We start from the raw sequence: 112,445 nt of genomic DNA, 5'->3' as shown, positions 1-112,445 counted from the left end.
CCGTGTAGATGGCTGCTGCGTTCCACAGCTCACCGAGGACCTCTTCCGAAGGGCGCCGCTCACCGAGACCGCAGGCCGCGCCGAAGACGCGCCGGAGCAGGGTCCGGAGTCCCGCCGCGATGTCCGGCGCTGCCGCCGGGTGCTCCTCCCCTGGCTGGCCGCCGCCCAGCAGCGCCTCGATGCGCCGGAGCGCGGCCTCCGCCTCCCCGAATATCTCCGCCGCTCGTCGTCCCGAGCCGGGAAGCTCCCGTTCGAGCGCTCCCGGCCCGGCGAGGTCCAGCATGTGGAGCGCCACCGCCTGCTCGTACATCAGGCGGTCCRGGGCTGCCCGGATGGCGACGTCCATGTCAGTGCCGGCCGCGGCGGCGATCGCTCCGCGGGCGCGGGCGGGGCTGGGGAGGCTGCTCGCGCGCCGGGGCCGGCCCGAGCTGGCGAATCGCGTTCCACCCGGCGTACTCCGCCCGCCGCCCGAGCTCCGCCTCGATTTCGAGCAGGCGGTTGTACTTCGCCGTCCGTTCGCTCCGCGCGGGTGCGCCGGTCTTGATCTGCCCGGACCCGGTCGCCACCGCCAGGTCAGCGATGAACGGGTCCTCGGTCTCGCCGGAGCGGTGGCTGATCACCGTCGTCCAGCCGGCGCGGTGCGCGGCCTCGACAGCTTCCAGGGTCTCCGTGAGCGTGCCGATCTGGTTCAGCTTGATGAGGACGCTGTTCGCAGACTTCTCGGCGATGCCGCGGCGAATCCGCGCGGGGTTCGTGACGAAAAGGTCGTCGCCGACCAGCTGGCAGCGCTCGCCAAGCCGGGCGTTCAGCAGCTTCCAGCCCTCCCAGTCGTCCTCCGCCAGCCCATCTTCGAGCGAGCGAATCGGGTACTTGTCGACCCAGGCCGCCCAGTGCGCCACCATCTCTTCCGAGGTCAGCGTCCGCCCCTCCTTCGCGAGCGTGTACGCGCCGTTCCCGAAGAGCTCGGTCGTTGCCGGGTCGAGCGCGAGCACGACGTCCTCGCCGGGCCGGTAGCCGGCGCGCTCGATGGCCTGCATCACGACCTCGACAGCGGCTTCATTGCCCCCGAGCGACGGCGCAAACCCGCCCTCATCGCCCACGGAAACGATATGGCCGGCATCGTGCAGCACGGCCTTGAGCGCGTGGTACACCTCGACACCCATCCGCAGGCCTTCCGCGAACGTTGGGGCGCCGACGGGCATCACCATGAACTCCTGGAAGTCGGTGCTGTCGGGGGCGTGCTTGCCGCCGTTCAGGATGTTGAACATCGGGACCGGCAGCACGCGCGCCGTCGGCCCGCCGAGGTAGCGGTAGAGCGGCACGCCCCACGATTCTGCGGCCGCCCGGGCCACCGCCAGCGACACGCCGAGGATGGCATTCGCCCCGAGCCGCGACTTGTTGGGTGTGCCGTCCAGCTCACACAGGACGCGGTCGATGAGCAGCTGGTCGCTGGCATCAGCGTCTGCCAGCGCATCGGCGATCGTCTCGTTCACGTTCCGCACGGCCTTGAGGACGCCCTTGCCGCCGTAGCGCGTCCCGCCGTCGCGCAGTTCCACCGCTTCGTAGGCCCCGGTCGATGCCCCGGAGGGAACCATCGCCGTGCCGACCGCGCCGTCATCCAGCGCGACGACGACCCTGACGGTCGGGTTGCCTCGCGAATCGAGGACTTCTGAGGCTTCGATGTGCTCGATCAGCATGTGTGCACTCCTCAGCCGCGCACTTCCGGCGCGTCGCTCAGCGGGATGAGCGCGTCGGGGCTCGGCAGGTAGTCGATGTAGAGGATGCCGTTGATGTGGTCGATTTCGTGCTCCAGCGCCTCGGTCATCAGGTCGTTCTCGGCTTTGATGCGCACGACCTTCCCGGTGTACGGGTCCGTCCCCTGCGCCACGACACGCACGGAGCGCGGGATCTGGCCGCGAAACCMYGGGACCGAGAGGCAGCCTTCGTCGCAGGTGCGCTGGCCGGACCGCTTCACGATTTCAGGATTGACCAGCGCGATCGGCTGGTACTTCTCGTCGTGCACATCGATGACGATGACCCGGAGCRGGACGCCGATCTGCGGCGCCGCCAGCCCGACGCCGGGGGCGTCGTACATCGTCTCCCACATGTCTTCGATGAGCTTGTGGATCGAGCGGTCGATCGTGCGAACGCGCCGCGCAGGTTCCCGGAGGACCGGGTCACCCGCGCGCCGGATGGGGATGATGGCCACCTGGACAGGCTCCGCGATGTGGTCGGCTGGCGCCGGCCGCCAGTGTACCGCGGCCTGCGGCTACGGGCGCATGCAGCCGGCCCTCTGGTAGACTGGCGCTGCCCGGCCCTCCGGCCGGGCATTCGTGCGTGAAGAACCGCCACTGGAGAAGCGACGTGTCCGATGCCCCTGCCCTCGACTTCATCTTTCACCCGCGCTCCATCGCCATCGCCGGTGTCTCGGCGAAGGAAGGCGCCGGGTTCGGCGGCGGCGGGTTCGTCGCCTCGCTGCAGGAGATCGGCTTCCGCGGTCCCATCTACCTCATCCACCCGACGGCGCCGGCCATCCGCGGGCTGAAGTGCTACCCCTCCCTGCGGGAGATCCCGGATGACGTCGATTATGTCATTTCGTCCGTGCCGGCCCGGCTCGTGCCGCAGCTGCTCGAAGACTGCATCGCGAAAAACGTCCGTGTCCTGCACCTGTTCACGGCCGGCTTCACCGAAACCGGCGACGCCGAGCGCGCGAAGATGGAGCAGGCGATCGTCGCCCGCGCGCGCGAAGCCGGCATCCGCATCATCGGCCCCAACTGCATGGGCCTCTACGTGCCGGCCTCCCGCCTCGCGATGATGCCGGGCCAGCCGCCCGAGCCCGGCCCGGTCGGCATGGTCTCGCAGTCCGGGATGAACGCCGGCGAGTTCGTTCGCTATGCCACGCCGCGCGGTGTTCGCTGCTCGAAGGTCATCAGCTTCGGCAACGGCGCCGACCTCAAGGCTGCCGACTTCCTCGAGTACCTGAAGGACGACCCGGAGACGGGCATCATCGTCGCCTACCTCGAGGGCATCCAGGATGGCCCCCGCCTCGCCCGCGTCATCCGCGAGACCGCGGCGCGGAAACCGCTCGTCATCCTCAAGAGCGGCCGCACCGAGGCTGGCTCCCGCGCCGCGAACTCGCACACGGCATCGCTCGCCGGCTCGCTGCAGGTCTTCGATGCCCTCTGCCGGCAGGCCGGCGCCATCCGCGTCGAATCGCTCGAAGAACTGACCGACATGGCGGTCACGTTCCAGTTCGTCAAGCGCCTCGCCGGGCCGAACATCGTCGTCGTGGGCGGCGGCGGCGGGGCGAGCGTCCTCGCTGCCGACGACCTCGCCGCCGCGGGCCTCGCGCTCCCGCCGCTCCTGCCGGAAACGCAGGAGGCGCTCGCGAAGGTCACGCACGAGGCCGGCACCAGCATCCGGAACCCCATCGACACCACCTCGATGTGGGAAGACGAGGGCTTCGAGGCCACGCTCAGGCCCGTCGCAGCGGCGCCGAACGTCGACGTCATCCTTTACCACACCAGCTTCGGGTCCGGTCCGATGGCGCGCGTCGGCGACGCCCGGAACCGCATGGTCCGGCAGGCCGAGACGCTCGGCCGCATCCAGGAGACCTCCGGCAAGCCGATCGTCGTGGCCATCCGCCCGGCCACCAATGTCGAAGGATTCCAGCAATCGCTGGATTTCCRGGAGCTTTGCTGGCGCGCCGGCATCGCGACGTATCCGTCGATCGCCCGCGCGGGCGTTGCGCTCGGCCACCTCCTCCGCTGGCAGCGGATGCGCGGCGACCTTCCCTCATCTCACTAAAGTCGATACACTTCATCGACAATATGCCTGAGCCGTCGTGGCTGCGGGACTTCCGGGCCTGTGCCTGGCGCACCGTCTCACTCGATGCGATCTCGATGGCTGCACTTGCCGCTGAGGTGGAGTCCGGCCATCCGAGCGATGCCATCGTGCGCAGCTGTCAGCGCCTCGAAGCGTACGGGTTCGGCCCGTGCAGCTGCGGCGCGCCGCTCCGGCTGGCCGGGCGCGAAGCGCTCGGACGGCTCGCTGCAGTCGCAGCCGGGCTGGAATCGGTCGTGCTCGGCGAAGCACAGATTGCCGGCCAGGTGCGCGCCGCGTTCACGGGTGCGCGGGGGCCGCTCCGGGCAGCCGCCGACCTCGCCCTCGCTGCCGCGCGCGATGGGCGCAAGTCGCTCCCGGCGCAGAGCCATGCCGGGCACCTCCTGGACCGCGCACTCTCGCTTGCGGGCGCCGCGAGGCGCGGCCGACTCCTGGTGCTCGGGACCGGCGCGCTCGGGCGGCTCATCGCCCGCCGCGCCGCCGAACTGGGCTTCGAGGTCACCCTCAGCGGCCGGCGGGACCCCGGAGAGGGCCTGCCGTTCGTCCCGCTCGCCGAAGCGCCCGGGGTCCGCGCCGACATCGTCGCAGGCTGTCTCGGCTCCGGCGCGGGGGCAATCGACGTCCGCGCGTTCGCCGCAGCTCGCCTGTTCATCGACCTCGGCACGCCGCGGAACTTCACGAGCGCGCCGGGAGCGGCCATCGTGACGCTCGCGGACATGCTGGACGACGAAGCCCGCCGTCCTCATGCGATGGCGCTCCGTGCCCGCCTGCGGGAGACCGTCGAAACCGCCCTGGAGCGGAGGCTGGCCTCCGCGACCGAAGACGCGAGCCATCCCATCGGCCGTTTCCGCCTGGCCGCGGAACACGCCCGGCAGCAGGCGCTGGCCCGGGCGCTCGCCCGGCACCCGGGCGCCGATGCCGCAGCGGTCGACCGCGCGCTCCGCTCGGCGGCGAACCGCCTGCTCCACCCGCTGACCGCCGGGCTGCGCCGGACCGGGAACCTCAGCCTTGCGGAGCGCCTGGCGGATGGTTTCGAGCGCCTTGCTGCGGAGGAGCCGGACCACCCGCAGCCGGCGCCGGCTGGCACCGCGGGCACCACGCCGTGAACCGGATGTCGATCCCCTGCCGCGCGCTCCGGAGCACCGTGCCGCAGCGCCGGCACGGCTGTCCCCCTCGCATGTAGGCGTACGTCGACGGGCGCCGCCCGAGGCCCCATTTGTTGGACTTCCCCGCGCTCGCCCGGAGCAGGTGCTGCGCCGTTTCGATGACCTCGAGCAAGGTCGAGTCGTCGAGGTCGCGCACGCGTGCCCAGGGGTACACGCCGCAGCGGAAGAGCGTCTCGTGCTTCCAGATGTTGCCGACACCCGCCATCACCCGCTGGTCCATGATGGCGTCGCCGATGGTCATCTCCGCACGCAGCGGGTCGCGCAGGCGCCGGAGCGCTTCGCCCGGGTCGAAATCGTCGGCGAGCAGGTCGGGCCCGAGTTCCGCGACCGGCGCATGGTGGGCCAGCGCCCGTGCTTCGAGGAGTTCGATAACCGGCGCGCTGAAATTGACCACGACGGCATCCGCCGTCTCGAGGACGAGCCGGGCTTCGGCCGCGGGGCGGGCCCACCGCTGCCCCGGCCGGTACACGTGCCACGTCCCGTACATCCGGAGGTGGCCGCGCAGGGCCAGCCCGTTGTCGAACGTGATGAGCAGGTTCTTCCCGCGCGACTCGACCCGTTCGCAGACCGTCCCGACGACACGCTCGACCTTCGGGACGGGACCCGGCCCGTGCGCGCGGGCCGCGAGGATGACCTTCCCCTGCAGGGCATCGCCGACCCGGCGGGCGAACCGGTAGAGCGCATCGCCCTCAGGCATCGCGGCGCGCCCCCGGGCGGTACACGAGGCCGCGGTAGCCCGCGGCGAAGCCCCGCGCCGTCAGCCGCGCGGCCAGCGGCGATGCGGAGGCCGGCCCCCCGTCGATGCGCTCGATGGTGAGCCCCCGGGGCGCGAGGGCGGGCGCCGCGGCCGCCAGCGCATCGAGGGCTGCTTCCATCGCACCGTCAGCATCGTCGGACGCCGCCACGAGGACGGCGAGCGATTTGCCCCAGCGCTCGAGGAACAGCACCGGGACCCCCTCGACGAGGATGACGAAACTGCCGGCCGCGCGCGCCGGTGCGCGCCGGGCCGCGCCTTCGCCGGTGCCCGGCCACGGCAGCACCTCGCCGTACGGCTGCGCAGGGTCGACGGCTGCGAGGAGAACACCGCGGGGGCGTTCGGCCGGGGAGCGCTCGGCGCGGAGCCGTTCGACAGCGCCGGCGAGCGCGAACTGGGCGCCGCCGAGCCCTTCGACGAAGTAGCCGCGCCGCGCCCGGCCCCGCTCCTCCATCTCGCCGAAGACCGGGTAGAGGGCCGAGAAGCCGCCGCGCAGCGCCTCCGCGTTCGCCGCCTCGCGCGTGACGACGCCCCGCCGTTCGAGCAGCGCCCCGGCCCACGCGTGCAGCGACCGCGTTCGTTCGGCGGCCGGCGGGAGGAGCGCCCAGCGCCCGCCCGACTCCGGCGGAAGGCGGTGCAGCCGTCCCCCCGGTGCCGGCCGGCGGTCTCCGCCGCGCCCGAGCCAGGCGCGGACCGGCGCGTAGGTGTCGTTCGTGACGAGGCCCGCCCAGGCGAGCTCCCACAGGGCATCGAGCACCTCCCGGACGGGCGAGCCGACCGCCGAGGCGATGTCCGCGAAGAACTGGGCGCCGCGCGCCTGCAGGAGGTCGAAGATGGCCCGCGCGGTGCCGTCGCCGGGCGGCGGTCCACCCGCCACGAATGCCTCCAGCCGCTCCCGCGCGGCGAGCACGATGCGCCCGTCGTCGTCCCGGATGCGCCCGGCTCCGAACCACGCGACCTCGCCGGCCGCGCACAGGGCATCCAGCATCGCGGGCGTGTACCCCTCGACCCGGGCAGGCAGGATGGCGCGCTCCAGCATCGAGGCGGGGAGCGGGTAGCCCTCCAGCCGGGCGATAGCGTCGCGGAGGCCGTCCAGCCCGACGTGCTTGCCCGGGATGCCGTGCCAGGCCGGGAGGAAGCGGGCGAACGCCGCCCCATCGACCGGCTCGACCTCGCGGCGGTGCCGCGCAATCGAGCGCCGCTTGACCAGGCGGAGCACCTCCGGGTGGCACCACTCTTCGCCGCTCCCGCCGGGGCGAAACTCGCCCCGGACCATCCGGCCCTCGGCTTCCAGCGCGGCGAGCGCGTCGGCCACGATGGCCGGCGGCAGCCGCCACCGCCCGGCGGGCTCGACCGTCGCGAACGGCGCGCGCGTGCGCGCATACCGAAGGAGCAGCGAGGCCAGCGCACCCGGCGCGGCCGGGGCGAACGCGCCGGGGACGCCCTGCGGAATAACCGCACCGACGGCATCGCGGTAGCGCACGGCATCCTCCGCAGGGATCCAGCGCTCTTCGCCGCCGATGCGGACGGGGCAGGCGCGGCCGCTCGCCGCCAGCTGCCGGAGCAGCGCGCTTGCCCGCCCCGGGTCGGCGATGCGGGCCGCAACCTCATCGACCGTGAGGTCGCCGAGCCGCCGGAGCAGGTCGTGCAGGCCGTCGGCATCGGCCGGCTTTCGGACCCCCGTGAGCCCTTGAAGCTCCAGTTCGACGGCCTCGACCGCCGCGGGGTCGAGCAGCTCCCGCAAGTCCGCTTCGCCCAGCAGATCGCGCAGGAGCGCCCGGTCGAGCGAAAGCGCCTGTGCCTTCCGCTCGGCGAGCGGGAGGTCGCCCTCGTACATGAAGGCGGCCACGTACTCGAGCGCGAGCGAGCGGGCGAACGGCGACGCATCGCGAACGGCCGCCTCGCGGACCTCCACGTCCCCGGTTTCGACCGCCCGCAGGAGCCGCCCGAGCGCCGGCAGGTCGAACACGTCCTGCAGGCACTCACGGTAGGTCTCGAGGACGATCGGAAAGGAACCGTACTTGCTCGCCACGGCCAGCAGGTCCGCGGCCCGCTGCCGCTGGAGCCAGAGCGGCGCCCGCGCGCCGGGACGCCGCCGGGGCAGCAGGAGGGCCCGGCCAGCGTTCTCGCGGAACCGGCCGGCGAACAGCGCCGTGCCGCCGAGCCGCTCGATGACGAGGTCTTCGACCTCGTCCGCGGGCGGGAAGAGAAGGTCCGACGGGGGCGGCTCCTCTGCCCCGCCAGCGCGGATGGCGATGCCGTCGTCACCCCAGATGACCTGCGCTTCCCCGAACCCGGCCGCCGCCAGGCGGGCCTCGATCGCCATCGCCCACGGGGCGTGGACGCGGCCGCCGTACGGCGAGAGGAGCACGATGCGCCAGTCGCCCAGTTCGTCGAGATACCGCTCCACCACGATCCGCCGGTCGGTGGGGAGCCAGCCCGTGGCCTCCCGCTCTTCCGCGAGGTAGGCAGCGAGGTTCCGCGCGGCCCGGCGGTCGAGGTCGGTCTCACGCTCCAGCCACGCCGCGGCCTCGTCCTCGCGGCGGCGCTCGAGGCCGCGCACCAGCGCGCCGACCGCCTCCCCGAGTTCCGCCGACCGGCCGACGCCGTCGCCCCGCCAGAACGGCATCTTCCCCGGCTGGCCCGGCGCCGGCGAGACGATGACGCGGTCGCGGGTGATGCGTTCGATGCGCCAGGTCGTCGCGCCGAGCAGGAAGGTCTCACCCGGCCGGCTTTCGTACACCATCTCCTCGTCCAGCTCGCCGACCCGCGGCCCGTCCTCGCCGAGGTACACGCCGTACAGGCCCCGGTCCGGGATCGTGCCCGCATTGATGATCGCGAGCGTCTTCGCGTCGCGGCGGGTGCTCACGGCACCCGTCTCCGGGTCCCAGGTCACCCGCGGCCGAAGCTCCGCAAACTCGTCCGAGGGGTAGCGGCCGGCGAGCATGCCCAGCACGCCCTCGAGCTGTTCGCGGCTCAAAGTCGCGAAGGGGTAGCTCCTCCGGGCCATCGACAGGAGCTCGTCGGCGGTCATCTCCTCGACCGCACAGGCTGCGACGATCTGCTGGGCGAGCACGTCGAGCGGGTTCCGCGGAACGCGCGTCGCCTCGATCGCGCCCTCGCGCATCCGGCGCGCCACGACCGCGCACTCGAGCAAGTCGGCGCGGTGCTTCGGCAGCAGCCGGCCCCGGCTCACGCCGTCGACCTGGTGGCCGGCCCGGCCGACCCGCTGGAGACCGCTCGCAACGCTCTTCGGCGACTCGACCTGCACCACGAGGTCGACCGCGCCCATATCGATGCCGAGCTCCATCGAGCTCGTGCAGACGATCCCCGGGAGCTGGCCAGCCTTCAGCTGCTCCTCGATGGCGAACCGCTGCTCCCGCGAGACCGAGCCGTGGTGGGCCCTGAGCAGCGTTTCGCCTGCGAGTTCGTTCACCCGCGCTGCGATGCGCTCGGCGAGCCGCCGGTTGTTCACGAACACCAGCGTCGACCGGTGCGCGCGGACCAGCTGGAGAATCTCCTGGTAGAAGGCGGGCCAAACGGAACTGCGCTGCTCGGGGCTGAGCTCACGCTCCGGGACCGGGCCCGCGTAGTCGGCTGGCCGGGTCATGTCCTCCAGCGGAACGATGACCTCGAGGTCGAGCGGGCGTTGCGAACCGGCATCGACCACCCGCACCGGCCGGTCGCCGCCGAGATAGCGCGCCACTTCATCCAGCGGCCGCTGGGTGGCCGAGAGGCCGATGCGCTGGAATTCCCGGCCGGTCAGCCGCTCCAGCCGCTCGAGCGAGAGCGCGAGATGCGCCCCGCGCTTGGTCGATGCCATCGTGTGGATTTCGTCGACGATGACGGTCTCCACCGTCGCGAGGGCCTCCCGGGCCTTCGACGTCAGCAGCAGGTAGAGCGACTCCGGCGTCGTGATGAGGATGTCGGGCGGGTTGCGCCGGAAATCTTCGCGGTCGCGCGCTGGGGTGTCCCCCGTCCGGACGCCGACCGTGATGTCAGGCTCGGGCAGCCCTTCGCGCAGCGCCGCAATCCGGAGCCCGGCGAGCGGCGCGCGCAGGTTGCGCTCGATGTCGTACGAGAGCGCCTTCAGCGGCGAAATATAGACCACGGCGACGCCCGGCCGCCGCGCCTTGCCGTTCCTGTCGTTCGGGAGCGGCGGCCGCTGGACCAGCCGGTCGAGGCACCAGAGGAAGGCTGCGAGCGTTTTCCCGGACCCCGTCGGAGCGAGCAGCAGCGTGTGCTGACCGGAGGCGATCGCCTCCCACCCCAGCGCCTGCGCCGGCGTCGGCGCGGGAAAGGCGCCGGTGAACCACGACCGAACCGGCGCGCTGAACGGTGCGAGCGGGTCTGCGGCCGGGGATGGCGCAGTCATCGCCGTCCATTGTGCCAGAGCGCCAGGGCTGCGAACAGATGTTCGTCAGTCGGACTTCTCCGCAGCGGTCCGCGCCCGGCCGCGCTGGCCGGCCTGCCGCCGCGCCGGGGGCGCCGCGTCGGTCAGGAACCCCAGCCGGTGCCGCCGCGCATCGTGCTCAGGATGGATTTCTACCCGGAAGATGGTCTGATAGGGAATGAACACCTGCGTCGGGTGCTCGTGGTCGGGGCTCGACGTCTGGAGCGCGACCCACTGGTCCGAGACGCCGCTGATGCCGTTCACGTAGTGGCGCACGCCATCGATCGTCGTCAGTTCGACGACCGGGACCTCGCAGTTCACCTGCGAGCAAAACGCGGCGATGGCCGGCGGCAGGACGTTTTCGAAGAAATTGCGGTCGAACGGCGCGCCGTTGTTCGTGACCGGCGCGGCCGGCACCGCGGCGACCCCGGGCGGCAGGTAGATGAGGCGGGAGGGCTGCGTCATCCCGGCAGCGTAGCCCCGGCCCCACCGGAGGGCAACGGGTGCTCTCCCCGGCCTGCGAACCGCACCCGCCGCCGCGGCGCCTGCCGTTCGCACGTGGGGCAGAGGTAGACGACGCTCAGGCCATGGCCGCATTCCCGGTCGACGAGCGCGAGGTCCGCCTCGGCGTACCGCTGACCCCAGTCCGCGAGCGCCCCGACGACCACCCCGAGGGCGTGGCCCTTCGGCGTCAGCCGGTATTCGTACCGTGCGGGCCGGTCCTGGTAGGCGCGCCGCTCGATGACGCCCGCGCCCTCCAGGGTCCGGAGCCGGGCGGAAAGCACCGCCGGGGGGATGCCCTCGACAGACTCGCGGAGTTCGTTGAAGCGCCGCCGGCCGCGCAGCAGGTCGCGCACGATGAGCAGCGTCCAGCGGTCGCCGACGAGTTCGAGCGTGGCGGCGACGGGACAGCGCACCTGCTGGGACACGGCTGGCCTCCGGGTATCGGTTGCGTTATGCTACGCGCGCGCAGGGGTAAGTTCAAGAACTGAAGTTACTCCGAAACCCCGCGCCGGGGCGACCTATGCTCACCACCACCCGCGCCACCCTCGACCGCGCCCTCGCCGGCTTCCTGCCCACCGACGAAGAGGCGCTCGCCCTCGCCGACGAAACCGACCTCGAACCGCTTCTCGCCGCCGCGTCGGAACTCCGCGACCGCGGCCACCGCAACGTCATCTCGTACTCCCGCAAGGTCTTCATCCCGCTCACCCAGCTCTGCCGCGACGTCTGCCACTACTGCACCTTTGCGAAACCGCCGAGACCCGGCCAGCGCGCCTACATGACGCCGGACGAGGTGCTCGAGATCGCCCGCGCCGGCGCGGCGGCAGGCTGCCGCGAAGCCCTCTTCACGCTCGGCGACAAGCCGGAGCTGCGCTACCGCACGGCCCGCCGCGAGCTGGACGAGATGGGCTACCCGACGACCATCGCCTACCTCGCCGCTATGGCCGAGCTGGTCTACCGCGAGACAGGCCTCTTCCCGCACGCCAACCCGGGCGTCATGACCGCAGAGGAAATCGCGCTGCTCCGGCGCGTCTCGGTGTCGCAGGGCATCATGCTCGAGAGCGCCGCCGAGCGGCTCTTCACCGAAAAAGGCGCTGTCCACTACGGCTCGCCCGACAAACGGCCGGCGGTCCGCCTGGCCACCATCGCCGAGGCCGGCCGCCAGCATGTGCCGTTCACATCCGGCATCCTCATCGGCATCGGCGAGACCCGCCGCGAACGGGTCGAATCGCTCCTCGCTCTCCGCCGGCTGCACGCCGAGTACGGCCACATCCAGGAGATCATCGTCCAGAATTTCCGCGCCAAGCCCGGCACGAAGATGGCCAACGCGCCCGAGCCGGACCTCGACGACCTTCTCTGGTCACTCGCCGTGGCCCGGGTCATCTTCGGGCCGGAGATGAACATCCAGGCGCCGCCGAACCTCAGCTACGATGAGTACCCGCGGCTCATCGCCGCGGGCCTCAACGACTGGGGCGGCGTTTCACCGGTCACGCCCGACCACGTCAACCCAGAGGCGCCGTGGCCGCACCTCGAACAGCTCCGCCAGCGCACCGCCGAATGCGGCAAGGTGCTCATCGAACGGCTCCCGGTCTACCCGGCGTATGCGGTCGACTCCGAGCGCTGGCAGGACCCGGCGCTGCGCACCGCCGTCATCCGCGCCATCGACGCCGAAGGCTTCGCCCGGATGGACGACTGGTCACCCGGCGACGCTGCCGCCGCGCCGCCCGCGGCCGACATCCCCCGGAAACTCGACCCGGCCCGCCGGGCCGATACCTCGACTGCCGAGGTCCGCGCCATCCTGGCCGCCCGTGAGGCCGGAGAGGACCTGACTGAAGCGCAAATCGAGCGCCTCTTCCAGGCGCGCGGGGACGATTACCACCTCGTTTGCGAAGCAGCCGACCGGCTGCGCGAAGCTGTCAACGGCGAGGTCGTCAGTTACGTCGTCAACCGGAACATCAACTACACGAACATCTGCTACTTCCGCTGCCAGTTCTGCGCCTTCGCCAAGGGCAAGCTGAGCGAAAGCCTCCGCGGCACCCCGTACGACCTCGACACCGGCGAAATCGTCCGCCGCGCCCGCGAAGCGTGGGAGCGCGGGGCGACCGAAGTCTGTATGCAGGGCGGCATCCACCCCGAGTACACGGGCGAGACCTACCTCCGCATCCTCCGGGCCGTGAAGCAGGCCGTGCCGGGCCTCCACATCCACGCCTTCTCGCCGCTCGAGGTGGCGCAGGGCGCCGAGACGCTCGGCATCACGGTCCGCGAATTCCTGCTCCGCCTGCGCGAAGCGGGCCTCGGTACGCTCCCGGGCACCGCCGCCGAGGTCCTCGACGACGACATCCGCGTCATCCTCTGCCCGGACAAGCTCTCCACCGACCAGTGGCTCCGGGTGGTCGAAGAAGCGCACCGGGTCGGCTTCCGGACGACCTCGACCATCATGTACGGGCACATCGACCGGCCGCGGAACTGGGCGCGCCACCTGGTGGCCCTGCGCGACCTCCAGAAGCGGACGGGCGGCATTACGGAGTTCGTCCCGCTCCCGTTCGTCCACATGGAGGCGCCCATCTATTTGAAGGGCCGCGCCCGGCGCGGGCCGACGTTCCGCGAGGCGGTGCTGATGCACGCCGTGGCGCGCCTCGCCCTCCACCCGTACGTCACGAACATCCAGGTTTCGTGGGTGAAGATGGGCCCCGAAGGCGTGCGGGCCTGCCTCGATGCGGGCGTCAACGACATGGGCGGCACGCTGATGAACGAGAGCATCTCGCGCGCCGCCGGCGCCGGCTTCGGCCAGGAACTCCCGCCGGAGGAGATGGAGCGGCTGATCCGTTCGATGGGCCGCACGCCCCGGCAGCGCACCACCACCTACGGCCCGGCGCCCGAAGAACGCGTCATCGCCTCGTTCGGGGCGCCGCCGCTCGCGCCCATCGTGCTCACGCCGGTTCGGAAGTACGAGCGGGCGCCGGAGCGGGCCGCCGCCGCGCCCTAATCCCGGGCCGCCGCCCCGCGATCGGCGCCGGTCAGCTCCGCCATCAGGCGGAGCGCCTCGGGCTGCCGCGACTGCACCAGGAGGGTCGTGACGCCGGCGTCCTCCCAATCGCGGAAGCGTTCGCGGATGCGCGCGACCGGCCCGACGAGCGACATCTCATCGGCCAGCTCATCCGGCACCGCCTCCTCGGCCTCGCGCTTCCGCCCGGCGAGGTACAGCTCCTGGATGCGCTTGGCCGCGTCGCCGTAGCCGTACTTGACGGCCATCTCGTTATGGAAATTCTTCTCGCGGGCGCCCATTCCGCCGATGTAGAGCGCGAGGAACGGTTTCTGCGCGGCGAGCAGCGCGCCCACGTCATCGCCGATCGCGACGGTGCAGCCGGCCGCGATGTCGAAATCTTTCCAGCTCTTCCCGTTGCCGGCGCGGCGGAAGCCCTCTTCGAGGTGCGGCCGGAACAGCGGCATGCGCTTCGGCGAGAACCAGATGGGCAGCCACCCGTCGGCGAGCTCGGCCGTCGTGCGGATGTTGACCGGCCCCATCGTCGCGAGGTACACGGGCAGCTGGCGACCGTGCAGGATGCTCTTCAGCGGCTTCCCGAGGCCCGTGGCGCCGGGCCCTCGGTACGGCAGCTGGTACTCCTCCCCATCGAAGACGACCGGCTCGTCCCGCGCCCAGATTTTCCGCAGGATTTGGACATATTCCCGCATCCGGACCGCCGGCCGCCCGTGCGGGACCCCGTGCCAGCCTTCGACTACCTGCGGGCCGCTCAGGCCGAGCCCGACCATCACCCGGCCGCCCGAGAGCTGGTCGAGGGTGGACATCGTCATCGCGGTCATCGCCGGCGTCCGGGCCGGGATTTGCATCACGGCGGTGCCGAGCCGGATGCGGCTCGTCAGCGCAGCCAGGTAGGCGAGCGGCGTCACCGCGTCCGACCCGTAGGCCTCAGCGGTCCAGACCGAGTCGTACCCCAGCGATTCGGCGTAGCGAATCAGGTCCAGCGGCAGCTCGATGCGCGCGCCGGAATAGCCGATGTTGAGACCGAGCTTCATGCGCGTATCACCTCTGAGCGTCAGGCGATGAACCGGTAGCCCTTGCCCCGGATCGTCTGGATGGCGTCGCCCGTCCCGAGCACCTCGCGCAGCTTCCGCCGGAGGTTGCTCACGTGGGCCCGCACGAGGGTGCTGGCGCCGGCGGCATCGTGGTACTGCCACACGTCGACGAGCAGCTCGCGCGGGTGGAGCGTTTCGCCCTCGTGCTCCATCAAGTATGCGAGGAGCGTCGCCTCGATGTTGGTAAGGTGCACCTGCCGTTCGCCGCACCGCAGCGTGTTCGACGCCAGGTCGAGGTCGAGACCGCGCTCCCGGTGGTCTCGGCCCGGGAGCCCGACACATTCGCGCAACGCCTCTCCAAGCGCCTCGAGCGGGAACGGCTTCTTGATGACCGCGCCTTCGATGCGGAAGTGCGGACGGCGCGCGCCCTTGTGGAGCAGGTAGATCATCGAGGGCGGCTGACGGTGCAGGGCAAGCGCCAGCCACTGGTTGAACTGGGCGAACGTGGCGCCGGACTCGCCGCGCGGCAATCCCTGCACGTCGACCACCAGCGCATCGAACCAGCGCTCGCCCAAAACTTCCATCGCCTGGTCGTAGCTCCCCGCGGTCGCCGCATCATAGCCGCGCTCGCGGAGGTATTCGGCGACCGCGGCGCGCATGCGAGGTTCCCGGCTGATGACGTAAACGGATGGCATACGGGCTATTCGATTGACTGGCCGACTGGCTGGTAAAGGCGTTGCTGCATCTTCGTGACCGGCCCAGCCGGTGTCAAGCAAAGCAAACCCCCGAAAAGGTCCACCGTTCAGCCTCCGTGGTCCCATCGCGCAGCGGGATTCTCGGCGCCCGGCGAGGGGGCGGCACCGGCGCCGGACGGCAGCATACCCCGGCCCTGCTGGCCCCGTCCTGCTTGCTTTCGTTAGGGTTGCCCGCTGCCCGTCAGCACGTAGTCCACATCCTGCAGCCCGTGGACGCGCGCCTTTATCACCCGGTGGGGGGCTTCGACCTCCACCCACGCGAACTGGGTAATCGTCGATGTGCTGATGCGAATCTTCCAGGTGCGGAACGTCCCCGCCGGCACGGTCACCTCTTCCTCCCCCTCCACCCGGAGCTTCACATCGAACACCGCACCCGTCGCCGCAGAGACGTTCCGGTAGGTGCCCTGGTAGCCGGTGCGCAGTTCGATGCCGCGAACCAGCCAGAGCATCGTTTCGTCGTCGTAGTAGGCGGGGTCCGGGTTCGACGCCGTCGGCTGCGGCAGGTCGCGCTCCGTCTGCCGGAGCTTGCCGTTCTCATCCGCCTGGAACTTTACGATGGGGTACTCGTAGGTCGAGGTGAAGGAGATGCGGCGGTTCTTCTCCGCGTCCGTCTGGACCCGGTTGGAGCGCAGCGGCTCGAGCGTTTGGCCGTCGACCTCCGCGGTCCCGTCGTCGCGGTGCGGGCCCGGCTCGTCGCTGCAGAGGCGGCTCAGCTTCGTGACGCCGGGCGCGAATTCGACGTCGGTTTCGAGGACACAGGTGCCGTACGGCTCCCGCCCGCTCGCGAGAAGGTCGTACGTGTAGCGCTCGTCGCCCGTCCACGGCGGGCCGAGGAAGACCCGCTCGGCCGGGGGCTCCTCCGACGAGCCGCAGGCGGCGGTCAGCAGCGCGGCGGCGGCAACCGCCGGCACGAGAAGACGAATCGGGATGTTCAACGGTGCGCGGCTCCAACGATGCGTGAGATTCGGGTGAGCGCCTCGTCGACGTCGGCTCGGCTGACGTCGAGGTGCGTCACCATCCGGAAGCGGCCCGGCCCGAAGGCGACCGCGAGAACGCCCTCGGCAGCGAAGGCCGCGATCCAGTCGTCGACCCGGCCTTCGAGCGCCTCGACGACCACGATGTTCGTCTGCGGCGGCAGGGGCCGGAACGGACCGAGGGTCGCGAGCCCCTCCGCGAGGCGGCGGGCGTGCTTGTGGTCTTCGGGCAGGCGTTCGATGTGATGTTCCAGCGCGTAGAGTGCGGCCGCTGCAAGCACGCCCGCTTGCCGCATCCCGCCGCCCAGCAGCTTCCTGAACCGGCGCGCGCGGGCGACGAACTCGCGCGAGCCGCAGAGCACGGACCCAACGGGTGCGCCGAGACCCTTCGAAAAGCAGAACGAGACCGAATCGCACGGCGCGGCGAGCTCGGCGGCCGTTACCCCGAGCGCCGCCGCGGCGTTGAAAATCCGCGCGCCGTCGAGGTGGACCGCGAGGCCCCGGCGGCGGGCAATCTCCGCCAGCTCCCCGACGGCCGCAGGCGGCAGCGCCGCGCCGGCGCACCGGTTGTGCGTGTTCTCGAGGCAGAGGAGGCGGCTCCCCGGCGAATGGATCGTTTCCGGCCGAATGGCGGCCCGCAGCTCAGCCGGGTCGATGGTCCCGTCCGGCAAATTCGCGAGCGTCCGGGTCACGAGGCCGGCCACGCGGGCGACTCCGCCGACTTCGTACTGGAAGATGTGCGACTGGTCCCCGAGGATCACCTCGTCGCCCGGGTTGGTATGGGTCAGCAGCGCGACGAGGTTCGCCATCGTTCCTGAGGGGACGAAGACGGCGGCCTCCTTGCCGACAGCCTCGGCCGCGCGCGCCTCGAGCAGGTTGACCGTCGGGTCGTCGCCGAAGACGTCATCGCCGACCTCGGCGGCGGCCATCGCGGCGCGCATCCCGGGGGTCGGCTTGGTGACCGTGTCGCTGCGGAGGTCGATGACGGCCGTCACCGGGCCCGCCGCTCCCAGAGCGTCTGGTAATGCGAGGCCCCCGTGATAGCGCCGATGACTTCCTTCCGCTCGAGCGACATCAATTCTTCGAGCGCCCTGGCGCAGGCGTCGGTGGTTTCATCGGAGCCGAGCGCGGAGGCCCGGTCGACGAGCCGCTGCCAGGCCCCGCTGGCGAGCAGGACAGGAACCGAACGCGGCCAGTGGAAGGTGAGGACGCGCTCCGGCAGGGGGAACTCAGGCCGGAGCCGCTTGATGGAGCGAAACCGCTCCTCGACCGATTCCGCGCGCGGCACGACCCGGACGAGAGGCTCGATGCCGGGCCGGGTGCGGAAATCGACGAGCAGGCGCCGGTCGATGAAGTGGAACCGCACGACGAGCACCTCGGCGGTATCGATGACCCGGAAAACCTCGTCGAGGTCGACGCCGTACTCGTCACTCATCTCGCTGCCCCGTACTGCGGCCCCGGCTGCCGGCGGCCCGGGGAACGGGACGCCCCGCCGGCTGATTGGTCGGGGTGCCGCGATTCGAACGCGGGACCTCCTGGCCCCAAACCAGGCGCTCTGCCAGGCTGAGCTACACCCCGCTGCGGAACAGGGTACGCCCGCAGGGGGTTCTGCGCGAAAGCCGGGAGACCGGTTGGCGGAGAGGGTGGGATTCGAACCCACGGTGGGTTGCCCCACGACCGTTTTCAAGACGGTTCCCTTCAACCACTCGGGCACCTCTCCGACGCCATTCTACCTTCCGCCCGCGCCTCGGTCGCTTTAGCACTCTTGACATGGGAGTGCTAATCGCCGAATCATGGAATCGAGCCGATCCCATCTCCGAGGTGCACCGTTGCCGACCTACGAGTACCACTGCCCGGCCTGCGACGCGAGGTACGAACTCCGCCAGGGCTTCGATGCGCCGACGACCCACACCTGCGAAGAATGCGGCAAAGGCACCGCCAAGCGCGTGCTCCACGCTCCGCCCATCGTCTTCAAAGGCAGCGGCTGGTACATCACCGACAGCCGCAACAAGCAGTCCGCCCTGAGCGATTCCGCCGGGTCGGCGTCTGAGTCCGAGTCGGCCTCCACCAGCGCGTCCGCCGGCGAATCGACCGGCGAAGCCGCCGCCGCTTCCTGACCCTATTCAACGATTTACTCATCTTCGCCGTCACCCGTCGCAGGGCTATACTTCGCCCATGGCGAACCAGCTGCCCCAGGCGCGCGAACCGCGAACCCCGGAGGCTGTCGCCACCCGCAACCGCATCCTCCAGGCGGCCCGCGAACTCTTCGCCGAGCGCGGCTTCGACGGCACCTCCATCAGGATGGTGGCCAGCCGGGCGGGCGTGAGCGACCCCGCCGTCCATTACTACTTCCCCGGGAAGTACGACCTCTTTCGCGCCCTCATGGTGCAGCCCGAGTACCGGGTGCCCCCTGTCGCTCGGACGCTCGACGAGGCGGTCGACGTCCTCGAAGCGATGTTCGACTGGTGGGCGGAGAACGCCGCGCTCGTCCGCGCTATGCTTCAGCAGCAGCTGCGCGGCGAACCGGCAGCCGTCTCCTACCTCCGCGACGGGGAAGCGCGCTACCGCGGCGAAGTGGAGCACATCCTTCGCACGGCCTCCTACGGCGGCGACATCCCCGCCGCCGCCGACCGTCTCTTCCACACGCTCAGCGGCATGATCTGGGATGCCGTGATGACCTACGGCAACACCGCCGGCGACGTCCTTCGCCAGCCGGTCTTCCGCGAGCGCGTCCGCTTCTTCATCCGCTGCGCCCTCGGGATGGAGGCAGCCTGTGGCACGTGACCCGGGCGGCCCGGCCGGCGAGCCCACGCGGGGCGACGACACCCGCGCCCGCATCCTCGCGGTCGCGATGGAAGCCTTCGCGCGYGACGGCTTCGATGGCACGTCGGTGCGCTCCATCGCCAGCCGCTGCGGCCTCTCCGATGCCGCCGTTTTCTACTACTTCCCAACCAAGCGGCATCTCCTCGAGGCGCTCTGGAACGAGGCGCCGTCCGGCGAATTTCCCCGGGCCGAGCCGGGCGCGCCCCTGACGCGGGAGCGTATCGCCGACCTGGTCATCGCGACTATGCGCCTGTCAGCCCGGAATTTCTCGTACCTCCGCCTCGTCGCCCGCGAGGTGCTCCGCTCAGACGCGACCGCCACGGCGCTGCGCAACGCTTCCCGCGCGAGGTGGCGCCAGGCGCTCCATGAACATTTCGCTGCCGCCGGGCCGCGCGCCGCCGCCCTCGTCGACCTCTTCATGGCCGCCGTCACCGGCTACCTCCTCCGGCTCGAAATCGAAACCGGGGACGACTACCCGCAGGCGATGCTCGACCCCGCTGTTCAGGCGCGGGTGGCGCGCGCCGTGCAGGACCTGATCCCGCTCCCGGCAGCAGCCTCCGCCCCATGAGGGCGGTCGTGCAGCGCGTGAGCCGCGCGGAGGTCCGGGCCGGCGGCGAAACCGTCGCCTCCATCGGCCGCGGCCTCCTGGTCCTGCTCGGCATCACCCACGGCGATACGGCCGAGACGGCCCGCGCGTTCGCGCAGCGCATCGCAGGCCTCCGGGTCTTCGACGACGCAGACGGCCGCATGAACCTCGACCTCGCCGCGGTCGGCGGGGCTATCCTCTGCGTGAGCCAGTTCACCCTGTACGGCGACGTGCGGCGCGGCCGGCGGCCGTCATTCGAAGCTGCCGCGCCCGGCCGCGCCGCCCAGCCGGTCTACCGGGCGTTCATCGAGGCGGTGCGGGGCCTCGGCATCCCGTGCGGGGAGGGCGTCTTCGGCGCCGAAATGGCGGTCGAGCTGGTGAACGACGGGCCGGTGACGCTGGTGCTCGACACCGATGAGCTCGCCCGTCCGCGCCGCGCTTGACCGARAGGCCGGGCGGCGCCCAACGTTGAGCCTCGACCTTCCCGGGAGGACGCCCATGCGCATGCGCCAGCTGCTCGTGAAGACGCTCCGCGAGGCCCCGGCCGAGGCGGAGCTGACGAGCCACCGGCTCCTGCTCCGCGCCGGCCTCGTCGTGCCGCTCGCCGCCGGCCTCTACTGCTTCACACCCCTCGGCTGGCGCGTGGTCCGCAACATCGAGCGCATCATCCGCGAGGAGATGAACGCCTCCGGGGCGCTCGAGGTCCACCTCCCCGCCCTCCACCCCATCGAGCTCTGGGAGCAGAGCGGCCGCGCCGCGCTCATGGGCCAGACTCTCTTCCGCCTTACCGACCGGAAAGAGCGGGAGTTCGCGCTCGGGCCGACCCACGAAGAGGTCATCTCCTACCTCGCATCCCGCACCATCCAAAGCTACCGCGACCTCCCGGTCACGCTCTACCAGATTCAGACGAAATTTCGCGACGAGCCGAGGCCGCGCGGCGGCCTCATCCGCCTGCGCGAATTCACGATGAAGGACGCCTACAGCTTCGATACCGGCTGGGACACGCTGGACGCCTCCTACGACGCGGCCTTCGCGGCCTACCAGCGCATCTTCCGCCGGGCCGGCGTGCCGGTCGTGCCCGTCGCCGCCGACTCCGGCGCCATCGGCGGGAAGGACAGCCAGGAGTTCGTGTTCCTCACCGATGCCGGTGAAGACACCATCCTGCTCTGCCCCGGCTGCGGCTACGCCGCGAACGCCGAGAAGGCGGAGTTCGTCCCGCCGCCGCCCCTGCCGGGGGAACAGGCCCCCGCCGAGCGGGTGCACACCCCGGGCAAGCGCACCATCGCCGAGGTGGCCGCGTTCCTCGGCGTCGAACCGCGGCAAACGCTCAAGGCTGTCTTCTACCGCGCCGACAGCAAGCCCGTCTTCGTCGCCATCCGTGGCGACCTCGAAGTCAACGAGGTGAAGCTGAAGAACGCGCTCGGCGCCCGGGAGGTCGAGCCGATGGACGACGCGACCGTGCGGGATCTGGGGCTCGTGGCCGGGAGCGCCTCCCCGGTGGGCATCAGCGGCATGCCGATCGTCGCCGACACCAGCGCCGTCGAGGCCGTCAACCTCGTCGGCGGCGCCAACGAGCCCGACTACCACCTGCGGAACCTGAACCACGGCCGCGACTGGCAGGCGACCCTCGTCGCCGAGATCGCCCTCGCGCGCGCCGGGGATGCCTGCCGCACCTGCGGGTCTCCGCTCGAAACCCGGCGCGGCATCGAGATGGGGCACGTCTTCAAGCTGGGCACGCTCTACGCCGAGAAGATGGGCGTCTACTACCTCGACGAGTCCGGCGAGCGCCGCCCCTGCGTGATGGGATGCTACGGCATCGGCGTCGAGCGGATGCTCGCCGCGATCATCGAAGCCAACCATGACGCCGACGGCATCGCCTGGCCGTGGGAGGTGGCCCCGTTCGATGCGCACGTCGTCGCCATCGGCGCCGGCGAGCCCGCCGTCGCGGAGGCGCTTCGACAGGTCGAATCAGCCCTCGCCGCGCACGGTCTCGAAGCGCTGGTCGACGACCGGGACGATTCGCCGGGCATCAAATTCAAGGACGCCGACCTCATCGGGATGCCGGCGCGGCTCACCGTGAGCCCGCGGTCGCTCGAGCGCGGCGGCGTCGAGCTCCGGTTCCGCCGGGGCAGCGAATCCGCAGTCCTTCCCGCGGCCGACGCCGCCGCCGCGGTCGCAAAGGCCCGCGCCGAGGCGCTCGGCGCGGGCCCTGCCTGACGCTCTCGAGCGGACGGGTCAGTCGCCGCCGGCGAGCGCCCGTTCGCGGATGAACTCGTAGTCGGCCGGGTTCGGCTCCCGGGTCTGCTGCCAGTACTCGATGAGGTTAAACGGCCAGTTCTGCGCTGAGCGGCCCTTCTCGTTCCGATACCAGCTGTTCACGGTCGCCACGCCCCAGACGCGCTCGAGGTTGCCGCGGTCGATCTTCTCGTTGTACGCGTCGTGGACGTCCTTGCGGACGTCGAGGGCCCGCTCGCCGCGGTCGAAGAGCATCTTCAGGCAGCCCAGGACGTACTGCACCTCGCACTCCGAGAAGTAGATGATGCTGCCGTTCACCACGATGTTCGTGTTCGGGCCGTAGAGCATGAAGAAGTTCGGGAAGCCGGGCACCGTGATGCCCATGTACGCGCGGGCGTCGCCGTCCCATTCGCGGTGGAGGTCCTTCCCGCCCCGGCCAAGCACCCGCATCGGCGTCAGGAACTTCGAGGCCTGGAACCCGGTGCCGTAGATGAGCACGTCAGCCTGGTATTCGGTGCCGTCGTCCGTCACGACGCCCGTCTCGGTGACTTCGCGGATCTTCTCGGTGACGAGCTTCACGTTCGGGCGCTTGAGGGTCTGCGCCCAGATGCCGTTGTCGAGGATGAGCCGCTTGGCCGCCGGGGGATAATCCGGCAGCACCTTCGGCAGGAGGTCCGGCCGGTCGGCGAACTGCATCTGCAGGTAGGCGGTCAGGAGAAGCCGGAGGTTTTCGTTCTCCGGGCCGACCGAGCGGCTCTTGTCCGGCCAGTTGGGGTCCACCTTGGCCGCGGCGAGCAGGCCGTCGGTCGTGTTCCAGAAGAGCCAGAACCGATACCAGTGCGCGTAGTGGGGCACGTGCGCGAACAGCCACTGCAGGCCGGCCGGCACCTCATCGTGGTAGTGCGGCACCGGCACGTACCAGTTCGGCGTCCGCTGGAAAATCACGACCTCGCCCGCGACCTTGGCCACCTCCGGGATGAACTGGGCCGCGCTCGCGCCGGTGCCGATGACGGCGACCCGCTTGCCCGCGAGGTCCACCGAATGGTCCCAGCGCGCAGAGTGGAACTGCGGACCGCGGAACCGCTCGAGCCCGCGGATATCGGGGATCTTCGGCCGGTTCAGCTGGCCGACCGCGCTGATGACGGCGTTTGCCCGCAGCGCCTCTTCGGTGCCGTCGGCCCGCCGCACGTGCACGCTCCACTCAGCCCGGTCGTCGTCCCATTCCAGCAGCGTGACTTCGGTGTTGAATTCGACGTGGTCGCGCACCCCGAACTCCCGCGCGCACTCGCGGAAATACTCGAGCAGGACGGGCTGTGTCGAGTAATGCGTCGGCCAGTCGATCTTCTGCGCGAAGGAGTAGCTGTAGAACGCGTTCGAAACGTCGACGCGCGCGCCCGGGTAGGTGTTCTCGAGCCAGGTGCCGCCGACGTCGTGGTTCTTCTCGAGGATGGTGAACGGGATGCCGGCCTGCTTCAGCCGGATGCCCGCGAGGATGCCGGACATCCCCGCGCCGATGATGATGACCTTGAACGGCACCGACGGGTCCTTCTGCCACGCCGGTGCGCGCGGGTCCTGCCCTTCCGGGGCCAGCTCTTCGAGCAGCAGCGGGATGTAGTCCTCGGATGCCGGCGAGCCCGTCATCCAGGCCGTGATGCGCAGCAGCGCCTCCTCGATTGGGACCGAGTTCGGCGCGACCTGGCCGTCCCGCAGCTTCTTCAGCGCCTCGAAGGCCACTTCGCGCGCCTCCGCCTGCTGCGCCGGCGTCATGCCGCCCTGCTGCACACCCGGCGCGACCCCGGGCGGCCGGAGCGACTCCCGCAGAATCGAAAAATCGCCGGTGGCCTGGGCGAGGGCCGGCAGGAGTGCCGGCAGGAACGCGTCCTCGAGCGCCTTGCGGAGCTCCTCGTCGGTCGCGACGAGCGGTTCGATGGGGCGGCTGATCGGCATCGGTGCTGTCTCCTCCTCACGGCCGGGTCGGCCGCAGTGCTTCCGGACAAAGGTTAGCGTGTTCCGAAGCATCGCGCGCGCATCACGGCCGAACGGCCGCCGCCGCAGGAGCCGAGCGGACGTTTCGCAGCCTCGCCGCCGCGACGCGCTGGTGGGCCCGCCAGGATTCGAACCCGGGACCGATCGGTTATGAGCCGACTGCTCTCACCGCTGAGCTACGGGCCCCCGGCCGCATCATACCAGCGGGGAGCCAGGACTCGCGCCGAAGCGGGATTACCAGCGGCGTCCTTTGCCGCCGCCCTTGCGGTCGTTCCAGCCGCGGCCGCCGCGGCCGCCTCCCCGCTCCATCGGTTCGAAATCGCCCCAGCTGCTGAAGCCGCCGCCGAAACCGCCGCCGCGCGGCTCCCGGCCCGCCGGCCGCCCGGCCGTGTGGCTCAGGCCGCGGGGCTGCGGCTGGAAGCAGTCGCTGCAATAGACGGGCCGGCCGCTCCGCGGCTCGAACGGCACCTTAGCCGGCTTGCCACACGAGGCGCAGACCGCATCGTAGAGCTGCCGCGGCGGCCGCGAATCGGCGCCGGGTGCGCCGCCGCCCTGCACGCCCTTCCGGGCCCGGCGGCAGGACGGGCAGCGCCGCGGCTCCTGCGTGAACCCTTTCGAAGCGTGGAACTCCTGCTCGCCTGCGGTGAACGTGAAGGACTCGCTGCAATCGACACAGACGAGCGTTTTATCCGCGAAGGACACTCGATGACCCTCCAAGAATTCGTGGAACCTGCGGTCATCGAGCGTTTCCGGGACTGGCGAAATGACCTCTCCGTGAGGCCGATGGAACCYGGTTACCAATCCGAGAGTAACAGGTTCGCCGGCGCCCTGTCATTAACCGCCCGCGATGATTGCCGTGCCCCATGCGCACCGGACCGCCGGCGGGCGCGGAACTGCGGCCCGGGGGTATACTTGCCATCGGCCATCTCGTTCAGCGCCGATCCGGGCCCAACGGTCTCCTCATCCCGGGGAGAAGTCGCGGAACTCGGCCGGATGGTTCCCCGGCTCACGTCCGGGAAAGGGCCCAAGTACCGCCACATCTGTGGAAGGAGGCTTGGGACATGGGCACCGGTCCGCCGTTTTCCTCCAGGTAGCCGCGCGCCGCATCGCCGGCCGCGCCAACTGTCGGATTCCGTCACCCGCCCTGGAGGTTTCGATGGCTCACCCCAATTCCTTCGGCGCACGGCGCGTCCTCTCCGCCGGGGGCGCCACCTACACGTACTTCGCGCTCGATGCGCTTCGCGAGCGCGGTTTTGCCGGCGTCGACCGGCTCCCGTTCTCCCTCAAGATCCTGCTCGAAAACCTGCTCCGCCTCGAAGACGGCCGCGCGGTGACGGCGGACGACATCGCCGCCCTCGCGGGCTGGGTGCCGAATTCCGGCAATGACCGCGAGATCGCCTTCACCCCCGCCCGCGTGCTCCTGCAGGACTTCACCGGCGTCCCCGTCGTCGTCGACCTGGCTTCGATGCGCGACGCCATCGTGGCGCTGGGCGGCGACCCGGCGCGGATCAACCCGCTCCAGCGAGTCGACCTCGTCATCGACCATTCGGTGCAGGTCGACCGCTACGCGACCCCGGACGCCTTCGAAAAGAACGTCGAAATCGAGTTCGAGCGGAACCGCGAACGCTACCAGTTCCTCCGCTGGGGCCAGCAGGCCTTCCGGAACTTCCGCGTGGTGCCGCCCGGCACCGGCATCGTCCACCAGGTCAACCTCGAGTACCTGGCCTCCGTCGTCTTCACGAACGACGTCGACGGCGAGCTGCAGGCCTACCCGGACACGCTCGTCGGCACCGATTCGCACACCACGATGGTGAACGGGCTCGGCGTCCTCGGCTGGGGCGTCGGCGGCATCGAGGCCGAGGCTGCGATGCTCGGCCAGCCCGTCGCGATGCTCATCCCCGAAGTCGTCGGCTTCCGCCTGACCGGCAAGCTCCGGGAAGGCGCGACCGGCACGGACCTCGTGCTGCGCGTCACCCAGATGCTCCGCGAGCGCGGCGTCGTCGGGAAGTTCGTCGAGTTCTACGGTACCGGCCTCACCGGGCTCCCCCTCGCAGCCCGCGCGACCATCGCGAACATGGCGCCCGAGTACGGCGCGACCATGGGCTTCTTCCCCGTCGACGAGGAAACGCTCGCCTACCTCCGCTTCACCGGCCGCGATGAGCACCTCGTCCAGCTCGTCGAAGCGTACTGCAAGGCGCAGGGCCTCTTCCGCACCGACGACACGCCCGACCCGGTCTTCTCCGACACCCTCGAGCTGGACCTCGGCGACGTCGAACCCTCTATCGCCGGCCCCCGCCGGCCGCAGGACCGCGTGCCGCTGCGCGAGGCGAAGGCCGACTGGGAGCGGAACCTCGCCGCGATGGTGCCGCCCGAGAAGCTCACCGCGACGGCGGCGGTGCACGACGGCTCGACCTTCGAACTCCGCCACGGCTCCGTCGTCATCGCCGCGATCACCAGCTGCACCAACACCTCCAACCCGGAGGTGATGCTCGGCGCCGGGCTCCTCGCGAAGAAGGCGGTCGAGCGCGGCCTCTCGACGCCCCCGTGGGTCAAGACGAGCCTCGCGCCCGGCTCGCAGGTCGTCACCGAATACCTCGCCGAGGCGGGCCTGACGCCCTTCCTCGACCGGCTCGGCTTCAACCTCGTGGGCTACGGCTGCACGACCTGCATCGGGAACTCCGGTCCCCTCGACCCCCACATCAGCGACGCCATCCGGCAGAACGACCTCGTCGCCGTTGCGGTCCTCTCCGGCAACCGGAACTTCGAAGGCCGGGTCAACCCCGACACGCGCGCAAACTACCTTGCCTCGCCGCCGCTCGTCGTCGCCTACGCCCTCGCAGGCCGGATGGACATCGATTTCGCCACCGAGCCCATCGCCGTGGGCAGCGACGGGAAGCCCGTCTACCTCGCCGACATCTGGCCATCGCAGGTCGAGGTCGAAGCGGCCATCCGCACGTCAGTCCGCTCCGAGATGTTCCGCCGAAAGTACGCCGACGTCTTCAAAGGCGACGAGCGCTGGCGGAACCTGCCGACGCCCTCGGGCGACCTGTTCGCATGGGACCCGCGCTCGACGTACATCAAGAAGGCGCCCTACTTCGACAACCTTTCGATGGCGCCGCCCCCACTCACCGATATCGACGGCGCGCGGGTGCTCGTCATGGTCGGCGATTCCGTGACCACCGACCATATCTCGCCCGCCGGCAACATCAGCCCCAACAGCCCGGCCGGCGCGTGGCTCCGCGAAATGGGCGTCGCCCGGGAGGACTTCAACCAGTACGGCGCCCGCCGCGGACATGACGAGGTGATGGTGCGCGGGACGTTCGCCAACATCCGTCTCCGGAACCTGCTCGCCCCCGGCACCGAAGGCGGCGTGACCCGCCACCTGCCCGACGGCGAGGAGATGACCATCTTCGACGCCTCGGTGAAATACCGGCAGGAGGGCGTGCCCCTGCTCGTCATCGCCGGGAAGGAGTACGGCACCGGCTCTTCGCGCGACTGGGCGGCGAAGGGCGTGAAGCTCCTCGGCGTCCGCGCTGTCATCGCCGAATCGTACGAGCGCATCCACCGCAGCAACCTCGTGGGCATGGGCGTCCTGCCGCTCCAGTTCCTCCCCGGGGAAAACCGCGAATCGCTCGGGCTGACCGGCACGGAGGTCTTCACCATCCGCGGCATCGCGGACGGGCTCGCGCCCCGCGCCATCCTCGAAGTGACCGCACGGCGCGACGACGGTTCGACGGTGACGTTCAAGACGCTCTGCCGGATCGATACGCCGGTCGAACTCGATTACTACCGGCACGACGGCATCCTGCCCTACGTCCTTCGCCAGATCGCAGCCAACCCGGGCGCCTGAACAACGGAGAGGTACCGCACGATGGACAAGATCAAGGTCAAAAACCCGGTCGTCGAGCTCGACGGCGACGAGATGACGCGCATCATCTGGCGCTACATCAAGGAGAAGCTCATCCTCCCGTACCTCGACATCCAGCTCGAGTACTACGACCTGGGCATCGAGCACCGCGACGCGACGAACGACCAGGTGACCATCGACGCCGCCTACGCCATCAAGAAGCACGGCGTCGGCGTGAAGTGCGCCACCATCACCCCCGATGAGGCGCGCGTCAAGGAGTTCAACCTCAAACAGATGTGGAAGTCGCCGAACGGCACCATCCGGAACATCCTCGGCGGCGTCGTCTTCCGCGAGCCCATCATCTGCCGCAACATCCCGCGTCTCGTCTCGGGCTGGACGAAGCCTATCGTCATCGGCCGCCACGCCCACGGCGACCAGTACCGCGCCACGGACTTTCGCGTCCCCGGCCCCGGCAAGGTCACCATCAGCTGGGTTCCCGAGGGCGGCGGCGAGCCGATCGAACTCGAGGTCGCAAAGTTCGATGGCCCCGGTATCGCGATGGGGATGTACAACTTCGACGATTCGATCCGGGACTTCGCCCGCGCCTCGTTCCGCTACGGCCTCGAGCGGAACTACCCGGTCTACCTCTCGACGAAGAACACGATCCTGAAGGCCTACGACGGCCGCTTCAAGGACATCTTCCAGGAAGTCTTCGACGCTGAGTTCGCCGACGAGTTCCGCGCCCGCGGCCTCACCTACGAGCACCGGCTCATTGACGACATGGTCGCCTCGTCGCTCAAGTGGGAAGGCGGCTACGTCTGGGCCTGCAAGAACTACGACGGCGACGTCCAGTCCGACGCCGTGGCGCAGGGGTTCGGCTCGCTCGGCCTCATGACTTCCGTCCTGCTGACGCCGGACGGCAAGACCTGCGAGGCGGAAGCCGCGCACGGGACCGTCACCCGGCACTACCGGGCGCACCAGCGGGGAGAGAAGACGTCCACGAACCCGATCGCGTCCATCTTCGCCTGGACCCGCGGCCTGGCATTCCGCGCCAAACTCGACGGCACGCCGGAAGTCGCCCGCTTCGCCGAGACGCTCGAACAGGTCTGCGTCGAAACGGTCGAGAGCGGGAAGATGACGAAGGACCTCGCCATCCTGGTCTCGGCCGACACGCCCTGGCTGACCACCGAGGAGTTCCTGGACGAGCTCGACCGGAACCTCCGGGCGAAGATGGCGGCCTGGGCAAACGCCTAGCGGGCCAGGTCCCGCACGAACCAGATGCCGCCTTCCGGCCCCTCCCCATGGAGGGGCCGGAAGCCCATCCGAATCCAGAAATACACCGAGAGCCCGTACTCCGGGTGGGCGCGCGCCCGCAGGCTCGCCCACCCGGCCGATTTTGCCGTCCCCGCCAGCAGGCGCGCGGCCTCGGAACCGGCGCCATAGCCGCGGTGCTCCGGTTCGATGCACAGCTCCCAGATGAGGAGCTCCTCGTGGGCCAGCCCCCCGCGCACCTCGACCCGCCCGAGGGTCTCCCCGCTCGAAGCGCGCACGACCGTCAGCCGGTCGGCGCCGTCGGGAACGAGCTCCACCCGCTCGCCGCGGGACGCCAGCGGCCCGGCGAGGTCACTCACCGGTCCAGCCATTCTTCGATCGCTGCCGCCACCTCGCGCGTCGAGCCTTTGAAGCGCGTGCACGGGGGAAGCGAATCGATGAACTGGCGCCCGTACCGCTTCTCCCACAGCCGGCGGTCGAACACGGCGACGACACCCCGGTCCCGCCGGTCGCGGATGAGCCGGCCGAAGCCCTGCCGGAAGCGGAGGATCGCCGCCGGCACCTGGTACTGGTTGAACGGGTCGTCATACTGCTCGGCGCGCGCCCGGGCCACCGGGTCGGTCGGCACGTCGAACGGCAGCCGCGTGATCATCACGAGCGAGAGCGCCTCGCCCCGGATGTCCACTCCCTCCCAGAAGCTCGCGCTGCCGAGCACGAGGGTCTCGTGATTCTCCCGGAGCTGCTCCGTAATCCAGCGCGGTGTGCCGTCGATGCCCTGCGCCAGCACCACGATGCCGGCCGGCTCCACCAGCGGCCGGACCAGGTCAGAGACCTGCCGCAGGAGCGCGTTGGAGGTGAAGAGCGCCATCGCGCGGCCCCGGGATGCCAGCGCCAGCTGTCCGATGGCTGCCGCCAGCCGGGTCGGGAAGTCCGGGTGGTTCGGCTCCGGGAGGTCATCGACCGCCGCCAGCAGCGCCGCCCGTTCGTAGTCGAACGGCGATCCGAGTTCGAGCGTTTCGGGGTCCCGCAGGCCCAGCCGCTGGGCTGCGAACGACATGTCGTGGTTCGCGCTGAGCGTCGCGCTGGTCGCGACCACCGCCCGGCGCGGCTCGAACACCTGCTCCCAGAGGATCGGCCCCACGTCGATGGGCGCCATGTGGAGCGAGCCGAGCCCGTCGCGGGTGCGCTCCGCCCAGGTGATCATCTCGGCGCCCGAGGGGTTGACGATCTGCTCGCCCAGCCGGCGCAGGTCGGCCAGCCGCCGGAACGGCGCAAGGAACTCGCCCGCCAGCTCCGAGGCGGCTTCCACCGGCGCGTTTCCGAGCAGGCGCCCGGCTTCTTCCCCGGCGCGCTCCACCCGGTCGAGCTGCGCAGCCAGCGCCTCCCAGAGCGCTTCGACCCGCTCCCATGCCGGCTCCCGCCGGGCGATGGAACTGAGCAGCATGCGCTCGCCCTCGCCATCCCGGCCGGGCAGCGACCCGACCGCCTCGAAGAACGGCCGCGCCGCCTCGCGCGCGGCGCCGGCAAGCCCCAGCAGGGCGCGCGCCGCGCCGGCGTACGGCTCTCCCTCGAACGAGCGCAGGAGCAGCACCGCGCCGCCCTCCCGGTGCTCGCGCGTCCCCGGCCGGTGGATGCCGTCGAGCGCTTCGCCGAGCGCCCGCGCCGTGAGCGCCCCGCCGAACTGCTGCGTCGCGACGTCCTCCAGGTTGTGCGCCTCGTCGACGATGAGGTGGTCGAACGATGGGATGGCGCTGCCGCCCGAGGCGATATCGGCCAGCAGGAGGGCGTGGTTCACGATCAGCAGGTGCGCAGATTCGGCCGTCTTCCGGGCCCGCCAGAGGAAGCAGTTGCCTTCGCGGACGTGGCGGTGCTGGCGCGACAGGCAATCCGCATCGGCCGCCGAGAGGCGCGCCCAGGTCGTCCAGTCCTCCGGCCCCAGCCGGAGTTCAGCCCGGTCGCCGGTCCGGGTCTGCTCGATCCAGAGCAGGATGTTCGCGCTCAGCCGCGCCACATCCGGGTCGCGGGCGCCGGAGACGTAGCTCGCCAGCCACCGCGCATAACACAGGTAGTTGCCGCGACCCTTCAACAGCGAGACCCGGAAGTCTTCCTCCCGCCGGATGACCCCGGCCCGGACGAGCGCCTCCCGGAGCACCGGGATGTCTTTCTGGAGCAGCTGCTCCTGCAGCGCGATGGTGTTCGTGCTGACCACCGCCCGCCGCCCGTTGCGCACCGCATCGAGCGCGGCAGGCACCAGGTAGGCGAGCGACTTGCCGACGCCGGTGCCGGCCTCGACCATCAGGTGGCCGCCGTGGTCGAAAGCCCGGCGCACGGCCTCGGCCATCGCCATCTGCTCCTCGCGCTGCTCGAAGCCCGGCAGCCCACCCGCGAGCGCGCGGAACACGGCTTCGACGTCGCCTCGCCCGATGCGCACCGGGGGATTCCGCGGCGCCAGCGGCGGCGGAGCATGGAACGGCGGCGGCACCGGGAGGATGGACGGTTTCGGCGGCACCGGCTCCGCGTCCGCCGAGAGCACCCGCGCCAGCGATGGCGAGTCCTCCGCGACCAGGCCCGCCAGCACGGCTCTCCTCGACGGTTCGACGGCGCGCGCCAGGCGGAGCAGCCCGGTGAACACCCGCGCAGCCAGCCGCGCATCCGAAAGCGCACGGTGGCGGCCGTCCAGCTCCAGGCCCAGCGCCTCCGCGACATCGGCGAGGCCGTGATTCTTCAGCTCAGGCAGCAGCAGGCGGGCAAGCGTAGCGGTATCGATCGCGTCGGCGATGCTGTCCACCCCGGCGGCGCGCAGGAATTCGAGGTCGAATTCGATGTTGTGCCCGACGATGGTGTGCCCCGCGACGAACCGCCGCAGCTCCTCGGCGATGCGCTCGAGCGGCGGCGCCCCCGCGACATCCTGGCTGGTGATCCCGGTGAGCCGCTCGATGAACGGCGACAGCCGCCGGCCCGGGTTCACGAGGCTCGAGAACTCCGCCTCCTCGCCGGCCTCCGTGAAGCGGATGGCGCCAACCTCGATGATCCGGTCGCGTGCCGGGTCCAGGCCGGTCGTTTCGAGGTCGAGCGCAATGTAGGCGGTCATGGTTCGAACATCCGTACGGGACGCGACTCCGAGTCTATCCGGGGCGCGTCACTCTGGCGACCCGTGAGCATCGTGCATCGCCGAAGCGACAGGTGAAGACGCCTGCCCGCCGATTGAGACGCAGATCGCGCCTGCGTAGACTACGGGCCACTTCGCAGGTCGAAGGAGGTCGATGTCGATGAAGGTGTATCCCACCGAAGCCATCCGTAATGTGGTCCTGGTGGGCCACGGCAGCGTCGGGAAGACCAGCCTCGCCGAGGCGGCCCTGTACGAGAGCGGCGCCATCACGCGCCTGGGCTCCATCCAGGACCAGAACACCGTCACCGACTACGACGAAGATGAGCATCGCCGCAAGTTCAGCCTGAACCTCGCCCTCGCCCCCGTCGAATGGGAGGACCGGAAGATCAACCTCATCGATACGCCGGGCTACGCCGACTTCGTCTCCGAAGTCATTTGCGGCGCCCACGCCGCCGACATGGCCGTCGTCGTCGTCGATGCCGTCTCCGGTCCCGAAGTCGGGACCGACCGGGCGTGGCAGATCGCGGAGCGGCTGGGCCTGCCGCGGATGATCGTCGTCAACCGGATGGACCGCGAGAACGCGAACTTCGCCGCGGTCCTCGCCGCCCTCCAGGAGCGGTGGGGCCACCGGGTGATGCCCCTCCAGCTCCCCATCGGCGCGCACGAATCCTTCAGCGGCGTCGTCGACCTGCTCCACATGAAGGCCTACATGGGCGAGCAGGCGGACGAAGTCGACATCCCGGCCGACCTGCGCGAGGAGGCGGAGCGGCTCCGCGCCCAGCTCATCGAAGGCATCGTCGAAACCGACGAGGAGCTGATGAACAAGTACTTCGCCGATGAGGAGCTGAGCGAAGACGAGCTGCGCCGCGTCCTCCACGGGGGTCTCGACCACAACCTCATCTTCCCCGTCGTGTGCGCCTCGGCGACGAAGCTCATCGGCGTCCGGCAGCTGCTCCACAACATCGCCTTCAGCGGTCCTTCGCCCGCCGACCGCGACCCGTTCCGCGCCGGCGACGTCGAACTGACCGCTGACCCGGCTGCGCCGCCTGCCGCCCTCGTCTTCAAGACGGCCGCCGACCCCTTCGTCGGCCGGCTCAGCTATTTGCGCGTCATCTCCGGCAAGATCACCTCGGATTCGCACCTCTGGAACGCGAACCGGCAGGCCGACGAGCGGCTCGGCACGCTGTACGTCCAGCGCGGCAAGGAGCAGTTCGCCGTCCCCGAGCTCGCCGCGGGCGACATCGGCGTCGTCGCCAAGCTCGCCCACACCGCGACGGGCGACACCCTCGGGAGCCGCGAGCGCCCGGTAACGCTCCCGCCGATGGAGTTCCCCTCTCCGGTTTTCAGCATGGCCGTCCGACCGATGGGCAAAGGTGCGGTCGACAAACTCGGTCCGAGCCTCCAGCGGCTCGTCGAAGAAGACCCGGGGCTCCGCCTCGACCGCGACCCGGGCACCGGCGAGATCATCCTCTCCGGCCTCGGCGACGCTCACCTCGAGGTCACCGTCGAGCGCCTCAAGCGGAAGTTCAACGTCGAAGTCGAACTCGCGCTGCCGCGGGTGCCCTACCGGGAGACCATCACGAAGAAGGCCTCGGCCGAGTACACCCACAAGAAGCAGACAGGCGGTCACGGCCAGTACGGCCGCGTCGTGCTCGAGATCGAACCGCTGCCGCGCGGCTCCGGCGTCCAGTTCGCCGAGCGGGTCGTCGGCGGCGCGGTCCCCAAGGAGTTCATCCCGGCGGTCGAAAAGGGCGTGATGGAGACGGCGGCTGGCGGCATCATCGCCGGCTACGAACTGACCGACTGCCAGGTCACGCTCGTCGACGGCAAGCACCACCCGGTCGATTCGAACGAAATGTCGTTCAAGCTCGCCGCCTCGCAGGCGCTGAAGGAGGCCGTCCAGGCCGCCGGCCCGATTCTCCTCGAGCCGATCATGCTCATCCGCGTGCGTGTCCCCGAAGCGTTCGCCGGCGACATCGTCGGCGACCTCAACACGAAGCGCGCCCGCATCCACGGCATCAATCCCGACGGCGGCGTGAGCCTCATCGAAGCGGAAGTGCCGCTCGCCGAAGTGCAGCGCTACGCCTCGGACCTCCGTTCTCTGACCCAGGGCCGCGGCGTCTTCGAGCTCACCTTCGACCACTACGGTGAGGTGCCCGCCAACATCGCCCAGCGCGTCATCGCCGACCACAAGAAGGAGCTCGAAGCAGCGCACGCCCACTGACGGGCGCTGCCACGCACCGGGACGCGCCCGCGCCTCAGGGGCTGCCCTCGGCGGTCACGTTTGGCACGACCCGCTTGAACGGGAACTGCGGCGGTCCGCTCGCCGAGCCGGCGCGCTGCACGGTCACCGTGATCGTGACCGGCTGGAGGCTGCCGAGCAGCGGCTCGATGAGGACCGTCCCGGACGTCGCGCCGGGCGGCAGCGTGGCCGGGTCGATGCGGATTTCGAGCACCGAATCGGCGCCTGCCTGGGTCGTCTTCGGGCTGGTCGAAACGACCACCGGCAGGTCCTTCCCGATGGCGACTCCGCCATCGACGACCCTGCCGGGCGGGTCGTTCGGGTGCCGCACGATGAGCCACGCCGCCGAGGTGCGCACCCGGAACGGCCCGATCCCGCTCCCGTTATTCCGCACCGTGATTGACGCCGCCGTCGAACTGCTCGCGGTCACCTGCAGCGTCACCGCCCGTTCGCCGATCACCTGCAGCTGCGGCGCGCCGAGGTAGGCCGCCGCCCGCGACGCCTCGGCCGGCGCCGCCGTGTCCCGGTGGGTCGTGATGCCCAGCTCGGGAACGGTCGTCGGGAAATCCATCGCCGCGCACTCCGCCGCCGTCCGGGCGCAGGCGTCGTAGGCCGCCGGCGCAAACGCAGCAGCGACAGCCGGCACGGAAAGCGACGGCATCGTCACCGTCTGCGGCGGCCACATCCGTCCCGCCGGGTTCACCGGCGCATCCGGCGCCGGCTGCTGCACCTTGACGAGATACTGCCCCGCCGACCAGCCGCTCACCTGCCCGGCGGCAACCTGCCACCAGGTGACGCCGTTCACCTCCTGCGGCCCGCCGATGATCGTGACCAGCGTCCCCTCCGGCAAACAGGTAATCGGCGGGTTGCCGCCCGGCGTCGGCCGAACGTTGAGGCACTGCCCGTCGACGCGAACGACCGCCGTATCGCCCACGGCGAGACCGGAGGAGGCCGGCGGCTGGCCCGGCGAGCCGCCGGAGAGCGGCGGCGGGTAGCTCTGGCCCTTCGGCACCGGCGGGTAGCGGAGGCACCCGTACACCTTCTCCTGGTAGGTGTAGTCGCCCCAGGTGAACGACCCGAACCCGGGAGCGTTCGGGTCGTTGCAGTGCCAGGTTTCGCCGCGCAGCGGGTTTTTCGTGGGATTCAGCGGGTGGTTGACGAACGCGAAGCCGTTGTAGCTCCAGACCGCGTAGTACCAGTCTTCGAGCGCTGCAGGGTCGCCGGTGCCGGCGACCGGCCGGAGCTCGGGCGCCGAGTTCCACTTGTCCGCGAAAATCCGGATGCCCTCTGCGAGGTTGAAAAGCGGGTGCGTGCCGATCAGCGCCTGCCGCGCCGACGGCACCCGGATATCCAGCGCCGGGGGCGAGGCGAGATGCCCCATGCCGGTCGTGATCTGGCCCAGGCCGTAGCCGCAGTCGATTGCGGTGATGACCGGCCCCACGCCGCCGTACGGCACCGAGCCCGCAGCGTGCGCCCAGCCGGATTCGATCCAGACCATCGCCTTGTAGAGGCTGGGGGGAACGGTCGCGCTCCGGTCGCGCGGCTGCCGGGCGCCGCGGGGCCCCGTCTCGAGCCCCGGGTAGCTCAGGTCGATCCACTCCCCGGACGGGAGCTGATACGGCGGCGGCACGGCCACGCCGGCGGCGACGAGGTCGATCATCTCGTTGTAGACGCCGACGTAGTCTTCGTACTCGTAGGTATCGAACCCGAAGCCGTAGTTCGGGACATGGCACGGGTAGTGGTCCGCATGCGCCGGCCGGCGGTCGAGCGTGACCGCCAGGACGAGGACCCCGAGGAGCCCTCCGACCGCGAGCGACCTCAGCGCCGCACCCATCCGTAGAACCCCCGGTAGCCGGGAACTTCCGAACGTTCGCCGCCCCGGACGAGCTGCAGCGTCGGCGTGCCCGGCGCCTCGAACCCCGTTCCATCCCAGTGGACCACCGCGAGCGCGTCGCCGTCCGGGCTGTAGGCGAGCGGCACATCGAACCCGGCAGCGCGGAGCGACTGGGCGCTCGCATCGCCGGCTGCTGCGCCGGCGCCGGACGCGCGCGGCACCGCGCCGAAGGCGGGCGTCCCTGACGGACCCCACGCAGCGCCCAGCGCCGCGGCTCCGCCTTGCGTCAGCGCCTGGGCGCTGCCGGTCGCCTCGCCGTCGAGCCGCGCGACACGGGCAGCGAACCCGGCTTCGGTCCCGGGCAACACCTCGATGAACGCGAGCGCCTTCCCGTCGGGCGAGAGCGCCCAGTCGCGCGTGAACCCGCTCGCAAGGTGCACGACGTCCTGCCCTTCGGACTGCAGCGTCGAACCGCGCGCGTCGATGGCGACGGCGAGCACCCGGCCGTCGCGCCATCCGACGGGGTACACCCCAAGCGCATCCTGCGTCCAGCGCAGGCGAACCGCGCCGTCGAGCGCCACCTCGAGCACGTCGATGAGCTGCCGGTCGCCGTCCTGCCGCGCGCGGGTCACGACCACACCGGACGAATCGGCCTTCCAGAGCGGCGTCTGCGCCGGTTCGATGCCGGCGATGAGCCGCTCCGCCGTCCCCCGCTCCAGGTCGACGAGCACGAGCGACGCAGCCGGGGCGAGGGGCGTCCCGCCGTCGACCGCGGCAAGCGCGACGTACCGGCCCCGCGCATCGACCGAGCCGGTGGTCGCGAACCCGTCGATATGCGGCACGCGGGCGACTTCGATGACGTTTCCCGGCTGGTCGGCCCGCACGACGCTGATGATGTCGACTGAGCCCTCGGTCCGTCCGACGACAGCGTAGGTGCCCGGCGGCGCAGACGCGAACGCGCTCGCTGCTCCGCTCCCGGCGCCGGCCCCCGTCACGATTCCCCAGGCGATGGGGCCCACCGCCAGCACGCCGGCGAGGCCCGTCACGAACAGGATGAGCCGTCCGAGGCGGCCGGTGGCCGGCTGCGCCTGGCGGGATCGCCAGCGATTGCCGTGATGAATCGCCGTCATTCAGCCTCCCTCACCCAGCCCGCAAAGGACGCTGCCGGCACGTCGGTCAGCAGCTCCCGCGCGTCCGGGGTCGCAATCCAGAGTGTCGCTGTCGGCCGCGCCTCCGGCCCCCCGGCAGCCGAGACCGTCGACACGACCAGGTAGTCGCCGAGGGGCGCATAGGCGTGGGGAACGACCCACGCGGCATCCGGGCTCGGGTCTTCGAGCCTTAGCGAGCCGCCCGGTCCCCCGAACACCGGCACCGGGTTCCCCGGCTGCCACGTCGCGCCGACCTGGTTCCGCCCGGACTGGAGCGCTGTCACGGCCCCGGTGGCGATGACGAGCGTCTTCCCGACGTAGGTCCGCGACGAGGCGCTCAGGACGTCGATGAACGCGACGCGCGAGCCGTCGGGACTGAGCGCCCAGTCCCGCGTGCGGCCAGGCGAAAGCTCCGCCACCCGCTCGAGCCCGCTCCCCCGGACCGCCCACAGGTTCGAGCCCGACTGGTCGATGACGACGACGAACAGGCGGCCGCCGTCGAGGCTGTACCCGAGCGGCGCAACCTGGAACGCGGCCGTGAAGCTGGCGCGCTCAGCCACATCGCGCGTCGCCGTATCCACCTCGATCACGCGCAGGACCCCCGGCTCGCCGCTCGCGAGCACCGCCAGCCTTCCGCCGTCGGCCGTCCACGCCAGCGGCGAGAGGTATTCGAAGTTGCCGTCAACCGGCCGGACCGTGCCGTCGAGGCCCACGAGCGCGAGCGACGCCGCGCTGCCCCGCCGGCCGTCGACCCAGAGGACGGCGACCTGGTCGCCGGTCGGCGACGCGGCAGCGCGCGCGTGGAGTCCGGTGAAGGTGTACGGGAACACGGCCAGCTCCCGGGGCGCGCCTCCCGGGGCAGCAGGGCGGACCAGCAGCCGGTCGACCCGGGCCGCCGGGTCGGGTTCGAGATATGCGACCGAGCGAATCAGTTCGGCAGGAATCGCCGGCGCGGTAACGCCGTCCGTGGACACTGGCGACGACGACGAAACCGCCCACGCGGCAATCGCGGCGGCGACGCCGAGGGCGGCGAGGATGAACGGAGCGAGCGGACGCCACGGGGAAAAGCCTCGACGGATCCCGGGAGCGAGCACGCGGCAACCTCGCGCTTGCGGGCGGAGCATCCGCCCYGGTCTTGCGCCGGGCCTCGACAAACCCGGCACATGGCCACCTGGCAAGGCGGTCGGTACCCCCGCAGTACCGCCGGGGACGCCCCGCACGGGGCGTGCCAGCAACCTCCCACGGGGAGGTTCGTGGGGCCGAACGTAACAAGGGGCTCCGGTCCCGTCAATCCGGGTTTACGGTGTCCTTCCCTCGCCGTTCCCCGCCGTAAGGCGCCGCTGTGCTAGCGTTCGCCCGATGATCTGGTATCTCTCGGCCCTGCAGGAGAACCCGGCTGTCTTCTTCGTCTATATCGCGGCCTGGCTGGTCGCAATCCTGACCGGGCTGGCGTTTCACGAGTTCTGCCACGCCTGGACGGCCTACCAGCTCGGCGACGACACCGCCCAGCGGAACGGGCGACTTACAATGAATCCGCTCGCGCACCTCGACCCCATTGGGTCGACGCTGCTGCTGCTCTTCGGCTTCGGCTGGGCCAAGCCGACACCGGTCAACCCCTGGCGGCTCAAAACCGGGCCCCGGCAGGGGTTCGCGATGGTCGCCGCGGCCGGCCCCCTCTCCAACTTCTTCTTCGCCGCGCTCGCCGCCATTCCCATCCGCCTCGGCCTCGTCCAAACCTCCCTGCCGACCGTCGAGGCGGTCATCCGCCGCGGCTCCGGCGAGGATTATGTCTGGCTCTTCCTCTCCTTCATCATCACCCTGAACATCATCCTGGGCATCTTCAACCTCATCCCCATCCCGCCGCTCGACGGCTTCAAAGTCGTGACCGGCATCGCGCCGCGCGAAGTCGCCCGCGCGCTCGAACAGCTTGCACCATGGGGCCCGGGCATCCTGATGACGCTCATTGCGATTGGCTTCGTGACCGGCTTCAGCCCGCTCGGGTGGCTCATCGGCCTCGTTTACGACGACGTGCTCCGCATCATCGTCGGCACCTGAACGCCGCCGCTGGCCCGGGGAGTGAGCGCGCGGGTGTGGTAGCCTTTCCCGTATGCAGCGGGCCCTGCGCCCGCGTCCCCGGGTGGGTTCCATGGCAGACAATCGCATCGCCATCATCGGCACCGGTCTCATCGGCACGTCCATCGGCCTCGGGCTCGCCGCCCGCCCGAACCGGAACTACGAACTCGTCGGCATCGACCGGGACCGGGCCGCGGCGCGYACGGCGAAGAAGCTCGGGGCGCTCGACCGCGAGGTCGGCTCGCTGGAAGAGGCGGTCGAACGCGCCGGGCTCGTCATCATCGCGACGCCCGTGATGGCCGCCCGCCGCATCCTCGAGGACCTCGGCCGCTTCCTCATGCCCGGCGCCGTCGTGACGGACGTCTGCAGCACGAAGGCGGAAGTGATGCGCTGGGCCGCCGAATACCTGCCCGAAACGGCGCACTTCGTCGGCGGCCACCCGATGGCCGGCAAGGAGAAGAGCGGACCTGAAGCCGCGTCGGCCAGCCTCTTCGAAGGCGCCACCTGGGCGGTCACGCCATCGCCCCGGGCCGACGAGCGGGCCGTCCAGGCCGTCCTCGGCCTGGTCGAGACGCTCGGCGCCATCCCGCTCTACATCGACCCTGCCGAGCACGACCAGTACGCCGCCGCCGTCAGCCACGTCCCGCTCATCGCCTCCGTGGCGCTCTTCCGGATGGTCCGCGACAGCCAGGGCTGGGAGGATGCGGCGCTCCTCGCCGGCCCGGGATTCCGGGACATGACCCGGCTCGCCAGCGGCGACCCCACGATGGCGCGGGACATCATGCTCACCAACCGCGAGGCCGTGCTCCACTGGATCGGCCGCCTCGAGGCGGAGCTGCGCACCATCCGCACAGCGCTCGAATCCGGCGCCGAGCCCGTCTACGACCTCTTCTACTCGACCCAGCTCGACCGCGACACGTTCATCCAAAACCCGCCGCAGCGCCGCCGGCCCGAAGGCGCCGAACCGCCGTCGGCGCGCGACGCGATCGGCCGCATGTTCGTCGGCGGCCTCTACGACAAGATCAAGGAGGCCTCGGACCGGCTCCCGGCCGCCCCGCGCGACGACCGCGAGCTGAAGCGGAAGCTCGGCATCGAGGACGAACGGCCGTGAAGGTGTCGCGCCCGGCCGCCGTCCGCGCCGTCATCGACGTCCCGCCGGACAAGTCCATCTCCCACCGCGCGCTCATCTTCAACGCCATCGCCGACGGCGCAGCGGTCATCGAAGGCATCCTCGATTCCGAGGACGTGCGCTCCACGGCGCGCTGCCTCGCCGCGCTCGGCGTCCCCATCGAATGGCCGGAAGGCTCCTCCGCGGCGCGCGTGACCGGGCAGGGCCTCCACGGCCTGTTCGAAAGCGACGACGTCCTCGACTGCGGCAACAGCGGCACCACCATGCGCCTCCTGCTCGGACTGCTCGCCGGCCACCCGCTGCTCTCGGTCCTCACCGGCGACGCCTCGCTCCGCTCCCGGCCTATGGCCCGCGTCATCCAGCCGCTGCGCGAAATGGGCGCCGCGCTCATGGCGCGCAAGGGCGACACGCTCGCCCCGGTGGTCGTGAAGGGCGGCCGTCTTCGCGGTATCCGCTACGCAAGTCCCGTGGCCAGTGCGCAGGTCAAGTCCGCCATCCTGCTCGCGGGTCTCTATGCCGAGGGTGAGACCGCGGTGACCGAGCCGGGCCGCTCCCGCGACCACACCGAACGGATGCTGGCCGCCATGGGCGCACCGATCGAAGCCGAAGGCGCCGCCGTGCGCATCCGGCCGGCCGAACGCCTCGCGGCGCTCTCCCTTCGCGTCCCCGGCGATATCTCCAGCGCGGCGCCGTGGCTCGTCCTCGCTGCCTGCCACCCGGATGCGGAGATCGTCCTCCGGGGCGTCAACGTCAACCCGACCCGCACCGGGCTGCTCGACATCCTCCGCGCCATGGGCGCCGACCTCGAACTGCTCGAAGAGCGGGAAACCGGCGGCGAACCCGTCGCGGACATCGCCGTCCGCTCGAGCAGCCTGCGCGCCACGACGGTGTCCGGCGAGCTGGTGCCGCGCGCCATCGACGAACTCCCCCTCGTCGCCCTCGCGGCCTGCTTCGCCGACGGGACGACGGTCGTTCGCGACGCCGCCGAGCTGCGCGTCAAGGAATCCGACCGCGTGCGGACCGTCGTCGAGACGCTCTCCCGGATGGGCGCCGACATCCGCGAACTCGAGGACGGGTTCGAGGTCCGCGGGCCGGTGCGGCTGAGCGGCGCCCGGCTGAGCGGGCGCGGCGACCACCGCATCGGCATGCTCGCCGCCATCGCGGGAAGCCTCGCCGACGGCGAGACGACCGTCTCCGACGACGCCGTCGCCGTGTCCTACCGCAGCTTCTGGGAGCACCTCGCGCAGGCTGCCCCGGGCGGAGTCGCTGCCCGGTGAGCGCGAAGCCGCTGGTCATCGTGCTCCACGGCCCTTCCGGCGTGGGCAAGGATTCGGTCATCGACCGCCTCCGCGAACGGCTCGGCATCCACCGCGCCACGAGTTCGACGACACGCCCGCCCCGCCCCGGCGAGATCGATGGCGTCCACTACCACTTCCTCACCGAGCCCGAATTCCGGAGGAAAATCGAAGCCGGCGAGTTCGCGGAATGGGCGGACGTGTACGGCGACCTCAAGGGCGTCGAGCGCCGCGAAATCGAACCGTTCCTCGCCTCCGGGCAGGACGTCATCATCCGGACCGACGTGCAGGGGGCCCGCACGTGGCGCCGAAAACTGGAAGGGGCCGTGTTCATCTTCCTCACAGCCGAGGACCGGGAGGTGCTGCGCGCCCGCCTCGCCGCCCGCGGCAGCGAAGACCCCGAGAGCCTCGCCCGGCGGCTCGCCGCGCTCGAAGAGGAGCTCGCCGACATCCCGAACAACGACTACGTCGTCATCAACCGTCACGGCCGGCTCGAGGAAGCGGTGGACGAGATCGCCGGCATCATCGCACGGGAGCGCTGCAACCCGGACCGGCCACCCGCCCGCCTCATCGCGTAGCGCTCCCGGCCGGCCGTACCTAAGATGCGCGCAACCCCTGCACACGGAGTTCGCGCGTGGACCCTTCGCTCGCCCGCATGTTCAGCCTCGACGGCAAAGTCGCCCTCGTGACCGGCGCTTCGAGCGGGCTCGGCGTCGCCTTCGCGCGCGGGCTCGCGCGCGCCGGCGCGAACGTCGTCGTCACCGCCCGCCGGCAGGAGCTCATCGAACAGACCGCATCGATGCTGCGCGGGTTCGGTGTTGAAGCAGAAGCGTACCCCGCCGACATCACCGATGAGGAGCAGTTCGAGCAGCTGTTCGCGCGCGCCGTCGAGCGCTTCGGCCGCCTCGACATCATGGTGAACAACGCCGGCTACACCGACCGCTCCGGCCTGCGGCACGACCTGGGCAGCTTCAAACGGATGCGCTCCGTCGTCGAGCTCGACCTGCTGGCGACGATCAACGGCTGCCGCCTCGCGGCGCGGCAGATGCTGGCCCAGGGCACGGGCGGCGTCATCATCAACATCAGCTCGATCCTCGGCCGGGTCGGCAGCGAGTTCCGCGCCGCCTCGTACCACGCGGCGAAGGGCGGCGTCGATGCCCTGACCCGCGTGCTCGCGCTCGAGTATGCCCGCGAGGGCATCCGGGTGAACGCCATCGCGCCGTCCTACTTCGACGGCACCGAACTGATGGGCAAGGTATTCGAATCGACGCCCGGCACGCGTTTCCRGGCCGAATCCCGGACCCCGATGGGCCGGCTGGGGCAGCCGGAGGACCTCGAAGGCGCAATCGTCTACCTCGCCTCCGATGCTGCGAAGTTCGTGACCGGCCACATCCTCTACGTCGACGGCGGCTGGACCGCGGGTGGCGGCTACCACCAGATCGCGCCGCCGTGGGAGACGGAGCCGGGCCACCAGCGCCTCGCCTGACCGCCTGCCGGTCCGCCCGCGCAGACGAACGAACAGCCCTGCCGGGTTCGGCAGGGCTGTTCAGGTGATTCGAAGCTGGCGACCCCGAGCGGATTCGAACCGCCGATCTCCACCTTGACAGGGTGGCATGTTAGACCGCTACACCACGGGGCCGAAGCTTCCTCATCGTACGGGCCGCCCGTCTCCCGGGCAAGCCTCGGGGGCCCCGGCCCCGACCCCTTCCAGCGCCGCGCGCGCCGCCGCGAAGATCGCCCGGGCAGCCTCGGCGCCGGGGCAGTGGTTCTCCACGGGCCTCCCGTCCCATGTGCCGTAGACGCGGGTGAAAAGGCCGCGGCCGCCGCGCGCGAGCCGGGTCTCGGCATCGTCCAGCGCCGCGCGCTCGGCATCGCTCGGCTGCCACCCGGCGGCGTCGCCTGCCGTCCAGCAGCACGACGCGAGCAGGGCGGCCACCGAGTCGACCCCGGCCAGCACCTCGGATGCGCCCGGACCGTCGAGGCGCCCCGCCGCCTGCGCCTCCCGCACGATGGCGGAGGCCGCCGTCAGCCACGCCTCGGCTGGCGGAAGACCCGGCGGCATGCGCCTCCGCAGGGCCGCGGGGTCGAACAGCTCGGTGAGGTTCGCCGCCGCCGCGACGACGCGCGCCGGCAGGCCCGGCGGCACCTTCGAGACCAGCACGCGGTCGTCCCGGACGGCGACCACCCGCCGCCCGTGACCGGGCCCGAGCAGGTCGTCGAGCCAGCGCGCGACCTCGGTTTCCCGGCCGCCGCTCGTCAGTGGGTCACCGCTGCGGGGAGCGTCTTGGCCTCGGCGACCCACTTCTCGACCGCCGAGAGGGACGGCGCCTGGCGGACGAGCTTCTTCGCCTCGTTCACCTCCAGCAGCTTCGCATGGAGATTCTCCGGGCGCCGCTGCGCCAGCTCCTTCACGCTGTCGACCCCGGCCGCCTCGAGCAGGTCCGAGTACTCCGATCCGATGCCTTTGACGCGCATCAAGTCCGCCCGGTTGACCCATTCGAGCACCTTCGCAGTTGTGACGCCAACCCTCTCAGCGACCTGCTCGCGGCCCTTCGCCGTACCCGCCTGCTCCAGCAGCGCCTCAGTGGTCGGGATGCCCGCCGCCTCGAGCTTCGCCGCGTACGTCGGGCCGATGCCTTCGATCTCGATGATTTTCGCCATGGTCAGCTGCTCCTTGCCCGGGTTGGGCGGCGTCATCGTACGCCCCCGGCACCCGCCGCGCCCGCACGTTATCGCCGGCACGAATGGTTGCGCCGGGAACCGGCGGGGGAGGTCACTGGAGGTACTGAGGAGCGCCCGCGAGACGCTCCAGCTCGTCGATCGTGAGGTGCCCGGGTCCCCGGCCCTCGGCGGCGACCCGGGCGGCGAGTTCCCGGACGATACGGTTCGCCGGCGTCGGGACGCCGTGCAGCATCCCGAGCATCACGATTTCGCCGTTGAGGTAGTCGACTTCGGTGACGGTATGGCCGCGCAGCACGCTCTGGAGCGTCGAGCTCCCGCTGCGCTGCTCGCCGGCGACCGGGACCGACCGGTAGTGCGCCGTGACCCGCTCGCGGTACTCGTCCGGGCTCACGGCGGAGATGCCGGCCGCGCGGAAGGCCGCCTCCCCTTCGGCGCGGAGCCGCTCGAGGAACCGCCCGACCGCACCCCCGGCGCCCCACGAGCTGCCGCCGAGCAGGACGTCCACGCCGTTGCCTAGGTTGAGGAGCAGCTTCCGGTACTTCAGCGCCATCACATCCGGGACGGCGTCGCTGCGGAACCCGGCGCCGTCGAGCGCCCGGCAGACAGCCCGGATGGTGTCGTCGACGCCGGCCGGGAAACGCCCGGCGTGCAGGCAGCCGCTGAGCGGCGCGCCCGAGGCAGTCACGACGCCCGGCTCGAGGTGCGTCGCCGGCAGCGCGACGAGCATCCCATAGACGCGCCGGAAACGCCGCGCAGCCAGCCGCTCGTTCTCGACGCCGTTTTGCGCACAGACCACCGGGATGTCCGGCCCGGCACGCCGTTCGAGGTCAGCGAGCGCCGCCGCGGTGTCCTGCGTCTTCATGCACAGCAGCACGACATCGCCGGGCCGCCAGTCGACATCGGCGGGCCGCTCCGCGGCGGGAATCCGCAGCAGGTGCTCGCCCCCGGGCGTTCGGAACCGGAGGCCGCGCTCGCGAATCGCGTCGAGGTGCGCGCCCCGCGCGATGAGGACGACCTCCTCACCGGCAAGGTGGAGCCGCGCGCCGATGGTCCCGCCGATGGCCCCTGCGCCGTAGATGACGAACCGCATCAGCCGGGTCCCCGTTCGACGGTCTCCGCGGTCGACGCCGGTTCGGTCCGCTCACCGCCTGGGCGGAAGGCCATCACCGCCGCCTGCGCCGCGACCAGGCCGAGCCCGGCGAACAGGACGAAATCACCGGCGGAGTAGATGTTCGTTCCGTAAAGCGGCAGGTCGACGATGAACCGGTCGGAAAGCCAGTAGAACCGGATGTCCTCCCGCCGGAGGACGACGTCCTTCCCGTGGTTGGTCTGGCGGCCGATGTCGGCCTCCGTGATTTCCGGGAACGCGCCGGAGCGCTGGAGGATAGCGAAGTCAATCGGCATCGCGCCGCCGTGGGCGGCCATCGGGAGCAGGTTCATGAGGATGCCCGCCGACACCAGCCATGCCCCGAAGAACCGGCGAAAGTGGAGCGCCATCAGGGCGAGGGCGGCCGTCGTGACGAGGAACAGGCTGCGGCGGAGCGCGCCGGCTGCACCATCGAGCGGCATGAACGAAATCGCCAGCTGCTGCGCGATGAAGATGACCGCCGCTGCGCCAAGCACGAACAAATCGCCCGCATGGCGTTTCATGCGGGCGATTGTCTCGGATTCGGCAGCTGCGTGCAGGGACTCCCTGCGCGCCGGTTTACCAGGACTGGTACGGGGCCGCGCCCGCGAGGGCGATCACGGCGAGCGCCGAAACGGAGATGGCGAGGGTGACGAGGCGGCGGGTCATCTGCGAGTTCCTCCGGGAACGGTTTGTCGCCCCGGAAGGTAATGACCCGGTTCTTACGAAATTCTCGCGAGAGGGCCGGCCGGCTGAGAACTACACCGCGACGCCGGCGGCGATGGCTGCCCGCAGCTCGAAAAACCGCTCCGGCAGAGGCTCACCGAGCTCCTGCTCATACAGCTCGGCGTACTGGTCGATGAAGTGGAGCGCCTGCACCGCCTGGCCGGCGCGGCTCCGGTAGCGCGCCAGTTCGTAGGCCGCCTCTTCGTTGAAGCGGTCGCTGCGCAGGATGCGCTCGAGGCAGAGGACGGCGGCCTCGAAATCCTTGCGGGCGGCGAAGTACCCGGCCAGCGCCGCGAGCGAGGAGTGGGCCTGTTCGTGGAGCCGCGCCCGGCGCGCCGCCGCCCACTCCGATTCGAAAACTTCCGCGAACGGCCCTTCGTACAGCTCGAGCGCCTCCTGGAATGCGAGCGCCCGCTCCTTGCTGCCGGGCTCCGCCTGGTGGGCCCGCTCGATCGCCGCCTCGAAGCGCTCGACGTCCCACTCGAACTGCCCCTCGGGGTTGAGCAGGTACGCGCCGTCTTGCTTCACGACGCACTCGGCATAGAGCGCCCGCCGCAGCCGGTACAGGTTGGAGTGGAACGCGGAGTTGCACTTCTCGCGCGGCAGCTCCGGGTAGAGCATTTCGACAGCCTGCTCCTTGCGGATGCCGCTCCGGTGCGCCAGCAGCAGGAAGAACAGCTCCTTCGCCCGGAGGCTCGCCCACTGCTCGTCCGTCACCTGCCGGCCGCCGACCGTCACCGCGACGCGGCCGAGGCTGCGGGCGACCACCCGCGGGAACCGGCCCGCCGAGGGCTCGGACGGCGCCTCCCCGGCGTCGCTGCTGACGAGGAAGCTCTGCCGCTCGAGGATGTCCCGGAACCAGCGGCCGGCGGCCGGCCGGGACGCGGCCCACTGGGCGAACATCGGGTTCTCGCGCACGAGCGGGACAAGCACGTTGGTCATCCACGGCTGACGGATCGCGGCCGCGCACTTCGCGAGCGACTCCTGCGCCTCCGCGCGCCGGTTCAGCCGGAACTGCGCCATAGCGGTCCGATACCAGGCTGCCGCGGCGAACGGAGCGACGTCCATCTGTTCGAAGGCGCCTGCAGCCTCCCCGGCAAGACGCTCAGCGACGAGCGCGTTGCCGGCGGCGAGGTCGACGGCCGCCTGCCGCAGCTTGCAGTACGCGATTTCGTACTGGTTTCCGGAGGCGAGGGCGACCAGCATCGCGCGGCGGGCGAAGAAATCGGCCTGCTGCAAGTCGCCCTGACCCAGGAAGGCAGCCGAGAGGCCGGCGATCGCGAGCGCCGCGAGCGTTTCGTCGAGCGCCTCCGTCGCGCAGATGCGGATTGCCTCTTCGAAGTGCTCCTGCGCCTTTTTGAAGTGACCGAGCGCCAGCTCGGCATCGCCGAGCGACCCGGTGGCGTAGGCGACGTTGCGGCGGTTCCCGCAGGAGATGCCCTCCGCCACCGCCTCTTCGAGCACCGCGACTGCACTCTTGAAGTCGCCGGCGTCGAGGTGCGCCATGCCGAGGTTGTTCAGGGTCCAGCCGAGGTTCGATGAGCGGCCGAGCGCCCGCCAGCCCTGGGCTGCGCGGGTCAGCATCGTCACCGCCGCGGGCGCATCGCCGTGCATCGCAAGCGCCTGCCCGAGCGTCGACCGCGCGAGGAGGTCGAGCGGGCTCACGTGATGGCGCTCCGCCTCGTCGATGGCGTCACGGAGCAGCTCCTCAGCGCGCGGGAAATTCCGTGTCACGCTCAGCTCGATCTCCGCCCGCTGGTAGACCACTTCGGCCCGGAGCGCCGGGTCGCCTTCCCAGTCGAGCGCCCGGAGATGGTCAGCCTCGCGCTGCATCTCCTCCAGGCGCCCGAGCAGCCGAAGCGCGCGCAGCCGCGCGAGGTGCGCGTGCACCCGCGCCGGGCCCCGCACCGCCCGGTCGCGCAGCACCAGCCCGGCGATGCGCAGCGCTTCATCCGGGTCGCCGACGTGCGCCTCCGTGCGGGCCTTCAATGCGGCCAGGAGCGGCCGCCGGTCGAGCGTTGCGAGTCCGACGGCGTCGAACGCCTCCTTCAGCAGCGAGAACGACCCGCGGAGGATGAGCTCGTGGCCGTGCGCTTCGAGCAGCCCGGCCAGCTGCAGCTCCGAGCCCTGCGCGCGAGCGAGTTCGACCGCCTCGGCGGTGCGGCCCGACCGAACGAGCGCGCTGAGCACGCCGTCGAGGGCATCGTGGAAGCCCTCCGGGTCGTTCGCCGCGAAATCGGCCGCGATGAACTGGCGGAGCAGCGGATTGAGGCGGAACTCGCGCGGCGAGAGGTGCTCGCAGAGGAAGTCCCGGCGGTTCATCCACGCCACGAGCTCGCGCCAGGCGCGCAGCCCGAACTCGAGCTCGACCGCCGACCGCTCGATCGATGGCAGGAGCGACAGCCGGTGGAGCATGCTCCGCAGTCCCGGCGGGACCCGTTCCCATACCTCCGCCGCCAGGTAGCGGTCGAAATCTGCCGCCGTCACACCGGCGACGGCATCTCCGGCGAGGGTCGCCATCACGCCGACCGGCCATCCGGCCGTCTGCTCGAGCACCCGGCGCGCATCCGCCGCGGCTGCCATCGCGCCGATCGCCGACGCGATTTCTTCGACGTCGAAGGCGAGCGTCTCGCGGCCCACGATGGCGATGTCGCCGGTCGCCAGCCGTTCGTTGAGCGAAGGCACGAACGGCATTTCGCGGCCGCAGAGCACCAGCTCGTGCCCGCCCTGCATCGCGTCGATGAGCCACCCGAGGAGCTGCAGCGACTCGTGCGATTCGGCGAGTTCGTGGACGTTGTCGAGCACCAGCAGCAGCGGGCGCTCGCACGCCGCACCGGCGTCGTACACCGCGGCGTTCACGTAGGCTTGCAGGTCGCTCAGCTTGAGCGCGGTGGGCGGCGGCGGCGCCAGCACGTTCCGGGCAAGCGCCGCGCCGAGCTGATGGGCGAAGGCCTCCGGCGCGCGGGCGGTCGCATCGAGCGTGAGCCACCGCGGCTCGAAGTCGAGCTCCTCGAGCGCCATGGCGACCGCCGTCGTTTTCCCGTACCCGGGCGGCGCGACGACCGCGATGACCCCGTTTCCCACGGCGCGGTGCAATGCGCTGACCACCCGCGGGCGCGCGACGACCCGCCGCGGCAGCCGGGGTATGGCAAACCGGCCGCCGGGGCTGGCCTTCGGCCGCGCGGGGGGCAGCAGCGTCGCCGTCATCCGATGCCGGAATGGTACGCCCGGCCCCTCAGATTCGCCAGTGGCGCTCCGGTTGACGTTTGCACACCGCCCGGTGTTATGGTGAGGCGGCCAGCGCCCCCGCTGTTGGTGATGTCATGAGATGGTCCTTCCTGCCGGCGCTCGCCGCCGGCGTCCTGCTCCTCGTCGCCGCCGCCGCGCCGCGCGAGTCGGCTCGCGCCGCCGGCCCCTGCGGGACCCCGCACGACGCGCTCGATGCGCAGGAGCAGCAGTTCCTGCAGCTCATCCAGGCGTGGCGGGACCAGAACGTCAGCCCTTCGACGCCGCTCCAGGTATCGGGCGCGCTGAATGCCGCCGCGGCGTGGTTCGCCCAGTGGCAGGTGGACAACGGCGCCCCGGGCGGCCACGGCGACAGCTTCGGCCGCAACTGGGCGCAGCGGGCCCTCGATTGCGGCTATACAGGCACGACCTCCGGCGGCACGCCCTACGCCTACGGCAGCGGAGAAGGCATCCGCGCCTACGCCAGCAGCCAGCCGATCCTCGGTCAGCGCCGCGCAGGCCGCGGCCGACATGGCCTACCCCGGGAGCGGCATCTGGGCTTCCACGCCTTCGGCGTCGCTGCCGTTCAAGTGCGTCGGCGCCGGCCGGGCCGCAAGCAGCGACGGCCGCCGGGTCGCCTGGGTCGTGGTCATCGCCCAGTACCCGGCGAACCAGCCGTGCCCCGGCGCCGCAGCCTCCGTCCCGGCAGCGACCCCGACTTCGACGGCCAGCGCGACGCCCTCGCCGACCCCGACCCGGACACCGTCGCCGACGCCGAGCCCGACACCGACGCCATCACCCACGCCGCTCCCCCGGCAGGACGGCGCAGCGGTCACGCTCTGGGCGGGCTGGAACCTCGTGATGCTCCCGGCGGGGCCGGTCGAGGCCGTCCTCGCACGGGCGACTGGCTGCTACGACGCCGTGTACCAGTTCGACGGCGCCCGCTGGCACCGGTACATCCCGGGCGCACCGGGGTACGTCAATTCCCTCGGGACGCTCGACGGCGGCCCGGCCTGGGTCCAGGGCACGGGCCGCAACTGCGGGTTGATCCTGCTCTGAGGTGCCGCGCTTCGGCTACAGGGCGCCCGGGAGGACGCTGAAGCCCGGGGAGTTCGCGATGGCCTGGCCGAGGGTGACCAGCGCGGCCACGCAGGCCAGGGCGATGAGCGCGAGAATGAGCGCGTACTCGGCAAGGCCCTGCCCCGTTTCGTCGTCCGCCCTCGCGACGCGGGCGCCCAGCCAGGTGGCGAATCGTTTCATGCCGGCAATCCCCCGGTAGTCTCTCCCTGCATCGAGGTTCGGCCGCCGCCGCAGGTTTCAACCGGTCGGGCGCGGGAAAGAATGCGTAACGCTGCCGTGAACCGCGTTGCTGCTCAGGAGACGCCGGCGCGCGCCCGGCCGGCAGCGCAGGCCGCGGCCGCCGCGCCCGGCACGTCGGTAATCACCGTGGTGACACCGGCCGCCCAGAGCCGGGCGAGCGTGGCCTCGAGCGGGTCGCGCGCCTTGAGCGTCCACGCTGCGAGCTCGATGCCCCGCTGCGCCAGCTCCTCGCCGAGCAGCACGCCGAGCTCCGCCATCCGGAGGACCGTCCCGATGTCGACCATCCACTCGCGGGCCGCCGGCACCATCCCGTGCAGCTCGTCGATGCGCGCTTCGAGGTAGTCGCGCGCGGACGTGTAGGGATTGCGCGCGAGCGGCGAATCATCCCAGAAGCCGTGGAGGCCCCGCTGGCGGGGGTACGGCGCCTGCCGCCGGCCGGCCGTGTAGTTGAGGAACAGGGTCGGGTCGAACGCGACCGGCACCGCGGAGAGCTTGCGGAGGTTCCACGGCGACTGCGACCCGACGATGACATTGGCACCCAGCGGCCGAAGCGCCGTTTCGAGCGCGTGGACTCGCGCCGGCGAAATCGGCCGGTTCAGCTTCAGATCGACCTGCAGCATCGTCCCCGACCCGGCCACGGCCTCCACGACCTCGTCGAGGAACGCGAGCGGCTCGCCCGTCTTGCGGTAGGTGATGGCCCGGAGGCTCAGCGCGGGCAGCTCAGCGATGGAGCCGGCCCCCGTGGAGTGGCGTTCGAGGGTGCCGTCGTGGTAGCACACCATCCGGTCGTCGGCCGTGAACCGGACGTCGACCTCGAGCCGCGGAACCCCGGCCTCGACACATTCGCGAACGGCCGCGAGGGAGTTCGGCGCGTGCTTCCCGCTCAGGGTCGCCGAATGACAGCAGAAGACGCGCCGGCGGCCGAGCACGGCAGGAGCCAATGCCTCGCGCAACCATTCGTCGTCGGCGCCCACGGTTCGAGCGTACCGGGCAGCGCGTTAACGTGCGAGGGAGATACGGTCTGGCCCTCTTTGCGGATGCTGGACCGGGCGGGCGCGCCGCGGTAACGTAAACGCAGCGGTTATTGGCAAGTCGCGCAGTTGCCGCGACGCGAAAGGCCCGTGATATACTCCCGCGCGTCCTGAGGGGGCCGCTAGCTCAACTGGCAGAGCAGCTGACTCTTAATCAGCCGGTTGGAGGTTCGAGTCCTCCGCGGCTCACCAGCTCCCTGTTCGACCGCCGGGCTGCCACGCGGCCGCCCGGGCACTTCGTGGGGAAGTGTCGGAATCGGCAGACGAGCATGACTTAGGATCATGTGCCGCAAGGCGTAGGAGTTCGAGTCTCCTCTTCCCCACCACTCGGACCCCGCCCCATGGCCATCACCGGTCTTGCCGGCCACGCCGGGCGCGAAAGGAGAAGGGATGCCGCTACTCGAGGTCAAAGACCTGCGAACGTACTTCTACACGCAGGAGGGCGTCGTCAAAGCCGTCGACGGCACCTCCTACGTGGTGGAAGAAGGAGAAACGCTCGGGCTCGTCGGCGAATCCGGCTGCGGGAAGAGCGTCTCCGCGCTCTCCATCCTTCGCCTGATTCCGCAGCCCCCCGGCAAGATCGTCTCCGGCGAAATCATCTTCAAGGGGCGCGACCTCCTGAAGCTGGATGAGGACGAAATCCGGAAGATCCGCGGCAATGAGATCGCCATGGTCTTCCAGGAGCCGATGACGTCGCTCAACCCGGTCCTCACCATCGGCCGCCAGCTCACCGAGACGCTCGAGCTCCACATGGACCTCCACGGGCAGGCCGCCCGCAACCGGGCCGCCGAGCTGCTGGAGATGGTCGGCATCCCGGAGGCGAAGCGCCGGCTCGACGACTACCCGCACCAGTTCTCCGGCGGCATGCGCCAGCGCGTGATGATCGCCATGGCGATGAGCTGCAACCCGAAGCTCCTCCTCGCCGATGAGCCGACCACCGCGCTCGACGTGACCATCCAGGCCCAGATCCTCGAGGTCATGAACCGCCTCAGCCGGGAGTTCGGCACCGCCGTCATCATCATCACGCACAACCTCGGCGTGGTCGCCCGCTACGCGGACCGCGTGAACGTGATGTACGCCGGCCGCGTCATCGAGACCGCGTCGGCCGTCGAGCTCTACCGGAACCCGAAGCACCCCTATACCGTCGGCCTGCTCAACTCCGTCCCGCGGCTCGACGAGACGCGCAAGGAGAAGCTCATCCCCATCGAGGGCCTCCCGCCGGACCTCGCACACCTGCCGCCGGGCTGCCCGTTCTATCCTCGCTGCGCCTGGCGCGTCGACAAGTGCCGCGAGGAGTACCCGCCGTTCAACCTCGTGGGCGAAAAGCACTACGCCGCCTGCTGGGAATCTGATCGTGTCCGCCGGGAGGTGCCCGTTGGCGCAGCAAACTAGCTCCACCACGCGAGAGGGCCGCGCCGCCATCGGCGATACGCTCGTCAAAGTCGACAACCTGAAGGTTTACTTCCCCGTCACCTCCGGCATCATCTTCCAGCGGAAGGTCGCCGACGTCCGCGCCGTCGACGAGATTTCGTTCGAAATCCGCCGCGGCGAGACCCTCGGCCTTGTCGGCGAATCGGGCTGCGGCAAGAGCACGACGGGCAAGGCGATCCTCCAGCTCACCCGGCCGACCGCCGGCTCGGTGGTCTTCGACGGCACCGACCTGACGAAAATCAAGGGCGGCGAACTCCGCCGCTTCCGCCGCCGCATGCAGATGATCTTCCAGGACCCCTACGCGAGCCTGAACCCGCGCATGTCCGTGGGCAGCATCATCAGCGAGCCGCTGACCATCCACAAGCTCGCCAGCGGCAAGGAGAAGAAGGAGCGCGTCCAGCAGCTCCTCCAGACGGTCGGCCTGAACCCGTACTTCGCCAACCGCTTCCCCCACGAGTTCTCCGGCGGGCAGCGCCAGCGCATCGGCATCGCCCGCGCCCTCGCCGTCGAACCGGACTTCATCGTCTGCGACGAGCCCGTCTCGGCGCTCGACGTCTCCATCCAGGCCCAGATCATCAACCTCCTGCAGGACCTGCAGGACCAGTTCGGCCTCACCTATCTGTTCATCGCCCACGACCTCTCCGTCGTCCGCCACATCTCGGACCGCGTCGGGGTCATGTACCTCGGCCACATGATGGAGCTCACCGACCGCGACTCCATCTTCGAAAACCCGCTCCACCCGTACACGAAGGCGCTACTCTCGGCGGTCCCGATCCCGGACCCGGACGTGGAGCGGAAGCGCGAACGGATCATCCTCCTGGGCGATGTGCCGAGCCCGCTTCGGCCGCCGCCCGGCTGCGTCTTCCACACCCGCTGCCCGATCGCCATCGACGAATGCCGCGCCCGCCGGCCGGACTGGCGGAACGTCGGCACCGCCGACCGCGAGCACTGGGTCTGGTGCCACCGGGTCTAAGCCCGGGCACTTCGTCGAATTCGAAACGGAAGGGGGCCGACGTTCGGCCCCCTTCGTGCGTCTGCAGCGAGCGGGGCGGTTTACACCGCGGCCGGCTCGAGCGCCCGGTTGACGCGCGGCAGCACTTCGCGCGCCAGCAGCTCCATCGACTGCCGCCACGGACCGGGGGCGTCGGCGTAATCGAACCCGAGCACGAGCAGCGTGCCGAAGCCGCCGACCTCCCGGTGCATCGCCAGCAGCTTCTCGGTCACCGTCTCCACCGACCCGACGAGCCAGCCGTGGTCGACGAAGTACTCCGGCGTGAGGTCAGCGGCCGAAATCGACGAGTCCGCCGTCATCCACTGGGCGAAGTCGAATGCCCGGAAGAGCGGCAGCAGGTACTCCCGCTCCTGCCGGCCCATGTTGCCCTCCAGGCACCAGCGCCGGGCTTCGGCGTCGGTCTCGCCGACGAAGACTTCGCGCACGATGCGCCAGCTCGCCCGGTCGGCCGGCCGCCCCGCGGCGAGCGCCGACTCTTCGTACACGTCCCAGTGCGTCTTGATGTAGTGCGGGCTGAGGTTCAGGCTCATCGGGATGAAGCCGCGCTCCCCGGCGAGCTTGAGCGTGTCGGACCGCGGGCTGAGCCCGGCGATGCCGATCGGCGGATGCGGCTTCTGGTACGGCTTCAGGTGGTGGTACAGGAGGCCGTCCACCATCGGCGGCGGCACGTGGACCGTCCAGTACTTCCCCTCGTACCGCATCTCACCGTCCGCCTCCCAGATGCGGAGGATGATGTCGAGGGCCTCCGCCGTCATGCGGCGATTCTCACCAGATGCGCCGTCGACATCGAACAGGTGCCAGTCGGAGGGGAGACCGCTCGAACCCACACCGAACATGAACCGCCCCTGCGCCAGGTGGTCGAGGTAGGCGACCCGCGCTGCGAGCTCGGCCGGGTGGTGGTACGGCAGCAGGTGGGCGCCCGGCGCGAGCTTGATGCGCGACGTCTGGAGCAGCGCCTGGGCGATGAGGAGGTCGGGCGCCGGAACCGGCTCCCAGATGGCGGTGAAGTGTTCGCCGATCCACGCCTCGGCGAACCCCAGCTCGTCGGCCCAGCGGATCATCTGCAAGTCCCACTGGGCGCCATCGAACGGAGACCGCTCCGGCGGATGGGTCGGCATCATGAACAGTCCGAGTTGCATGGTCACCTCCGCCGGCCATGCTATCGCACGATAGACGCATTCGATGCCTGCGATGCAAAAACTTTGACGAACGTCAAGGTGTCGGAGTCGCGACAGGCGTGACGCCCGGGGGCGTTGCGGTCGCGGGCATCGGCGGCATCTCGGTCGGACCGGCTGTCGGCGTCGCGGGGGGCGACGGGCTCGGCGACGGCGACGGGCTGGGGGAGGGTGTCGCCGTCGGGCTCGGCGCGGGCGTCGGGGAGGGAGCCGGCGTCGGCGTCGGCTGCGGTGCGCTGGTGGGGACCGGTGTCGGAGCAGGAGGCTGACTGCTTCCCCCGCCATCGGTCAGCAGGGCGGCCAGCAGCACGCCCGCGCCCGCGGCGAACATCAGGACGCCGACCACCGCGATGACCGTGAACCAGCCGGCGCCAGAACCCCTGCGGCGGGCGGGCGGCGCCGGTGCGCGCGGCACCCTCGCCGTCGTGTGCCGCCGCAGCTCCGGCGGGCGGCCCGGCGGCGCGGCGATCGGCGCGGCAGCGGACGGCACAGCGGGTACGGACGCGAGGGCGGCGCCGAAGGCGCGCAGGTCCGGGTAGCGCGCCGAGGGTTCGACAGCAAGCCCGCGCGCCAGCACCGCCTCGAACGCTGCCGAAGCGCCCGGGGCGAACCGCCGAAGGGGCGGCGCAGGCGCAGCCAGCCGCTGGCCGGCGACCGCCGCCGGCGAACTCCCGGCCCAGGGCAGCCGCCCGGCGGCGGCCTCGTAGAGCGTCAGCGCCAGCGCGTACTGGTCCGAGGCCGGCGAGGGCGCCGAGCCCTGGATGACTTCCGGCGCGAGGTACGCGATTGTCCCCAGCAGGTCGTTCGCCATCGCGGGCGAGAGCGTCCGTCCGAGCGTCTCGGCCACGCCGAAATCGGCCAGTTTCGCCGCCCCGTGTTCGTTCACGAGGATGTTCTCCGGCTTGACGTCCCCATGCACGATGCCCTGCTCGTGGGCGTAGGCGAGGGCCGCTGCGACCTGCCGGCCGAGCCGGAGCGCTTCCTGTTCGGTGAGCCGGCCCTGCGCGGCGATGAGCTGGCGCAGGGTGTACCCGTGGACGTATTCGGTGACGATGTACCGCCGGCCTTCGTGCTCGCCGGCATCGTAGACGGCCACGATGTTGGGATGCTGGAGCCGCGCGACGACCCGCGCTTCGCGTTCGAAGGCGGCGACGGCCTCCGGGTCGATCGCTTCCGTGAGCGACGCATGGAGCGCCTTGAGCGCGACCCACCGCCCAAGCCGAAGGTCTTCGGCGAGCCACACCTCGGCCATGCCGCCGGTTCCGAGCAAGCGCTCGAGGCGGTATCGTCCGTCTACGATGTCCGCTGCAGAGAGCGTCAGGTGAACCTCCAGCAGGCGCTTTCGCGGGAGCGGGCGGCCGAGGCGGCGCTCCTGGCCGGGCCGCTGGCGCTGCTGCTCCTCGGCTGGCGGGCGCTCGCGGCGAGCGGCTTCGAACTGCCCGGCGGCATGGTTCGCATCGTAGCGCAGGCCGCGCTTTGTCTCATCGCGATGCACCTGGCGCTGCGCGCCCTCGCGCCGCGCGCCCGGCCGGAAGTGCTGCCTGCCGTTGCCCTGCTGGCCCTGCTCGGCGTCGTCTTCGTCGCCCGCCTCGCGCCGGCGTCAGCCGCCCAGCAGGCGAACTGGCTCGCGCTCGGCGTCGTCGCGTTCGCAGCGGGCCTCGCGGCGGGGCGCATGCCGGCCCGTCTCCGCGCTCTCACCTACACGAGCGGCCTGGCCGCCGTCGCCGTCCTCGTCGTGACCGGCCTCATCGGCCAGACCATCAATGGCGCCCGGCTCTGGGTCCGCATCGCCGGGCAGTCCGTCCAGACCACCGAGTTCATCAAAGCGTTCCTCATCCTCTTCCTCGCCGGCTACCTCGCCGACGCCGGGGGTGCGCTGTCGCGGCCGGTGGACCGGCTCGCCGCAGCCCGGGTTCCCGGGGCAGCGTACGTCCTGCCGCTTGCCCTCGTGCTCGCCGGCGCGGTCGCCGCGCTCGCGCTCCTGCGCGACCTCGGGTCGATTGCGCTGCTCCTGCTCCTCGCCATCGCGATGCTGTACCTGGCCACCGGGCGGGTCCGCTTCGCTGCCGCCGGCCTGGCGATGGTCCTCGCGACCGGCATCATCGGCTACGCCGTCTTCGGCCACGTCCAGGCCCGGGTCGACGCCTGGCTCGACCCGCGCGCCGACCCGGCGGGCAGCGGCTACCAGTCGCTCCAGGCGACGTACGCCATCAACGCCGGGGGCGTCGTTGGAGTCGGGCTCGGCCGCGGCATGCCGACGGTCGTGCCGGCAGCGTCCACCGATTATGTCTTTACTGCCGTCGCCGAAGAGCTGGGGCTCGCCGGAGCTGCGGGCGTGGTCCTCGCCTACGCCGTGCTGCTCCATGCCGGCCTGCGCATCGCCGCCGAACAATCCGGCACCTACGAGCGCTACCTCGCTGCCGCCATCGCGCTGCTCATCGCCATCCAGGCGGCCGTCATCATCGCCGGGAACCTCCGGCTCATCCCGACGACCGGCATCACGCTGCCGTTCGTCAGCTACGGCGGGTCGAGCCTCGTGGTCAACCTCGGGCTCGCCGGGCTCCTGCTCGGCCTCTCACACACGGCCCGCGCCGGCCGCCGCTGACCGGCGGCGCTACAGGCGCACGAGCCGCACGTTGTAGATGCCGTCGATCGCTTCGACCTGCGCCAGCTGCTCGGCGGTGGGCTCCTCGTCGACGGCGATGAGCATCAGGGCCCGCCCGCGGCGCKCCCGCCGGCCGACCTGCATCGACTGGATGTTGATGTCGAACTGGCCCAGCAGCGTCCCGACCCGGCCGATCATGCCCGGGCGGTCTTCGTTGTCGCAGACGATGATGCACATGCCGCGCTCGGGGGCGATGTCGACGTCGAGGCCGTTGATGAGCACGATGCGCGGCTGCCCGCGCTCCACCGTGCCCGACACCGCGACCTCCGCCTCGCTCGTCTTCACCTTCACGCTCACGAGGTTGAGGAACACCTCGTGGGATGCCCGCGTCGTTTCCCGGATATCCCACCCGCGGCTCGTCGCGATGAGGTGGGCGTTGACGATGTTGACGTTCTCCTCGCTGATGGGACGCAGGAGGCCGCGAATCACGGCTGCCCGCAGCGGCGTCGTGTCGTGCTCGGTGATTTCACCGTAGTACTCGATATCGATCGCCTCGAGCTTGCCGGTGACGAGCTGGGTCGCGACCATCCCGAGCTGCTCGGCGACGCCCATGTAGGGCGCCACCACCTGCAGCGTCTCCGGCGCGAGGAGCGGGGCGTTTACCGCGTAGCGGGCTGGCCTGCCTTCCAGCACGTCGACGATCTGCTCTGCGACATCGATCGCGACCCGCTCCTGCGCTTCGGCGGTCGACGCGCCGAGGTGCGGCGTGGTGATGATGCGGGGGTCGCCAAGGAGGGGGTTATCGGCGGGCGGCGGCTCGGCGGTGAAGACGTCGACGGCCGCCCCGGCCACCTTGCCGCTTCGCACGGCCTCCGCGAGCGCGGCTTCGTCGATGATGCCGCCCCGCGCGACGTTGATGATGCGCACCCCGTCCTTCATCTTGGCGATTTCGGCTGCGCCGATCATCCCCTGCGTCGCAGCCGTTAGCGGCGGGTGCACCGAGATGAAATCGGAAAGCATGAGCAGCTGCTCGAAGTCCACCGATTCCACGCCGAGGGCCCGCGCGCGCTCCACCGGCACGAACGGGTCGACGGCGAGCACCCGCATCTCCATCGCAACCGCCCTGCGGGCCACCTCCGAGCCGATTTTCCCGAGGCCGACGATGCCGAGCGTCTTCCCCCGCACTTCGGTCCCGATGTAGCTCTTCCGGTCCCACTTGCCCGCGCGCATCGAGGCGTCGGCCTGCGGGATGTGGCGCGCGAGCGCCATCAGCAGCGCGATGGTGTGCTCCGCCGCCGCGACCGTGTTCCCCTGCGGCGCATTCACGACGATGACGCCGCGCTCCGTCGCTGCGTCCAGGTCGATGTTGTCGACGCCGACGCCCGCGCGCCCGATGACCTGGAGCTTCGCCGCCGCCTCGATGACGGGCCGCGTCACCTTCGTTTCGCTTCGCACGACGAGCGCGTCGTACTCCGGGATGGCCGCAATGAGCGAGTCCTGCGGCAGACCGGTGCGAACGTCCACCTCGGCGACGCGCCGGAGCAGTTCGATGCCTTCGGGCGCGACCGGGTCGGCGATGAGGACACGGGGACGGCGTGACTCTGACATGGGCTGCAGCTTCTCCTTGAGCGTGGCGAGCGCGAGTTCGATGGGCGGCGGGATGCGCGTCTTGCCTGCTTCCCAGCGGCTGACCGTGCCCTGGTCGACGCCGAGCGCCTCCGCCATGGCGCTCTGCGAGAGACCGAGGGCCGTCCGCGCCGCGACGAACTCTTCCGGGGTCATCGTGCTATGCAGTATGCATGACGAAGCCGGCCTATGCAAACTGCATAGGCCGGCACGGTCGTCGCCCGCTGATGCCCGTTAGACCTTTGCCCCGGCTTCCGCGAGCAGCTTCTCCACGACGTCGAGCGCCTCGGCGACTTCTGCCTGGTGCACCCAGCCGAGGTGGCCGACACGGAAGATTTTGCCCTCGAGCTTGCCCTGGCCGCCGCCGAGCACGACGCCGAACTCCTCGCGGGCGCGGCGGCTGATGGCCTTGCCGTCCACGCCGTCCGGCCACCAGACGGCGGTGACGGTGTTCGACGCATACCGCTCGTCCACGGGGACGAGCTTCAGCCCCATCGCCTTCACCCGCTCGCGGGTATAGTTCCCGATCGCCTCATGACGGGTGAAGATGCCCTCCAGCCCCTCCGCCCGCATCAGTTCGAACGCCTTGTCGAGCGCGTAGTAGACCGACATCGCAGGCGTCCACGGGTTCTGCAGCTTGGCGAGCGAATCGCGCGTCTTGGCGGCGTCGAAATAGTAGCGCGGCATCTTCGCCTCGGCGTTCGCGGCCCACGCGCGCTCGCTCATGTAGACGAACGCGAGCCCCGGCGGCACCATCCAGCCCTTCTGCGAGCCGCTGACCACGACGTCCAGCCCCCAGCGCTCGACCGGGCAGGGGATGGAGCTCATGCTGCTCACGGCATCGACGAGGATCAGCCGGTCCCGCGCGCGAACCTCTTTCGCGATCGCCTCGAGCGGGTTCGTCACGCCCGTCGACGTCTCGTTGTGGGTCACGAGGACGGCCTTGATGGACGGGTCCTCATCCAGCATCCGCGCGATGACCGCCGGGTCGGCCGCCTCGCCCCATTCGGTCGCATAGCTGACGACGTCGGCGCCGTAGGCCTTCGCAATCGACTTGAACCGGTCCCCGAACGAGCCGATCGAGACGGAGAGGACGCGGTCGCCGGGGCTCAGCGTGTTGACGACTGCCACTTCGAGGCCGCCCGTGCCGGAGGTCGTGAACGAGAGAACATCGGTCGAGCTGCCGAACACCCAGTTCAGCCCATCCGTGACGCGGCGGAGGATCTGGGCGAACTCCGGGCCGCGGTGGTTCATCATCTGCATCGCGCCCGCGGCGAGGACCTCCTCGGGGCAGGGCGTCGGGCCRGGGATGCGCAGGTTCACAATCGTCTCCGGGGGAAGATGGTGCCTTCATCGTCAGCGGTCATCGGCGATGGGTCAATCGAAGATGCAGCGCCCGCAAACGGCACATTCGATAGCAACAAATTCATCCGTCTATGGCCTGTGCCTCATCACCCGATGATGTGCGAGGGTTGACCCGCGCCGGGAGCGGGGCATATAGTCCGCCGAAAGTTACGGATTTCACAACCCCGCCATGGCGCTCGAAATCCCCGAAGTCGTCATCAACCGCCTCCCGGTGTATGCGCGCGCGCTCGCCGAGCTGGCAGCCCGGGGCGAGACGGTCGTCAGTTCGCAGGCCCTCGGCGAACTGCTCGACGTCACCCCCGCGCAGATCCGCAAAGACCTGAGCTATTTCGGCCGTTTCGGCAAGCAGGGCCGGGGCTACAACGTCCAGGGCCTGCTTTCCAAGCTGCGCGAGATCCTCGGCATCGACCGCCAGTGGCGGGTCTGCCTCGTGGGCGTCGGGCGGCTCGGCCAGGCGATCGCCGAGTACGGCGGGTTCGGCCCGCAGGGCTTCCACATCGTTGCCGCCTTCGATGCGAACCCCGGCGTCGTCGGGCGAGAAGTCGGCGGCGTCACCGTTCGCCACATCGACGAGCTCGACGACTACCTTCGCGCGAACCGGGTCGATATCGGCATCGTCGCCGTCCCGGCCGCGGAGGCGCAGTCGGTGGTCGACCGGCTGGTCCATGCGGGCATCAAGGCGATCCTGAACTACGCGCCGATCACGGCCCACGTCCCGCACGACGTCACCATCCGGCACATCGACCCGGTGCTCGCCATGCAGAGCATGACCTTCTACATCAAGCGCAGCGAGTACGGCGGCGCGAAGTAGCCCCCGCCGCGGGCATCGCGCGGGAGGCGCAGGGACCGCCCGGTCAGCGCTGCTCCGCCTGCGGGAACATCCCGACGAGGTTCTCTTCCTCCGTCGGGAGGCTCCGCTTGATGACATCCAGGTGGTCGAGCGCGATGCCAGCGCCGATCGCGACGCACTCGAGCGGGTTGTCGGCCACGTAGCAGGGAACGCCCGTCTCCTGCGTCAGGAGCTCATCGAGATGGCGGAGCAGGGCGCCGCCGCCGGTCAGGACGATGCCGCGGTCGATGACGTCTGCGGCGAGCTCGGGCGGCGTCTTCTCCAGCACCGCGCGCACGGTCTGGACGATCGTTCCGAGGCAGTCCTGGATCGCCTGCGCCACCTCCGTCGAGGTGAGCGAAATCGTCTTGGGGAGTCCGCTCAGCTGGTCCCGCCCGCGCACCTGCGTCGCGAGCCCCTCGTCAATGGGGAGCGCGCTGCCAATGGCGATCTTGATCTCCTCGGCCGTCTTTTCGCCGATGATGAGGTTATGTCGCCGGCGGACGTAGGCGATGATCGCTTCGTCGATGCGGTCGCCGGCCATGCGCACCGATTCGGAAACGACGATGCCGTAGAGCGAAATCACCGCGGCCTCGGTCCGCCCGCCGCCGATGTTGACCACCATGTTCCCCCGGGCAGTGCCGATCGGAATCCGCGCGCCGATCGCCGCGGCGAGCGGTTCGGGCACGAGGTGGGCGGGCTTGCGCGCGCCCGCCTGTTCGGCGGCGTCGCGGACGGCGCGCTGCTCGACGCTCGTGACCCCCGCCGGGACGGTCACCATCACCTCCGGCCGAATCAGGTTGAACCGCCCCGTGACGAGCCCGATGAAGTACCGGAGCATCGCCTCCGTCGTGAGGTAGTCGGCGATGACGCCGTCCCGCATCGGACGGATGACGCTGATGGATCCCGGCGTGCGGCCCTGCATCGCGCGCGCTTCGTTGCCGACCGCGACGATCGCGTTGTCGCGGTTGTGCCGCGCGACCACGCTCGGCTCGTTGACGACGATGCCTTGCCCTTTGACGTAGACGAGGATGTTCGCCGTGCCGAGGTCGATGCCGACTTTCTTCGGGGCGAGGAACTCGAAGGCCATCAGGCGCGCTCCACTTCGACGCCCATCGTACGCAACTTCTCATCCAGCCGCTCATAGCCCCGGTCGAGGTGGTAGATGTCGTCGATGACCGTCGTGCCCTGCGCGACCAGCGCGGCGAGGAGCACCGCCGCCCCGGCGCGAACGTCGAGCGCGCGGACCCGGGTGCCGTGGAGCGGCGTCGGCCCGGAGACGATGGCCGACGAGCCGGTGGAGACGATCTCCGCCCCCATCTTCCGGAGCTCGCTGACGTAGAGCATCCGGTTATCGAACACCCGCTCGTGGATGATCGAGACGCCGTTCGCCTGCGTCAGGAGCGCGCCGAACGGCGCGTGGAGGTCGGTCGCGAGGCCGGGGTAGGGGAGCGCCTGGAAGCTGACTGCCCGGATCGGCTCGCCCCCGCGCACCCGCATCCCGCCCGGCTCCGTCGTGATGCTCGCGCCCGTGGCCCGCAGCTTGTGCAGCAAAGCATCCATCACGTCCCACGGCGCGTCTTCGAGGAACAGCTCGCCGCCGGTCATCACCGCCGCGATCGCCCACGTTCCCGCTTCGATGCGGTCGGGCATGACCCGCGCGCGCGTCCCGCGGAGGCGCTCCACGCCGTCGATTTCGAGGATCTGGCTGCCGATGCCGGTAATGCGGGCGCCCATCGCATTGAGCAGGCGGCAGAGCTCCTGCACCTCCGGCTCCGTCGCTGCGTTGACGATGGTCGTGTGCCCCCTGGCGAGGACGGCGGCCATCATCACGTTCTGCGTGCCGGAGACGGACGGGTAGTCCATGAACACCCGCGTCCCGGTGAGCCCACCGGGCGCGCGCGCGACGAACCGCTCGCCTTCCCGCGTGACGATGGCCCCCATCGCTTCGAAGCCGGACAGGTGGACATCGATCGGCCGCTGGCCGATGACGTCGCCCYCTGGCGGAGCCGACGCAGCGAAGCCGTGGCGGCCGAGCAGCGGCCCCATCACCTGGAACGATGCGCGGTTTTCACTGATGAGCTCCGTGGGCGCCTCGCAGGTGCGGACGCCGGCCGCGTTGAGCAGGAGCGCGTGGTCGGGCAGCCGTTCGACGACGGCCCCGAGGCTCCGGAGGAGCTCGGCCAGCGAATCGACGTCGGTGATGTACGGGACGTTTTCGAGGACCACGTCCTCGTCGGTCAGGAGCGCCGCGCACATCGCGGCAAGCGCGTGGTTTTTCGCGCCGGAGATGCGGACGCGCCCGCGCAGGACGGCGCTGCCCTGGACGATGTACTTGCCGCCGCGCACGCGGGTGGTCATTCCGAAGGTCAGTCTAGGGGCTCGTGCCGCATCACGCGAACGGCCCGCCGGGCGCCTTCGGGCCCCGCGGCGGGCCGAAAACAGCAGCGCGTGACCCGCGGCGGTGCTACACCTGCGGCCGGCCGGTGGTGCGCCGCCGGCGCTGCTCCGCGACCCGCAGGCGAAGGAGCGCGCGCTGGAGCGCCGCCTGGGCGCGGGCGAGGTCGACGTCGCGGTCGGCCTGCTCGCGGTAGCGGCGGATCCGCTCCTCGGCGCGGCGGCGGGCTTCTTCGGCCCGCGCGATGTCGATCTCTTCCGCTGCCTCGGAGGCGTCGGCGAGGACCGTGATGTGGTCGTTCTTCACCTCGAGGAAGCCGCCGGTGACGACGAACGCATCCTCCTGGCCCGCGCGCCGGATGACCATCTCGCCCGGTTCGAGGGTCGTCATCAGCGCCGCGTGCTTCGGGTAGATGGCGAGCTGGCCCTCCGCGCCGGGCACGATGAGGGCGTCCACGCCCTGTTCGACGCGGACGACCCGTTCGGCCGTGATGAGCTCGACCGTGAGCGGCATCGGTTACTCCTGCGCCAGCCGCCGGCCCTTTTCGACCGCGCTGTCGATGTTGCCGACCATGTAGAACGCCTGCTCCGGCAGGCCGTCGTGCTTGCCTTCGAGGATCTCCTTGAAGCCGCGGACGGTTTCGCGCACCGGCACGTACTGGCCGGGGTTGCCGGTGAACTGCTCGGCCACGAAGAACGGCTGCGTGAGGAACCGCTGGATCTTCCGCGCCCGGGCCACCGTCAGCTTGTCCTCGTCCGAGAGCTCGTCGATGCCGAGGATGGCGATGATGTCCTGCAGGTCCTTGTAGCGCTGGAGGACGCGCTGAACGCCGCGCGCCACCTCGTAATGCTCCTGGCCGACAACGCGCGGCTCGAGGGCTCGGGAGAAGGACGCGAGCGGGTCCATCGCCGGGAAGAGCGCCTGCTCCGCCAGCGACCGCTCCAGCGCGACGACCGCGTCGAGGTGGCCGAAGGTGGTTGCCACGCCCGGGTCGGTGTAGTCGTCCGCCGGCACGTAGATGGCCTGGAACGACGTGATGGAGCCTTTCTTCGTCGAGGTGATGCGCTCTTCGAGCTCACCCATTTCAGTCGCCAGCGTCGGCTGATACCCCACCGCGGACGGCATGCGGCCGAGGAGCGCGGACACCTCCATGCCGGCGAGCGTGTAGCGGTAGATGTTGTCGACGAAGAACAGGACGTCGCGGCCCTCTTCGTCGCGGAAGTACTCGGCCATCGTGAGGCCGGTCAGCGCGACCCGGAGGCGCACGCCGGGCGGCTCATTCATCTGCCCGAAGACCATCGCCATCTTCGGGAGCACGCCCGATTCCTTCATTTCGTGCCAGAGGTCGTTGCCTTCGCGGGAGCGTTCGCCCACGCCGGCGAAGACGGAGTAGCCGCCGTGCTCGCGGGCGATGTTCGAAATCAGCTCCTGGATGACGACCGTCTTGCCGACGCCCGCGCCGCCGTAGAGGCCGACCTTGCCGCCGCGGACGAGCGGAGCGATGAGGTCGATGACCTTGATGCCGGTTTCGAGAACGGACGGCGCGGTCTCCTGCTCCTCGAACGTCGGCGGCTCGCGGTGGATAGCCCAGCGGGGCGCGTCGTCGGGCGCCGGGAGGTCATCGATCGGCTGGCCGAGGACGTTGAACATGCGGCCGAGCGCCTTCGGACCCACCGGCACCGAAATCGGCGCGCCGGTATCGACCGCGCGGACGCCGCGGCGGAGGCCGTCCGTCGAGTCCATCGCAAGGCAGCGCACCCAGTTGTTCCCGAGGTGCTGCTGGACTTCGGTCACGAGGACCGAGCCGTCTTCTTTGATGATGTTCACGGCGTTGTACAGCGCCGGCAGCCGGTCCGGCGGGAACTCGACGTCGATAACGGTCCCGATGACCTGGACGACGCGTCCTTCGGTGGCAGTCATGACCATGGCAAGACCTCCGCGTGATTGGCGACGAACGTAATGGGAGCAGCGCTCATGCGGCTGCTCCGATGAGCAACCCTAGGTCGACCTGGGTGAGTGATTCGAATTCCCGGTCAGGGTCGGGGAGCGGGAGGCCCCGGGTGTACTCCGTCCTCACGGCCCACACCGTCATCCCGGCTGCGCGGGCCGAGAGGATGCCGGCTGGCGCGTCTTCGAATGCGAGGCACGCTGGCGCCGGAGTCTCCAGCCGTTTCGCGGTCAGCAGGTAGATCTCCGGGTGCGGCTTCCCCTCGAGCACCTCGCTGCCGGTCACGATGACGTCGAAGGCGTCGAGCAGTCCAAGCCGCTCGAGGCAGGCTTCCACCCACGGGCGGATGGAGGACGACGCCACCGCGAGCGGCACGCCGGCGCTCGCGAGCGAGGTCACCAGTTCGCCCGCTCCGGGCAGCGGGACAGCGTGCGCCCGGTACTTCTCGAGCATCAGCTCCCGGTAGCGGGCGGCGTACTCATCGAGCGGCCGCCGGAGGCCGAGGTCGCGCGCCATATCCTGCCAACCGGTCTTCGTGCCCATGTACGGCTTGTAGGCCTCGAGCGAGATGGAAAGCCCCTCCTCGGACAGCAGCTCGTTGACCGCCTGGAAATGCAGCGGCTCGCCGTCCACCAGGACGCCGTCCATGTCGAAGATGACCGCTGCGAACCCGGCCAGCGTCAACCCTCCAGTGCGGCAGCCCCGCCGACGATGTCGAGGAGCTCCTTGGTGATCTGCTCCTGGCGCGCCTTGTTGTAGGTCAGCGTCAGTTCGCGCGTGATTTCGTTTGCGTTGTCCGTCGCGTTCTTCATCGCCACCATCTGAGCGCTCTGGAAGCTCGCGGCATTCTGCAGGATCGCTTCGTAAATCTGCGTCTCCACGTACCGCGGCAGCAGCTCCGCGAGGACTTCCTGCGGCGACGGCTCGAAGATGTAATCCTGCGCGAACGTGCTCTCGCCCGGCGCTGTCTCCGCCTGCGGCGGCTCGATCGGCAGCAGCTGGCGGATCACCGGCCGCTGCGTGGCCGTCGAGACGAACTCCGGATAGCTGATGTAGACGCGGTCGAAGACGCCGGCGAGGTAATCGTCGATGACCAGCCGCGCGATGGGCGCCACCTGCGCCGCGCCGGGGTAATCGCCGAGGTCGGTGAACTCCGCGACGACGTTGACGCGGGCGCGGATGAAGAAGTCCCGCCCCTTCTTGCCGACGGCGATGACTTCGACCGGCTCCCGCTGGGTCGCGACGAACGTCCCCGCGGCCCGGTTGAGGTTCGAGTTGAGGCCGCCGCAGAGACCCCGGTCCGGCGTGATGTGCAGCAGGCCGATGTTCTGCACCTCGCGCGTCACGAGCAGCGGGTGCGCCGGCTTCTCCGGGTCGATCGTGGCCGCCGCGAGGTCGGCGATGACGGCGCGCAGCTTCTCGGAGTACGGCTTCGCCTGCAGCGCCCGGTCCTGGGCGCGCCGCATCTTCGACGCCGCCACCAGCTGGAGCGCGTTGGTGATCTTCGCGGTGTTCTTGACGCTCTGGATGCGTCGCCGGAGCTGCCGAATCGTCGCCATACGTTACCTGCGTTCCTTCAAGTCGACGCGCCGCCGGGCCGCGCGGCCTAGTACGGCACCGTCTCCTTGAACGTCTTGATGACGGTCGTGATGCGCTCCTGCAGCTCCGGCGTCATGACCGGGTTCGACTGGATCTCGTCCATGAGCGCCTTTTCGTTGCTGGCCAGGTACTTCCGCAGCTCGTTTTCGAACGAGCGGACCTTGGCGACCGGCACGTCGTCGAGCAGGCCGCTCGTCAGCGCGTAGATGACGAACACCTCCTCGGCGAGGCTGAGCGGCTGGAACTGGTCCTGCTTCCAGGATTTCCGTGGCGCGCTGCCCGCGCTCCAGCTGGCGCCGGGTCGCGGCGTCGAGGTCGCTCGTGCCGAACTGCGCGAAGGCGGCGAGCTCGCGGTACTGCGACATCTCCGCCTTGAGACCGGCCGAAACGGCTTTCATCGCCTTCGTCTGCGCGGCCGAACCCACGCGGCTGACCGACAGGCCCGTGTTGATGGCCGGCCGGATGCCCGCGTTGAAGAGGTCGGTCTCGAGGTAGATCTGGCCGTCTGTGATGGAGATGACGTTCGTCGGGATGTAGGCCGACACGTCGTTCGCCTGGGTTTCGATGATCGGAAGGGCGCTGAGCGATCCGCCCTTCTCGAGGCGCGCCGCGCGCTCGAGGAGGCGGCTGTGGAGATAGAACACGTCGCCCGGGTACGCTTCGCGGCCCGGCGGGCGGCGGAGGAGCAGCGACATCTGCCGGTAGGCCCACGCGTGCTTGCTCAGGTCGTCGTACACGATGAGCGCATCGCGGCCGCTCTCCATGAACTCCTCGCCCATCGCGCAGCCGGCATACGGGGCCAGGTACTGCAGCGCCGCGGATTCGGAGGCGTTTGCGGCGACGACGATGGTGTGCTCCATCGCGCCGTACTCCTCCAGCATGCCGACGACCTGCGCGACCTTCGCCGCCTTCTGGCCGATGGCGACATAGATGCAGATGAGGTCGCCGCCCTTCTGGTTGATGATCGTATCGAGCGCGATGGCCGTCTTGCCCGTCGAACGGTCGCCGATGATGAGCTCGCGCTGACCGCGCCCGATCGGGAACATCGCGTCGATCGCCTTGATGCCCGTCTGCACCGGCACCGAGACGCTCTTCCGGAGGGTCACCCCGGGCGCGATGCGCTCGACGGGGCGGGTCTTCGTCGTGTTGATCGGGCCCTTCCCGTCGATCGGGTTGCCGAGCGGGTCGACCACCCGGCCGATGAGCGCATCGCCGACCGGCACCTCGATGACGCGGCCGGTCGAGCGCACCTCGTCGCCCTCTTTGATGCCGAGGTAGTCGCCGAGGATGACGGCGCTGACCGACTCCTCTTCCAGGTTCAGGGCGATGCCCATCGTCCCGTTGGCGAACTCCAGCAGCTCCGAGTACATCGCGCCGGAAAGGCCGTGGATGCGGACCACGCCGTCGCCGGCCTCGATGACCGTGCCGACGTCGGTCGCGGTCACCTTCGAGCCGAAGTGCTCGATCTGTTCGCGAAGGATGGACGCGATTTCTTCAGCGCGAACTGCCATGCGGCATTACCCCTTCCTGAATCGAACGCCCGGCTACCGGGCTCCCTCCAATTCGCGGCGAAGTAGCTTCAGCCGCGTGCGAACGCTCCCGTCGATGAGCCGGTCGCCCACTCTGACGATCGCCCCGCCGATGATCGCGGGGTCCACGCGCGCGGTGGCGACGACCTGCTTGCCGAGCTGCTGCCCGAGCCGCGCCCGGATGGATGCAAGCTGCTCATCCGTGAGCGGAACCGCGGTCGTCACCTCGGCATGGGCGATGCCTTCGTAGTCGTCGGCGAGCCGGTTGAACGCCTCAGCCACCGCCCGCGCGTCCTGCGAGCGCCCCTTTTGGATGAGGAGCTTCGCGAGGTTCATCACCAGCGGCGAGACCTCGAGGACGCGTTCGAGGACGCGGAACTTCTGCTCCGCCGGGATGGCCGGGTCGGCGAACATCGGCGCCAGCTCCGATTCCGCGAGGACGGTCGCCATGTCGCTGACATCCGTGCGCCAGGCGGCCACCTCGCCGCGGTCCCGGGCGATGCTGAAGGCGGCCTGCGCGTACCGGCGGGCTGCTGCCGTATCTGCCATCGCCTAGTTCCCGCTGAACCGCGACTCGGCCAGCGTCTCTTCGATGATCCGCTGGTGCGCCTGCTGGTCGAGCGACTGGTTGATGACCTTTTCGGCTGCAGCGACCGTGATGGCCGCGAACTCGCGGCGCAGCTCCGCAATCGCGCGGTCGCGCTCGAGCTGGATCTCGTTGCGCGCCTTCTCGAGCGCGGCTTCGCGCTCGCGCGCCGCCTGCTCGCGGGACTCCGATTCGATGCGGCTGGCGATCGCCTGCGCGTTCGCCACGATCTCCTGGCCTTCCTTGCGGGCGGCCTCGAGCTGAGCCTGGATGTTCGCCTGCGCCGAGGCGGCTTCCCGCCGCGCGATTTCCGCCGCGTTCAGCCCTTCCGCGATGCGCTGCTTCCGGTCGTCGAGCATCCGAAGGACCGGCTTGTACAGCGTCACCCGGAGGATGATGAGCAGGACCGCGAAGTTCACGATCTGCGCGAGCAGCAGCGGAACGCTTACCCCAAGGGCAGAGAATGCGTCGCCCACGGCGTCACCCCTTTCCTCACATCATTCGGGCCGGGAGGGACCGAACCCCGCCGCGGCGCATCCCGATTAGATGACGAACGCGATGACGAGCGCCGAGAGCAGGGCGTAGATGCCGATGGCTTCGGCGAACGCGACGCTGAGGATGAGGTTGGTCTGGATGGCGGCGCGGGCTTCCGGGTTGCGGCCGAGCGCTTCCATCGCCTTGCCGGCGAGCATGCCGATCGCGAGCGCCGGGGCGATGCCGCCGATCGCCATCGCAAGCGCCGCGCCGATGGCCTTCGCGCCGGCGGTCTCGAGGATGACGAGGAACGGGAGATAGCTGAGAAGTTCCATGACCGATTTGCCTCCGTTGCACCCTTCCGCGGTGCGTTTTCCTGGAATACCTGCGTACAGGCGCTAGTGCGCCTGGACTGCCCCCGGTTCGTGATGGACGGCGGGCGCCCCGTGCCCGTCGCCGTGGCCGCCGTCGTGCCTCTCATGGTGCTCGTCATCACCGTGGTGCTCCACCGCACCCACCGCGAAGACCAGCACCAGCATCGCGAACACGACCGCCTGGATGAGCCCCACGAACAGCTCGAGACCGTAGATCCCCAGCGGCGCGAGGAACGGTACGAGGAACGTGAGGATGAGCAGCAGCACGCCGCCGGCAAAAATGTTGCCGAAGAGGCGGAAGGCGAAGCTGATGATGCGGATGAACTCCGAAAGCAGCTCCAGCAGGCCGACGAACGTGAGGATCGGGTTTTTGAGCGGGTTGATGAAGAACTTGCCGAGGTAGCCGAACCCGAGCGACTGGAACCCCCAGAATTCGATGACGAGGAACGCGAAGATGGCCAGGCCGAGCGTATTGTTCAGGTCGCTGAACGCCGCCCGGAAGAAGGGGTACACCAGCGCGATCTTGTCGCCCGGGAAATCGAGGGCAGTGAACGTGGTCCCGAGCGCCGGGCTGGTCACCCCAGCGTGGTGGGCGGCGCCCGCATCGTGGCCGTGGTCATCGGCCGCGATGAATTTCGGGGCCCCTGGGTCTGCCTCCAGCGCAGCGAACGCTGCCGCGACATCCGCCGGGTCAGCATGGCCGGTCCCGTGCGCCGCGTCGGCATGCGGGACGAAGCCGGTGTAGAACTCCGCAAGCGCGATGATGTAGCGGTCCAGGGCATCGCCCGGGTCTTCGCCGGCGTGGATCTCGAATTTGAACGTCTTCGCGCCGCTCTGGGCGACACCGATGCCGCCAGCGTCCTCCATCTGCCAGGCGAGGAAGTGCTTGTCCTTGTCGAACGGCTTCCCCTTCTCAGCCTTCAGCTGCATCTCGTGGAAGATCTCGTGGCCGTAGTCCTTCGTGATGCCGATGGACTTGAAGATCGGGGTAAGCGCCACCCAGTTCGCGACGAGGATGAAAAGGAAGAAGGTGCCGACGACCGGGAAGAAGCGGCGGGCGTTCTTCTCGCCGGCGATCTCTTCGACCTGGCCGTAGAGGAAGTCGATGATGGATTCGATGAAGTTCTGGGCCCCGGACGGGATCAGCTTCATCGAGCGGGTCATCAGGAAAGTGCCGAGGATGAGCACGAGCATCGCCAGCCAGGCTGCCATCAGCGTGGAGGTGATGGGGAAGAAGCCCACCTTCCAGAGGACTTCGCCGGGGATGACGATGTGCGGCTCTGGCCCGGCAGCGATGAAAAAGCCGGAGAGGATGACAGCGAGGGCGATGACCGCGATGACGATAATCTTCAAGCCGACTTCACTCCGGTGGCTCGTCATCGAGCCGGCTCAACAGGGGCTGCACCATCCGGTAGCCGCCGAACAGCGCGACGGCCAACCCGAGCACAATCCCGATGAGCGTGAATGTGGGCTCAAGCCCGGTTTTGCCATCGGCCCACCGGCCAATGACCACCCCAGCGATGACGGCGGTTGCGAAGAACCACCCCGCGCCGAGCAGGCTCGCTGCTGGTACGAGCCACGCCTTCACGCGGCCACCCYGGGGCACCCGGCCTCCAGACCCCGCGCATCATAGGCTGATTGTGAAGCAATGCGCAAGCAGAACCGGGAAGCGGATGGCCCGCGGATGCCGCGGGCCATCGGTCTATCGCTTATCGAAGTCATCGAGGTCGAGCCCCTCGATGAATTCCTTGAACACCCCGAGCTTTTCGAGTTCTTCCGGGTCGGCCGGTTTCGTCTCTTCGAGCGGCCGCGCGCCCGCCTTCGCTTCCTTCCCCTCGGCCTCTTCCCCCTCCTCCAGGATGACGCCGGCACGGTCGAGGACCGACTCCTCGGCGAAGATCGGCGCATCGACGCGCACCGCGAGGGCGATGGCGTCCGACGGCCGGCTGTCCACCTCGAGTGTCTTCCCGTTCACGTCGAGCACGATGCGCGCGTAGAACGTGTCGTTTTCGAGGTCGTTCACCACGATGTAGGCGACGCGCGCGCCGAGCTGCTCGATCATGTTGCGCAGCAGGTCGTGGGTGAGCGGGCGCGCCACCGAGACGTCCTGCAGCCGGACGGCAATCGCGTCCGCCTCGGCGGGGCCGATCCAGATGGGGAGATACCGGTCGGAGTCCTTCTCCCGCAGGATGACCACGCGCTGGTAGTTCATCAGGCTCAGCCGGATGCTTTCGATGCTCAGCTCTCTCACGTCGAGCCCTCCCGGGAGGCCGCGGAGATGCGGCTCCCGAAATCGATGATAGGTTCGCCCGGATCGGCGAGTCAACGAACCGATTCAGCGGTGCGAAACGGCCACGGTGCGCGGCCCGCGGTCCGCCCCGCGGCCGCTGCGCAGGTTCGCCACGGCCACGAAACCGGTCGCCAGGGCGACGATGCCGAACACCGGCGCCACGCCGATCCAGTCGCTCAGCACGCCCGCGGCGACGACCGGGACCGACGATGCGAGCGCCGCCATGGCCGCCTGCGTGGCGCCGACCCGGCCGCGGAGCGAGAGCGGCACCCGGTCGTCGATGACCGTCTGGCCTGCGACCGAAACGGTGGCGTAAGCGAACCCGAGCGGCAGCATGATGAGCATCGCGATCACCCCGCCGCCGTCGAAACGGCCGATAGAGACGCTGTTGAGCCAGCCGAACATCCCGAAGCCGCCGAGGAACCCGGCGAGCTGGTTGACCATCGCCAGCAGCCCGAGCGACACCACGAAGACGAGGAAGCCGCTGCTGCTGAGGAGCGAATGCGGCACCCGCCGCGCGAGGAAACCGGCGACCCGCAGCCCGATGGCGACGCCAATCACCGCGGGCAGGAGCACGATCGCCCCGAAGTCGATGCGGACGCCGAGCACCTCCGTGATATACGTCGGGATGAGACCGCTCAGAATGATGACCGTCGCGGAGATGAGGGTCAGTTCGACGGCAGCGTGCAGCACCGCCCGGTCGCTGCGCATCGCACGCCAGCCGGCCGTCCACCAGCGGCCGCCGGGCTCGCCCCCCACCTCCTGCCGCGCCGGTGCGGCGGTGCTCCCGATGAGCAGCGCCTGCACGGCGGCGACGGCAAACAGCCCCGCCGAGAGCCCGAACAGCGCGTCGCGCGAGTCGATGAGCCGGAGCACCACGGGCGTGACGACGCCGAGTCCGATCGCCTGGGCAGCGCCGCCCACCGCCTGGCCGATGGCGTTGGCCCGCGCCAATTCGTCCCGCCGCACGATGGCGGGCAGGATGGCGCTTTCTGCCGTCCCGGCGAACTGCGATGTCGTCGCCAGCAGCACCGCGAACAGGTAGTAGCTGACGGCGCTCCCCCCTTCGCGGAGGAAGAGGATGCAGATGGCCACCCGCGCGAGGTCGGCGGTGAACACGATGAGCCGCTTGGGGAGCACGTCGGCGGCCGTGCCCGCGACGAGCCCTGCAACCGTCGAGGGAACGACGAGCGCCAGGACGAGCAGCGAGGTGTAGACCGCTTTTCCGGTCTCCTCGGTGATCAGGAGCACGAGCCCGAAGTTGAGCGCGTTCTGGGCCACCCGGGAGAAAAACCGCGTGTAGCTCAGCATCCGGAACGGGCGCTGCTGCCAGAGGGGGACGCCCGCCGGGGCCGCGGCCTCACGCATCATGGCGAACGACCGCCTTCAGCCGGCGCTCGAACTCGCCGCGCTCCAGCATGACCCGCCGGCTGCATGTGACGCACTGCATGCCGATATCAGCGCCAACGCGATAGACCTGCCAATCCCACCCGCCGCACGGGTGGCGGCGCTTCAAACGGACGACATCGCCCTCCCGGAGCTCAGCCGGCATCGCGGGCAGCCCGCAGCGCATCACGCAGATCCCGGGCCGCCGCAGCCGCAGCGCCCGGGTCCGCCCCGGCGTACACGATGCTGCGCGACGCGTTCACCAGGACCTGCCCCGGGCGGTAGCCGGCGCACTGCACCACCTCCGCCGGCGAGCCGCCCTGGGCGCCGACACCGGGGATGAGCAGGGGGGCAGCGGGCGCGAGTTCGACCACCCGCCGAAGCTCGGCAGGCGCTGTCGCACCGACGACGAGCCCGGCATTCGGCCCCCACGATGCGGCGGCCTGGGCGACACGCTCGAAGAGCCGCCCGCCACCGCTCAGGTCGAGCGACTGGAACTCCGCCGCCCCCGGGTTCGAGGTGCGGCAGAGGATGTAGACACCGCGGTCGCGGTAGGCGAGGAACGGCTCCGTCGCGTCGCGGCCGAGGTAGGGGCTGACCGTCACAGCGTCGAATCGCCACGCTTCGAACAGCGCACGCGCATACGCCTCAGCGGTGCTGCCGATATCGCCCCGTTTCGCGTCGCCGATGACGGGAATGCCCGCGGGTATGGCGGCCAGCACCCGCTCCAGCGCCTGGAGCCCCGGGATGCCCCACTGTTCGAAAAACGCCAGGTTCGGCTTGTAGGCCGCAGCGAACGGCGCCGTCGCCGCGATGATGCCGCGCAAGTAGTCGGCCGCCTCCGCCGGGCTGTGCCTCCGGTAATCCGGGTCGAGCCCGACGCAGACGATCGAACCGATCTCCCGAGAGCGTGCGGCGAGCCGCTCGAAGTACGTCATCGCGCCGCCTCCTGCGCGGCCGGGACGATGCCGAGCCGGGCCGCACGGGCGCGGAACCCGTCCGGATCCAGGCTGGCAATGACGCTCAGTCCGCCGGGCCCCGGCGAGCGCGCGTCCGCAGCGTCGAGCAGGTCCAAAGCCCGCCGGGCGACCGGCTCCGAGGTATCGATCACCGCGACCCCCGGGAATTCCTGGGTGATGACCGGGCCAAGGAACGCGTAATGGGTGCAGCCGAGGACGACCGTGTCGGCGCCCCGGCTGATTTCCGGACCGAGGAGGTCGCGCAGCCGCGCGCGCGTCGCGGGCGCATCGGGCTCCCCGCGTTCGACCGCTTCGGCGAGGCCGCGGCCGACGACCCGCGCGACCTGTGCGCCGCGGCCGAATTCGGCGACGACCTGCTCCAGCAAGTCGCCGTCGAGCGTCCCCTCGGTCGCAAGGACGACGACGTGCTTGCTCCGGGACTGCTCAGCCGCCGGCTTCACCCCGGGGACCATCCCCACGAACGGCACGCCGGGGAAGGCCTGCCGCAGCTCGGCGAGCGCGGCGGCCGATGCCGTATTGCAGGCGACGACGATCAGCTTGACGTCGCTTGCGAGCAGCCGGTGGGTAATCGCGAACGCCCGCTTCCGCACCTCCGCTGCCGGCCGCGGCCCGTACGGGAACCAGGCGGTATCGGCGAAGTACAGCACGCGCTCGGCCGGGGCCGCGGCCAGCAGCGCGCGCGCTACGGCGAGGCCGCCGACGCCGGAGTCGAACATGCCAACCGGGCGGGGGTCCACGAACGGAAGCGTACCATGCAGCAGGTTAGTAGCCCGGTGGCGCGGCCTCCGCGATAGTGCCTCCCATGGTCCGCGACATCCGCCTTGCGCTGCTCCCGCCCGCGGGGACATGGCCGCGCGCGCGGGCGGTCGCCGTCGTCGATGCGCTCCGCGCGACGACGACGATCTGCGCACTGCTGGGTCATGGGGCGCGCGCGGTCATCGCCGCAGACAGCGAGGAGCGGGCGCGGCAGCTGGCAGCGGAACGGGGAGCGCTGCTCGCCGGGGAAGTCGGCGGCCTTCCGCCGCCCGGGTTCGACCTCGGCAACAGCCCCGCGGCCGTCGACCGGGCCGCTGTCGGCGGCCGCGACGTCGTGCTGTTCACGACGAACGGGACGAAGGCGCTCTGCGCCGCCTCCGCAGCGGGCCCGGCCATCGCGGCCGCCGCCGTGAATGCCTCTGCCGCCGCGAGCTGGCTGTCGCACGCTGAGGACGTGCTCATCGCCTGCGCCGGCGAAGCCGGCGGCACCGTCTTCGCGCTCGAGGATTTCGCCGTCGCCGCGCACCTCATCCAGCTGCTTTCCCGCGGCCATCCCGCCGCCCGGCTGGACGATGCCGCGCGCCTCGCACTCGCCATACCCGAGCCGCTGCGGCTCCTGCGCGAGGCGCGCCATGCCCGCGACCTCGAAGCGCTCGGGCTCGCAGCAGACATCGCGTTCGCCGGCCAGGCGGACCTCTTCGAATCCGTGCCGCTGGTCACTGCCCGGGGCGAGGGCTGGGCCCGCCTCGAGCCTGCCCCCGCCTGACCTGCCGCCAGCGGTCCGCGAGCTCCGCGACGGCGCGAGGGTCGGGTTCGCGGCCCGCGTAACGCGCCTCCTCGAACAGCGCCGTGATCTCGTCCGCGAGGTCGGAGCGGTAGGTATCTTGGAGCACCGGGGCGAACTCGTGCGGCGTCTGTGCCGGGTCCCGGGGATGGCCGCGGCGCTCCGCGTCGTCCAGCACCTCGAAGTACAGCCGCGCGGCAGCTGAAGCGCCCGGGTCGGGCGCGGCCTGCCGGCGGCCCGGCCGGAGGCCCCGGAGCAGCCCGAGCACGTCCTCCCGCAGGCTGCCGGCTGCGTCGCCCCGCACTGCCCCCTCCCGCAGCGCGGCATACCGGCGCCGTGCGCGCGTCCACGCGAAAACGATCCCGGCAACGAGGGCAGTGAACAGCAGCAGCGCGGCGGTCCGGGCGCCGAACAGCCCGACCTGCTCGGGCAGCGACTGGTCACCGCCCGAGCCGGCAGGCTGCTCCGCAGCGGGCCGTTCGAGCACGCGCTCGAGCCCCTGGAGCGGGTCGATGCCGCTGAACAGCCGCTCGAAGATCGCCGTCAGCAGCCACGCCACAGGCGTCAGCACGATGATGAGCACCCGCTCGGCCGCAGCCCCCAGCGGCGGGCCGATGACCGGCCCGAGAAATCGCATCGCGATACCAAAGAGGGCGAACGACACGATCGCCGCGGCGGCCACCCCCGCGAGCAGCACCGCCGTGATGCCGCCCGACCGGAGCGTGCCGAGTGTGGCCCCGCCGAGCGCGAGCTGGGCGAGCGCCAGCGAGACGACGGCCGCGGCGAAGAACGCCGCCGTGAGCGTGCCGAGGTCGCCTGCCCGTGCGGAGCCCGCGCCCAGCACCGCGCTCGCGATGACGACCGCGAACGGCAGCAGCATCGTCCGGGCGTGGTGCTCCRGGTCGAAGTCCTGCTCCGCGCGCGCCGCACCCCGCGCCCACGCCCCGGCGAACAGCAGCACCGCGGCCAGCACCGGGGCGCCGGCCTCCATCGTGGCCTCCGGCTCGCGGTAGAAGTTGACCAGCCAGCCGAAGGTCCATCCGGAGAGGTCCCCCGCGGCAGTGAGACTCGCGGCGGTCAGCACGAGCGCGAGCGCCGTCCCGGCGGCGGCCAGCGTCGCCCGCCGCGGTTCGAGCCAGGCCCCGGCGAGCCGCGGCGCGAAGAACCCCGCGATCACGAGGAGCAACAGCAGCGGAAACCCGGCCGCCGGGCTGCCCGCCGCGAAGGCCAGGCTCACGAGCGCGGCGAGGGCAGCCAGCGCCAGCGCGTCCGCCAGGAGCGCGGCGCCTATCGCCGCCGCGCCGATCACGCGAGCACCTCCGCCGCCTGGAACGCGCCGCCCACCCGCGCCGCCTGCACCCCCGGGATGTCGGCGCGGGCCGCGCGGTCGGTCGTCGCGAGGAGGTGAACCCGGTGTCCTTCGTTCGCGAGCCGCTCCAGCGCGTCCGCGAGCGCCTGCGGCACGAGCGCCGCCACCGCCACGATGGTCGAGCCGCGTTCGAGCCTCCCGCTCTCCCGCCGTATCGCCCCGGCCAGGTCGCCCATCGTCAGCGGCTGGATGACTGCAAGCGCCTCGAGCAGCCGCGCGTGCTGGTCGCGCGCCCGCGACGGCGGCAGCCGGATCGGCCGGTCGGCGTCCGGGTAGGCGCCGTTCGCGAGCAGCCCGACCGCGTAGCGCGCACCGGCCGCCCATGTGATGACGGACGCCGCCACCGACACCAGCCGCTCGAGTTCGTCGGAGATGTAGCCCTCCCATGCGTGCTCGAGCGTGTCGACGTTTAGGAAGACGTAGAGCTGGCGGGTCGCCGACGGTTCGTAGACCCGGGAGCGAAGCTCGCCGGACCGCGCCGTCGCTTTCCAGTCGATGCGCCGGAGCGGGTCGCCCGGCCGGTACTCCCGGAGCCCGGCGATGCGCAGCGGGTCTTCGAAGATGCGCTCGCCCCCGCGGACGTCGCCGAACGGGCGCTCCGCCGGAAGGCCGAGCTCGGGCAGCCGGTAGACCCGCGGGTAGACGATGAGGTGGTCAACCTCGCCGTCCTCGGTCCGCGACGGCCACGCGCCGATGAGGTCCGACGAGCGCATCGAGGCCGGGCCGACCGGGTGATAGCCGCGCCGCTCGCAGCTCAGCGTGAACTGCCAGCGTTCGAGCGAGTACCAGCCCGCGGCGCCCCGGCGCACGAGGTAGTGGAGCCCCGGGACGGCGCTTGCCGCGAGCTGCTCGCCCGTTACCAGAACGTGTTCGCCGAGGGCGAGGCGCCACTCGAACCACGGCAGCGGCAGCAGTTTGCGGTTTTCCAGCTCGACCTCGAGGGTGACCGGTTCGCTTCGGAACACCCGCCGCTCCGCGAGCCGCCGGCGCAACGTGACGCGGTCGAACAGGCGGTTCGCCCACCACCGGGAGCCGAGGCCGATGGCCATGACGCCGAGGCCGACGAGCGCCACGAGCGGCAGGCCCGCCCCGAACCCGACGATGAAGAGCAGGCCCCCGATGAACGGCCACGCGTCGCGGAACGGCACCGGTCAGCCCTCGATCGGCGCGGGCACCCGCTCCACGACCTCGGCGAGCAGCGCTTCGACGTCGCGGCCCCGGAGGCGCGCCTGCGTCGAGAGGATGACGCGGTGGCCGAGGACGTAGGGGACGAGCGCTTTGGCGTCGTCGGGCAGGACGTAGTCGCGGCCCTCGAGCACGGCCCGCGCCCGCGCCGCGCGGAAGAGCGCGAGCGTGGCCCGCGGGCTGCCGCCGAGTTCGAACGCCGGCTCCGCGCGGGTCGCCTGCACGAGCTGGACGATGTACCGCCGCACAGGCGGCGCGACGTGCAGCCGGCGCAGCTGCGCCGCCATCTCGAGCAGCGCCGGCGCCTCGATGACGGGGCGCAGGGACTCGAGCGGGCTTTCGGCCTCGAACCGCTGGAGGATGAGGTCCTCCTCGTCTTCTCCCGGGTAGCCGAGCCGGAGGCGCAGGAGGAAGCGGTCGAGCTGCGCCTCTGGAAGCGGGAAGGTGCCCTCGAGCTCGACCGGGTTCTGGGTCGCGATGACGAGGAAGGGGGCCGGCATCCGCACCGTCGTGCCTTCGACCGTCAGCTGCCGCTCTTCCATCGCTTCGAGGAGCGCCGACTGGGTTCGCGGCGTCGCCCGGTTGATCTCATCGGCGAGCACGACCTGGGCGAGCAGCGGGCCCTCGCGAAAGACGAACTCCCCGAGCTTCTGGTTGTAGTAGGTGATGCCGGTGATGTCGCTCGGCATCAGGTCGGGCGTGAACTGGATGCGCTTGAACGAGCAATCGAGAGAGCGGGCAATCGCCTTCGCGAGCGTCGTCTTGCCGGTTCCCGGCACGTCTTCGAGCAGCAGGTGACCTTCGCAGAGGAGCGCGACGAGGGCGAGGTCGATGACCTCCCGCTGCCCGACGATGACGCGCTCGACGTTGGCGCGGAGGCGTTCCGCGGTGTCCCGGATGGCTGCGGCCTCAGCCGGGCTGAGGCGCTGGTCGTGGGATGCTTCGTTCATGGTGCGCGGATGTTACGCCCCCGGCGGGGAGGCTGGCATTCCGGTCCAGCGGTCCGGCTCCGTAGACTGCCGGATCGTGGCGCGCGTCCAGCCCATCCCGCTCGGCGACAACACCGTCTACCTGCTCGACCACGAGGGCAGCCGGGTGCTCATCGATACCGGCCCCGACTACCGCGGCGCGGCGGAAGCACTCGCGGAGGCGCTGGGTGGGCGGCTGCCGGACGTCGTCGTGGCGACGCACGGGCACCTCGACCATGCCGGCCTCGGCGGGTGGTGGCAGGAGCAGGGCGTGCCGGTGGCGCTCCACCCGGCCGATTGGCCGCTCGCCCGCGGCGAAGCCCCCTCCGAGGCGGAGTTCGACGCCCTCGAACGGTTCGCGCAGGAGTCAGGCGCGCCGCCGGATGTGGCGGCCGAGGCCGCCGCCGCCATCGCTGCCCGCCGCGCATGGAGCCGCGCATCCCGGGCCGCCGACGGCTATCCCCCGGGCGGACGCGACCGGCGATGGCCGACGGGCCTGCGCTACCGGCCGTTCGGCCCCCGCCTGCGGCTCGACGACGTCGGCGTGCCGGGGCTCCRGGTGATCCACCTCCCCGGGCATACGCCGGGCAATGCCATCGCGTGGCTGCCGTCCGAGGGCTGGCTTTTCTCCGGCGACCAGCTCCTTCCGGGCCTCACCCCGACGCCGGCGCTGCAGGCGCACCACGGCGCCGGCGGCCCGGACTGGCGCTTCCGCAGCTTCCCGGCCTTTCTCGCGGCGCTCCGGCGCCTCCGGGGGCTGCGGCCGGCGCGCTGCTTCCCCGGGCACGGCGAGCCGTTCGGCGATGTCGATGCCGTCATCGCCGCCAACCTCGAGCAGGCGGAACAGCGGATGGCGCGCACGCTCGACGTGCTCCGGAGCGAAGGCCCGCTGCCGCTCTATGCGATCGCGGAGCGCCTCTACCCGCGCGCCCTCCGGCGGCGGTTCTGGCAAATCGCCGCGACCGTGCAGGGGTTCCTGGACGGGCTCGAAGCCGAAGGGCTGGCGGTCTTCGAAAACGGGCGCTGGCAGGCGGCTCAGGCGGCCAGCGCCCCGCGGTCGTAGCCGGAATCGACGACCTCCCCGGGCTCTATCCAGCCCACGAGGTCGCCGTGCCGCTTGAGCACGAGGTGCTCCCGCCCGCCCGGCAGGCGGACGAGTTCGAAGTCGGCAGGCGGGACGGTCGCGACTTCGTCCACGGAATCCACGAGCAGGGCGGCCGTTTCTTCGCCCGCCGAAACGACGACCAGGCGCCGGTCCCGCGTCGCATCTGCTGCCGCGAAGCCCAGCCTGGCCGCAAGGTCGACCACGGGAAGGGCATGGCCCCGGACCTGGGTGAGCCCGAGCACGCCCGGCGGCGCACCGGGCGCGGGCGTCAGCGGACCCGGCACCRGGATCTCCCGCACGGCATCGATAGGCAGCGCGTGCCGGCTGCCCCCTGCGGCGAAGATGACACACTGGACCGGTTCCGACGGCAAGACGCGGCGCACCATCGAACTCCACCTCCACCGGAGGTATCGGCACCCGCCTGCCTGCGTGGAGCACGCCGAGCGCCCTTTGCTACGATTGTCACGTGAGCTTTACCGAACTGGCGAACGCGCGCCTCGAGACCATCGGGTTCCGCTCGACCGCGCCGCGCCGCGCCGTCCTCCGCGCCATCGAATCCGCCAGCGCGCCGTTCACGGTCGAAGAGCTGCTCGAATCCCTGCCCGGCGTCGGCCGGGCGACGGTGTTTCGGACGGTCAAGCTCCTCCACGAGCTGGACCTGCTCTGCCGCGTGCCGCTGGAAGACGGCAGCATCCGCTACCAGCTGAGCGAAGGCGAGCACCACCACCATCTCGTCTGCCGGCGCTGCGGGCAGTTCACGGAATTCACCGACCTCGAACTGGATGCCCGCATCCAGGAGCAGGCCCGGGCGCACGGCTTCACGCTCGAAGGGCACGCCGTCGAGCTCTACGGCGTCTGCCGCTCCTGCGCGGCGGGCGGGCTCTAGCGCCGGGGTGGCGGAATGGCAGACGCAGCCGGCTTAAACCCGGCGGCCGCGAGGCATGTGGGTTCGAATCCCTCCCCCGGCACCACCTGAGCGCACCGCAGTTCTCCCGCTTTTCGAGGCGAGGGGGCGGCGCCGCGCAGGGCTCCGGCGCGGGCGGGCGCGCGCGGCTCTGCGGCGCTACCGGGCTGGCGGGTCGAGCACCGGGCTCGGTCCGGCGCCGGCCCCTCGGCGCGGCACTCTACCCCGGTCGGCGCCGCAGGGTTGCAACTTATGCAACGTCGCGTGGTGAATTTTTCGCCCGTTCGTTATGAACAGCTGGATTCGGGCGGGAGCGTCAGCGGCCCGGGGCGACGTCCTGCTCGTACGGCGTCGCCGTATGCGCCACCTGCCGGAAGGGCTCGAACATCGTGTCGAACCGGCGCACCTCCGCAGGCCGGCGGATGCCCTGGTGCTCACAGGCCGAGCCGACCGAGCAGCTCGCGCAGCAGTACTTCCTGCCCGCCATGATATGCGGCGGCGACGTGTAGACTGCATGGCAGCGGATGCAGCGCTGCGGCTCGGCGTTCGTCATCGGGGCTCCCCGCTGGTGCGATTCGCCCCTCATTCTGCCGAGCGCTCGCGCTCCGCGAAAGCCAACCCCGCGCAGGTGACCATGGTCAGGATCAATCGCGTGTATACCCGCGCCGGCGACACCGGCACGACGGCGCTCGGCGGCGGCCAGCGCGTCCCCAAAGAGAGCCTCCGCATCGACGCGTACGGCACGGTCGATGAGCTGAACAGCGTCATCGGCGTTGCCGTCGCGGCCGGCCTCCACCCCTCGATGCGGGAGCGCTTCCACATCATCCAGCAGGTGCTCTTCAACCTCGGGTCAGACCTCTGCATCCTCGAGGAGGACAAGGAGCGGCTGCCCGTGCCCCGCATCGAACCCCGGCACGTCGAGCAGCTGGAGCAGTGGATCGACGAGTGGAACGAGGAGCTGGAGCCGCTGACCAGCTTCATCCTCCCCGGCGGCGACCTCGCCGCCGCGCAGCTCCACGTCGCCCGGACCGTCTGCCGCCGCGCGGAGCGGGGCGTGATCGCACTCTCGCGTCAGGAACCCGTCGGGGCGCAGGTCATCCCCTACCTCAACCGCCTCTCTGACTTCCTGTTCGTGGCCGCCCGCTACCAGGCGAAGCTCGCCGGCATCGGCGACATCACCTGGGACAGCCGGAAGTATTGAGGAGGCGGCAGATGGGACGGTTCGACGGAAAGATCGGGTTCGTCACGGGCGGCGGCACCGGGATCGGGTTCGCCTGCGCGCGCGCCATCGCGGAAGGCGGCGGACGCGTGATCATCGCCGGGAGGCGCGAGCAGGTCCTGCGCGAGGCCTGCGGCCGCCTCGGCCCGGCGTCGAGCTTCGCCGTATGCGACGTCGCGAGCGACAGCTCGGTCGCCGCAGCATTCGAACGCGTCGAGCGCGAGTTCGGCGCCCTCCACCTCGCCGTGAACGCCGCCGGCACCGGCACCGTCGGCAGCGTGCTGAACGGGCCGGTCAGCGAGTTCGTCCGCGTTCTCGACACGAACCTCACCGGCGTCTACCGCGTCATGCAGCACGAAGCGCGGCTGATGGCAGCCTCCGGCGGCGGCAGCATCGTCAACATCAGCTCCATCGCGGGCACCCACACCCACCGCTGGATGACGGCCTACTGCGCCGCGAAGGCGGGCCTCAACATGCTCACCCGCTGCGCGGCCGACGACCTCGGCGAGCTGGGCATCCGGGTGAATGCCGTCGCGCCGGGCCTCGTGCCGACCGACCTCGCCGCCGGGCTCGTCGCCAACGACGAGACCGTCGCGGAGTACCTCCGGCGGATGCCGCTCGGGCGGCTCGGCACGACCGACGACATCGCGCAAGCGGTCGCCTTCCTGCTCAGCGACGAATCCAGCTGGATTACGGGGATGGTGGTCGCGGCAGACGGCGGCCACCACCTCCGCCAGGGGCCCGACCTGCTCCACCAGTTCCGGCCGATGTTCAGCGCCGCGGGCGGTTCGTCAACGAACGGCGCTTGACACCGGGTGACAGCTCCCTACGCTTAGCGTTCCCGGCAGCCCCCACACCTACCGGCCGGGAAACAAGGAGTTCGAAACATGGCGGATCTCAAGGAAGCGGCAGAACAGTTCGCGAAAGACCTCGTCAACCAGAACATTGCCGGCCTGATGATGGCCTTCACCCCGAACGGGATGGGCCAGGCGATGGCGCTCCAGTCCCAGATGCAGGCCGCGGGCGGCCCGCAGCCGACGGGCACCCCGACCGTGACCGTCGAGCTCCAGGGCCAGGACGGCGATGACCACCTCGTCGACATCGTCATGTCCTCCGACGCCGGCTCCCGGACCATCGCGACCCGGTGGAAGGACGTCGCCGGCTCCTGGAAGGTCGACGGCATCTCCCTCAAGGCCTGACGTCCGCGCGAAGCGCATGACCGCGAAGGGCCGCCCGCACGTGGGCGGCCTTTCCTGTTTCGCCGCGCCGACTTGCTAAGGTAATGGCGATGGCATCGACACTGACGGGCGCGCGCCCCCTGCCCTGGCCCCAGCGCATCCGCCGCTTCGTCGATGTCGGGTGGACGTTCGTCGTCATCTACCTCACCTACAAACGGCTGCAGAAGTTCCCGGCGAAGGACCCCGCCGAGCGCGAGCGCCGGCTTTCCAACGCCCACCTCTCCGCCGCCCGCCGGATTTACGCCCTCGCGACGCGGATGGAGGGCCTGCTCATCAAAACGTGCCAGTTCATCTCGAGCCGCGCCGACGTTGCCCCGCCCGAGTACATCAGCGTGCTCAGCCGGCTGCAGGACCGCGTGCCGGCGCGGCCGTTCCGGGAGGTCGCTGAGCAGGTCCGCCGTGAACTCGGCGCGCACCCCGATGCGATCTTCGCCGAGTTCAGCCGCGCGCCCATCGCCTCCGCGTCGCTCGCCCAGGTCCACCGCGCGAAGACGCGGGACGGGCACGACGTCGCCGTCAAGGTGCAGTACCCCGGCATCGACCGCGTGCTCGAGACGGACCTTCGCAACATCTCGATCCYGGTCCGCATCCTCGCCCGGATCGAACCGAACTTCGATTTCCGCGTCATCATGCAGGAGCTCAACCGGCAGATTCCGCGGGAGCTCGATTTCGTCCTCGAAGGGCAGAGCGCCGAGCGGGTCGCGCGCGACCTCGCCCACCGCCCGGACATCCGCATCCCGAAGGTGTACTGGGAGTACACCGCCCGCCGCGTCCTCACCACCGAATTCATCGAGGCGACGAAGATTTCCGACATCCCGGCGCTCGTCGCCCAGGGCATCGACCCGAACCGCGTCGCCCTCATCATGACGGAGGCCTACTGCGAGCAAATCCTCGTGCACGGCTATTTCCACGCCGACCCGCACCCGGGGAATCTGCTCGTGCTGCCCGGGCCGGTCGTCGTCTTCCTCGATTTCGGCCTTTCGAAGGAGCTGCCGGAGGACTTCCGCCTGAATTATGCCCGGCTCGTCGTGGCCATGCTGCGGCAGGACGAGGAGGAGATGGTCCGCGCCTTCCGGGCCATCGGCTTCAAGACGAAATCGGACGACCCCGAATCGCTCATCGCCCTCGGCAAGTCGTTCTTCGAAGCCGCCGGGCCCGACCAGAAGCCGTATATCGACGCCGACGTGATGCCGGAAGTGAACGAACGGCTGGCCCGCATCCTCAATGCCAACCCGGTCACGGAAATCCCCGGCGACATCCTGCTCATCTTCCGCGTGCTGGGGCTCATGAGCGGCCTGCAGAAGCGGCTCGACAGCCGGGTGAACATGTTCGAGACCATCACGCCCTACGCCGAGGAGCAGGCGCGGCTGCTCGACCCCCGGCCGGCCGGCGAAGCCGCCGGCTGACCTGCAGCGGGCCTACATCAGCCAGTCGGCGATGGCCCGGAAGAGTCCTGTCGCGCTGTCCCAGCCGAGGTAGAGGAGCGCCGCCGCCTGCACGGCTACCACGAGCGCGAGGGCCCCGACGAGCACGTTCCCGGCGATGGTTCGCCGCCGCTGCGCCGCCCGCGCCTCCCGCTCGAGCCGCTCCAGCTCCGACCGGAAGAAGGCGCGGTCGTACTCCCGCCGCAGCTCGGGCTTGGAAAGCACGGCGTACGCTTCGTTCAGCCGCTGCATCGCCTCGCGCGCCGACTCGTCGTACTGCGACTGGCGCATCAGGTCGTCGGAGAGGCGCGCGTAGGCGGCTTCGATGCCGGCGAGGTCGGCCTTCGGCGGCAGGTTGAGAATCGAGTAGTAGTCGACGAGGCGTGAGTCGGCCATCGCATGCCTCCCTACAGGAATAAGACGGCAGGCAGACCGGAAAGATGAGGCCGGGGCGATGTCAGGAGGGGCAGGCGAGCCCGGTGATGTAGTAGCGCACCTGCCGGAGCGGCGTCTCCCGGTCGATCGGGGCGCCTCCAAAAACGTGCGCGAGGATGAACATGTTCATGATCCCGGTGATGGCCGTCGCGCAGAGCGGCACCGAGTCCTGCCGGAGCTGCCCCGACGCCATCCCGCGCGCGAGGATTTCATCGAGCGGCAGCCGCACCCGCTCCCCCAGCGCCTGCGAAAACTCCGCCATCGGCACGCCGCCGAGCCCGAATACCTCGCGCAGGACGAGGGCGATGATCTCCTCCTGCTGGAGGAAGTAGTCGAGATACCGTTCACAGTACGCCAGCACCTGCTCGGTGACTGGCGCCTCGGCCGGCAGGCGGGCGCGGATGGTCTCGGCCATCTCCTCGAGGATCTGCCGGACGATGCCCGCATACAGCCCCTCTTTCGAGCCGAAGTAGTAGTAGATCATCGGCTTCGTCGTGCCGGCATCCTCCGAGACTTCCCGCAGCGACGTAGCGGCATACCCCTTCTGCGAGAAATGGCGCAGCGCGCTCGCGAAAATGCGGTCGCGAACGTCGGGCTCTTTCGACCTGGTCGGGGCCAGGGGTCGACGACACGGTGAAACTCCGGGTAGAGGTTCGGAAGCTGCAGGTAGCGCGAGTATACGGCCGGCGGGCGGCAGGGTCATGCGCCGGCGCTGGCGCAGGCAGGGGCGCGGGTGTATCCTGCGAGAAACCCTTTAAGGTGGTCCCGTGAGGCCGCCAAGGGAGGAGGTGCCGGCATGCCCGGCGTCAGGATTGCGAGCATCTGCGCCTTCTCCGTCAGCCGGGGGAGGCGTTTTTCGTGAGCGCCGCCCGCTACCTCGGCCCGGAAGAAATCAGCCGCACCATCCGCCGGCTCGGCCATGAAATCATCGAGAGCAACCGCGGCACGGCAGACCTCGTGCTCGTCGGCCTCCTCTCGCGCGGCTACCCGCTCGCGCGCCGCCTCGCTGCCGCGATCCGCGAGTTCGAAGGCGTCGACGTGCCGGTCGGGTCGCTCGATATCGGCCTCTACCGCGACGACGTAGCCCGCCGCGGCGCCCCGCCGCCGGTCCGGCCTTCGGACATCCCGGTGCCCATCGACGGCAAGACGGTCGTCCTCGTCGACGATGTGCTGTTCACGGGCCGCTCGGCGCGGGCCGCGCTCGATGCCCTGCTCGATTTCGGGCGGCCGGCCCGGGTGCGGCTCTGCGTGCTCATCGACCGCGGCCACCGGGAGCTCCCTATCCGGCCGGATTTCGTGGGGAAGAACATCCCCACGGCGCTCGTCCAGCGTGTGCGCGTCCGCCTCAGCGAGACCGACGGCGAAGACGCCGTCTACGTGTACGGGGAGGAGGCCGCCAGTGCTTGACGCCCCGCCTGCAGCGTCCGCCAGCGCCGAAGGCACGGCCTGGACCCGGAAAGACCTGCTCGATACCGACACGCTCACCCGGGCCGAGATCGACCTCATCCTCGAGACGGCGCGCGCCATGCGGGAAGTCCGCTCCCGGCCGGTCTCCAAGGTCTCCACGCTGCGCGGCACGACCGTGGCGACCCTGTTCTACGAGCAAAGCACGCGCACGCGCGCGAGCTTCGAAGTCGCGGCGAAGGCGCTCGGCGCCGACGTCGTGAACCTGACGGCGTCGGGCTCGTCGGTCGAAAAAGGCGAGACCCTCATCGATACGGTCCGGACGCTCGAAGCCATCGGCACGGACGTCATCGTCATGCGCCACCACCGCTCGGGCGCGCCGCATCTTGCCGCCCGGCACACCAGCGCAGCCATCATCAACGGCGGCGACGGCACCCACGCGCACCCGACCCAGGCGCTCCTCGACCTGTTCACGATGACCGGGCGCCTCGGTTCGCTGGAAGGCCGCAAGGTCATCATCGTCGGCGACATCCTCCACTCCCGGGTCGCCCGCTCGAACGCGTGGACGCTCCTCAAGTACGGCGCTGATGTCACGTTCTGCGGGCCCGCCACCCTGCTGCCGCGGCACTTCGTCCCCGCGGTCGACGGGCGCCGCTGCGCGGTAACGACGGACCTCGATGCCGCCATCGAAGACGCCGACGTCGTCATGGCGCTCCGCATGCAGAAGGAGCGCCAGCAGCGCGGGCTCATCCCCTCCCTCCGCGAGTACATCGCCCGCTACCAGGTCAACGCGGCGCGGCTCCGCAAGGCGAAGCCCGGTGCCCTCCTGATGCACCCCGGTCCGATGAACGAAGGCATCGAGCTCTCACCAGAGGTCGCCCACGGCGCGCAATCTCTCATCGAAGAGCAAGTCGCCAACGGAGTCGCCGTCCGCATGGCGCTGCTCTACCTCATCGCCGCGAGGAGCCGAACATGACCGACCGCATCCTGGTCCGCGGCGGACGGGTCATCGACCCCGCGCGCGGCGTCGATGGCGTTCTGGATGTCCTTGTCGAAAGCGGATATGTCGCCGATATCCGCTCGCGCATCGATGCGGCCGGGGCCCGCGTCATCGACGCGGCCGGGTGCGTCGTCGCGCCGGGTTTCGTTGACCTGCACGCCCACCTCCGCGAGCCGGGCTTCGAACAGAAGGGCACGATTGCGACCGAGACCGAAGCGGCGCTGCGCGGCGGCTTCACCACCATCTGCGCGATGCCCAATACCCGGCCTGCGCCCGACTGCGGGCCGGTGCTCGAGAGCATCGCCGATCGGTTCCGGCGCGACGGCCGCGTCCGCATCCTCCCCATCGGCTGCATCACCCGCGGGCGCGAGGGGCGGGAGCTCGCCGAGCTCGCAGAGCTGGCGGCAGGCGGCGTCATCGCCTTCAGCGATGACGGCAGCCCGGTCGCCGACCCGCGGCTCATGCGGAACGCGCTCGCGCTCGCGGGGGCGCTCGGCCTGCCGCTCTCCGAGCACTGCGACAGCCCCGAGATGCACACCGGCGGAGCGATGAACGAGGGGGCAGTGAGCGAGCGGCTCGGGCTGAGCGGCCAGCCGGCCGCGGCCGAGGCCGCCGCCATCGCGCGAAACATCGAACTCGCAGCGGCGGCCGGCGCGCGCCTCCATATCGCCCACGTCACGACCGCCCGCGGCGTCGAACTCATCGCTGAAGCGAAACAGCGCGGCCTGCCCATCACCTGCGAGGTCACGCCGTCCCATCTCTTCCTCACCGAAGATGCCGTGGCTGGCGGCGGCCCCGAACCGGCCTACGACACGAACGCAAAGATCAACCCGCCGCTCCGGACCGAGGCCGACCGGCGCGCCCTGCTGGCCGCGCTCGACGACGGCATCATCGACGCCATCGCTACCGACCACGCCCCGCACGCCATCGAGGACAAGCTGCTGGAATTCGAAGACGCCGCCTTCGGCATCAGCTGCTTCGAATCGGCGGCATCGTCGCTGCTCACCCTCGCCGCGCGCGGCGAGCTTCGGCTCGAGCGGATGGTGCAGGCGCTCACCAGCGCCCCGGCCGCCTGCTTTGGCATCGACCGGCGCATCCCGGGGGCCGGGCGGCTCGAGCCCGGCGTTTCACGCGACCTCGTCATCCTCGATCCGGCCGCCGAGGTCACCGTGGACCCTGCGCGCTGGGCTTCGAAAGGCAAGAACACGCCGCTCGCCGGGCAGCGCCTCCGCGGGGCCGTCCGGGCGGTCATCTTCGACGGAACGCTCGCTTGGGAGCGGGAGGGTGCGCATGTCTGATGCCTGGCTCGTCCTCGCCGACGGGACCGCCTACCGCGGCCGGGCGGCCGGAGCGCCTGGCCGCGCCGACGGCGAGGTCGTCTTCAACACCTCGATGACGGGCTACCAGGAGATGCTGACCGACCCCTCCTACGCCGGCCAGCTCCTGGTGCTCACCTACCCGCTCATCGGCAACTACGGCATCGACGAGCGCGTCGAGGAGTCTGCCCGCATCCAGCCGACCGGGCTCATCGTCCGGCAGGCGACCGACCAGCCGAGCCATCTCCGCTCGCACCAGACGCTGCGTGAGTACCTCGAGGCCCGCGGCGTGGTCGCCATCGACGGCGTGGACACGCGCGCGGTCACGCGCCGCATCCGCCGGCACGGCGTCATGCTCGGCACGATCACCACGGACGAGACCCCCGAACAGGCGCTCGCGCGGGTGCGCGACCTGCCGGGCTACGACGACATCAACTGGGTCGATTCCGTCACCACGCCGCGGGTGTACGACTGGTCGGTGCCGCTCGGGGAAGGGCGTTACCGGGTGGCGCTGCTCGACGGCGGCGTCAAGCGGAACATCATGCGGCTCCTCGAGCGGCGCGGCTGCTCCGTCCGCGTCTTCCCGGCAGGGACGCCCGCGGCCGACATCCTCGCCCTCCACCCCGACGGCGTCTGCCTTTCGCCGGGCCCCGGCGACCCGCGGCTCCTCGACTCCATGGTGCGCGAAGTGCGCCAGCTCATCGGGCGGGTGCCGGTGTTCGGCATCTGCCTCGGGCACCAGGTGGCGGCCCGGGCACTCGGCGCGGGGACGTTCAAGCTGCCGTTCGGCCACCGCGGCGGCAACCACCCGGTCAAGGACCTCGTGTCCGGCCACGTGACGATCACCGCCCAGAACCACGGCTACGCGGTCGACCCGGACGGGCTCGACGCCAGCGCGTTCGTGAGCCACATCAACCTGAACGACGGCACGGTCGAGGGCATCGCCTCGCGGACCGACCCGCTCATGACCATCCAGTACCACAGCGAAGCCTGCCCCGGCCCGCTGGACAACGAATACATCTTCGACCGCTTCATCGAGATGATGGCGGCCGTCAAAGGAGGGGTTCGATGACGCGCGCGACGGAGATTCGCCGGGCAACCGCCGCCGATGCCGAGGGCATCGCGGCCATCCTGCGGGGCATGGGCTCCGAAAACGTCGGGCTCGAAGGCCCGTTCGACGCCGGCCGGGTCGAGGCGTGGCTCCGGCGGCTGGGCGACGACGGCGCGCTGTTCGTCGCCTATGACGGCAGCATCCCGGTCGCGTTCGGCGCCCTCGATTTCGACACCGCCGAACCGGGCACCGGCCTCCTCGGCGTTTGGGTGCTGCCGGACCACCGGCGGCGCGGCATCGCGACCGACCTCGCCGAGGCGATCCTCGAGTTCGCGCGGCAGCACGGCTACAAGCGCATCCGCGGGCGGCTGCCGGAAGGCAACGAGCCTGCGCTCAGCTTCCTCTCGAGCATCGGCGCGATGGTGCCGCTGCGGAACCCGAACATGCGCTTCGAGCTGCCGCTCTGAGATGCGAGCCGCCGCAGGGAGCCCGGGCATGACCATCCGCCGGCGCAACAACGCACCGATCCGCCCGCGTCCCGGCGCGCCGGCCGCGGCCGACTTCGCGTTCGCGTTCGGCAGCGCGGCGCTGGTGATGGCCGCGATCTTCGGCATCGCCAGCTTCACCGGCCCGGGCTTCGCCGGCGGCAAGGCGGGGGCCGACCTGGCGCGGCTGTTCGCCGTTTCGCTCGGCATCGCCGCCGTTTGCAGCCTGCTCATCGGCGCGCTCCTTGCCGCCGGCGCGGCCGATGCCGCGGGTCACATCGTCGCACCGGCCGCTCTCGGCGCTGCCATCGGCGCCCTCGAGGCGCTCCTGCTCCTCGAAGCGCGCGTCGCGCTGCTCCCCCTGCCGCTCGCCCTGCTGCTCTTCGTCCCGCTGCCGGTGCGCCGCATCCTGCGCGGCGGGCGGGGGCGCTGACCATGCGCACCGCACTTCCCGGGAACCCGCGCCGCGCGCGGGGCGTCCCCGGCCGAATTACGCGAATCGACCTCACCGGGAGATGGAATCGTTGAAACCTTCGAGCGTCCTCATCATCGGGTCCGGGCCGATCGTCATCGGGCAGGCCGCGGAGTTCGACTACGCCGGCACGCAGGCCTGCAAGGCGATGCGCGAGGAGGGCGTGCGCAGCATCCTCGTCAACTCCAACCCGGCGACGATCATGACGGACCTCGATATCGCTGACGCCGTCTACATCGAACCGCTCACGGTCCCGGTGCTCGAACGGATCATCGCCCGCGAGCGGCCGGAGGGGCTCCTGCCCACCCTCGGCGGCCAGACCGGCCTCAACCTCGCCGTCGAACTCTCGAAGGCCGGCATCCTCGAGAAGTACGGCGTGCGGCTGCTCGGCACCCCGCTCGACGCCATCCGCCGGGCCGAGGACCGCGAGCTCTTCCGCGAAATGCTGGCGAAGCTCGGCGAGCCGGTCCTCGAGAGCGAAATCTGCCACACCGTGGAAGAGTGCGTGGCCGCAGCGGAGAAGATCGGCCTCCCGGTCGTCATCCGGCCCGCCTACACCCTCGGCGGAACCGGCGGCGGCATGGCCTTCACGATGGACCAGCTGCGGGCCGTCGCAGCGTCGGGCCTCGCCGCCAGCCCCATCACGCAGGTGCTCGTCGAAAAGAACCTCCTCGGCTGGAAGGAGGTCGAGTACGAGGTGATGCGCGACGGGGCCGGAAACTGCATCACCATCTGCAACATGGAGAACATGGACCCGATGGGGGTCCACACCGGCGACTCGATCGTCGTCGCCCCCTCCCAGACGCTGAGCGACAAGGACTACCAGATGCTCCGCTCGGCGGCGCTCCGCATCATCTCCGAGCTCGGCATCGAAGGCGGCTGCAACGTCCAGTTCTCGCTTGCGCCGCGCAAGGACGTCTGCGACTGGCGCGGCGACCCGGATGCGCCGCTTCCCTATTACGTCATCGAAGTGAACCCCCGCGTGAGCCGCTCCTCGGCGCTCGCCTCGAAGGCCACCGGCTACCCGATCGCCCGCGTCGCGGCAAAAATCGCCTGCGGGCGGACGCTCGACGAAATCCCCAACGCCGTTACGAAGAAGACGACCGCGGCGTTCGAACCCGCGCTCGATTATGTCGTGGTCAAAATCCCGCGGTGGCCGTTCGACAAGTTCGCTCTCGGCGACCGGACGCTCGGGACCCAGATGAAGGCGACCGGCGAGGTGATGGCCATCGACCGGACCTTCGAGGCCGCGCTGAACAAAGCCGTCCGCTCGCTCGAAGTCGGCGGGCGCAGCCTGCTCTGGGAGCGGCCGGAGTGGCGGGACGCCGCCGAAATCCCGGTCCACGCGACGGACGAGCGGCTCTGGGCGCTGATGGCCGCCCTCCGCCGGGGCGAAGACATCCTCGACCTCAGCCGCCGCTCCCGCGGGGTCGACCCGTGGTTCCTCGAGCGGCTGCAGAACATCGTCCGGATGGAGCGCCGGCTGCTCGAGGAGCCGCTCCACCCCGACCTCCTCCGCGAAGCGAAGCGGATGGGCTTCAGCGACGAGATGGTCGGGCAGCTCGCGGACCGCCTGCCCGAGCAGATCCGCGCGCTCCGCCACGAATGGGGCATCCGGCCCGTTTACAAGATGGTCGACACGTGCGCGGCCGAGTTCGACGCCGAGACGCCCTACTTCTACAGCACCTACGAGCAGGAGAACGAAGCCCTCCCGGAGGAAGGCCGCGGCGCCCTCGTCGTCGGCAGCGGCCCCATCCGCATCGGCCAGGGCATCGAGTTCGACTACGCCAGCGTCCACGCCGCGTGGGCGCTGCAGGGCGCCGGCCTCCGGGCCATCATGGTCAACTCCAACCCGGAGACCGTGTCCACCGACTTCGACACGTCCGACCGGCTCTACTTCGAGCCGCTGGACGAAGAGGCCATCCGGGACATCATCGAGAACGAGGCCGAAGGCCCGGCCGGCACCCCGCCCAGCATCGTGCAGTTCGGCGGCCAGACGGCCATCAACGTCGCGGGGCCGCTCCGCCGGGCGGGCCTCCCGATCATCGGCTCCGACGCCGAGGCGATCGACATCGCCGAGGACCGGCGCCGGTTCGAACGGTTCCTGCAGGACCTCGGCATCCCCCAGCCGCCGGGCGCCGCCATCACCACGCTCGAAGAAGCGATGAAGACCGCCCAGCAGATCGGCTATCCGGTGCTCGTCCGTCCCTCCTATGTCCTCGGCGGCCGGGCGATGGAGATCGTCCAGAACGCGACCGAGCTGGTCACCTTCGTCGGCGCCGCGGCCGAAGTCGCCGCCGGCAAGCCGATCCTCATCGACAAGTTCCTCGAGGGCGCCGAAGTCGAAGTCGACGCCATCTGCGACGGCGAGCGCGTGCTCGTGCCGGGCATCATGGAGCACATCGAGCGCGCAGGCGTCCACTCGGGCGACTCGATGGCCGTCTACCCGCCCGTTCACCTCGACGACGAGGAGAAGGCCGTCATCGTCGACTACACGCGGCGGATCGTCCTCGGGATGGGCGCCATCGGCCTCACCAACATCCAGTACGTCGTGCTGCCGCGGAAGGCCGGTGAGGCGCCGCGCGTCTTCGTGCTCGAAGTGAACCCGCGCGCGAGCCGCACGGTCCCCTTCCTCTCGAAGGTCACTGGCGTGCCGATGGTGCAGCTCGCCGTCGGCGCGATGCTCGGCCGGAAGCTCGCCGAGCAGGGCTACCCGGACGGCCTCTGGCCGGAGCGCAGCCTGTACGCCATCAAGGCGCCGGTCTTCTCGATGTCGAAGCTCACCGGGGTCGATACCTACCTCGGCCCCGAGATGAAGAGCACCGGCGAGGTGATGGGCGTCGACCGGACGTTCGAAGGGGCGCTCGCGAAGGCGCTCATCGCGGCCGACCTCGCCCTCCCGCCGAAGGCCTCGATCCTCCTCAGCATCTCGGACCGGACGAAAGCTGACGCCCTGCCGCTCATCCACCAGCTCGCCGAGGCCGGCTACCGGCTCTACGCCACCGAAGGCACGAGCCGCATGATCGCCGCCCTCGGCCTGCCCGTCACGACGGTCACGAAGGTGCTCAGCGGGGGCCACCCGAACGTGGTGGACGTCATCATGGACGGGACGGTGCAGTGCGTCATCAACACGCCCGAGGGGCGGATGACCGGTTCGCTGCGCGACGGCTTCCACATCCGCCGGGCCGCTGCCGAACGGCGCATCCCCTGCTTCACCAGCATCGACACGGCGCGGGCAGCCATCCAGGCGCTCGCCCGGCCCGCCGATTACGACGTCGCGACGGTGCGGGAGTACCTCGGTGCAGATTGAGGACGCCGTCATCCTCGAGACCCGCCCCGCGTGGGAGGGCGCGTACATCACCTGGTTCCATGCGCCGTCGCTCAGCCGCGGCGTCGAACCCGGGCAGTTCGTGATGGTCCACTGCAGCCGCGAGCGGACCGACCCGATGTTCGCCCGCGCCTTCAGCTACTACCGCGCGGAGGGCGAGCGGTTCGCGCTCTGCTACGCCGTCGTCGGCCGGGGCACCCGCTGGCTGAGCGAGCAGCCGCCGGGCACGCCGGTCCGCGCGTACGGTCCGCTCGGGCGCGGCTTCCGCCTGCCCGCGGCGCCGTCGAACCTGCTCCTCATCGGGGGCGGCGTCGGCATCGCGCCGCTGGTCGAGACGGCCTGGCAGGCGGTCGCGGCCGGCCACCACGTCGTCGCCATGATGGGCGCCCGCTCAGCGGCCCACCTGCTCCCGGCCTCGGAATGGCCGCGCGAGGTGGAGTACGTCGTCGTCACCGAAGACGGCTCCGCCGGGCCGCGGGGGTTCGTGACCGCGCACCTCGGCAGCTACCAGGCGTGGGCGAACCGCATCTACGCCTGCGGTCCGAACGCGATGTTCCAGTCGCTCGCCGATACCCTGCGCGGCAACGGCCGTCGGCAGTCGCCCGAAATCCTGATGGAGGAGAACATGCCCTGCGGCTGGGGCATGTGCTACGGCTGCGCCATCTTCACCCGGCACGGCGTCCGGCTCTGCTGCAAGGACGGCCCGCGGTTCAACCTGTTCGACGTCTTCTAGCCGGGCCGCCCGGCAGCCTGGAGCGCCCCGCGCAGGAGCTGCAGCGCCCGCTCGGCGATCTGCGCCATCACCTCGACCCGCGAACCGGGGAAGACGTGCTCCTCGGTCACCGTGCCGCCCGGGCCGGCGAGCGCGATGACCACCGAGCCGACGGGCTTCGGCGAACGGCGGCTCCCCTGCGGCCCGGCGATGCCGCTTTCGGCCAGCGCCCAGGCGCAGCCGAGCGCGCCGCGCAGTCCTTCGGCCGTGGCCGCGACCCAGGGCGCGCTTACCGCCCCGTGCTGACGCGCAATGTCGACGTCGAGACCCAGCTGCGTCCAGCGGTGGGCGCCCGCATAGGGAATGATGCCGCCGTCGTACCAGCGCGATGCGCCGGGCACGCTGAGCATCCGCACGCTGATGAGCCCCCCGGCCGTGGTCTCGGATACGGCCACCTTCTCGCTGCGCGCGACGAGCAGTTCGCCGATTTCGGCAGCGAGCGCATCGTGTTCGAGCGGAAACCCGGGCATCCATCCGCCTTTCGCCGCCCCGGCCGGGCGGGCCTGCTATTCTTCCGGCCATGCCGGAGTACCAAGTCAAGATTGTGGACGCGTTCACCACTCGGCGCTACGCAGGCAACCCCTGCGGCGTCGTCACCCGCGCCGACGGACTCAACGACGACCAGATGCAGGCGATCGCGCGGGAACTGAACGCGAGCGAAACCGCGTTCGTTCTCCCGTCGCGGCGGGCGATGTTCCGCGTCCGCTTCTTCACCCCGGCGAAGGAGATCCCGCTCGCAGGCCACCCCACCATCGCGACGATGCACGCGCTCGTCGAAGAAGGCCGCATCGATCTTTCCGGCGGCCCGGTGCGCGTGACGCAGGAGCTGAGCATCGGGCTCCTGCCGGTCGACATCGCCCTCGACGCCGAACGGAACGTCCGGGTGGTGATGACGCAGGGCCGGCCGGAATTCGGCCGGCGGCTCGACCGCAGCGTCATCGCCGACGCGCTGGGCATCGCGCCGTCGGACATCCTCGCGGACGCGCCGGTGCAGGTCGTCTCGACCGGCACGCCGCAGGCGATGGTGCCGGTGCGCTCGCTCGAAGTCCTCCGCCGGCTGCGGCCGAACTATCAGCACCTCGGCGACCTCGAGGAGGTGGGCCACTACTTCAGCACGCACGTCTTCTGCCTCGAAGCCATGGAGCCGGGGCATCGAGCCCATGCGCGGCACTTCGCCGCCAGCGCCGGCGTCCCGGAGGACCCGGTCACCGGCAGCGCGACCGGCGCGATGGCCGCCTACCTGTGGAAATACGGCCTCGTCCGCGAGCCCCGGTACACCGTCGAGCAGGGCCACCTCATGGGCCGGCCGGGGCTCGTCGAGGTCGAGGTCGATGCGGAGGGCGACGAACCGGTCGGCATCCGCATCGCCGGGACGGCGGTGACGGTGCTGCGCGGCACAATCGCCGTGTGAGGCCCGCCRCGCGCCGCCGGGCGTTCTGCTAGGCTCGAACCGGATGGACGCTGCCGACCTCGAGGCGGTGGAAGCGGAGCTGCTGGACGCGGCGTTCGCCGGCTGCCGCCCCGTCTGGTACTCCTCGAACTACGTCTTCCTCGCGCAGCTTCGCAGCCGGGGCCGCGAACTCCTCGCCATCTACAAGCCGCGCGACGGCGAAACGCCGCTCTGGGATTTCCCCCACGGCACGCTCTACCGACGGGAAGCGGCCGCCTACCGCCTTGCCAAGCTCCTGCGCTGGCCGGTCGTCCCGCCGACGGTCATCCGCGAGGGACCGTCCGGCATCGGCTCCGTCCAGCTCTTCATCGAGCACGACCCGGAGCGCCACTTTTTCGTGCAGCGCGATGACCCGGCCCTCTGGCCGCAGCTCCAGCGGCTCTGCCTGTTCGACGCCATCGCAAACAACGCCGACCGAAAGGGCGGCCACTGCCTCCTCGACGCGTCGGGACACATCTGGGGCATCGATAACGGGCTCTGTTTCCACGAGCAGGAGAAGCTGCGCAGCGTCATCTGGGATTGGGCCGGCGAACCGATCCCGCCGGACCTGCTGGCCGACCTCGAAGCGGCGGCCGCGCGGCTCGACGAGCGCAGCGGCGACGCGGAAGCCCTGCGCGGGCTCCTCACCGAAGCCGAATTCCGCGCCGCCGCCCGCCGGCTCGGCCGGCTGATCGCGCGGCGGACCTTCCCGGTGCCCGGGGCCGCCCGCCACTACCCGTGGCCGCTCGTGTAAGGCTGCAGCCCCCGCTCCCTTGCGCCCGCTCAACCCCCATTCGTAATGTGTACGGCGCCCCCGGAGGGCCAGCTCGCAGGGAGGTTTCACGATGTTCCCCAGCACGATGATGGACTTGCCGCTGACGGTGCAGAGCATCTTTTGGCGGGTCGAGCGGCTCTTCTATGACAAACCGGTCGCGACCTACACCGAATCGGGCGACGCCGTCCGTTCGACCTACGGCGAGCTCGCGCGCAACGTCCACCGGCTCGCCAGCGCGCTCGCGAAGGAAGGGGTGAAGGAAGGCACGCGGGTGGCGACCTTCGGCTGGAATACGCAGCGCCACCTCGAGTGCTACTTCGCCATCCCCTGCATGGGCGCCGTGCTCCACACGCTCAACGTCCGGCTCTTCGCCGACCAGCTCGAGTACATCATCAACCACGCGCAGGACGAGGTGATCTTTTGCGACCGGTCCGTCCTGCCCATCCTCGAAGGGCTGGCCGGCAAGATCCCGACCGTCCGCCTCGTCGTGCTGATGAACGAGGGGCCGGAGCCGACCGGCAAGCTTCCCCGCACGGTCGACTACTTCGACTTCCTCGCCTCCGGCGATGACCATTTCGCCTGGCCGGCGATCGATGAGCGGGCCGCCGCGGCCATGTGCTACACCTCGGGCACGACCGGCAACCCGAAGGGCGTCGTCTACAGCCACCGGTCGACGATGATCCACTCGCTCGTGGCGGCCCTGCCTGATTCGGTGAACATTTCGGAAGTCGACACGCTCATGTACGCGGTACCGATGTTCCACGCCAACGCCTGGGGCTTGCCCTATGCCGCCGCGAATGCCGGCGCCTCGCAGGTCTTCTCCGACCGCTTCCTCGACGCGGAGCGCGTGGTCAATCTGCTCGACCGCGAAGGCGTCACCATCTCGGCCGGCGTCCCCACCGTCTGGCTGCCCGTCCTGAACCTGCTCGATCAGACCGGCAGGAAGCTGCCGAAGCTCCAGCGCGTCCTCTGCGGCGGCTCGGCGGCCCCGCCCGCCCTCATCGCGGGGCTGCGCCGGCACGGCGTCCGCCTCGTGCACGCGTGGGGCATGACGGAGACGTCGCCGCTCGCCTCGCTCACCCGCATCCGCTCCACGATGCAGGGCGCCAGCGAAGAGGAGCAGCTCGCGGTCATGGCCAAGCAGGGCGTCATCGTGCCGACGCTCGAATGGCGCATCGTCGACCTCGAAACGGGGAAGGAGCAGCCCTGGGACGGGAAGTCCATCGGCGAGCTGCAGATCCGCGGCCCCTACATCACCGGCACGTACTACAACGACCCGACGGCATCCGAGAAGTTCATGGACGGCTGGCTGCGCACGGGCGACGTCGCGACGATCGACCCGCTGGGCTACGTGCAGCTCGTGGACCGGACGAAGGACCTCGTGAAGTCCGGCGGCGAATGGATCTCGTCCGTCGAGCTCGAGAACCTCATCATGGCCCACCCGAAGGTGCTCGAAGCCGCCGTCGTCGGCCTGCCCCACCCGAGGTGGCAGGAGCGGCCCGTCGCCGCGGTCGTCCCGAAGCCGGAGTTCAAAGGCCAGCTCACCGCCGACGAGATTCGCGATTACCTCTCGGAGAAGGTCGCCAAGTGGTGGCTGCCGGACGAGGTCGTGTTCCTCGATGCGCTCCCCCGCACGAGCGTCGGCAAGTTCGCCAAGAACCAGCTGCGCGATCAGCTCGCGGAGGTCGCGAGCCGCTGGGCGGCTTCGCCTGCCGGGTGAAACGGCCCGTGGAGGATGAGCCGGGCCCGGCGCAGCAGCCGTCTCTCAGCCGGTCCGCGGCCGGACCTGGTGCGTCCCTGGTGAGCCGGCCCCGTGCGTGAAGCCCCCGCCGAGGCCCCGCACGGCATCCTCACGACGCGCATGGTCGGACAGCGGCGCCGCCCCGCCGTCAGCAGCGGCGTCGCCCGGCTGGCCGTCGGTTTCGGCCTCATCCTCCTCGTCGGGACGCTCATCCTCTGCACGCCGGCGGCGTCCGAAAGCCGCACGTGGGTCCACCCGAAAGACGCACTGTTCACCGCCGTCTCCGCCATCTGCGTCACCGGTCTCACCGTCGTCGACACCCCCACCCACTGGAGCGCGCTCGGGGAGGTGGTCATCCTCGTGCTCATCCAGGTCGGCGGCCTCGGCTACATGGTCGGCACCACGGTCGTCATGTGGGCGCTCGGCCGCCAGATCGGCATCCGCGACCGCAACATGCTGCGGCTCTACTACGGCGCGCCCAGCATGCATGAGACGTTTTCGTTCGCGCGGAGCGTCGCCGTGTTCACCTTCGTCGCCGAGGCAGCCGGGGCCGTCATCCTCTGGGGCGCCTTCCGCGGCGAAGGGGTGCCCTCCGGGCAGGCGGCGTGGTGGGGCATCTTCCACTCCGTCTCCGCGTTCAACAACGCCGGGTTCAGCCTCACCGGGCGGGACATGACGCCGTACACCGGCAACCCGGTCATCCTCGGCACGCTCATCGTGCTCATCGTGCTCGGCGGCATCGGCTTCCTGCCGGTGGTGAATCTCATGCGACGGCGCTCCTTCGCCCGCCTGCCGCTCGATAACAAGCTGATCTACATCACGAGCGCCGCCCTGCTCGTCTCCGGCATGCTCTTCACTGCGGCGGTCGAGTGGAACAACCAGCGCACCCTCGGCGCCCTCGACCCGGTCGAACGCCCGCTAGTCGCGCTCTTCCAGAGCACCAGCGCCCGGACTGCCGGCTTCAGCGCCATCGACATGTCAGGCCTGCACGACCAGACGAAGCTCGCAACCATCGGCCTGATGTTCGTCGGCGCGGCGGCCGGCTCCACCGGCGGCGGCCTGAAGGTCGGCGCGTTCTCGCTGCTGTTCGCCGTCATGGTGGCGACCATCCGGGGCGCGGATGAGGTCTCCGCGTTTCGCAAACGCATCCCCCAGGCCGTCATCCAGCAGGCGACGACGCTGGCGCTCTACCACGTCGCCCTGCTGTTCGGCTTCGGCCTCGCCCTGACGTTTACGGTCGACCGGCCGTTCATCGACATCCTCTTCGAGGCACAGTCCGCGATCTCGACGGTCGGCCTCTCGACGGCCGGCACGGTCAATTTCGGCGCGGACGGTCACCTCGTGCTGATCCTCGCGATGCTCGCCGGGCGCTTCAGCCCGGTCATGCTCGTGCTCTACATGACCCGGCCGCGCCGGAAAGTCCCCTACCATCACCCCATCGACAGCGTGAGGTTGAGCTAGCCATGAACGTCGCCATCCTCGGCCTGGGCCGGTTCGGTTCGCAGCTGGCGGAAGAGCTCGTCGCCATCGGCGTCGAAGTCCTCGCCGTCGACCGGGACGACGCGCGCGTCAACGAACTCGCCGAGACGGCGACGCTCGCCGCGGCGGGCGACCTCACCGATTTCGAGTTCCTCCAGAGCCTCGCGCTGGGCGACTACGACGCCGTCGTCGTGGCCATCGGCTCCGATATCGCGACCTCCGTGCTGCTGACGCTGACGCTCAAGCGGCGGCTCTCGCTGAAGCACGTGGTGGCCAAGGCGAGCACGAACGACCATGCGGAAGCGCTGCGGCTGGCCGGCGCAGACCTCGTCGTGTCGCCGGAACAGGAGGCGGCCATCCGGCTGGCGCACACGCTCGGGCCCTCCAGCCACCTGCAGGAGTACCTTTCGCTGGGCCCGACCTACGGCGTCGCGAAGCTGCAGGCGCCCATCACTGCCGTCGGCCGGACGATCGGTTCGCTCGAGGCGTTCACCCGGCACAACGTCGTGCTCCTGGCCATGGTGCGGAATGACCTCGTGACGTTCCGGCCCGACCGCGACGTCATCGTCGAGGACGGCGATGTCTGGCTGATCGCAGGGGAAGACGAGCAGCTGCGGAAGGCCGGCAGCTAGCCGCCGGGCGGCGCGGTGATGGTTGCCGAGCAGGGATTCGAACCCCGACCATAGGCTCCAAAGGCCCGTGTGCTACCGTTACACCACTCGGCATTGCCGGGAATCGCGCGGGCTGTGCCGCTGGTGCCGAAGGTGGGATTCGAACCCACACGAGCTTGCACTCAGCGGTTTTTGAGACCGCCGCGTCTGCCATTCCGCCACTTCGGCTCCCGTCGCCATCATACCCGGCCCGGGCAAAAGAAACGCCCGCCGAAACGGCGGGCGGGTTGCGCGGTTGGAGCGGAAGACGAGGTTCGAACTCGCGACCTCCTCCTTGGCAAGGAGGCGCTCTACCACTGAGCTACTTCCGCCTGGCAGTTGGAAGTATACCACGGCCCGGCCATGCGCCAAGAGCCGGCGCGGCTCAATCGCCGAGGAGCGTGGTGTACCCGAGGCCGATGACTTCCTCCACGTACTGGCTCCGCCAGCCCGGGTCCGGGATCGGCACACCGTGCTCCCGGAACCAGCGGTGCAGCTGCAGGTACTCCTCCTCGAGCCGCATCCGCCACGCGTCCTCCTCCCGGAACAGCTCCGGGTCGACCTCATGGAGGCCCTTCTTCATCTCGTCGTAGCTGACGTCCGTCTCCTCCTTCCAGTAGGTGGAGAGGTAGTCGATCGAATCCTCGAGGTTCCGCCGGCACTCCTCGAGCATCATCGTCATCATGCCGGTCTCGTCCATGAGTTCGCCGTTCACCCGGTGGACGCGGGCGCACGGCTCGCACACGACGACGAGCTTCCGGGCGTCGCAGTCGGACTTATCGGTGCAGTCGCGGCAGCGGGCCGCGAATTCGGCCGCGGAGGGCTCGCGCGTGTAGCCAACCACCATCTCGTCGCCGAGCGCGCCGCAGGCCTGGCAGGCGAGCTTCTCCGAGAGAATCTCGTTGATGGTCTTGTCCCAGTCGAGCTGCATGGGATTCCTCCGGATCGAAGCGGAACGGGCCGCTCACAACTCCAGTGTATACCAGCCGACCTGCCCGGGCATTTCTTCGATGCCGACGGAGATGCGCCGGAGGTGGGTCGCCCCTTGCCGCTGCAGCGCCTCCAGGAGCTGCCCCGTGAACCACTCCGCGATGCACTCCGCCGTCGAGTTTGGAATCGGCAGCGGAAGCACATCGCTCGCCGGGAAGCGGTAGGTCTTGCCCTGGAATGAGACCTCCCAGGCATCCGGTTCTTCGCGGATGTCGAGGTGGGCGCTCTTGCGCTGGAGGAGGAATTTGTGGTCGAGCAGCTCAGCGAGCTCCCGCGCGGCCCGCTTCACCGCGCCGAAATCCCAGACCCAGCCGTCCTCCGTCAGCGGCCCTTCGATCTCGACGATCACGTCGTAGTTGTGGCCGTGGAGCGGCTCGCAGGCGCCCCCGAAGGTGGCCATGTGGGCGGCGGCGAAGCGGAGGCGGTTGCGTTCGACGGAGACTTTGCGTGTGGTGTGCATGCGCTCGATCGTAGCCCYYGGAGGGTGAACGGCGCGCGTTGCCGCAATCCGTTCCGTTCGTCACAATCCATGCTGGCGCCAACCGGCGCAGGAGCCTGCCGCGTGAGCATCATCGCCGTGACCTCCGCCGAACCCGGGGCGGGCAAGACCGGGGTCGCCGCCGCCATCGCCCGGGCGCTGGCCTACAGCGGCCGGCCGACGCGCCTCGCGCGGCTCGCCGAACCGGGCAGCCGCGCCGCCGAGGATGCGGCATGGTTCGCAGCGCTCGATTTCGCGCCCGGCAGCCCTGCCGAACCGCTCGCTGAGGCCCCGGCCCCTGCCGCCGGCGAAACCCTCGTGGTCGAATGCTCCGCCTCCGCGGCGCCGGCCGGCGCGGCTGTGGTCGCCGTCTCCCGGGCGGGCAAGCCCGGCGGCTCATCCCCGGCAGGAGCGGCCGCGCTCGTCGTCACCGCCGTGCCCGGCCTTCGCGGGGTCCGCGTGAGCGAAGGGGCGCCGCTCCGCATCGAACTCGGCGAGGACCGCACCCTGGCCGGCTTCGCCCTCGACGAAGCCCTCCGGTGCCTCCACGCCGAGGTGCTCCTGCCCGGCGACCTCCCGGCCGACACGACCTCAGACCACCTCGTGATCGCGCCGATCGGTTCGGATGCGGGGCAGCCGTACTTCCGCCGCTTCCCCTCGATGACCGTCGTAGCGCGGTTCGACCGGACGGACATGCACCTCGCCGCCCTCCGCGCCAACCCCAACGCCCTCATCCTGACCGGCGGCCGCCACCCGAGCGGCTATACGCTGGACGCGGCATCCGCCAGCGGCGTCCCGGTCGTCCTCTCCCGGACCGATACGGAGAACACGGTCATCGCGCTCGAGCGGGTCTTCGAAGGGMSSCRSYKSCGYSSCGRKCGKMMKCTCCCGGACCGRWWSRGMGARCWYSKYSMYSGCRCKCSRSYSSKYMWYYSRMKGSWCGSSSYYCCGSSGYSMGCRRMMGCYKGAMYRSRKSMGMRMSYYKMWYKCCSGSACGCCGCYSSYSMRCWSGMYGSKMSSSGCGMMMSGCGYCCGCMRCCGSYTSAATRCSGCCGAWSMTCGRMYYCYCSKMGCYGCCSGSGCGCRGSWSGGKMYCGSCSWRMCGCGCSCSSMRCSGGTYSMGSYKCSGMYGMKSSKSCSSYSCYSGCTGCCSGGCGGGACCCGGGGCGCGGCGGGCGCCGGTTGCCGCGGAGGCGCGGTCCGGCGGCGCGGCGTMRCTGTCGCGGCTGCGGCGCCCGGACCGGGCGCGCACCGAACCCCTCGCGAGGCGGTTTCTCGAGGCCGCAGTACGGACAGGCCACCCACGCGTAGCTCAGCGGCCGCCCGCACTGCCGGCACGGCTCCTTCAGCTGCGTCCGGCAGGAGGGGCAAACGAGGAAGTCATCCTGCACCCGCCGTTTGCAGGTGGGGCAGGCCTTCTGGTCCTCCAGCTCTTGCAGCAGCGCCTCCTCTTCGAGCGACCGCTCGTACAGCTCGGCGAGCGTGTACCGCGGCCGCACGATGAGGTACACCCAGTGGCCGGGAAGGAAAAAGAGGAGCACGAGCAGCACCGCGACGGTCTGGAGGACCGGGTCGCGGGTCCGCTGCCGGATATCCCGGTAGGTCCAGAACACGAGGGCGACCCAGACCGCCGCGAGGTAGAGCACCAGCACGGCGGCGACGTACCGGACCGTCGCTTCCCAGGAGCCCCCGGGCCACGAATCGAACATGCTCAGCTCCGGCGGGGCGCCAGCCCCGCATCACCTTACCGCAGCCGGGGGCAACATGCAGCGGCGTAATCGCTCAGCCGGGTGATCGAATGGTACGATCCGGTGGTGGACGCCGCGCTCTCCGCCGCCGACATCCTCGCCGGGCTGAACGACGCGCAGCGCGCCGCCGTGACCCACGGCGATGGCGCCCTGCTCATCCTCGCCGGGCCCGGCAGCGGCAAGACCCGCGTCATCACCCACCGCATCGCCTGGCTCATCCGCGAACGGCGCATCGCGCCATGGCAGATCCTCGCCGTCACGTTCACGAATAAGGCCGCTCGCGAAATGCGCGACCGCGCCGCCCGGCTCATCGGGGAGGACGCGGCCGCGCTGCACATAGGGACGTTTCACGCGATGTGCGCGCGGTGGCTCCGCATCGACGGCGAGGCGATCGGCGTCCCGCGGGAATTCGCCATCTACGACGACGCCGACCAGCTCGGCGTGATGAAGCGCGTCCTCGAGGAGCTGCGCATCGACCCGCGCCAGTTCCCGCCGCGCTCCGTCCTCACCCGCATCTCCGCTGCCAAGAGCGACATGCTCGGGCCGGCCGATCTCCTCGCCCGCGCACGGACCTACCCGGAGGAGGTCGCAGCCCGCGCCTACGAGCGGTACGAGGCGGCGCTCCGCCGCGCCGGCGGCCTCGACTTCGACGACCTCCTGCTGCGGGCGATCGACCTCTTCCGCGTGCCGGAACTGCGCGAGAAATGGGCCGGCCGTTACCGCCACGTCCTCGTCGACGAGTTCCRGGACACGAACCCGGCCCAGTACGTCCTCGCCCGCGAGCTCGCCAGCGTGCACGGCAACATCACCGTCGTCGGCGACCCGGACCAGGGCATCTACTCCTGGCGCAGCGCCGACATCCGGAACGTCGAGCATTTCCGGCGGGACTTCCCCGGCGCCGCCGTCGCCCTGCTCGAGCAGAATTACCGCTCGACCGCGCCGATCCTCGCCGCCGCCGAGGCCGTCATCGCCCGGAACCCCGGCCGCCACCCGCGCCGGCTCTGGACGGAACGGACCGGCGGCGAACAGCTCCTCACCTACGAGGCCTACAACGACGAAGAGGAAGGGGAGTTCGTCGCGAGGGAGGTCAGCCGCCTGCTCGCCGCGGGCCGGAGCCCTGCCGACATCGCGGTCATGTACCGCACCAATGCGCAGTCCCGCCCCTTCGAAGAGGCGCTCGTCCGCTACCGCATCCCCTACCGGCTCGTCGGCGGGGTCCGGTTCTACGAACGGCGCGAAGTTCGCGACCTCCTCGCCTACCTGCGCGTCATCCACAACCCGGCCGACGAAGCGAGCCTGCTGCGCATCATCAACGTGCCCGGCCGCGGCATCGGCGACCGCACCATCGACCGCCTGCGCGAGCTGGCCGCCGCTCACGGCGTCAGCACGTGGGAAGCCTGCCGGATCGCCGCCGAAGGCCGCGCCGAGGGCATCGCCGGCCGGGCCGCCGCTGCGCTCCGCGGATTCGTCAGCACCGTCGACGAACTCCGGACCCACCGGCAGGCGCCGCTCGGCAGCCTGTTCGAACGCCTCATCGATGCCGTCGGCTACGTCCGCTACCTCCGCGAAGGGGACGACGCCGACGAGCGGCTCGAAAACGTCCTCGAACTGCAGTCGCTGCTCGCCGAGTACGAAGAGGCCGCCGGGGAAGGCAACGACCTCGCGACCTTCCTGCAGGACGTCGCCCTCGTGACCGACCAGGACACCCTCGACGGCCGCGCGGCGGGGGTGACGCTCATCACCCTCCACGCAGCGAAAGGCCTCGAATTCCCGGTCGTCTTCCTCGTCGGGATGGAGGAAGGGCTCCTGCCCCACATCCGCTCGTTCGATGACCCGGCGCAGATGGCGGAGGAGCGCCGGCTTTGTTATGTCGGCATCACGCGCGCGATGGACCTGCTCTACCTCACGCGCGCTTACCGGCGGATGACCTTCGGCATGAGCTCAGCGAACCCTCCGTCCCGCTTCCTCGCCGACATCCCGGCAGACCTCCGCCGCCCGGCGGGGAGCGCCCCGCGCAGCTACACCGAGGCCGCAGCAGCCGCCCCGCCGCCCGAACTCGAACCGGCGCCAGGCGCAGCCTTCGCCCCCGGGACACGGGTCATCCACGCCAAATTCGGAACGGGGACGGTGACGGACGCCCGGACCAACGGCGGCGATGTCGAGTACGTCGTCGAATTCGACACCGCCGGGACGCGGCGGCTACTGCAGAGTTACGCCAAACTCGAGGCGCTATGAACAGCCCCATCCCCTTCCTCATCCCGACCACCGCCGAGGCCTGGGAGGAATGGCTCAGGGAGAACGGCGTCACCATCGTGGCGGTCATCGCCGGCCTGGTCATCCTCCGCATCGTGGTCCAGCGCGTGCTCAGCCGGCTCATCCGCTCCGCTTCGCTCCGGGCCGCGAAAGCGCGCGCCGAGGACCCGGAGGTGGTGGAGCGGCGGGTCGACACGCTGATGGCCACGCTCGGCTGGCTCTTCAATATCTTCCTCGCCTTCCTCGGCGCCGCCATCGTGCTCGACCAGCTCGGCGTGCAGGTCTCGGCGCTCATCGCCGGGGTCGGCGTTGCAGGCATCGCCATCGGCCTCGGCGCGCAGACGCTCATCAAAGACGTCATCAACGGCCTCTTCATCCTCGTCGAGGGCCAGTACGCGGTCGGCGACGTCGTGCGGGTGGCGGGCGTCAGCGGCCRGGTCATCGAGATTACGCCCCGGCGCACCGTCCTGCGGGACCTCGACGGGAACGTCCATGTCATCCCCAACAGCGCGATCACCGTCGCCACGAACATGACGCAGGGCTTCAGCCGCGTGAACCTGAACGTGCTGGTCGCCTACGAAGAAGACCTCGGCCGCGTCATCCCGGTCATCAACGAAGAGTGCGAGCGGCTGGCCGCCGACCGCCCGGACGATTTCCTCAGCACGCCGGCGGTGGTGCGCGTCGACCGGCTCGCAGAGGACGGCGTCGAACTGAAGGTGGTCGGCGACGTGAAGGTCTTCAAGCAGTGGGAGCTGGCAGGCGAACTGCGGCGCCGCATCAAAGACCGGTTCGACCGTGAGGGCATCGAAATCCCGTACCGCCACGAAGTCCAGGTGCCTCCCCGCGACCGGGCGACGGTCGCGCCGGCGAAACCCGCAGAGGAGTGATCCGGGTCAGTCCCCGGGGACCGCTGCAGCCCGGTTCCATTCCGCCCGGACCTGCCGGGGGTCGAGCGCGTCGCCGCAGCTTCCGCAGACGAGCTTCGCCCCCAGCGGGCTGCCGCACTCGTGGATGAGCGTCAGCGGCGGGCCTTCCGGCCCGGCCATCCACCTGTCGCCCCAGGACAGCATCGCGACGAGCACCGGGTACAGGTCGCGGCCCTTTTCCGTCAGCCGGTACTCGCAGCGCGGCGGCCGGTCCTGGTACTGGCGCCGCTCGAGGACGCCGTGTTCGACCAGCCGCTGCAGCCGGGCAGCCAGCACGTTCCGCGCGATGCCGAGCCGGCCCYGGAAGTCGTCGAACCGCCGCACGCCGTTGAAGGCTTCGCGAATGACGAGCATGGTCCACCATTCGCCGATGACCTCGAGCGTGCGGGCAACGGAACAGGGCATTTCGGCGAAGCTGGTGCGGCGCATGGCCCGAGCATACCACACGCCAGGAGCCGGGTTGCAGCGAACAACCGACCCCCTGGTCGAACGCGACCCGCGCGGGGAGTAAGCTTCGCGGTAAGAACGACTCTCCCCGGGAGCGCAGCATGACCTACGACCCACGAGCCCGCAGCCGCATCCTCGTCGATGGCCCCGGCCGGGCGCCCGCCCGTTCCTACTTCAAATCCGTCGGCTTCACGAGCGAGGATCTGCGGCGGCCGCTCGTCATGGTGGCGCACTCGTGGATCGGGACGATGCCGTGCAACTTCAACCACCGCGAGCTGGCGGCCGAAGTGATGGCCGGCGTCCGCGCTGCCGGCGGCACGCCGATGGAGGTGAACACCATCTCCATCTCCGACGGCATTTCGATGGGCACCGAGGGGATGAAGGCCTCGCTCGTCTCCCGCGAAATCATCGCCGACTCGATCGAGCTGGCTGCCGTCGGCTACTCCTTCGATGCCGCCGTCATCATCGTCGGCTGCGACAAGACGATTCCCGCGGCGGCGATGGCGCTCGCGCGGCTGAACATCCCGGGGCTCGTGCTCTACGGCGGCTCCATCGCCCCGGGCCGCTACAAGGGGCGCGACATCACCATCCAGGACGTCTTCGAAGGGGTGGGCCAGCAGGCCGCCGGGACGATCTCCGAGGAAGAGCTGGAAGAGATCGTCGATGCCGCCTGCCCGGGGGCCGGCGCCTGCGGCGCCCAGTACACCGCGAACACGATGGCGACGGCGCTCGAGTTCATGGGGCTCTCTCCGATGGGCAGCGCCACCGTCGGCGCGACCGACGCCCGCAAGCGGAAGGTCGCTTTCCGGGCCGGCGAACTCGTGATGAAGGTCCTCAACGAGGGCATCCTCCCCCGGCAGATCCTGACCCGCGAGTCGCTGGAGAACGGCATCATCTGCGCCGCCTCCACGGGCGGCTCGACGAACGTCGTCCTCCACCTCCTCGCCATCGCCCACGAGGCGGGCGTGCCGCTCGAGATCGACGATTTCGACCGCGTCTCGGAGCGGACGCCGCTCATCGGCGACATGCGGCCGGGCGGCCGTTATGTGGCGCTGGACATGGACCGGGCCGGCGGCACGCGGCTGCTCGCGAAGCGGCTCCTCGAGGCCGGCAAGCTCCACGGCGGCGTGCTCACCGTCACCGGCCGGACCATCGCCGAGGAAGCCGAGGAGGCCGTCGAGACGCCCGGCCAGGACGTCATCCTGCCGGTCGAGAAGGCGCTCAAGCCGACCGGCGGCCTCGTCATCCTCAAGGGCAACCTCGCGCCCGAGGGCTGCGTCATCAAAGTTGCCGGCCACGAGCGGATGTACCACGAAGGCCCGGCACGGGTCTTCGAATGCGAGGAAGACGCGTTCCAGGCCGTCACCAACCGGCAGATTCATGCCGGCGACGTCGTGGTCATCCGCAACGAAGGGCCGAAAGGCGGCCCGGGCATGCGCGAGATGCTCGGCGTCACCGCGGCGCTCGTCGGCGAAGGCCTCGGCGAATCGGTGGCGCTCCTCACCGACGGCCGCTTCAGCGGCGCCACGCGCGGCCTCATGGCCGGCCACGTTGCGCCCGAGGCCGCGGTCGGCGGGCCGATTGCGCTCGTGCAGGAGGGCGACATCATCAGCTTCGACGTAAAGAACCGGAAACTGACCCTCCACGTCGACGACGCCGAGCTCGAGCGCCGCCGCGCGGCCTGGACGCCGCGGCCGCCGAAATACCAGCGCGGGGTGTTCGCGAAGTACGCCGCCCAGGTCTCGAGCGCCTCGAAGGGCGCCGTTACCTCCTAGGCGCCGTCCGCCCGGCCCGGCGGGTCACCGCGCCTGCGCCCGGAGCTCCTGCGCGGCGGGCAGCACGGCCCCGGGGAACGCCCCCGGGTCGATTTCCGGCATGTCGTGGGCGAACACGCCGCCCGCCGTGGGCACGGTCCACACGTGCAGCTGCCACGGCGTGCGCGCCGTGAACGCCCCCGGGCACTGCTCGCGGCTGGCGACCGTCCGAACACCGCTGCCCACGAAGCAGAGGTTCTCGTGGTAGTGCCACGCATCGAGCGGGCCGAAGTACGACGGCGGCTCCTCGGTCACGCCTTCGGCGAGGAACATCGCGCCCACGAGCCGCCACGTCCCGTCGAGCCGCTTCGTGTAGAGCAGCACTTCCGGCCGCTCCGGGTCCATTTCACGGCCGTCGTTCCGGTAGTCGAGCCGGATGAAGTGCGCCGCGATGCCGGGGAGGTCCTGCGTGATCTGGAGGTAGCCGTCCGCCATGGCGCGGCGGATGTCCTCGTACGGGGCGATCGCCGTCCGGAGCCGGGCGACGAACGCCGCCGCCGCTTCGAGCTGCTCGGCAGTCACCGGGACCTCAGCGTGGTGGTGATGGGCCGAACCCTCACCCATCGCTGCGTCAGCGCCGAAAGAGCCTGCGGATGCGTGGGTGTGGCCGCCGCTCGATGCGACGAACCGGGCCGCAGTCTCGTTGCCAACCGCGCGGGCGAGCGGCAGGTCGAGGACGATAGCCTGCTGCGGGCCGTGGCTGTGGGACGCATCGTGAACGTGGCCGCTCGAATCGGCCCGGGACGCCAGCCAGATCGACCCGGCCGCCGCGATGCCGACCGC

General features: G+C 70.6%; 102 protein-coding genes, 10 tRNA genes and 3 pseudogenes (2 of these 115 only partly in view). 48 read left to right on the top strand and 67 right to left on the bottom strand.

Annotated features, from left to right (window positions below):
• The 3 genes in view from O0235_RS13635 to def are tightly spaced (at most 11 nt apart) and all read right to left on the bottom strand, a layout consistent with a single transcriptional unit that may run on beyond the window.
• Positions 1-346: the 5' portion of a hypothetical protein gene (locus O0235_RS13635; RefSeq protein WP_270056319.1), read on the bottom strand. It extends 137 nt beyond the left edge of the window; the window shows 346 of its 483 coding nt (coding positions 1-346); its start codon is at positions 344-346; its stop codon lies off the left edge, out of view.
• A 1-nt stretch (position 347) separates the two neighbouring features.
• A complete protein-coding gene (gene eno, locus O0235_RS13630; protein WP_373324329.1) occupies positions 348-1,697 on the bottom strand; it encodes a phosphopyruvate hydratase in 1,350 nt (449 codons plus the stop codon).
• An 11-nt stretch (positions 1,698-1,708) separates the two neighbouring features.
• Entirely contained in the window at positions 1,709-2,209 is a 501-nt protein-coding gene (def, locus tag O0235_RS13625) for a peptide deformylase (RefSeq protein WP_270056318.1), read from the bottom strand.
• A gap of 155 nt (positions 2,210-2,364) precedes the next feature.
• On the opposite strand from def, the gene O0235_RS13620 reads away from it, so the two are divergent.
• Positions 2,365-3,807, top strand: a complete 1,443-nt coding sequence (locus O0235_RS13620; RefSeq protein WP_270056317.1) for a CoA-binding protein — start codon at positions 2,365-2,367, stop codon at positions 3,805-3,807.
• Positions 3,808-3,830: 23 nt separating this feature from the next.
• On the top strand, positions 3,831-4,949 hold the full coding sequence (locus O0235_RS13615) for a glutamyl-tRNA reductase (RefSeq protein WP_270056316.1): 1,119 nt from the start codon (positions 3,831-3,833) through the stop codon (positions 4,947-4,949).
• Here O0235_RS13615 and O0235_RS13610 read toward each other — a convergent pair.
• The 4 genes from O0235_RS13610 to O0235_RS13595 are packed head-to-tail and all read right to left on the bottom strand — an operon-like array spanning position 4,846 to position 11,085.
• A complete protein-coding gene (locus O0235_RS13610; RefSeq protein ID WP_270056315.1) occupies positions 4,846-5,706 on the bottom strand; it encodes a DNA-formamidopyrimidine glycosylase family protein in 861 nt (286 codons plus the stop codon). The two genes, O0235_RS13615 and O0235_RS13610, sit on opposite strands and share 104 nt — an antisense overlap.
• Positions 5,699-10,138: an Lhr family helicase gene (locus tag O0235_RS13605; RefSeq protein ID WP_270056314.1), complete on the bottom strand. Its 4,440-nt coding sequence runs from the start codon at positions 10,136-10,138 to the stop codon at positions 5,699-5,701. Before O0235_RS13605 ends, O0235_RS13610 begins: the two co-directional genes overlap by 8 nt.
• 45 nt (positions 10,139-10,183) lie before the next feature.
• On the bottom strand, positions 10,184-10,621 hold the full coding sequence (locus O0235_RS13600; RefSeq protein ID WP_270056313.1) for a hypothetical protein: 438 nt from the start codon (positions 10,619-10,621) through the stop codon (positions 10,184-10,186).
• On the bottom strand, positions 10,618-11,085 hold the full coding sequence (locus tag O0235_RS13595) for a winged helix-turn-helix transcriptional regulator (protein ID WP_270056312.1): 468 nt from the start codon (positions 11,083-11,085) through the stop codon (positions 10,618-10,620). The genes O0235_RS13600 and O0235_RS13595 overlap by 4 nt, the downstream gene beginning before the upstream one ends.
• A gap of 95 nt (positions 11,086-11,180) precedes the next feature.
• Here O0235_RS13595 and cofH point away from each other — a divergent pair, with 95 nt between their 5' ends.
• Positions 11,181-13,643, top strand: coding sequence for a 5-amino-6-(D-ribitylamino)uracil--L-tyrosine 4-hydroxyphenyl transferase CofH (gene cofH / locus O0235_RS13590; protein WP_270056311.1), 2,463 nt, complete (start codon positions 11,181-11,183; stop codon positions 13,641-13,643).
• Here cofH and O0235_RS13585 read toward each other — a convergent pair.
• The 7 genes from O0235_RS13585 to O0235_RS13555 all read right to left on the bottom strand — a co-directional run bounded on the left by O0235_RS13585 (position 13,640) and on the right by O0235_RS13555 (position 18,141).
• The gene (locus O0235_RS13585) at positions 13,640-14,692 is read right to left on the bottom strand and encodes an LLM class F420-dependent oxidoreductase (protein WP_270056310.1); all 1,053 of its coding nucleotides are present in this window, start codon (positions 14,690-14,692) and stop codon (positions 13,640-13,642) included. The genes cofH and O0235_RS13585 overlap by 4 nt on opposite strands.
• A gap of 20 nt (positions 14,693-14,712) precedes the next feature.
• On the bottom strand, positions 14,713-15,351 hold the full coding sequence (locus tag O0235_RS13580; protein WP_270056309.1) for a winged helix-turn-helix transcriptional regulator: 639 nt from the start codon (positions 15,349-15,351) through the stop codon (positions 14,713-14,715).
• Between the two features lie 257 nt (positions 15,352-15,608).
• On the bottom strand, positions 15,609-16,382 hold the full coding sequence (locus tag O0235_RS13575; RefSeq protein ID WP_270056308.1) for a DUF3108 domain-containing protein: 774 nt from the start codon (positions 16,380-16,382) through the stop codon (positions 15,609-15,611).
• The gene (ltaE, locus tag O0235_RS13570; protein WP_270056307.1) at positions 16,379-17,416 is read right to left on the bottom strand and encodes a low-specificity L-threonine aldolase; all 1,038 of its coding nucleotides are present in this window, start codon (positions 17,414-17,416) and stop codon (positions 16,379-16,381) included. Before ltaE ends, O0235_RS13575 begins: the two co-directional genes overlap by 4 nt.
• A complete protein-coding gene (locus O0235_RS13565) occupies positions 17,413-17,856 on the bottom strand; it encodes a S1 domain-containing protein (protein ID WP_270056306.1) in 444 nt (147 codons plus the stop codon). Before O0235_RS13565 ends, ltaE begins: the two co-directional genes overlap by 4 nt.
• A 66-nt stretch (positions 17,857-17,922) precedes the next feature.
• Positions 17,923-17,999 (bottom strand) — tRNA-Pro (locus O0235_RS13560).
• Between the two features lie 54 nt (positions 18,000-18,053).
• Positions 18,054-18,141, bottom strand: a tRNA-Ser gene (locus O0235_RS13555).
• 109 nt (positions 18,142-18,250) lie between these two features.
• Between O0235_RS13555 and O0235_RS13550 the strand changes: the two genes are divergently transcribed.
• From O0235_RS13550 to O0235_RS13530, 5 genes are read left to right on the top strand one after another with little or no spacing between them, the layout of a single operon-like run.
• Positions 18,251-18,538, top strand: coding sequence for an FmdB family zinc ribbon protein (locus O0235_RS13550; RefSeq protein WP_270056305.1), 288 nt, complete (start codon positions 18,251-18,253; stop codon positions 18,536-18,538).
• Between the two features lie 58 nt (positions 18,539-18,596).
• Positions 18,597-19,205, top strand: coding sequence for a TetR/AcrR family transcriptional regulator (locus O0235_RS13545; protein WP_270056304.1), 609 nt, complete (start codon positions 18,597-18,599; stop codon positions 19,203-19,205).
• Entirely contained in the window at positions 19,195-19,812 is a 618-nt protein-coding gene (locus tag O0235_RS13540; protein WP_270056303.1) for a TetR/AcrR family transcriptional regulator, read from the top strand. The genes O0235_RS13545 and O0235_RS13540 overlap by 11 nt, the downstream gene beginning before the upstream one ends.
• Positions 19,809-20,273, top strand: coding sequence for a D-aminoacyl-tRNA deacylase (dtd, locus tag O0235_RS13535; RefSeq protein ID WP_270056302.1), 465 nt, complete (start codon positions 19,809-19,811; stop codon positions 20,271-20,273). The genes O0235_RS13540 and dtd overlap by 4 nt, the downstream gene beginning before the upstream one ends.
• Before the next feature lie 55 nt (positions 20,274-20,328).
• Positions 20,329-22,047, top strand: a complete 1,719-nt coding sequence (locus tag O0235_RS13530) for a proline--tRNA ligase (protein WP_270056301.1) — start codon at positions 20,329-20,331, stop codon at positions 22,045-22,047.
• 18 nt (positions 22,048-22,065) lie between these two features.
• Here the strand turns inward: O0235_RS13530 and O0235_RS13525 are convergent, their stop codons facing one another.
• The 3 genes from O0235_RS13525 to O0235_RS13515 form a co-directional block, all read right to left on the bottom strand.
• Entirely contained in the window at positions 22,066-24,012 is a 1,947-nt protein-coding gene (locus O0235_RS13525) for a flavin-containing monooxygenase (RefSeq protein WP_270056300.1), read from the bottom strand.
• A 149-nt stretch (positions 24,013-24,161) separates the two neighbouring features.
• Positions 24,162-24,237 (bottom strand) — tRNA-Ile (locus tag O0235_RS13520).
• A 48-nt stretch (positions 24,238-24,285) separates the two neighbouring features.
• Positions 24,286-24,753, bottom strand: a complete 468-nt coding sequence (locus O0235_RS13515) for a zinc-ribbon domain containing protein (RefSeq protein WP_270056299.1) — start codon at positions 24,751-24,753, stop codon at positions 24,286-24,288.
• A 454-nt stretch (positions 24,754-25,207) separates the two neighbouring features.
• On the opposite strand from O0235_RS13515, the gene acnA reads away from it, so the two are divergent.
• Complete coding sequence (gene acnA, locus O0235_RS13510; RefSeq protein ID WP_270056298.1) at positions 25,208-27,901, top strand: aconitate hydratase AcnA; 2,694 nt, start codon at positions 25,208-25,210, stop codon at positions 27,899-27,901.
• A gap of 21 nt (positions 27,902-27,922) precedes the next feature.
• Positions 27,923-29,152, top strand: a complete 1,230-nt coding sequence (locus tag O0235_RS13505) for an NADP-dependent isocitrate dehydrogenase (protein WP_270056297.1) — start codon at positions 27,923-27,925, stop codon at positions 29,150-29,152.
• Here O0235_RS13505 and O0235_RS13500 read toward each other — a convergent pair.
• Positions 29,149-29,529 (bottom strand): GNAT family N-acetyltransferase, encoded by a 381-nt coding sequence (locus O0235_RS13500; protein ID WP_270056296.1) that lies wholly within the window; start codon positions 29,527-29,529, stop codon positions 29,149-29,151. The two genes, O0235_RS13505 and O0235_RS13500, sit on opposite strands and share 4 nt — an antisense overlap.
• The gene (locus O0235_RS13495) at positions 29,526-32,261 is read right to left on the bottom strand and encodes a helicase C-terminal domain-containing protein (protein WP_270056295.1); all 2,736 of its coding nucleotides are present in this window, start codon (positions 32,259-32,261) and stop codon (positions 29,526-29,528) included. Before O0235_RS13495 ends, O0235_RS13500 begins: the two co-directional genes overlap by 4 nt.
• A 178-nt stretch (positions 32,262-32,439) precedes the next feature.
• On the opposite strand from O0235_RS13495, the gene fusA reads away from it, so the two are divergent.
• Entirely contained in the window at positions 32,440-34,503 is a 2,064-nt protein-coding gene (gene fusA / locus O0235_RS13490) for an elongation factor G (RefSeq protein WP_270056294.1), read from the top strand.
• Positions 34,504-34,537: 34 nt separating this feature from the next.
• Here the strand turns inward: fusA and O0235_RS13485 are convergent, their stop codons facing one another.
• The 3 genes from O0235_RS13485 to O0235_RS13475 are packed head-to-tail and all read right to left on the bottom strand — an operon-like array spanning position 34,538 to position 38,597.
• Positions 34,538-36,355, bottom strand: a complete 1,818-nt coding sequence (locus tag O0235_RS13485; RefSeq protein WP_270056293.1) for an SH3 domain-containing protein — start codon at positions 36,353-36,355, stop codon at positions 34,538-34,540.
• Positions 36,340-37,485, bottom strand: coding sequence for a TolB-like translocation protein (locus O0235_RS13480; protein ID WP_270056292.1), 1,146 nt, complete (start codon positions 37,483-37,485; stop codon positions 36,340-36,342). The genes O0235_RS13485 and O0235_RS13480 overlap by 16 nt, the downstream gene beginning before the upstream one ends.
• Complete coding sequence (locus O0235_RS13475; RefSeq protein WP_270056291.1) at positions 37,482-38,597, bottom strand: TolB-like translocation protein; 1,116 nt, start codon at positions 38,595-38,597, stop codon at positions 37,482-37,484. Before O0235_RS13475 ends, O0235_RS13480 begins: the two co-directional genes overlap by 4 nt.
• Before the next feature lie 265 nt (positions 38,598-38,862).
• Between O0235_RS13475 and O0235_RS13470 the strand changes: the two genes are divergently transcribed.
• The 5 genes from O0235_RS13470 (at position 38,863) to O0235_RS13450 (ending at position 43,486) form a co-directional block, all read left to right on the top strand.
• Entirely contained in the window at positions 38,863-39,558 is a 696-nt protein-coding gene (locus O0235_RS13470) for a site-2 protease family protein (protein WP_270056290.1), read from the top strand.
• Positions 39,559-39,649: 91 nt separating this feature from the next.
• On the top strand, positions 39,650-40,687 hold the full coding sequence (locus O0235_RS13465) for a prephenate dehydrogenase (protein ID WP_270056289.1): 1,038 nt from the start codon (positions 39,650-39,652) through the stop codon (positions 40,685-40,687).
• Positions 40,684-41,982 (top strand): 3-phosphoshikimate 1-carboxyvinyltransferase, encoded by a 1,299-nt coding sequence (aroA, locus tag O0235_RS13460; RefSeq protein WP_270056288.1) that lies wholly within the window; start codon positions 40,684-40,686, stop codon positions 41,980-41,982. Before O0235_RS13465 ends, aroA begins: the two co-directional genes overlap by 4 nt.
• Complete coding sequence (gmk, locus tag O0235_RS13455) at positions 41,979-42,578, top strand: guanylate kinase (protein WP_270056287.1); 600 nt, start codon at positions 41,979-41,981, stop codon at positions 42,576-42,578. Before aroA ends, gmk begins: the two co-directional genes overlap by 4 nt.
• Before the next feature lie 56 nt (positions 42,579-42,634).
• Positions 42,635-43,486 (top strand): SDR family NAD(P)-dependent oxidoreductase, encoded by an 852-nt coding sequence (locus O0235_RS13450; protein WP_270056286.1) that lies wholly within the window; start codon positions 42,635-42,637, stop codon positions 43,484-43,486.
• Positions 43,487-43,562: 76 nt separating this feature from the next.
• On the opposite strand, the gene O0235_RS13445 is transcribed toward O0235_RS13450, so the two are convergent.
• The 6 genes from O0235_RS13445 to O0235_RS13420 form a co-directional block, all read right to left on the bottom strand.
• A tRNA-Asp gene (locus tag O0235_RS13445) sits at positions 43,563-43,639 on the bottom strand.
• 9 nt (positions 43,640-43,648) lie between these two features.
• Complete coding sequence (locus tag O0235_RS13440) at positions 43,649-44,185, bottom strand: hypothetical protein (RefSeq protein ID WP_270056285.1); 537 nt, start codon at positions 44,183-44,185, stop codon at positions 43,649-43,651.
• Between the two features lie 71 nt (positions 44,186-44,256).
• Positions 44,257-44,661, bottom strand: coding sequence for a DUF4332 domain-containing protein (locus O0235_RS13435; protein WP_373324450.1), 405 nt, complete (start codon positions 44,659-44,661; stop codon positions 44,257-44,259).
• 112 nt (positions 44,662-44,773) lie between these two features.
• On the bottom strand, positions 44,774-45,772 hold the full coding sequence (locus tag O0235_RS13430; RefSeq protein ID WP_270056283.1) for a ketopantoate reductase family protein: 999 nt from the start codon (positions 45,770-45,772) through the stop codon (positions 44,774-44,776).
• The gene (locus O0235_RS13425) at positions 45,772-46,332 is read right to left on the bottom strand and encodes a DUF5317 family protein (RefSeq protein ID WP_270056282.1); all 561 of its coding nucleotides are present in this window, start codon (positions 46,330-46,332) and stop codon (positions 45,772-45,774) included. The genes O0235_RS13430 and O0235_RS13425 overlap by 1 nt, the downstream gene beginning before the upstream one ends.
• 235 nt (positions 46,333-46,567) lie before the next feature.
• Positions 46,568-49,741, bottom strand: a complete 3,174-nt coding sequence (locus O0235_RS13420) for an AfsR/SARP family transcriptional regulator (protein ID WP_270056281.1) — start codon at positions 49,739-49,741, stop codon at positions 46,568-46,570.
• A gap of 549 nt (positions 49,742-50,290) precedes the next feature.
• Between O0235_RS13420 and O0235_RS13415 the strand changes: the two genes are divergently transcribed.
• Positions 50,291-50,818, top strand: coding sequence for a hypothetical protein (locus O0235_RS13415; RefSeq protein WP_270056280.1), 528 nt, complete (start codon positions 50,291-50,293; stop codon positions 50,816-50,818).
• A gap of 15 nt (positions 50,819-50,833) precedes the next feature.
• Here O0235_RS13415 and O0235_RS13410 read toward each other — a convergent pair whose 3' ends face one another.
• Entirely contained in the window at positions 50,834-51,019 is a 186-nt protein-coding gene (locus O0235_RS13410) for a hypothetical protein (protein ID WP_270056279.1), read from the bottom strand.
• Positions 51,020-51,132: 113 nt separating this feature from the next.
• Complete coding sequence (locus O0235_RS13405; protein WP_270056278.1) at positions 51,133-52,053, bottom strand: glycerophosphodiester phosphodiesterase; 921 nt, start codon at positions 52,051-52,053, stop codon at positions 51,133-51,135.
• A gap of 173 nt (positions 52,054-52,226) precedes the next feature.
• On the opposite strand from O0235_RS13405, the gene O0235_RS13400 reads away from it, so the two are divergent.
• From O0235_RS13400 to O0235_RS13385, 4 genes are all read left to right on the top strand, one after another.
• Positions 52,227-52,302: transfer RNA gene (locus tag O0235_RS13400), tRNA-Lys, on the top strand.
• A 49-nt stretch (positions 52,303-52,351) separates the two neighbouring features.
• A tRNA-Leu gene (locus O0235_RS13395) sits at positions 52,352-52,436 on the top strand.
• Between the two features lie 64 nt (positions 52,437-52,500).
• On the top strand, positions 52,501-53,502 hold the full coding sequence (locus O0235_RS13390; RefSeq protein ID WP_270056277.1) for an ABC transporter ATP-binding protein: 1,002 nt from the start codon (positions 52,501-52,503) through the stop codon (positions 53,500-53,502).
• Positions 53,486-54,514: an ABC transporter ATP-binding protein gene (locus tag O0235_RS13385; protein WP_270056276.1), complete on the top strand. Its 1,029-nt coding sequence runs from the start codon at positions 53,486-53,488 to the stop codon at positions 54,512-54,514. Before O0235_RS13390 ends, O0235_RS13385 begins: the two co-directional genes overlap by 17 nt.
• 80 nt (positions 54,515-54,594) lie before the next feature.
• Here O0235_RS13385 and O0235_RS13380 read toward each other — a convergent pair whose 3' ends face one another.
• Entirely contained in the window at positions 54,595-55,692 is a 1,098-nt protein-coding gene (locus O0235_RS13380; protein WP_270058079.1) for an LLM class flavin-dependent oxidoreductase, read from the bottom strand.
• A 73-nt stretch (positions 55,693-55,765) separates the two neighbouring features.
• Positions 55,766-57,028: a serine/threonine-protein kinase gene (locus tag O0235_RS13375; RefSeq protein WP_270058078.1), complete on the bottom strand. Its 1,263-nt coding sequence runs from the start codon at positions 57,026-57,028 to the stop codon at positions 55,766-55,768.
• Between the two features lie 21 nt (positions 57,029-57,049).
• Here O0235_RS13375 and O0235_RS13370 point away from each other — a divergent pair, with 21 nt between their 5' ends.
• On the top strand, positions 57,050-58,333 hold the full coding sequence (locus O0235_RS13370) for an FtsW/RodA/SpoVE family cell cycle protein (RefSeq protein WP_270056275.1): 1,284 nt from the start codon (positions 57,050-57,052) through the stop codon (positions 58,331-58,333).
• Between the two features lie 9 nt (positions 58,334-58,342).
• Here O0235_RS13370 and serA read toward each other — a convergent pair whose 3' ends face one another.
• Entirely contained in the window at positions 58,343-60,115 is a 1,773-nt protein-coding gene (gene serA / locus O0235_RS13365; protein WP_270056274.1) for a phosphoglycerate dehydrogenase, read from the bottom strand.
• A gap of 78 nt (positions 60,116-60,193) precedes the next feature.
• Positions 60,194-61,282, bottom strand: coding sequence for a pyridoxal-phosphate-dependent aminotransferase family protein (locus tag O0235_RS13360; protein WP_270056273.1), 1,089 nt, complete (start codon positions 61,280-61,282; stop codon positions 60,194-60,196).
• A 211-nt stretch (positions 61,283-61,493) separates the two neighbouring features.
• Between O0235_RS13360 and O0235_RS13355 the strand changes: the two genes are divergently transcribed.
• Complete coding sequence (locus tag O0235_RS13355) at positions 61,494-62,135, top strand: redox-sensing transcriptional repressor Rex (RefSeq protein ID WP_270056272.1); 642 nt, start codon at positions 61,494-61,496, stop codon at positions 62,133-62,135.
• Positions 62,136-62,178: 43 nt separating this feature from the next.
• Here O0235_RS13355 and O0235_RS13350 read toward each other — a convergent pair whose 3' ends face one another.
• The 17 genes and pseudogenes from O0235_RS13350 to murI form a co-directional block, all read right to left on the bottom strand.
• Positions 62,179-63,243, bottom strand: a complete 1,065-nt coding sequence (locus tag O0235_RS13350) for a rod shape-determining protein (RefSeq protein ID WP_270056271.1) — start codon at positions 63,241-63,243, stop codon at positions 62,179-62,181.
• Positions 63,243-64,514, bottom strand: coding sequence for a UDP-N-acetylglucosamine 1-carboxyvinyltransferase (murA, locus tag O0235_RS13345; protein WP_270056270.1), 1,272 nt, complete (start codon positions 64,512-64,514; stop codon positions 63,243-63,245). Before murA ends, O0235_RS13350 begins: the two co-directional genes overlap by 1 nt.
• Before the next feature lie 106 nt (positions 64,515-64,620).
• Positions 64,621-65,064 (bottom strand): F0F1 ATP synthase subunit epsilon, encoded by a 444-nt coding sequence (locus tag O0235_RS13340; RefSeq protein ID WP_270056269.1) that lies wholly within the window; start codon positions 65,062-65,064, stop codon positions 64,621-64,623.
• A 3-nt stretch (positions 65,065-65,067) separates the two neighbouring features.
• On the bottom strand, positions 65,068-66,471 hold the full coding sequence (gene atpD, locus O0235_RS13335) for a F0F1 ATP synthase subunit beta (protein ID WP_279348178.1): 1,404 nt from the start codon (positions 66,469-66,471) through the stop codon (positions 65,068-65,070).
• Positions 66,472-66,523: 52 nt separating this feature from the next.
• Positions 66,524-67,183: an HAD family hydrolase gene (locus tag O0235_RS13330; protein WP_270056267.1), complete on the bottom strand. Its 660-nt coding sequence runs from the start codon at positions 67,181-67,183 to the stop codon at positions 66,524-66,526.
• Positions 67,180-68,058, bottom strand: a complete 879-nt coding sequence (atpG, locus tag O0235_RS13325) for an ATP synthase F1 subunit gamma (protein ID WP_270056266.1) — start codon at positions 68,056-68,058, stop codon at positions 67,180-67,182. The genes O0235_RS13330 and atpG overlap by 4 nt, the downstream gene beginning before the upstream one ends.
• A 47-nt stretch (positions 68,059-68,105) precedes the next feature.
• Positions 68,106-69,609: pseudogene (gene atpA, locus O0235_RS13320) on the bottom strand (F0F1 ATP synthase subunit alpha).
• A gap of 33 nt (positions 69,610-69,642) precedes the next feature.
• Entirely contained in the window at positions 69,643-70,176 is a 534-nt protein-coding gene (atpH, locus tag O0235_RS13315; protein ID WP_270056265.1) for an ATP synthase F1 subunit delta, read from the bottom strand.
• Between the two features lie 3 nt (positions 70,177-70,179).
• Positions 70,180-70,689, bottom strand: a complete 510-nt coding sequence (gene atpF, locus O0235_RS13310) for a F0F1 ATP synthase subunit B (protein ID WP_270056264.1) — start codon at positions 70,687-70,689, stop codon at positions 70,180-70,182.
• Between the two features lie 66 nt (positions 70,690-70,755).
• Positions 70,756-71,022 (bottom strand): ATP synthase F0 subunit C, encoded by a 267-nt coding sequence (locus O0235_RS13305; protein WP_270056263.1) that lies wholly within the window; start codon positions 71,020-71,022, stop codon positions 70,756-70,758.
• A 63-nt stretch (positions 71,023-71,085) separates the two neighbouring features.
• The gene (locus O0235_RS13300; protein WP_270056262.1) at positions 71,086-72,414 is read right to left on the bottom strand and encodes a F0F1 ATP synthase subunit A; all 1,329 of its coding nucleotides are present in this window, start codon (positions 72,412-72,414) and stop codon (positions 71,086-71,088) included.
• Between the two features lie 7 nt (positions 72,415-72,421).
• Entirely contained in the window at positions 72,422-72,649 is a 228-nt protein-coding gene (locus O0235_RS13295) for an AtpZ/AtpI family protein (protein WP_270056261.1), read from the bottom strand.
• 114 nt (positions 72,650-72,763) lie between these two features.
• Positions 72,764-73,312 carry a bifunctional nuclease family protein gene (locus tag O0235_RS13290; protein ID WP_270056260.1) on the bottom strand — a complete coding sequence of 183 codons (549 nt, stop codon included), beginning with the start codon at positions 73,310-73,312 and terminating at the stop codon, positions 72,764-72,766.
• 84 nt (positions 73,313-73,396) lie between these two features.
• Complete coding sequence (locus tag O0235_RS13285; RefSeq protein ID WP_270056259.1) at positions 73,397-74,722, bottom strand: MFS transporter; 1,326 nt, start codon at positions 74,720-74,722, stop codon at positions 73,397-73,399.
• The gene (locus O0235_RS13280; RefSeq protein ID WP_270056258.1) at positions 74,712-74,903 is read right to left on the bottom strand and encodes a DUF951 domain-containing protein; all 192 of its coding nucleotides are present in this window, start codon (positions 74,901-74,903) and stop codon (positions 74,712-74,714) included. The genes O0235_RS13285 and O0235_RS13280 overlap by 11 nt, the downstream gene beginning before the upstream one ends.
• The gene (gene pyrF / locus O0235_RS13275) at positions 74,893-75,675 is read right to left on the bottom strand and encodes an orotidine-5'-phosphate decarboxylase (RefSeq protein WP_270056257.1); all 783 of its coding nucleotides are present in this window, start codon (positions 75,673-75,675) and stop codon (positions 74,893-74,895) included. The genes O0235_RS13280 and pyrF overlap by 11 nt, the downstream gene beginning before the upstream one ends.
• Complete coding sequence (murI, locus tag O0235_RS13270) at positions 75,672-76,454, bottom strand: glutamate racemase (RefSeq protein ID WP_270056256.1); 783 nt, start codon at positions 76,452-76,454, stop codon at positions 75,672-75,674. Before murI ends, pyrF begins: the two co-directional genes overlap by 4 nt.
• 65 nt (positions 76,455-76,519) lie before the next feature.
• Between murI and O0235_RS13265 the strand changes: the two genes are divergently transcribed.
• Positions 76,520-77,239, top strand: coding sequence for a 2-phosphosulfolactate phosphatase (locus O0235_RS13265; protein WP_270056255.1), 720 nt, complete (start codon positions 76,520-76,522; stop codon positions 77,237-77,239).
• On the opposite strand, the gene O0235_RS13260 is transcribed toward O0235_RS13265, so the two are convergent.
• Genes O0235_RS13260 through O0235_RS13250 form a run of 3 tightly spaced genes read right to left on the bottom strand, consistent with a single transcriptional unit; the run spans position 77,190 to position 80,761 of the window.
• Complete coding sequence (locus O0235_RS13260) at positions 77,190-78,566, bottom strand: DUF4129 domain-containing protein (protein ID WP_270056254.1); 1,377 nt, start codon at positions 78,564-78,566, stop codon at positions 77,190-77,192. The genes O0235_RS13265 and O0235_RS13260 overlap by 50 nt on opposite strands.
• Positions 78,563-79,774 (bottom strand): DUF58 domain-containing protein, encoded by a 1,212-nt coding sequence (locus O0235_RS13255; protein ID WP_270056253.1) that lies wholly within the window; start codon positions 79,772-79,774, stop codon positions 78,563-78,565. Before O0235_RS13255 ends, O0235_RS13260 begins: the two co-directional genes overlap by 4 nt.
• A gap of 3 nt (positions 79,775-79,777) precedes the next feature.
• Positions 79,778-80,761, bottom strand: coding sequence for an AAA family ATPase (locus O0235_RS13250; RefSeq protein ID WP_270056252.1), 984 nt, complete (start codon positions 80,759-80,761; stop codon positions 79,778-79,780).
• Between the two features lie 76 nt (positions 80,762-80,837).
• On the opposite strand from O0235_RS13250, the gene O0235_RS13245 reads away from it, so the two are divergent.
• Positions 80,838-81,842 (top strand): MBL fold metallo-hydrolase, encoded by a 1,005-nt coding sequence (locus tag O0235_RS13245; RefSeq protein WP_270056251.1) that lies wholly within the window; start codon positions 80,838-80,840, stop codon positions 81,840-81,842.
• On the opposite strand, the gene O0235_RS13240 is transcribed toward O0235_RS13245, so the two are convergent.
• Entirely contained in the window at positions 81,815-82,270 is a 456-nt protein-coding gene (locus tag O0235_RS13240; protein WP_270056250.1) for a chemotaxis protein CheW, read from the bottom strand. The genes O0235_RS13245 and O0235_RS13240 overlap by 28 nt on opposite strands.
• Positions 82,271-82,350: 80 nt before the next feature.
• Between O0235_RS13240 and O0235_RS13235 the strand changes: the two genes are divergently transcribed.
• Together O0235_RS13235 and O0235_RS13230 are read left to right on the top strand one after the other, a co-directional pair.
• Entirely contained in the window at positions 82,351-82,770 is a 420-nt protein-coding gene (locus O0235_RS13235) for a Fur family transcriptional regulator (protein WP_270056249.1), read from the top strand.
• A 1-nt stretch (position 82,771) separates the two neighbouring features.
• Positions 82,772-82,855, top strand: a tRNA-Leu gene (locus O0235_RS13230).
• Positions 82,856-83,104: 249 nt separating this feature from the next.
• Here the strand turns inward: O0235_RS13230 and O0235_RS13225 are convergent.
• A complete protein-coding gene (locus tag O0235_RS13225; RefSeq protein ID WP_270056248.1) occupies positions 83,105-83,341 on the bottom strand; it encodes a hypothetical protein in 237 nt (78 codons plus the stop codon).
• 81 nt (positions 83,342-83,422) lie between these two features.
• Between O0235_RS13225 and O0235_RS13220 the strand changes: the two genes are divergently transcribed.
• The 4 genes from O0235_RS13220 (at position 83,423) to O0235_RS13205 (ending at position 86,651) form a co-directional block, all read left to right on the top strand.
• Positions 83,423-83,989: a cob(I)yrinic acid a,c-diamide adenosyltransferase gene (locus O0235_RS13220; RefSeq protein WP_373324324.1), complete on the top strand. Its 567-nt coding sequence runs from the start codon at positions 83,423-83,425 to the stop codon at positions 83,987-83,989.
• 11 nt (positions 83,990-84,000) lie between these two features.
• Complete coding sequence (locus O0235_RS13215; RefSeq protein ID WP_270056246.1) at positions 84,001-84,816, top strand: SDR family NAD(P)-dependent oxidoreductase; 816 nt, start codon at positions 84,001-84,003, stop codon at positions 84,814-84,816.
• Positions 84,817-84,894: 78 nt separating this feature from the next.
• On the top strand, positions 84,895-85,206 hold the full coding sequence (locus O0235_RS13210; protein WP_270056245.1) for a hypothetical protein: 312 nt from the start codon (positions 84,895-84,897) through the stop codon (positions 85,204-85,206).
• A gap of 89 nt (positions 85,207-85,295) precedes the next feature.
• Positions 85,296-86,651, top strand: coding sequence for an ABC1 kinase family protein (locus tag O0235_RS13205; RefSeq protein ID WP_270056244.1), 1,356 nt, complete (start codon positions 85,296-85,298; stop codon positions 86,649-86,651).
• A 12-nt stretch (positions 86,652-86,663) separates the two neighbouring features.
• Here the strand turns inward: O0235_RS13205 and O0235_RS13200 are convergent, their stop codons facing one another.
• Positions 86,664-87,065, bottom strand: coding sequence for a J domain-containing protein (locus O0235_RS13200; protein WP_270056243.1), 402 nt, complete (start codon positions 87,063-87,065; stop codon positions 86,664-86,666).
• 61 nt (positions 87,066-87,126) lie between these two features.
• Positions 87,127-87,807: a TetR/AcrR family transcriptional regulator gene (locus O0235_RS13195; protein WP_270056242.1), complete on the bottom strand. Its 681-nt coding sequence runs from the start codon at positions 87,805-87,807 to the stop codon at positions 87,127-87,129.
• Between the two features lie 155 nt (positions 87,808-87,962).
• Between O0235_RS13195 and pyrR the strand changes: the two genes are divergently transcribed.
• From pyrR to O0235_RS13155, 8 genes are all read left to right on the top strand, one after another.
• Positions 87,963-88,511 (top strand): bifunctional pyr operon transcriptional regulator/uracil phosphoribosyltransferase PyrR, encoded by a 549-nt coding sequence (gene pyrR / locus O0235_RS13190; protein ID WP_270056241.1) that lies wholly within the window; start codon positions 87,963-87,965, stop codon positions 88,509-88,511.
• Entirely contained in the window at positions 88,504-89,484 is a 981-nt protein-coding gene (locus O0235_RS13185; protein ID WP_270056240.1) for an aspartate carbamoyltransferase catalytic subunit, read from the top strand. The genes pyrR and O0235_RS13185 overlap by 8 nt, the downstream gene beginning before the upstream one ends.
• The gene (locus O0235_RS13180; RefSeq protein WP_270056239.1) at positions 89,481-90,806 is read left to right on the top strand and encodes a dihydroorotase; all 1,326 of its coding nucleotides are present in this window, start codon (positions 89,481-89,483) and stop codon (positions 90,804-90,806) included. The genes O0235_RS13185 and O0235_RS13180 overlap by 4 nt, the downstream gene beginning before the upstream one ends.
• Complete coding sequence (gene carA, locus O0235_RS13175) at positions 90,799-91,896, top strand: glutamine-hydrolyzing carbamoyl-phosphate synthase small subunit (protein WP_270056238.1); 1,098 nt, start codon at positions 90,799-90,801, stop codon at positions 91,894-91,896. The genes O0235_RS13180 and carA overlap by 8 nt, the downstream gene beginning before the upstream one ends.
• Positions 91,893-92,342: a GNAT family N-acetyltransferase gene (locus O0235_RS13170; protein ID WP_270056237.1), complete on the top strand. Its 450-nt coding sequence runs from the start codon at positions 91,893-91,895 to the stop codon at positions 92,340-92,342. The genes carA and O0235_RS13170 overlap by 4 nt, the downstream gene beginning before the upstream one ends.
• 28 nt (positions 92,343-92,370) lie before the next feature.
• The gene (locus O0235_RS13165) at positions 92,371-92,793 is read left to right on the top strand and encodes a hypothetical protein (protein WP_270056236.1); all 423 of its coding nucleotides are present in this window, start codon (positions 92,371-92,373) and stop codon (positions 92,791-92,793) included.
• 82 nt (positions 92,794-92,875) lie between these two features.
• Positions 92,876-96,142, top strand: a complete 3,267-nt coding sequence (carB, locus tag O0235_RS13160) for a carbamoyl-phosphate synthase large subunit (RefSeq protein WP_270056235.1) — start codon at positions 92,876-92,878, stop codon at positions 96,140-96,142.
• Positions 96,132-96,893: an iron-sulfur cluster-binding protein gene (locus tag O0235_RS13155; RefSeq protein ID WP_270056234.1), complete on the top strand. Its 762-nt coding sequence runs from the start codon at positions 96,132-96,134 to the stop codon at positions 96,891-96,893. Before carB ends, O0235_RS13155 begins: the two co-directional genes overlap by 11 nt.
• Here the strand turns inward: O0235_RS13155 and O0235_RS13150 are convergent.
• Complete coding sequence (locus tag O0235_RS13150) at positions 96,890-97,402, bottom strand: CinA family protein (protein ID WP_270056233.1); 513 nt, start codon at positions 97,400-97,402, stop codon at positions 96,890-96,892. The two genes, O0235_RS13155 and O0235_RS13150, sit on opposite strands and share 4 nt — an antisense overlap.
• Before the next feature lie 50 nt (positions 97,403-97,452).
• Here O0235_RS13150 and O0235_RS13145 point away from each other — a divergent pair, with 50 nt between their 5' ends.
• The 5 genes from O0235_RS13145 to O0235_RS13125 all read left to right on the top strand — a co-directional run bounded on the left by O0235_RS13145 (position 97,453) and on the right by O0235_RS13125 (position 102,988).
• Positions 97,453-98,343 (top strand): PhzF family phenazine biosynthesis protein, encoded by an 891-nt coding sequence (locus O0235_RS13145; RefSeq protein WP_270056232.1) that lies wholly within the window; start codon positions 97,453-97,455, stop codon positions 98,341-98,343.
• Between the two features lie 43 nt (positions 98,344-98,386).
• Entirely contained in the window at positions 98,387-99,115 is a 729-nt protein-coding gene (locus O0235_RS13140) for an SCO1664 family protein (RefSeq protein ID WP_270056231.1), read from the top strand.
• A gap of 91 nt (positions 99,116-99,206) precedes the next feature.
• Positions 99,207-100,856 carry a long-chain fatty acid--CoA ligase gene (locus O0235_RS13135; RefSeq protein ID WP_270056230.1) on the top strand — a complete coding sequence of 550 codons (1,650 nt, stop codon included), beginning with the start codon at positions 99,207-99,209 and terminating at the stop codon, positions 100,854-100,856.
• Between the two features lie 93 nt (positions 100,857-100,949).
• Positions 100,950-102,338, top strand: coding sequence for a TrkH family potassium uptake protein (locus O0235_RS13130; RefSeq protein ID WP_270056229.1), 1,389 nt, complete (start codon positions 100,950-100,952; stop codon positions 102,336-102,338).
• Positions 102,339-102,340: 2 nt separating this feature from the next.
• Complete coding sequence (locus O0235_RS13125; RefSeq protein WP_270056228.1) at positions 102,341-102,988, top strand: potassium channel family protein; 648 nt, start codon at positions 102,341-102,343, stop codon at positions 102,986-102,988.
• Between the two features lie 19 nt (positions 102,989-103,007).
• On the opposite strand, the gene O0235_RS13120 is transcribed toward O0235_RS13125, so the two are convergent.
• From O0235_RS13120 to O0235_RS13100, 5 genes are all read right to left on the bottom strand, one after another.
• A tRNA-Gln gene (locus O0235_RS13120) sits at positions 103,008-103,081 on the bottom strand.
• A gap of 28 nt (positions 103,082-103,109) precedes the next feature.
• Positions 103,110-103,195, bottom strand: a tRNA-Leu gene (locus tag O0235_RS13115).
• A gap of 68 nt (positions 103,196-103,263) precedes the next feature.
• Positions 103,264-103,338 (bottom strand) — tRNA-Gly (locus O0235_RS13110).
• 53 nt (positions 103,339-103,391) lie between these two features.
• Positions 103,392-103,937: a hypothetical protein gene (locus O0235_RS13105; RefSeq protein ID WP_270056227.1), complete on the bottom strand. Its 546-nt coding sequence runs from the start codon at positions 103,935-103,937 to the stop codon at positions 103,392-103,394.
• A 33-nt stretch (positions 103,938-103,970) separates the two neighbouring features.
• Positions 103,971-104,456 (bottom strand): 6-pyruvoyl trahydropterin synthase family protein, encoded by a 486-nt coding sequence (locus O0235_RS13100; RefSeq protein ID WP_270056226.1) that lies wholly within the window; start codon positions 104,454-104,456, stop codon positions 103,971-103,973.
• 69 nt (positions 104,457-104,525) lie between these two features.
• On the opposite strand from O0235_RS13100, the pseudogene O0235_RS16145 reads away from it, so the two are divergent.
• Positions 104,526-105,311: pseudogene (locus O0235_RS16145) on the top strand (DRTGG domain-containing protein); the annotation flags it as partial.
• Here the strand turns inward: O0235_RS16145 and O0235_RS16140 are convergent.
• A pseudogene (locus O0235_RS16140) lies at positions 105,236-106,183 on the bottom strand (zinc ribbon domain-containing protein). The pseudogenes O0235_RS16145 and O0235_RS16140 overlap by 76 nt on opposite strands.
• A 105-nt stretch (positions 106,184-106,288) precedes the next feature.
• Between O0235_RS16140 and O0235_RS13095 the strand changes: the two are divergent.
• Positions 106,289-108,457 (top strand): ATP-dependent helicase, encoded by a 2,169-nt coding sequence (locus O0235_RS13095; RefSeq protein ID WP_270056225.1) that lies wholly within the window; start codon positions 106,289-106,291, stop codon positions 108,455-108,457.
• On the top strand, positions 108,454-109,362 hold the full coding sequence (locus tag O0235_RS13090; RefSeq protein ID WP_270056224.1) for a mechanosensitive ion channel family protein: 909 nt from the start codon (positions 108,454-108,456) through the stop codon (positions 109,360-109,362). Before O0235_RS13095 ends, O0235_RS13090 begins: the two co-directional genes overlap by 4 nt.
• Before the next feature lie 6 nt (positions 109,363-109,368).
• Here the strand turns inward: O0235_RS13090 and O0235_RS13085 are convergent, their stop codons facing one another.
• Positions 109,369-109,830: a winged helix-turn-helix transcriptional regulator gene (locus O0235_RS13085; RefSeq protein ID WP_270056223.1), complete on the bottom strand. Its 462-nt coding sequence runs from the start codon at positions 109,828-109,830 to the stop codon at positions 109,369-109,371.
• A 119-nt stretch (positions 109,831-109,949) separates the two neighbouring features.
• Between O0235_RS13085 and ilvD the strand changes: the two genes are divergently transcribed.
• Positions 109,950-111,623, top strand: a complete 1,674-nt coding sequence (ilvD, locus tag O0235_RS13080) for a dihydroxy-acid dehydratase (RefSeq protein ID WP_270056222.1) — start codon at positions 109,950-109,952, stop codon at positions 111,621-111,623.
• A 24-nt stretch (positions 111,624-111,647) separates the two neighbouring features.
• Here ilvD and O0235_RS13075 read toward each other — a convergent pair whose 3' ends face one another.
• Positions 111,648-112,445: the 3' portion of a hypothetical protein gene (locus O0235_RS13075; protein ID WP_270056221.1), read on the bottom strand. Its footprint extends 273 nt past the window's final position; the window shows 798 of its 1,071 coding nt (coding positions 274-1,071); the start codon falls outside the window, past its right edge; it ends in the stop codon at positions 111,648-111,650.

This window comes from Tepidiforma flava, assembly GCF_027594505.1.
GTDB classification, from domain to species: domain Bacteria; phylum Chloroflexota; class Dehalococcoidia; order Tepidiformales; family Tepidiformaceae; genus Tepidiforma; species Tepidiforma flava.
Note: the sequence above shows the minus strand (reverse complement) of the source record. Positions and strands in the feature narration are given on the sequence as shown.

Excerpts from the sequence above, each read along its gene's own strand:
- eno (WP_373324329.1), bottom strand. The coding sequence starts at position 1,697 with ATGCTGATCGAGCACATCGAAGCCTCAGAAGTCCTCGATTCGCGAGGC.
- O0235_RS13615 (WP_270056316.1), top strand. The coding sequence starts at position 3,831 with ATGCCTGAGCCGTCGTGGCTGCGGGACTTCCGGGCCTGTGCCTGGCGC.
- O0235_RS13610 (WP_270056315.1), bottom strand. The coding sequence starts at position 5,706 with ATGCCTGAGGGCGATGCGCTCTACCGGTTCGCCCGCCGGGTCGGCGAT.
- O0235_RS13605 (WP_270056314.1), bottom strand. The coding sequence starts at position 10,138 with ATGACTGCGCCATCCCCGGCCGCAGACCCGCTCGCACCGTTCAGCGCG.
- O0235_RS13600 (WP_270056313.1), bottom strand. The coding sequence starts at position 10,621 with ATGACGCAGCCCTCCCGCCTCATCTACCTGCCGCCCGGGGTCGCCGCG.
- cofH (WP_270056311.1), top strand. The coding sequence starts at position 11,181 with ATGCTCACCACCACCCGCGCCACCCTCGACCGCGCCCTCGCCGGCTTC.
- O0235_RS13585 (WP_270056310.1), bottom strand. The coding sequence starts at position 14,692 with ATGAAGCTCGGTCTCAACATCGGCTATTCCGGCGCGCGCATCGAGCTG.
- O0235_RS13580 (WP_270056309.1), bottom strand. The coding sequence starts at position 15,351 with ATGCGCGCCGCGGTCGCCGAATACCTCCGCGAGCGCGGCTATGATGCG.
- O0235_RS13565 (WP_270056306.1), bottom strand. The coding sequence starts at position 17,856 with ATGAGTGACGAGTACGGCGTCGACCTCGACGAGGTTTTCCGGGTCATC.
- O0235_RS13545 (WP_270056304.1), top strand. The coding sequence starts at position 18,597 with ATGGCGAACCAGCTGCCCCAGGCGCGCGAACCGCGAACCCCGGAGGCT.
- dtd (WP_270056302.1), top strand. The coding sequence starts at position 19,809 with ATGAGGGCGGTCGTGCAGCGCGTGAGCCGCGCGGAGGTCCGGGCCGGC.
- O0235_RS13530 (WP_270056301.1), top strand. The coding sequence starts at position 20,329 with ATGCGCATGCGCCAGCTGCTCGTGAAGACGCTCCGCGAGGCCCCGGCC.
- O0235_RS13525 (WP_270056300.1), bottom strand. The coding sequence starts at position 24,012 with ATGCCGATCAGCCGCCCCATCGAACCGCTCGTCGCGACCGACGAGGAG.
- acnA (WP_270056298.1), top strand. The coding sequence starts at position 25,208 with ATGGCTCACCCCAATTCCTTCGGCGCACGGCGCGTCCTCTCCGCCGGG.
- O0235_RS13505 (WP_270056297.1), top strand. The coding sequence starts at position 27,923 with ATGGACAAGATCAAGGTCAAAAACCCGGTCGTCGAGCTCGACGGCGAC.
- O0235_RS13495 (WP_270056295.1), bottom strand. The coding sequence starts at position 32,261 with ATGACCGCCTACATTGCGCTCGACCTCGAAACGACCGGCCTGGACCCG.
- fusA (WP_270056294.1), top strand. The coding sequence starts at position 32,440 with ATGAAGGTGTATCCCACCGAAGCCATCCGTAATGTGGTCCTGGTGGGC.
- O0235_RS13485 (WP_270056293.1), bottom strand. The coding sequence starts at position 36,355 with ATGGGTGCGGCGCTGAGGTCGCTCGCGGTCGGAGGGCTCCTCGGGGTC.
- O0235_RS13480 (WP_270056292.1), bottom strand. The coding sequence starts at position 37,485 with ATGACGGCGATTCATCACGGCAATCGCTGGCGATCCCGCCAGGCGCAG.
- O0235_RS13470 (WP_270056290.1), top strand. The coding sequence starts at position 38,863 with ATGATCTGGTATCTCTCGGCCCTGCAGGAGAACCCGGCTGTCTTCTTC.
- O0235_RS13435 (WP_373324450.1), bottom strand. The coding sequence starts at position 44,661 with ATGGCGAAAATCATCGAGATCGAAGGCATCGGCCCGACGTACGCGGCG.
- O0235_RS13430 (WP_270056283.1), bottom strand. The coding sequence starts at position 45,772 with ATGCGGTTCGTCATCTACGGCGCAGGGGCCATCGGCGGGACCATCGGC.
- O0235_RS13425 (WP_270056282.1), bottom strand. The coding sequence starts at position 46,332 with ATGAAACGCCATGCGGGCGATTTGTTCGTGCTTGGCGCAGCGGCGGTC.
- O0235_RS13420 (WP_270056281.1), bottom strand. The coding sequence starts at position 49,741 with ATGACGGCGACGCTGCTGCCCCCCGCGCGGCCGAAGGCCAGCCCCGGC.
- O0235_RS13415 (WP_270056280.1), top strand. The coding sequence starts at position 50,291 with ATGGCCTACCCCGGGAGCGGCATCTGGGCTTCCACGCCTTCGGCGTCG.
- O0235_RS13410 (WP_270056279.1), bottom strand. The coding sequence starts at position 51,019 with ATGAAACGATTCGCCACCTGGCTGGGCGCCCGCGTCGCGAGGGCGGAC.
- O0235_RS13390 (WP_270056277.1), top strand. The coding sequence starts at position 52,501 with ATGCCGCTACTCGAGGTCAAAGACCTGCGAACGTACTTCTACACGCAG.
- O0235_RS13380 (WP_270058079.1), bottom strand. The coding sequence starts at position 55,692 with ATGCAACTCGGACTGTTCATGATGCCGACCCATCCGCCGGAGCGGTCT.
- O0235_RS13355 (WP_270056272.1), top strand. The coding sequence starts at position 61,494 with ATGGCGCTCGAAATCCCCGAAGTCGTCATCAACCGCCTCCCGGTGTAT.
- O0235_RS13350 (WP_270056271.1), bottom strand. The coding sequence starts at position 63,243 with ATGGCCTTCGAGTTCCTCGCCCCGAAGAAAGTCGGCATCGACCTCGGC.
- O0235_RS13340 (WP_270056269.1), bottom strand. The coding sequence starts at position 65,064 with ATGCCGCTCACGGTCGAGCTCATCACGGCCGAACGGGTCGTCCGCGTC.
- atpD (WP_279348178.1), bottom strand. The coding sequence starts at position 66,471 with ATGACTGCCACCGAAGGACGCGTCGTCCAGGTCATCGGGACCGTTATC.
- atpG (WP_270056266.1), bottom strand. The coding sequence starts at position 68,058 with ATGGCGACGATTCGGCAGCTCCGGCGACGCATCCAGAGCGTCAAGAAC.
- atpH (WP_270056265.1), bottom strand. The coding sequence starts at position 70,176 with ATGGCAGATACGGCAGCAGCCCGCCGGTACGCGCAGGCCGCCTTCAGC.
- O0235_RS13305 (WP_270056263.1), bottom strand. The coding sequence starts at position 71,022 with ATGGAACTTCTCAGCTATCTCCCGTTCCTCGTCATCCTCGAGACCGCC.
- O0235_RS13285 (WP_270056259.1), bottom strand. The coding sequence starts at position 74,722 with ATGATGCGTGAGGCCGCGGCCCCGGCGGGCGTCCCCCTCTGGCAGCAG.
- O0235_RS13280 (WP_270056258.1), bottom strand. The coding sequence starts at position 74,903 with ATGCCGGCTGAGCTCCGGGAGGGCGATGTCGTCCGTTTGAAGCGCCGC.
- pyrF (WP_270056257.1), bottom strand. The coding sequence starts at position 75,675 with ATGACGTACTTCGAGCGGCTCGCCGCACGCTCTCGGGAGATCGGTTCG.
- O0235_RS13265 (WP_270056255.1), top strand. The coding sequence starts at position 76,520 with ATGGTCCGCGACATCCGCCTTGCGCTGCTCCCGCCCGCGGGGACATGG.
- O0235_RS13250 (WP_270056252.1), bottom strand. The coding sequence starts at position 80,761 with ATGAACGAAGCATCCCACGACCAGCGCCTCAGCCCGGCTGAGGCCGCA.
- O0235_RS13225 (WP_270056248.1), bottom strand. The coding sequence starts at position 83,341 with ATGACGAACGCCGAGCCGCAGCGCTGCATCCGCTGCCATGCAGTCTAC.
- O0235_RS13220 (WP_373324324.1), top strand. The coding sequence starts at position 83,423 with ATGGTCAGGATCAATCGCGTGTATACCCGCGCCGGCGACACCGGCACG.
- O0235_RS13215 (WP_270056246.1), top strand. The coding sequence starts at position 84,001 with ATGGGACGGTTCGACGGAAAGATCGGGTTCGTCACGGGCGGCGGCACC.
- O0235_RS13210 (WP_270056245.1), top strand. The coding sequence starts at position 84,895 with ATGGCGGATCTCAAGGAAGCGGCAGAACAGTTCGCGAAAGACCTCGTC.
- O0235_RS13200 (WP_270056243.1), bottom strand. The coding sequence starts at position 87,065 with ATGGCCGACTCACGCCTCGTCGACTACTACTCGATTCTCAACCTGCCG.
- O0235_RS13195 (WP_270056242.1), bottom strand. The coding sequence starts at position 87,807 with ATGACCCTGCCGCCCGCCGGCCGTATACTCGCGCTACCTGCAGCTTCC.
- O0235_RS13180 (WP_270056239.1), top strand. The coding sequence starts at position 89,481 with ATGACCGACCGCATCCTGGTCCGCGGCGGACGGGTCATCGACCCCGCG.
- carA (WP_270056238.1), top strand. The coding sequence starts at position 90,799 with ATGTCTGATGCCTGGCTCGTCCTCGCCGACGGGACCGCCTACCGCGGC.
- O0235_RS13170 (WP_270056237.1), top strand. The coding sequence starts at position 91,893 with ATGACGCGCGCGACGGAGATTCGCCGGGCAACCGCCGCCGATGCCGAG.
- O0235_RS13165 (WP_270056236.1), top strand. The coding sequence starts at position 92,371 with ATGACCATCCGCCGGCGCAACAACGCACCGATCCGCCCGCGTCCCGGC.
- carB (WP_270056235.1), top strand. The coding sequence starts at position 92,876 with ATGGAATCGTTGAAACCTTCGAGCGTCCTCATCATCGGGTCCGGGCCG.
- O0235_RS13150 (WP_270056233.1), bottom strand. The coding sequence starts at position 97,402 with ATGCCCGGGTTTCCGCTCGAACACGATGCGCTCGCTGCCGAAATCGGC.
- O0235_RS13145 (WP_270056232.1), top strand. The coding sequence starts at position 97,453 with ATGCCGGAGTACCAAGTCAAGATTGTGGACGCGTTCACCACTCGGCGC.
- O0235_RS13140 (WP_270056231.1), top strand. The coding sequence starts at position 98,387 with ATGGACGCTGCCGACCTCGAGGCGGTGGAAGCGGAGCTGCTGGACGCG.
- O0235_RS13135 (WP_270056230.1), top strand. The coding sequence starts at position 99,207 with ATGTTCCCCAGCACGATGATGGACTTGCCGCTGACGGTGCAGAGCATC.
- O0235_RS13125 (WP_270056228.1), top strand. The coding sequence starts at position 102,341 with ATGAACGTCGCCATCCTCGGCCTGGGCCGGTTCGGTTCGCAGCTGGCG.
- O0235_RS13105 (WP_270056227.1), bottom strand. The coding sequence starts at position 103,937 with ATGCAGCTCGACTGGGACAAGACCATCAACGAGATTCTCTCGGAGAAG.
- O0235_RS13100 (WP_270056226.1), bottom strand. The coding sequence starts at position 104,456 with ATGCACACCACACGCAAAGTCTCCGTCGAACGCAACCGCCTCCGCTTC.
- ilvD (WP_270056222.1), top strand. The coding sequence starts at position 109,950 with ATGACCTACGACCCACGAGCCCGCAGCCGCATCCTCGTCGATGGCCCC.